This window comes from Pelotomaculum propionicicum, assembly GCF_048984525.1.
In the GTDB taxonomy this organism is placed as follows: Bacteria; Bacillota; Desulfotomaculia; order Desulfotomaculales; family Pelotomaculaceae; genus Syntrophopropionicum; species Syntrophopropionicum propionicicum_A.
Window position 1 is genome coordinate 57672 of the sequence record NZ_JBMGJC010000007.1, and the last position, 115343, is coordinate 173014.

The window sequence follows — 115343 nt, forward strand, 5'->3', positions numbered from 1 at the left end:
TGGGTGTAACCGCCACACCGTCGCGCCCCGTACGGGCGCGTGGATTGAAACTCTGGCACACCAACAGGCACGAGCTATGCCACCCGTCGCGCCCCGTACGGGCGCGTGGATTGAAACCGAAAATGGGACGGCTTTCACGGCCACCACACCCCGTCGCGCCCCGTACGGGCGCGTGGATTGAAACTTGAAAAATTTTGCATTGTCACGTCATGTTTGGTCGCGCCCCGTACGGGCGCGTGGATTGAAACGCTAAAAAATATTTGCCTTGCGCTGTTTGTAGGTCGCGCCCCGTACGGGCGCGTGGATTGAAACAAAGGGTATATCGTCGTTGTTATAATCCACCCGGTCGCGCCCCGTACGGGCGCGTGGATTGAAACGACCTATTTGTCACGTCATGTGTGTTAGGGGAGGTCGCGCCCCGTACGGGCGCGTGGATTGAAACAATCCGCTGGACGGCCAGGGCGTGAAAGATATGTCGCGCCCCGTACGGGCGCGTGGATTGAAACCAGGTAACAGCCGCTGCAATTGTTTCAGCGCCGTCGCGCCCCGTACGGGCGCGTGGATTGAAACCGCGACCATTACCTTAGTAGAGGGTGGTGCCCAAGTCGCGCCCCGTACGGGCGCGTGGATTGAAACTCAGCAGACACTGTCCTGGTGGGAGTCCCAGGGCGTCGCGCCCCGTACGGGCGCGTGGATTGAAACAAATACGACCACATCCGCCGGCGGTGACGAAAGTCGCGCCCCGTACGGGCGCGTGGATTGAAACTCATCAACGTGCTGGACCCGGATACCCATATAACGTCGCGCCCCGTACGGGCGCGTGGATTGAAACAGGTTGTTGGCTATAGTCTGCAGCTCCGGATCGTCGCGCCCCGTACGGGCGCGTGGATTGAAACTATTGTGTCGTAAGTGGGAGCTGTTAGGGTAATGTCGCGCCCCGTACGGGCGCGTGGATTGAAACGGATGGGAATGCGGGCCACCCAGTCAAAGTCAAGTCGCGCCCCGTACGGGCGCGTGGATTGAAACCCTGGCGGCTCCCATGACCGACAGCCGTAAGACCCGTCGCGCCCCGTACGGGCGCGTGGATTGAAACTTTTCCGAGCTCCCACACATTCGATGCCATTCTGGGTCGCGCCCCGTACGGGCGCGTGGATTGAAACAGGTTTGCCTCTTTGACCTGGTCCTCAGATTTCGTCGCGCCCCGTACGGGCGCGTGGATTGAAACCGCCTGCTGTTCCTTTAAAATACTAACCGTGTCTGTCGCGCCCCGTACGGGCGCGTGGATTGAAACCCTTCTGATTACTTTGCCGTTTTTAATTTCATAAGTCGCGCCCCGTACGGGCGCGTGGATTGAAACATCAACGGGGTGCTGGTCGGGGCATGGGTGCAGGTCGCGCCCCGTACGGGCGCGTGGATTGAAACTGCTGAGTAAGGGCCAGAAGTATTACTACGATGTCGCGCCCCGTACGGGCGCGTGGATTGAAACATGTGCCGGCATCTTCTGCCGATGCAGTTCCGGTCGCGCCCCGTACGGGCGCGTGGATTGAAACGCCTTCGGCCTCCACATCACGGAGTATTCCAATGTCGCGCCCCGTACGGGCGCGTGGATTGAAACAAGTTGTTGTATTTTGTTGACGCGATCATTTTTAGCGTCGCGCCCCGTACGGGCGCGTGGATTGAAACAATCCGTTGGACGGGGCAGGGGTCAAGGATATCAAGTCGCGCCCCGTACGGGCGCGTGGATTGAAACAGCAACATGACCATGGACAATAAGCGTAGGATCTATGTCGCGCCCCGTACGGGCGCGTGGATTGAAACTTATTTAGAAGCCTACCGCCGCAAGGAACAGCAGTCGCGCCCCGTACGGGCGCGTGGATTGAAACTCTGGCACACCAACAGGCACGAGCTATGCCACCCGTCGCGCCCCGTACGGGCGCGTGGATTGAAACAGCAGCTCAACAAATGTAAGGGCGACATCGGCAGTCGCGCCCCGTACGGGCGCGTGGATTGAAACTGTAACCAGTTTGACCGGGTATGCTCGGAGCTGGTCGCGCCCCGTACGGGCGCGTGGATTGAAACCCGCCAGCCAGCGGCTGCTTGGACAGGCCCGGTAGTCGCGCCCCGTACGGGCGCGTGGATTGAAACTCCTGGCTGTGTGCTCAGGGCAAGGTGATGTAGTCGCGCCCCGTACGGGCGCGTGGATTGAAACTTAAGGTAGAATTTTGACTTGGGGTTTAGATATGGTCGCGCCCCGTACGGGCGCGTGGATTGAAACAAAAAGGGCCTCGTCCCCTGGAATAAAGGCATGAAGTCGCGCCCCGTACGGGCGCGTGGATTGAAACCTGAAATATACAACCATATTTTAAAACACGATAAGGTCGCGCCCCGTACGGGCGCGTGGATTGAAACGTACAGCTTCGTACAGCCTGGCGGATAGACGGCACGTCGCGCCCCGTACGGGCGCGTGGATTGAAACTAGAGAGTGCCGGGAGTTTGCCGCTCCCGGCCGTCGCGCCCCGTACGGGCGCGTGGATTGAAACACCATCTCAAACACGGCTGGCCATGCCCCGACGTCGCGCCCCGTACGGGCGCGTGGATTGAAACCGAAGTCAACAGCCCATTGAAGGTGGCTGACATGTCGCGCCCCGTACGGGCGCGTGGATTGAAACTTACTAATATAGGGCCACAGCGCATGCCCAACCGTCGCGCCCCGTACGGGCGCGTGGATTGAAACTCAATGCCTCGTAAGTTAGTTGATTAACAAAGGTCGCGCCCCGTACGGGCGCGTGGATTGAAACAAAAAACCGGGTTTTGCGATATTAAGCAGATCCGGTCGCGCCCCGTACGGGCGCGTGGATTGAAACTCAAGTTTATTAAGACAAGCCTGCTGCCGTATTTGTCGCGCCCCGTACGGGCGCGTGGATTGAAACTCGCGCAAGCAGGGTAATGTTTCCAATGTGCTGTCGCGCCCCGTACGGGCGCGTGGATTGAAACATGGGCAGCACCAGCAAGGAGAAGGCCGCCACGTCGCGCCCCGTACGGGCGCGTGGATTGAAACCGTCAATCTTATATTTTGTGCAGATATACTCAAGTCGCGCCCCGTACGGGCGCGTGGATTGAAACCTGCTGCACATTGAGTATTGGTCCCGGTGGCAGTCGCGCCCCGTACGGGCGCGTGGATTGAAACAGCCAGACAACGAGACGTTGGACCTGGTTGTTGAGTCGCGCCCCGTACGGGCGCGTGGATTGAAACCCCTGCCCTATGGCTTTGTAAAGGGCGGGCACAGTCGCGCCCCGTACGGGCGCGTGGATTGAAACTTGTACCTCTGCGGGCGGTTGGAGAGGCATGCGGTCGCGCCCCGTACGGGCGCGTGGATTGAAACACCCAGTACATATGCGCTTTATAAATCATACGCAGTCGCGCCCCGTACGGGCGCGTGGATTGAAACCATTGTAATATCTGACGGCTATGTGGTCGGTGCGGGTCGCGCCCCGTACGGGCGCGTGGATTGAAACCTCTACACTACCGGCTGCCGAATCGGTGAGGCTCGTCGCGCCCCGTACGGGCGCGTGGATTGAAACAAGGAATTAAGTGAGCGAAGAGTCGGAATAAAGTCGCGCCCCGTACGGGCGCGTGGATTGAAACTCAATTTCCAGCTTGTTGATTTTGATACCCATGGCGTCGCGCCCCGTACGGGCGCGTGGATTGAAACCCGTGAAACGAAGCATCCGGATGCCCGCCTATGGTCGCGCCCCGTACGGGCGCGTGGATTGAAACTTCTGGTACCTGGGTAATGTAAAGCTTACCAAAGTCGCGCCCCGTACGGGCGCGTGGATTGAAACTGGCTATACCTGCCGGTCCTGATCTCGTCCTTGGAGTCGCGCCCCGTACGGGCGCGTGGATTGAAACATTGAACGCCCATACCGAATGGATGCGCAAGCACCGTCGCGCCCCGTACGGGCGCGTGGATTGAAACTGCAACGAGTTTGACCGGGTATGCACGGAGTTGGGTCGCGCCCCGTACGGGCGCGTGGATTGAAACATCAGGGTTTGCATCCATGTAAACACACAACTGGGTCGCGCCCCGTACGGGCGCGTGGATTGAAACGGCGGAGTGTATAAAATCAACGAAGCTTACAGGTCGCGCCCCGTACGGGCGCGTGGATTGAAACCAGGCAGGCAGAGCAGAAGTCGTTTGTCTCCGCGTCGCGCCCCGTACGGGCGCGTGGATTGAAACTCAGGCTTTTTTATTTTTTGTCTATGTATGCTTGGTCGCGCCCCGTACGGGCGCGTGGATTGAAACAAGCTGAGTATGCCAGGCTGATGGCGCTATTCCGTCGCGCCCCGTACGGGCGCGTGGATTGAAACTGAAATATAATAACTAGAAAACAGTGGGTGGGAGTCGCGCCCCGTACGGGCGCGTGGATTGAAACCGCTTATATGCTGTCAAAAGACGGTGAACGGGGTCGCGCCCCGTACGGGCGCGTGGATTGAAACTGAAATATAATAACTAGAAAACAGTGGGTGGGATGTCGCGCCCCGTACGGGCGCGTGGATTGAAACAGTTAAAATCGACGCAACAGGGTTTGAGTCTTACGTCGCGCCCCGTACGGGCGCGTGGATTGAAACGTCCCGAGTTTTTGAATCATATTAGCCCAGTCCTCGTCGCGCCCCGTACGGGCGCGTGGATTGAAACCTGTCAGCGCGTATGGCAGGGAGTTGGATTTCGGTCGCGCCCCGTACGGGCGCGTGGATTGAAACGCCGGGTGATGCCTGACGGAGCGACCATCCGGGTCGCGCCCCGTACGGGCGCGTGGATTGAAACTTGATCTCGTTAACGGTAATGTCATCGCCGTTTGTCGCGCCCCGTACGGGCGCGTGGATTGAAACAGCCTACACCCCGGCTGTAAACCGTCGTGAAAGTCGCGCCCCGTACGGGCGCGTGGATTGAAACCTATGATACTGATTATTTTTGCTTCTTTTTTACTGTCGCGCCCCGTACGGGCGCGTGGATTGAAACTGGTCACCTCGCTTTAAAAAAATCTGGCCCGGGTCGCGCCCCGTACGGGCGCGTGGATTGAAACTGCTGGTGTCATCGTGTCGATCTTGGCCTCCTTGTCGCGCCCCGTACGGGCGCGTGGATTGAAACTATTTTGATAACCATGGCTGCCTTGGGCGGGTATGTCGCGCCCCGTACGGGCGCGTGGATTGAAACTTTTTGGTCATTTATTATCTTACTGATGTCGGAGTCGCGCCCCGTACGGGCGCGTGGATTGAAACAGGTTATCCGGTGCCCAGCCAAGGGACATATAAAGTCGCGCCCCGTACGGGCGCGTGGATTGAAACAGCACTCCAACCGTATCAACCCGGTGCACCGGGTGTCGCGCCCCGTACGGGCGCGTGGATTGAAACAGTATATTAGAACATTTTACCTGCACTGTCGAAGTCGCGCCCCGTACGGGCGCGTGGATTGAAACTATCAGGGCATAACTCTTACCGGCCTTACTGGGCGTCGCGCCCCGTACGGGCGCGTGGATTGAAACCCGGGGGAAATCTACCCGCTCCCGCCTGCCGATGTCGCGCCCCGTACGGGCGCGTGGATTGAAACACGTGCCTCTCCAGCCAGCGCTCGCACACCGCACGTCGCGCCCCGTACGGGCGCGTGGATTGAAACTTCATTACCTCTGATATGGTTATCCCACCAATAGTCGCGCCCCGTACGGGCGCGTGGATTGAAACTTCCTGCACTCCGGGCAGAGCTTTTGCCTGCCGTCGCGCCCCGTACGGGCGCGTGGATTGAAACCATGGCATTTAGCTTTATATCGTCGCTGATGGCAGTCGCGCCCCGTACGGGCGCGTGGATTGAAACGCTCTCAAATACACCTCATCTGCACCATCCGGGGTCGCGCCCCGTACGGGCGCGTGGATTGAAACTTTACTTGAAGCTGCCCGAACGCTTTGACGAGGTTGTCGCGCCCCGTACGGGCGCGTGGATTGAAACTTCATAAAGTGGTTAAGGCAGATCCCCAGGAAGTCGCGCCCCGTACGGGCGCGTGGATTGAAACAAGCTCTTCTTTAGATGGCCGATCATAAGCCAGTCGCGCCCCGTACGGGCGCGTGGATTGAAACGCCTAATAAAAGATTCTCTACACCCGGTAATAGTCGCGCCCCGTACGGGCGCGTGGATTGAAACACAATTAAATGATGATACCATGTCTAATAGAGGGTCGCGCCCCGTACGGGCGCGTGGATTGAAACTCATGCTGGTATTGATGTCGCCAATGACGTTATGTCGCGCCCCGTACGGGCGCGTGGATTGAAACTGCGTAGAATTTGGCGGTGTGGCCGTTGTAGCGTCGCGCCCCGTACGGGCGCGTGGATTGAAACTCGCCTTGCAGGGGTTGGGCGTTGACCTCGGCGTCGCGCCCCGTACGGGCGCGTGGATTGAAACTTCGGGTTTGGTTTCCCCCACTTTTAAAAATAAGTCGCGCCCCGTACGGGCGCGTGGATTGAAACACAGTATAATGGTAATGAGCCGTTTATTATGGGTCGCGCCCCGTACGGGCGCGTGGATTGAAACCCCGATACCTCAGTCCGTCACGCACATATGGCCTAGGTCGCGCCCCGTACGGGCGCGTGGATTGAAACAGAACTAAAGGAGTGATTAGATGCCAAAACTACCCTGTCGCGCCCCGTACGGGCGCGTGGATTGAAACCACTGATTAATAGTTTGCTCAGTTGTATCAAAAGTCGCGCCCCGTACGGGCGCGTGGATTGAAACCTTCGCTCAACCGGCCCCCTTGCCAGGGGCGAAAGTCGCGCCCCGTACGGGCGCGTGGATTGAAACCAAGAAGAATAACCCGCCTGACGAGTCGCTGAGTCGCGCCCCGTACGGGCGCGTGGATTGAAACGGCCAAAACAACATATTCCTCATCGCGCAATCGTCGCGCCCCGTACGGGCGCGTGGATTGAAACAGTATTCCACGGCGCTGCCCTGGGTCAAGGCCCGTCGCGCCCCGTACGGGCGCGTGGATTGAAACCCCTGGTTGACACGTTATCACCCGTCTTGGCTCTGTCGCGCCCCGTACGGGCGCGTGGATTGAAACCTTTACTCCCCGGTCATAATCCGCCGGGCAGCGTCGCGCCCCGTACGGGCGCGTGGATTGAAACAGTCCACGCCGGACTGATATAGGGTTCCAGCTCCGTCGCGCCCCGTACGGGCGCGTGGATTGAAACCGCAAAACCGAAGTCCACCGATGGGGCAGTTGAATGTCGCGCCCCGTACGGGCGCGTGGATTGAAACCCCCATAGGGGATCGGCGGCCTGCCGCTTACCGTCGCGCCCCGTACGGGCGCGTGGATTGAAACTTCTGGACGTCAACGCCGGCCGTAATCAGCAGGTCGCGCCCCGTACGGGCGCGTGGATTGAAACGTCCGGATGGCCTCTGTGATCTTGCGCCGTCCGTCGCGCCCCGTACGGGCGCGTGGATTGAAACCAGATACCGGCTTCCGGAATCAGCGCCTGGCCGGTCGCGCCCCGTACGGGCGCGTGGATTGAAACCCCCAAATCCTCCACCATCCCCCAAAAGTGACGTCGCGCCCCGTACGGGCGCGTGGATTGAAACACCCCTGAGATAGCCGCCAAATTGGGCGACAAGGTCGCGCCCCGTACGGGCGCGTGGATTGAAACCTTTACTCCCCGATCATAATTTGCCGGGCAGCCGGTCGCGCCCCGTACGGGCGCGTGGATTGAAACAAAAGCTCGGCCTGGATAGCGTCGACGTTGGCCGTCGCGCCCCGTACGGGCGCGTGGATTGAAACTCAATAATAGAAATACCTTCAGTCCCCACCAGGGTCGCGCCCCGTACGGGCGCGTGGATTGAAACATTAAGCTGCTTTTGGGTGGTAATTACATCTTTGGTCGCGCCCCGTACGGGCGCGTGGATTGAAACCATTAGCCACGGCTCAGCGCCAAAATAGCTGGATGTCGCGCCCCGTACGGGCGCGTGGATTGAAACAACAGGTGCGGTAATATCATCCGTGTCCCTGTCGTCGCGCCCCGTACGGGCGCGTGGATTGAAACCATATTATCCGATAAAACTGGATAAACAGCGCATGGTCGCGCCCCGTACGGGCGCGTGGATTGAAACCATTATCTCAGCAGGGTCATCGCTTAAAAATTTGTCGCGCCCCGTACGGGCGCGTGGATTGAAACGCAGCAATTGGAGTGCCGTGGCTCCAAGTAGGGTCGCGCCCCGTACGGGCGCGTGGATTGAAACAACGGTAGCGGGGGCAGACTTGGCGGCAACGGTTGGTCGCGCCCCGTACGGGCGCGTGGATTGAAACACGTTGTTTATGGGCTTTCCACGACCCCGGTGTGTCGCGCCCCGTACGGGCGCGTGGATTGAAACCTCGTTTACTGACATACCGCTGCCCCCTCTTGGGTCGCGCCCCGTACGGGCGCGTGGATTGAAACGCAGACATCACTCTCTCTGATAAGCGGTAAACTCGTCGCGCCCCGTACGGGCGCGTGGATTGAAACTTCGTGACAAACTGCTCCTTGGATACCTCTTTCGGTCGCGCCCCGTACGGGCGCGTGGATTGAAACTGCGTGAATATATGTTGCTGCCCATTCTCGTAGTCGCGCCCCGTACGGGCGCGTGGATTGAAACTTCCGCAAGCTGGCGCATCCACTCTTTTACCGGTCGCGCCCCGTACGGGCGCGTGGATTGAAACACTTGACCTGCCAGTATTTTTGTCACACCGACTGTCGCGCCCCGTACGGGCGCGTGGATTGAAACATCCACGATAAAACAGGCATAAACTTTATCTTTGTCGCGCCCCGTACGGGCGCGTGGATTGAAACAGTTTAACGCTGTCCATCATGTGCCTCCAATCATGTCGCGCCCCGTACGGGCGCGTGGATTGAAACGATAATGATGATACATAATCCCTGGGGTTATTTCGTCGCGCCCCGTACGGGCGCGTGGATTGAAACCAATAGAGAACTGGAAGTCGGCTTCTTTATGCGTCGCGCCCCGTACGGGCGCGTGGATTGAAACAACATGACGATAAAATGGACCGGCGCGGTGACTGGTCGCGCCCCGTACGGGCGCGTGGATTGAAACCAAAACTGTGCTGGATCCGGGTGTCAAAGAAAGGTCGCGCCCCATACGGGCGCGTGGATTGAAACGCAACAATTATATAAACCTGCGCGGGTCGGTTTCAATATCAACAATTACAGGCAGCTCGGCGGCAAGCGCCTCGTCAACCGCCGCGGGCAGTTCTCCCGGATCATTGACCTTGATGCCGATCCCGCCGCACTCCCGGGCGTAACCGGCAAAGTCAACATTGTAAAGATCCGTCTGCCAGTTCGGGTAACCTTCCACTTTTTGCTCCTGCATGATCATACCCAACTGCCTGTTATTGAAGAGAAAGACCTTGACCGGCAGCTCGTTCTTCACAGCGGTCAGGAAATCAGCCATAACCATAGATAAACCACCGTCACCGGTTATGCATACTGCCTGGCGTTCCGGGTAAGCCAGCTTCGCCGCCATGGCGCCCGGCAGCCCCGTACCCATGGAAGCGAGGTAACCGGACATAACCATTTTCTGGGTACTCTTCATGAAGAAATTCCTGCCGAACCACCAGCCGTTTTCACCTATATCCAGAGCGATCACACAATCAGCAGGCAGCTTTTCATTTAAAACCTTTATTATATACTGCGGCCTGACCGGGCTCTTTGACGGGTCGGCTTCTTTTGCCAACTGCTTTAGCCAGTTATGTTTTAAGCTTTTTATCTCTGCCAGGTAGCTGTTATTTTCCTTAGCCTTGACCACATCTCTGAGCATGGGGATCAACTCCGAACTGTTGCCCCAGAGGCCTGCCTCAACGGGATAGTTTTTGGCTAGGATCATCGGGTCGATGTCGATTTGGACTGTTTTCTTTTCAGGTATTTTGGTCATGTCCGAGTACGAAGCGCCTATCACGATCAGCAGGTCGGACTTGCGCACAAGTTCCGCCGCGGCTGTTGAGGAAATCGTCCCGTGGCTTCCGGCATACAGGTCGCTGTCCTCGTCCACTACCCCCTTGCCCCTGAAGGTGGTAACGATGGGGGCCGATATTTTCAGAGCCAGCTGCAAGAGTTTCTCCCCCTGGCCCAGCGCGCCGAAGCCGGAAATAATGACGGGCCTTTCAGCTTTATCTATGGCCTGTGCGGCCTGATTGATCAAGTAATCGGATGTCGAGATGGACCTGTTGGGTATCCTGCCCTGGAAGGGGATAACCCTGGCTTCATAGGGCAGTTTCTGTACGTCGTTAGGTATGCTGATATGGGAGACGCCCCTTTCTACCAGTGCGTGCTTGACGGCGAGCGTTACAAGCGTGGTCGTCTGGTCCTCCGTCATCAATATTTTATTAAATACCGCTATCGGTTCAAAGAACGAGTGCTGGTCAATCTCCTGGAAAGAGCCGGGACCTATAAGCTGCCTTTTGACCAGTCCTGTCAACGCCAGGACTGGGGCGTGATCAAGCTTGGCGTCATAAAGGCCCGTGGCCAGGTTGGTCGCGCCCGGCCCTGCAACGGCCAGGCAGGCCCCTACCCGGCCGGTCAGCTTGGCATATGCCGAGGCCATGAAGGCAGCGGTCTGCTCATGCCTGACCTGGATAAATTTTGTGTGCGGGTTCTTTCTCAAAGCGTCCACGACCCCCAGCGCGGACGTCCCCGGAAGGCCGAAGACATATTTAACGCCGCACTCAACCATCTGCTCGACCATGATATCGGAAACAGTCCTGCCCTGCCCTGGATGTTCTGCAGCCGCTCCGGGCATTAGAACAAACATATCCTTTGCCGCGTTGCATACCGGACATCGCCATTCACCGGGCAGCTCACTGAAACTTTTCCCCTCTTTTTCTTCATCATAGATATAGTTACAGACAGTACACCAGTACTTGGCCATTTATCTAACCCCTTTCACGATACTTATGATTTAAATTTGATAAATCATAAAATAAAATGATTAAGCCCAGATAATAAAAGAATTAATTATTTATTAACAATAGAAAATGAAAAACAGGGGCGGTCCTCACTGCGTAGAAGCAGGTTTAGGGAACACCCCCGTTGTTGATAGAGAAAAACAATCTTAATACCTTATGGCGCAATAATTTTTTCTATCGCCGCGCTGCCAAAGCGGTCTACTTTTACCTGCGCGTCAAACACTTTGGACTGCTGAAGGCCGGTACCTGTCCCTTCCTCGACAAAATAGCTTTCGATACCGTAGGAAACATGGTATTCACCTTTTAATTCATTATAGTAGTCCACATCTCCCTTGACTAAGACCTGTTCACCGGCCAGAACCGGTTTATCCAAATATATGCCCGCCGCTTGCCAGTATTTTTCTCCTTTTTCAAGCACCACATAGACATCCTGCTGCCGGCTGCTGTCGAGGTCCAAGCCTTCACCTTTGATCCAGGTGATATCGTATTCCAGCATGACATATTCACCCCTGAACACGTCCCACGGGTCCACCGGCGCGGCTTTCAACAAGACGGGAGTGCCGGACGCCAGGGTATAGTACCTTACGCCGATCATGCCGAAAAGGAACAAAACCTGCAGTATAACAATAACTCCGATTTTATAGCTCCTCTTCAAGTGAAGCCACCTCCTCCTTCTGCCAGGCGAGGACAGCTTTTCTCCTCTGCCGCTCCATCAGCGCCCCGCAGGCCACCAGCACGATCCCGCCGGCAATGAAGAACATGGACTTGGGCAAACTCTTCCAGAAGAAGTTAAAGTACTCTACCAGGACGTACAGGTTAAAGGCAATCATGCCAAGGATGAAGTACAGGCTGTTCTGGGCCTGGTAGGCGGAAATAATGATCAGCAGGGCCCATACAAACATGAACAGGTTCAGGATGATCATTAAAGTTAAACTTTTAAAAGGGACAAGCAGCATGGTAAAAACGAGGGCGTCCACAGCCAGCAAAGTGTAATTCTCTTTTAAAACTTCTTTTATGCTGGCACTGCGCCTGCTGATGGCGTAAGCCCCCAAAAAAGCCACGGCGATATAAAGGACCCAAAAGAGGACATACCCGGCGCCGCTGTGGCGCAGCTTTACAAAATCCGGGGCAAAAAAATCCAGGGACATTATGAGCAGTGATATCCCGGTCAGCGCTACTCCCAAAAACTTGTATATGAAAGGAAAATTTCTAATGTATTCGTTGACGGGATGTTTGGACATATAGACATAAGACGACCCGATCAGCAGCAGGACAAACGGTATTAAAGAACCTGCGTCGCCGAACCTGTAATTATCCGCTAAAATCAGGTATACTTCCGTGTTAACAAATATGGCCGCACTGATCAGGGTGACTGCAAGGGCGAAAGAAGACCGCAGAGTATAAGTTAAATAAAAGACCCCGCCAAAAAGCATCATCGCTATAAATATTATCAGCAGGGAAGAAGACTGTTCAGCCAGCACCCACGATGCCAGGAGCAGGGCGCTCAAGCCAAGGGGCAGCTCTTCCTTTAAAATATGCGCGACCGGAAGGACGCCCAGCAGCCAGAAAAGCATCCCGTTGGGGAAATGGGCGCTGATGTGAAAAATCTGGGCGACCAGCCAGATGCCTGACCCAAACATGATGCAGCCAAGGAGTGTCAAAGCCTGGCTCAGCCGGGGGTAGTTCTCATGGGTAAGCTGCGCGGAAAGGTAAAAGAGGACCAGCGGAATAATAACAATGCTGATTTTCCCCCACTTGGGTATATACTGCCAGTTTGAGGCGAAGAAAAGGATAACGCCTGTCCCCAGTAAAATGGAGCCCAGCAGAAGCAAAACCGAGATCAGCCTGTTCTTGTTTTCGGCGGGATAAAGACGGATTATCCGGTCCGCCTGGTCAACGGTGATGATCCCGCTGCTTACCCATCTTTTTGTTTCTTTCAACAACCAGGACAGCCTGGACATCCTCTCCCCCCTGACTTTTCAAATCAGCTCAGATTCCCAACTATTTCGCTATAACTATATATAAAGTTTTATTTCCGGTGGAAGCTTACCTTAATATCCTTCCTGCTCCCCTTTACTGGCGGGCCGGCCGGGTAACCCAGGATGACCGTCGCGACCAGCTGGTATTCCGGCGGTACTTTCAGCTCTTCTTTAAATTCAGGGGTGCCGCAGAAGGCCCTGGCAAACCCGATCCAGCAGCTGCCGATGCCCCTTTCCCACGCTGCCAGCATAAGGTTTAAAGCGGCCATGCTGCAGTCATTCGGATAGGTAAAAGCGTTCTGGTTTCCGTAGATTAGCACAAGCGACGGAGCCCCGTAAAAGATATTATTGTCCGGGTTGGACAAAGATGTCCGGTAGATTTGAAGCGCCGGCAGTTCTTCCATTATATCCAGCAGGTAAGCCTTGCATTTGTCCGACAGGTCCTTCAGGTAATCCTTGCCTTCAATAACGACATACAGCCACGGCTGGGTGTTCATGCCGCTGGGCGCCCAGGCGGCCAGTTCGAGCAGTTCCTTTACGGTCTGTTCGGGGATCGGGTCGCTCTTATATTTTCGCACGCTCCGGCGGGTAGTAATCGCCTCTCTCAGTTCCACACAAGCAACTCCTTTCATTTTACCTATATATACCTATATATTAAATCAGCGGGACATCCACGGTCAATCGGGCAAAATAAAAGAGCGGACAATCGCCCGCCCGTGTGTTCCTATATTTTCTCACGTCTCACGTCTCATTTCTCATGTCTCACTGGACCAGGTCGTCCAGCGAGCCGAAGGTGTACCCCTGTGCCTTAATCCCCTTGAGTATTCTGTCCATGGCTTCAGTGTTGTCCTTTGACACGGCGTGCAGCAGGATCAGGGCGCCGTTGTGAGTGTTGTCGATCACCGACTGGTATGCTTCCTGGGGCCCGCCGGCCATCGGCACCCAGTCCACGGAGGCCATGCTCCAGAAAATACTGTGATAGCCTAATGCCCTGGTAACGGCGAGGGTCCTTTCACTGAATTCGCCCTGGGGCGGCCTCATATACTTCAGATCACTCCTGCCGGTAACTTTCTCATATTTTTCTTCGACTACCTGGAGCTCTTTTTTGATCTGGGCGTCGGATATATCCGGCAGGCTCGGATGGGTGTCGGTATGGTTGCCGACGATATGGCCTTCATCCACCATGCGCCTGACCAGGTCCGGCTGGCTGTCCAGGTAGTGGCCTGTTACAAAAAACGCCGCCTGTACATTATTGGCCTTGAGGGTATCCAAAATAGAGGCCGTATAACCGTTCTCATACCCTTCGTCAAACGTCAGGTAGACCACTTTGGCATCAGGGCTGCCGATCCAGTAAGCACCGTTCCGGCTGAGCATGGAGCTGAGAGAGGACGGCATTTCGGGCTGCAGGTGGCTGTTGTTTCGCTTAAAGCCCCAGCCATGCCTGTCATTGGAAGCGTCTCCGCCAAAAACAGGGCTCTCCTGGCCGGAGCTGCCGCCTGGGGCCACAGGCTTTTCGTCCTGCCCGGCAGTGCCCGCCTGGTCAGTATTGCCCGCTGCCGGTCCGGCATTGTTGGGGCTCTCAGAGACCTGTTCCTGTTGGACATCGACCAAAGCGTTCCGCCCGGGATTATAAAGTTGAGCTTTTACGATATACCCCGTAATGCCGATCAGGAAAACAACTGTTATAATGCCCAGCAACAGGTTTTGGCGCTTTAATTTTTTCTTTTTTGATTTTGTCATTTTTATGCCCCCGGGAATTTTAGTTTCTAATATATGATTGGCTAAAAAGGCTGGTATTATCCCTATATATGCTATTATTCGACACAATCATGAGCTAACCTCTATACAATATGTAATATAAACGACAGTAAAATGTGGTCTTTATATCAAAAGATGATAATCTCATCAAATATTAGACTTTTCAGAATAAATAGATAGAAAAAATTTATTCTGATAAGAATTTCATTTAATGATAAAGATCCTATATTTTATGTCCGAAAATAAATTAGTGTTTTCTATTCGATGTTAAACCTTAACCTGGAGGAAATAATGCCGGACAACATGCCGCCGAGAGAAAGCTTTTTCAACCTGCAAAACATACGCTGGAGATACATACTCTTAAACACACTGGTTATTATTATAGGTCTTATTCTCACTGTAACCTGGGTTACAAAACAGATCCGGGTTGAAGCCAACAACGTGGCTGTGGAAAAGGCAAAAGGCGACCTTAAGCTGGCCCAGACCCTGCTGGACAGCCGTTCTCCCGGACCGTGGAGCATACGGGACGGCAGCCTTTACAAGGGCGAGACCTTAATAAACGGAAACAACGACTTTGTTGACGAAGTCGGCTACCTGACCGGAGACACGTGCACCATCTTCCAGGGAGACACCCGCGTCTCGACCAATGTGATCAGGGAAAACACACGGGTACTCGGCACCAGGGTTTCTGAGGAAGTCGGCAAGGTCGTGCTTGAAGAAGGGAAGAATTATTACGGAGAGGCGGATGTAGTCGGCGTCTTATACCAGGCCGCTTACAGCCCGATTTTAGACCAGGACGGAAAAGTGATCGGTATCTGGTATGTCGGGGCCAACAAGCAGTTTGTCGACAATGCCATCAACTTTGCTACTTATAGGGTTGTTTTAGTTTTTTCCGCAATTTTAATTTGTGTTTTGGTTATTATCCTGTATTTTACAAACTCCCTTACCCGCCCGATCAACGAGCTGGCCGTCGCGGCGAAACGCCTGGCGCAAGGTGATCTGGAGACCGAAGTCCAGGTAAGCGCCCACAAGGAAGTCGGCTACCTGGCCAGGACTTTTGAGCAGATGCGCAGAGAGCTGAAGCAGCAGTACAGCGAGCTGCAAAAATCAAACGACCTGCTTCGGGAATCCCACCAGAAGCTGCTGGACATAATTGAATTCCTGCCCGACGCCACCTTTGTCATTGACAGCGACAGAAAGGTAATAGCCTGGAATAAGGCGATCGAAGAAATGACCGGTGTGCCTAAAGAGGACATCATCGGCAAGGGAGATTACTCTTACGCCGAGCCTTTCTATAATAAGAAGAGGCCGATCCTGATCGACTTGATATTCTCGGACGACAGGGAAATGAATGATATTTACCCGAGTGTTGAGAAAAAAGGAAATACGCTGTACGCTGAAATTTATATACCGAATGTATTCAACGGTATGGGTGCGAACCTCTGGGGCCTGGCCTCGCCCCTTTATGACGAAAACGACAAAATTGTCGGGGCCATAGAGAGCCTGCGGGATATAAGCGAACATAAAAGAATGGAAAAACAGCTGCAGTACCTGGCCACACACGACGCCCTGACCAATATACCAAACCGTTATTCCCTCACCCAGACTCTCAAGCGGGCTGTGGCTAAAGCAAAACGCGGTGAAAAAAGCGCTTTCCTGTTTATCGATCTTGACAACTTCAAACTTGTGAACGATACCCTGGGACATGCCACCGGCGATGAGCTGCTGGTAACCATGGCGAAAATCCTGAGACGCAACCTGCGCGAAGGAGACCTCCTGGCCCGCTTTGGCGGCGATGAGTTCTGCGTGCTGCTGGAAGGCGCAACATTTGAAGAGGCCGAGATCGTGGCGGAAAAACTGCGCCAGGCAGTTGACCAGGAGGAGCTTGTCATGGACAAGCATAAATGCTGCCTGAACCTTAGCGTCAGCATCGGTGTTGTAATGGTAGACGGTACTTTAGACACCCAAAAAGTCCTTTCCTACGCGGATAACGCGCTTTACATGGCTAAAGACAACGGGAAAAACAGGGTCACCTTCTTAAAACCTGACGAAGAAACGGAACTATGGCTTTCCGAAACCAACCGTATGATTACTCTTATTAACAGCGCTCTCAAGGACGACCTCTTTACGCTTTTCTTCCAACCGGTAATCAGGGTCAGCGACGGCAGGATCATGCACCACGAAATGCTGCTGCGCCTGCAGGCGCCGGACGGTGAACTGATCTTGCCCAACCGTTTCATCCCAATCGCCGAGCGTTTTGGCTTAATGCCCCAGGTAGACCGGTGGGTGGTGCAGTCCTCCCTGGCCGCGCTGAAAAAATACCCGGAACTTAAACCTTTTATAAATCTTTCCGGTTTAAGTCTGGGAGACGAAGAGCTGTTGTTATTTATAGAAAAACATATCAGTGAAAGCGGCATAGAGCCATCAAGGATAGGTTTTGAAATTACGGAAACGACAGCCGTCAAGGACATGGCCAGGGCCGAGCGCTGGATCCACAGGCTTAAACGGTTGGGTTGCCGCTTTGCGCTTGATGATTTTGGGATAGGCTTTTCTTCTTTCTCGTATCTCCGCCTTCTGCCGGTGGACTACCTAAAGATCGACGGAAGCTATATACGCGATATGGACAGAGACGCCACCCACAAGTCCCTGGTTAAAGCCATTAATGCCGTGGCTCACGCGCTCGGTAAAAAGACTATCGCCGAGTTCGTCGAGAATGAAGAAATTATGAAATCACTGGGAGATATGGATATTGATTTCGGCCAGGGATATTATCTGGGCAAGCCCATATCAGCCCCGGCCGGGCTGGAACAAATCTGATCATTATAAACCTGCGCTTTCCAGCCACGCCAGCAGACCTATTATAACCGCGCAGAGCGGGACGATCACCAGCCAGGGATTGACATGCAGCAGCTGTGGTACGGTTATAGCGCCAAAATCACCTTTTTTCAAAATTCCTTTTTCCAGCTTCGGATATACTGCCGCGAATAACCCGGCGCCTGTGATAACACCCACCACCCCGCCAAAAAGCGCGTCGAGAGATCCCTGCCCCACCGCGCCGACCACCGTCCCCGGGCAATAGCCCAGTATGCCGAACCCCAAACCGAAAATCAACCCGCCGACTACCGAAGAACCGAATGAACCGGGCTTCGGGTGCAGCTGCGCCAGGCCCAAGCCTTTGAGAGCATAGACCCCGGCCATGCCTGTCACCACGGCTGAAAGCATAACTTTCAGTACCGTAAAATCAGTCAACAGCAGCTGGCCGATAATAACATCGTACCTCGTCACGCCGCCCTTCTGCAGCAAAAACCCGAAAATAATACCGAATATAAGTCCTATAATTAGTTGCACGCCCTTTTTAGCGTGCAGCGTTTTCATCATAAGCTCACTTCCTTTATTTCAAAACCACGTTATAAATAAGCCCCGCGGTGAGAATGCCGCCGGCAAAGAATGACACCGCCGCCAGCCAGCTGCTTACCGCCAGCTGCAGTGTGCCGCTAATCCCGTGGCCGCTGGTGCAGCCGCCCGCCCAGCGCGCGCCAAAGCCGATCAGGATACCCCCGGCCAGTGCGGCCATCCACCTTGTAAAGGCACCGGCACCGGCCGCTTCCGCCCACTTTGGCGGCACCCACTCGAGGCTGAACATACCGGAAAAAGACACAGATACATACGAGCCAATCAGGACGCCCAAAACCAGCATCCACTCCCAGTCAACCACGGGGGGGAATTTTTTATAATAAGCCTTCTCTTTTACTTTGCCGCCGGCGATAACTTGTTCTATCATCCCGGCGGTCCGGGCAAAGGCAGTGGAACAGCCTATTATCTTATCAGACAGTAAGAACGCCAGCCAGCTCAAAACACCTATCCCGACTCCAACCACATAAGGAGACCAACGCTCCATGGCCAGTACTTCCATGCACAGCTCACCCCTCATCATTCAGTTTTATACCGGCTCAAATCTTCGCAGGCAGGTGGGGAGCCGCGCAGGCGGGGCACTCCGCGGAGTACCCGGCGGCGTTGTATCCGGTCATGCCTCCGGTAACATTATAGACTTTCTTAAACCCCTTCGTCTTGAGGATGCTGCAGGCTATGCCGGACCGGATCCCTGTCGTGCAGACCACTGCGATAGGGCTGTCTTTGTCAAGCTCAGTGTGTCTGGTCCTGAGTTCCGGCGCGGGTATATTCACAGCTCCGTCGATATGGCCGGCACCGAACTCATCCTTGCTGCGCACGTCCAGTATAACGGTATCCCGGGCCGATTTGCATATTTCATTGAGCTCGCCACCGGAAATAAGGCAGATATGGTCGATGGGCAGGCCCTCCTTGGCCCAGGCAAACATACCCCCGCTGAGCACGCCTTTCACCCGGTCAAGACCGACCCTGCGCAGGGCGGCCAGGGTCTCCTGCGCCTGCTCTTTTGAAGGCGCCACGAGCAGTATGTCCTTGTCCGGCGGCAGGATCCAGCCGGCAAAGGTGGAAAAGACCGCGCTGAACATTATGTTCCAGGACCCGGGGACATGCTGCGCGCCGAACGCTTCATAGCTGCGCACATCGAGGACAAGAGTGTCTTCCCGCTGCGCGGCTTCCCAGAAATCTTTCGGCTCCAGCGGCGCCGGCACAGGCAATTTCCTGACCAGCTCCGGACCTTTTCTGTTGATAGCGCTGGACCGTGAAAAATGGTCAGGCGCGGCCGGCATATTTGTTATCAGCGACTTAATGAACATATCCCTGTCCTTGAGCTGCAGGGCGTAGTTATTTCTTCTCTCGTAACCTACAGTGCTGGTCCTTTTAGCTCCGATAGCCCTGCCGCATAATGAACCCGCGCCGTGGGCGGGATAGACCTCGCAGTAGTCCGGCAGCGCGACAATTTTATGCAGGCTGTCATACAGATTAGAAGCCAGCTTTTCAGCGATTCCCGGAAAGAGGTCGGGCCTGCCCACGTCTCCCACAAACAAGACATCACCGCAAAATATCGCAACCGGGTCTTCGCTGCGTGAGCGGTCAGTCACAACATACGTTATGTGTTCAGGCGTGTGCCCGGGTGTATCCAAAACTTTTACAGCCAGGTCCTCTATTTCAAATGTGCTCCCTTCCGACAGGGCCTTATGCTTAAATTCACATTTGCCGGCTTCAGGCGCGTATATTACAGCCCCTGTTTTATCAGCGAGGTCCATAAAGCCGGAAACAAAGTCGGCGTGCAGGTGGGTTAAAAGAATATGCGTTATCTTCATTTCCATGGCTTTAGCCGCTTCCAGGTAAATATCCACGTCACGCCGCGGGTCTATAACGGCGCAGGTATTTGTGCCGCCGAGAAGGTACGAGCTGTGGGCCAGGCCATTGACGAAAAACTGCTGAACAAACATATATAAACACCCCTTTCATACAGCCAATTTAATATAAATAAATTATTAATTCCTTAAATCATCTTTAGGATTTTCTTAAATAAGTCCGGGGGGCTAAATAAAAATAATGCCCCTTTCCGCCTCACGGGCGAAAGGAGCATTATACAAAATCAACCTTCAGGTTGAATAAAATTACGTATTTTAAATCTACAACCTGTTAACCGCTGCACTAAATTTTAATATCTGAAAGACTAAAGCTGCTGAAAATACTTGAAGCGCCTCTCTCCATCATTTTTTATCTCTATATTTCCGCGTCTCCCAGGTCACCTTTCGGGATATAAAATTCTTCCCTGGTGGTAGTGTACATCTTCTTTACAGTCAAAAGCCGGAAAATGTGTTTTTGTTCTTCGTCGATAATGGCTTCAACACCAAACTTCTCCTCATCGGGCACCATTTTTTTGAACTGCAGGTAGAATAATACGGAGTCCTTTTCAAAGCCCAGAGCCAGGTCGATGGCTTCAACAACATTCTTAATGCCCTTTGCCAGTACAACGGGGTCAACACCAGTCGCGAAGACACTGCAGTTCGCAAGTTCACGCATGTAGTCCTCGTAGTCATCTTCTAAAGACGGTACCTCGTACCCCTTCAATTTATCGGAGAGGGCCTCAAAAGTTTTGTAATGCTGTCCTTCTTCACCGGCCATAAAATTAAAAAGTTCTTTCGCTTCCGGTTCCCCGGTCTGCTCAGCAAGAGCCTTGTAAAAAGCTAATCCGTTTTCTTCGATCTTCATACCGATTTTGGCGATTTCAGACGGTTTGAAAAACCACATAAGTTATGTACCTCCCTTATTTTTTTACTAGATCATAAAATAGAAATATTAAGTATTCATTTCTTAAATCTAAATAATTGATTAATATAATTTTTAAAATATTCAAATCAAAGAGATAATTGATTACTTTTTTACAATATGGAAAGCCAAACTCATTAATTTTTACTTCAGACAATAAGAAACCCCGCTTTCGGGGTTTCTCAAGTTACAACCAATATATTGGAGGACTGGATTTGTCCCCATTCTGCTGACAGTGTGTGATTGTAAAGACACAAGTCAGTTGAAACATATCTCATTTCTCACTTCTCATTTTAGCCCTTTAGTTCTCGCCGGTCCATCACCCGCTTGGCCTTGCCCTCGCTCCTGGGGATGGTCCTGGGCTCCACGAACTTGATCTTGACGTTAATATTGAGGACGCTCAGGATCCTGTGGCGGATTTTAGCTTCCAGGGTTTCAAAGTGTTTTACCTCATCTGAAAACATTTTTTCAGACAGCTCCACCCATATCTCAAGGTCGTCAAGGTCGCCCTTGCGGTCGACCACCAGCAGGTAATGGGGCTCGGTCTCACCGAACTCCAGCAGGACGCTCTCTACCTGGGACGGGAAGACGTTGACGCCCCGTATAATCAGCATGTCGTCAGTGCGGCCGGTCACCCTCTTCATCCGGACGTGGGTCCGCCCGCAGGCGCACACCTCCGGGTGCAGGGTGGAGATATCCCTGGTGCGGTAGCGGAGCAGCGGGATGCCTTCTTTCGTGATGGTGGTAAGGACCAGCTCTCCCTGCTGCCCGTAGGGAAGCACTTCGCCCGTATCCGGGTCGATGACTTCCGCAATAAAGTGGTCTTCATTGATATGAGAGCCATTCTTGGCCATGCATTCCATCGATACGCCCGGCCCCATCACTTCGCTGAGGCCGTAAATATCAAGGGCGGTTATATCCATCTTTGCCTCAATCTGCTTCCTCATATTTTCTGTCCAGGGCTCGGCTCCAAAAACACCGGCCCGGATCGGCAGTTTTTTAAAGTCGATACCCGCGTTGATCCCTTCTTCGGCCAGGAAAAGCGCGTAAGACGGCGTGCAGGCAAGTATGGTAGTCCCGAAATCCTTCATCAGCATCAGTTGCCGGGCGGTGTTGCCGCCGGATATGGGCACCACGGCGGCGCCCAGTCGCTCAACCCCATAATGGGCTCCCAGTCCGCCGGTAAAAAGGCCGTAGCCGTAAGCGACCTGGACCACGTCATTCTTGCCGCCGCCGGCCATAACCAGGCAGCGGGCGATCATGTCCGCCCAGTTTGATATGTCCTGTTTAGTATAACCAACCACGGAAGGCTTTCCGGTGGTCCCGGAAGAAGCGTGCAGCCGGATAATCTTGTCCATTGGCGCTGCAAAAAGGCCGTAAGGGTAATTGTCCCGCAGGTCCTGTTTGTAGGTAAACGGAAGCTTTTTGATATCATCCAGGGACTTGATATCTCCCGGCTCAATCCCCCTGGCTTTTAACGCGTTTTTGTAAAAGGGGACGGATTGGTAGACTTTTTTTACGGTTTTCTGCAGCCGCTCCAGCTGCAGCTCGGCCAGCCTGTCCCGGGACATGGTCTCATGCTCGGGATCATAGTATGAAGCACTTATTTTCTTTCCTGACTGAATCAATTAAACTCATCCTCCTGTCTTAAAGAGCCGCCGCGGGCTGCACGGCTCTCGTGCGGCCCAGGTAGGCCTGCTGTACCCTTGAATCCCCCATCATTTCCCGCGAACAGCCGCTCAAAACTATGCTGCCGCGCTCCATCACCAGGGCGCGATCAGCAACTTTAAGAGCCGCGGCTGTGTTCTGTTCCACAAGAATAATCGTCACCCCGGTCTTTTTCAATTCCGCCAGGGTGGACATTATTTCACGCACTACCAGGGGGGCCAACCCCACTGATGGTTCGTCAAGAAGAAGAAGCCTGGGACGCGCCATCAGCCCGCGCCCTATCGCCAGCATCTGCTGCAGGCCGCCGGAGAGTGTCCCGGCAGGGTGGTTTTCCCTGCCCTTGAGAGCCGGAAACAGGTCCAGTATATTCTCAACGTCTATTATAACCTCATTCTTTTCAGAACGGTAGCGGTGATATGCTCCCAGTAAAAGATTATCCATAACTGTGAGGGTATTAAAAATTTCCCTGCGCTCAGGCACCAGGCTGATACCCTTTTTTACCATGTGGTGGGGTGACTTGCCGGAAAGGGATTTCCCGTCCAGCAGGATGTCTCCGTTTTTGATCTTGTACAGTCCTGCCAGCGCGCCGAGCAGGGTGCTTTTCCCGGCGCCGTTTGAACCCAGCACCGCCAGCATTTCGCCCTCGTACACATTGAGCGACAGGCCGCGCAGTGCCTGAACCCACCCGTGGCATACTTCCAGGCATTTTATTTCAAGCAACTTGATCATCCTCCCCCAGGTATGCTTTTATTACTTTCGGGTCTGCCTGGATTGCTTCCGGCGTCCCCTCGCCTATTTTTTCGCCAAAGTTCAAGACCATAACCCGGTCGGCCACGGCCATCACAGTTTCCATGTCGTGTTCAACCAGCACCATTGATTTGCCCTGCTCCCTCAGGTGCTTCAGATATCCGGCCAGGGTTTTTGTCTCAGTGCTGTTGAGGCCTGCCGCCGGCTCATCCAGCAGCACCAACCGCGGGTTGGAGGCCATGGAGCGGGCTATTTCCAGCAGGCGCTGCTGCCCGAAGGGAAGCGCCGCGGCATACAACCCGGCCTGGTCATCCAGCCCCACTTCTTCCAGCAGCCTGAGCGAGTCCCGTTCTATCCTTTTATTCTCAGCGACAGAACCGGGCCAGCGGGCGAGGGACTTTAAAAACCCGGTTTTGCCCCGCAGGTGGGCGCCGGCCATTACATTTTCCAGTACCGACATCTTGCCGAAAAGCTGGAGGTTTTGAAAGGTCCTGCTCAAACCCATAGCCGCAATGCGGTGGGGTTTCATGCCGGCCAGCGGCTTTCCCATAAAAACCATGGCGCCGTCGTCCGGGGCGAGCATCCCGGTAATCATGTTGAAAACAGTGGTTTTACCAGCTCCGTTGGGGCCGATCAGGGCGAAGATTTCACCCTCCCCGACACTGAAGCTGATATCTTTAACAGCCGCCACTCCGCCGAAATGTTTGGTAAGACCGTTAATTTCCAAAAGCATTTACCGGACCTCCTCCACCCCGGGCTTTCTGAGCAGGTCCATAATCGCGCTCAAGCCCTCGGGTTTAATAATCATCACCAGCATCAGGATAATTCCAAAGAAAATAATCTGGTACTCTCCTCCCGCCCCGGGTATTACCAGCGGTACCGCCCAGCGCAGGACTTCTCCCAGGATAACTACCAGCCCCGCTCCCAGGAGGGGTCCCCAGAATGTGCCCAGGCCGCCCACCACCGCCATCAGCACGAACTGGACGGAGGTATGGAAGCCAAAGGGCGACGGGCTCACAAAGGTTACGTAAAAAGCGTACAGCCCCCCGGCCAAACCGGCCAAAACCGCGCTGAAAACGAAAGCCTGCAGCTTTAGACCGGCAGTATCGATACCGGACGTTTCAGAGGCGTGCTCGCTTTCTCTTACAGCCCTCATCGCCCTGCCCATGCGGGAATGGATCAGGTTGTGCACGCTCAGTGACACCAGGAGCACAGCCGCCCAGACCAGGTAATAAAATTTTATATCCCGGTCAAAGACAAGCCCCCCCACGGAAAGATAGGGTATGCCGGTCATTCCCGAAGGCCCCCCGGTGATGTCTTTCAACTCGTTAAAGAGGATATGGACCAGGATGCCGAAGGCCAGGGTGGCCAGGGCGAGATATAGTTCTTTTAGCTTTAGTGTCGGCCCGCCGATGATCGCCGCCACCAGCCCCGGCAGTATTAAGGCGGCGATAAGAGCCGGGATCGTCGGCCAGTGGCAGGCAGTGGTCAGGACCGCCACCGTATAGCTCCCCATTCCGAAAAAAGCGGCGTGCCCGAATGAGACCTGCCCGGCGTAGCCCATGAGGATACCCAGTCCGATTACGATTATTGTATAAAGACCAATTACAATGAGGACTCCCAGCAGGTAATTGCTCTTTATGAATAATGGCAACACTGCAAACGCCAGGACCAGGGCAGCCCATAAGGCAATCTTTTTCATCATTTGGAATCTCCTTGCTGTCTTAATGGACCGTGTCAAGAGGACAGTTCTTCTGACACGCTTTGCTCTCTTGATTTATAATTTGTAAGCGTGTCATAAAAACCGTCCCCTAGACACGCTCCCGCTGCCTGGATCGTGGGACGTGAGCCAATTTAGTCGTGTGTCGTGTGACGTGGGGATCCGGGCATTCCTCATTTAAAGATCCTTTTCGTTGTAGGGTCGGCTTCAGCCGACCAATGTGCGGCTGAAGCCGCACCTACACGTCTCACGTCTCATTTCCCACGTCTCAAGTCACACTTTTCGCCCGGCCGCCGCCAGCAGGCCTTCCGGCCTCAGCATCAGCACCGCCAGCAGCACGACCAGTGCCAACGCGTCTTTTAAACCGGACGATACCAGCCCGGCGCTGTATACTTCCAGGATACCGAGGATGAAGCCGCCCAGGACGGCCCCGCGTATATTATGCATACCGCCGATGGCGGCCGCCACGAATCCTTTTACCCCGAGCATAAAACCCATATCGTAAGTGGCCAGTGTAATTGGAGTTATAAATATGCCTGCCGCCGCGCCTATCGCCCCGCTGCCAGCGAAAGCCAGCAGCGACATGGAACTGGGGTTAATGCCGACCAGCAGGGCCGCGGTGCGGTTAATAACACAGGCCCGCACCGCTTTCCCGGTATAAGTCAGTTCAAAAAATATATACAGCCCGGCCATGGTAACCGCCGTCATGCCCAGTATCCACAGGGTCTGCAGGTTGACAGCCGCCCCTCCGGCCAGCAGCGGCCCTCCGCTGGAGAAAGCCGGCAGGGATACGGGTTCGGTGCCCCAGACCAGCAGGGCCAGCCCGCGCAGGGAAATTGAAAGGCCGACGGTGATGATGATCAGGGTCAGGGCGCTGGACTCGCGCGCCGGATAAATGACCGCGCGTTCGGCCAGCGCGCCGAGGGCTGCTACCAGGGCGACTGAAACCAGGAACGCTGCTGCCAGCGGCAGGCCGGCCGCGTACAGGCTCGCGGCCAGCAGGGCTCCCAGCGCCACAAACTCACCCTGGGCGAGGTTGAGGACACCCGTGATATTAAAGGTAGTCACCAGGGCCAGCGCGATAAGGGAATAGATGCTGCCCAGGGTCAAACCGGAGAATAAAAGCTGCAGGAGCTGGGAGGATAAATCCAATTTGTTCACCTCCATTGGGGTCAGGCTTGAAATATTTACTTATTCTTATTTTTTTCCAGAATACTAATTTATTTTAGAAGTTTCCACTTGCCGTTTTCTACCTGCACCATTACCATGGAATCCTCGTTCAGGCCGTTGTGGTCACCGGCCGAAAGGTTGAACACGCCGGAGACGCCGCTGAAACCCTGGGTTTTTTCCAGCGCGTCGCGGATGGCCGCCCGGTCCGCTCCGGCCTTTTCAATGGCGTCCACCAGCAGGTAGAATCCATCCCAGGCGTAACCGCCGAAAGAGTTGGGCTGCGAGTTGTATTTCTTGCTGTACTCTTCAATGTAAGTATTTAAGACTTTCTTCTGCGGGTCGCTGTCCGGGATCTGGTCCGCCACGATCAGCTTGCCGATGGGCAGGATCACGCCGTCAGCAGCTCCCTGGGCCAGGTCGATAAAGTTCTGGTTGCCGACACCATGGCTGTGCAGAAGGGGTATCCCCATGTTCAGGTCCTTGAAGTTCTTCGTAATAATCGAGGCGGACGGAGGGATCGCCCATACTACCACTGCCTGCGCCCCGCTGGTTTTAACTTTGGTCAGCTGCGGGGTCATATCCTTGTCTGTGGCCTCGAATTTTTCTTCAGCCACAATCTTCACTCCGTTGGACTGCGCCGCCGTGGTAAAAGCGATCCGTCCGCCGTCCCCGTATGCGTTGTTCATATACAGGAACGCAACGTTGGTAAGGCCTTTTTCTTTCAGGTAGCTCATCAGTTTTTTAATGGTAACGATATCGCTCTGGGCTGTTTTAAATACCCACTGCCTTTGCTGGACAGGCTCCACTATTTGACTGGAAGCCGCTAGGGATATCATCGGCACTTTTTCTTTCTGCACCGTGTCGATCATCGACATGGAAGGGCCGCTGGAACTGCAGCCCAGCACGGCTAAAACTTTCTCCTGGTCGATCAGCTTTTTAACTGCCAGGACAGCTTCGGTCTCATCGCTCTTGTTGTCCAGAATTGTCAGCTGCAGCGGGTGCCCGTTGATCCCGCCGGCCGCGTTGACCTTGTCGGCCAGCATCTGCAGCGTGTTTTTCTCAGGTACGCCCAGTGATGAAGAGGGCCCGCTGATATCAATTACCGCGCCTATTTTATAAGGTTCCTTGCCGGTGCTGGTTTGCGCAGCGTCTTTACTGCCGGCGCAGCCGCTCAAAAGCAAACCCGCCGCGACAATGACGGCTATAATACCGGTTAAAATACTCTTCTTTTTCAACACTCTTTCCCCCCTGGTTCTATTTAATGATGAATCCGGCAGACTAATGCCGTTTTTATTATGATCAGTAAAGAAAGCTGCTCACCTCCCGCGCGCACAATATTTTCCACCCCTGAAAAACAATAAACCACAGCCTTCGTGGGGACGAAAGCTGCGGCTTTCCGCGGTACCACCCCGTTTGGTTAATAATTAACCCTCTTTAAAAGGTACGGGAAATCCATACCTGCGCAGGTGGTATAAAAACAAAAAACTTTTCGCCCCTTAGGGACGAAAAGCACGTTTCGCGGTACCACCCTATTTGACTTCAAAAGAAGTCCTCTTGCGGCAGGGTACGGGAATAATTCCTTATACCCCCTTCCTTTTAACGGCGGAAGACTCCGGCCGGGCCTACTTGCCAACCTGGTTTCAGCCCGGAAACTCGGTGGAGAACTTCGGTGGGTCGTGCAGTGAAGGCGCTTCCAGTCACGGCGCTTTCTCCCTGTAAAGCTGTTTCCCAACTACTTTTCCACTTCATAGTTTCTAAATATATTACTTGGTTCATATGATAACAGGCGTAAACATGTCAAGTCAAGCAAAAAATGTCACACTGCCCGTCCTTTTTTTCGGAAATAATAAATTTATGAAATGCATAAGCAAAAGCTTTATTAATATTGAAGGAAATCAGCTAATTAATATTGAATAATAAATATATTCTCTCCGAGCCCGTTTTGCCTGAAGGCCCCGGCCATGGCAGCGGGACGGCAGGGTGCCCGGGAAACCGCGGCGCCTCCCATTGTGGAAAGGAGGGCTTAAGGTGTATATTTCACGCCAGGCAGCCCTTTACGAACGGCTGTTTTGTTTTTTCATAATTAAAATGTTGCGGGGGACTAGATAATGGACGCCTGTGCCGTGCTGGCCAGAGACATCAAGTTTAAAAGGGGCAATAGACAGATACTGGACGTGGAAAGCTTTCGCCTGGAAAAGGGCGAAATCATGGCCCTGATCGGGATAAACGGCTCGGGTAAAAGCACCCTGGTCCAGATACTGGCTCTCTTGCAGAGGCCTGATTCAGGAAAAGTTTTTATCCAGGGTGAAGAAATCACGCCGCAAAATATGCTGCGCCTGCGGAGAAGGATGGCCGTGGTTTTTCAAGAGCCGCTTCTGCTGGACACAACTGTTTACAATAATGTTGCCTCCGGGCTCCTCCTCAGGGGCCATAAAAAATCGGAGGTCGACAAACCGGTGATGGAATGGCTGGCAAGACTCGGGGTCGATTCTTTAGCCCGCAGTTCCACCCGCTTTCTCTCCGGGGGCGAAGCCCAGAGAGTAAGCCTGGCCAGAGCCCTTGTTTTGGAACCGGAGGTGCTTTTTCTGGACGAGCCTTTTGCCGCCCTGGACTACCCAACTAAAAAGGCACTTCTCAACGAGTTCTGCGGTATTATCAAGGCCATGAAAATAAGCACCTTGATCGTTACTCACGATCCGCATGAGATCCCGGCCCTGGCCAACCGGGTAACAGTGCTGGAGGCCGGGAAAATAATACAGCAAGGGACCACCCAGAATCTGTTTGCTAATCCGGTCAACGACTACGTTGCTTTTATGGCCGGCGCAATAAAATAAACCCCATCTGGGTCGTGGGATATGAGTCGTGAGTCGTGGGTATTTACTGTATTCCTTTAGGGCATTCTTACGTCTCATTGCTCACGTCTCAATAGAGCAGCTGGTTTAAACACCATGGACTTTGAATGATATTGATCTGTATAAAGTATAAAACCCCCTGACGGGGGTTTTTATTGTGTTTGGAGTTGGATCAGCTTGCGCGCCTGTCGTCGACCTTGCTGGGAATGTACAGGTGCAGGTTTTCGTGCTTGATGTTGCGGATATGCAGGGTGTGAGACCAGACTTTGTTTTTTCTCATGGCAAACCCGATAAAAGCAACCGGTATCCAGGTAAGGGCGAAAATCGGGTAGAAAAACAGCCACCAGTATGCTTTCAGCTTGACTTTTTCCAGGACCAGCCCTATCCCGAAATATAAGAACTGGGAGCAAAAGCTCACAATCGCGATGGCAGGCTTGTCATAGACCTGCTCGTACATAAACAGGTTGCCTATCAGGCCCAGGCCGGTGAACATCAGGAAAAACGGCTGGATCAGGTACATCGCCCCGTCAATCATGGCAAAGTTCTTAGTGCGGATTCCTTCCACGATCAGCTTGCCCACATACCGCCCGGCCACGTTGGTGTGGCCCTGCATCCAGCGCTTGCGCTGGCGCCAGGACTGCATCAGGCTCAGGGGTTTCTCGTCGTAAACCTTGGCGTCGTGCGCCCAACACACTTTAATATTATTCATCAGCGCCTTGGTCTGGAATTCCAGGTCCTCGGTCAGGGAAGTCATGCCCCAGCCGTACTTTTTGAGCATTTCCACCGAAAGGCACATGCCGGTGCCGCCCAGCGCGCAGGTAAGGCCCAAATTGTACTTGGAAAGCTGCCAGAAGCGGTTGGTCAGTATGTAGCTGATGTAGATTGATTTTGTAATCCAGGTGTCATGCGCGTTCTTAGTATCAAGGTAACCCTGGATGATTTTTTCTCCCTTCAGCAGGTGGCCGTTCATTATTGACAGGAAGTCTTTGGCCACCAGGTTGTCCGCGTCAAAGACGCAAACAGCGTCGTAGGGAATACCCAGGTTAAAGATTATATTAAACGCATATTCCAGGGCGTAGCCTTTGCCCTTATCGACCTGGTTGAACCGCTCAATTACCGTGGCGCCTTTTTCTGTAGCGATTAACGCAGTGCTGTCACTGCAGTTGTCGGCCACAACGTAAACATCATACAGCTCTTTGGGATAATCCAGGTCCTGCAGGTTCCTGATCAATTCACCGATAACTTTTTCTTCATTATGGGCGGCTACGACAATAGCAAAACGGGAAGCGGGGGGTAACAAATCATCTTTGTGCTTGCGGTAAAACCCAAATAAAGAGACAACGAAAAAGTAAAAATAATATATAGTAATGAAAAATTGGGCTCCGTAATAAATTGCCTCCATGGCCATCTCCTTTACAAAAAAAAAGTTTAAAAAACATGCATCAGAAGAAGGTTCTTCTAATAGCGGAAAAATCCTTCTTTTATTTTTGAAAACAAAGTTAAAAAAATATTCATAATTGTTTTAAAGCTGCAGTCCAAAAGGGTGGTTTTTGTCTGCCACCCCTTTTGTTGTCTATGCTAACCAGCATATCCCGCTTTTATACTTTCCTCCCTGACTGGCTGAACTGAACTGAAAATTACTGGTCCATAAGAAAATATGCGCCTTGTCAGTTATATTATTACATATTTAATAAAAATATCCTTTTAATTTATATCTCGTCCCAAAATGATAATGCCCCGTGAAATATCACAGGGCATTCATTGAAAAAACAGCTATTTTCTCAGTGGATTTTTCAGCCTGTCCGGTTTGGTATCTGAGTATATCGCCACCCTGTTCTTGCCCTGCTTTTTCGCCTCGTAAAGAGCTTTATCGGCGGCTTCCAGCAGCATCTTATTGTCCGTTAAATCTTCATCCAGCACAGCGACACCCACAGACACGGTAACTTTCATAAAGGTGGTCATGCCGTCCACCGAGCGATTGACATTCTTGCTGATACGCTCCGCTACCCGCAGCGCTTCTTCTCTGGATGAATTGTGCAGTATGACGGCAAACTCGTCCCCGCCGTAACGAAAAACCATATCCTGTTTTCTTATTGCCAGCAATATGGCCTGCCCCACCGCTTTGAGGACCTGGTCCCCGCGCATGTGGCCGTATGTGTCGTTAACGGTTTTAAAATTATCAACGTCAATAAACAAAAGCGACACCGGTTCCCCGGTGCTCTCATGATTTTTTACCGCACGGTCAAGGCACTCCCGGAAATACCCGAGATTATAGGCCTTGGTCAGCGTGTCGACCGTGGTAATCCTGAATGCTGCCTGTTTATCCCTGTATATCAAAAATGTTATTAAAGGGGTCACAAGAAACAGGGCCGCGATAAAGTCCAGGGGCACGTCCTTCAAGGAGCCCTCGCTGTAATAAATCGCCGACAGGTAAAAAACAACGCTCATCAACGAGGCCACCAGGCCGGAATAGTCCTTCTTATTGAAAGCAAAGGCAACGGCCACCGCCATGTAAAACGGCCAGCAGGCGCTCGCGCTCCCCCCTGTAATCAGCACCACGCCTGTGATAAAAGCAAGGTCAAGGGAGACATTATAGTAATTGTACTTCGATATATTGTTTTTCATAAAATCCGCGCAGGCCAGCTCCAGGTACGCGGACAACAAATAGGCCGCGATTATTATTAATACATCGGGCCTGATTTTGTGAAATGAAGCAGCTAATATTGTTACAAACAGAGCGGAAAAAATTCTAAGAAACGGGATAGATTTTTCAAACTTTATAACCCTTTTCTTAACTTTTACCAGCATCCGAAGCCTCCGTTTCCATGTTGGCAGGAAAACTCTCCGGGGTAAAAAATACTGCTGTTTACCCTATCGACATTTTCCGCAGTTAATTAACCATAAGTCCTAAAATTTTTGGGACTGATCCGGCTTTAATAGGACTTTTGGCTAATATAATCCGCTCAACAAAGCCGCTATTATTTTAGGAGCCGCCAGCGATACGGCTCCTAAAATAATCAGGGCATTTCTTAGATGATAAATCAGCATTATGATATGACTGCTTTTTAAAATTTATCGTTCATCCTCAGTATTTTTATTAATATTATGGATAACAAATAACTGTAATTGTGTATTTTCAACATGTTTTAAAGAAAATCTTTTCTTATTTCATAAAGTTTGCTAAAATGTATAAAGTTTTATTGAATCGTCGATTTTAAGGGGCGGTTTATATGTTTGGCCGGATATCGCATAAGATACTGGGGGCGAAGTTAGCCACCAGCCAGCTGATGCATGAAAAGTTCGGCGTGTTTTGGGGAATGCCAATCCTGGCCAGCGACGCCATATCCTCGGTGGCTTATGCCGTGGATGAAATGCTGTGGGCTCTGATCCCAGCCATCGGGCTTCTGACTTATCTATGGATACCGAAAGTATCTGCAGCCATCATCTTCCTCCTGCTGGTCCTGACCGTATCATACCAGCAGATTGTTGATGCCTATCCGGGCGGGGGCGGGGCTTACATTGTCGCAAAAGACAATTTAAAGACTATTTATGGCCTGATCGTCGGGGCTTCTCTTTCAGTCGACTATACTTTAACCGTTGCCGTGAGCATAAGCGCCGGCACTGCGGCGATAACGTCGGCCATCCCTCTGTTGTATCCACACCGGGTAGTGATATCCATTGCAATTATCGCGCTGATGGTTATCGGCAACCTGCGGGGAGTCAGGGAATCTTCGAGATGGTTCAGTATACCCACATACGCCTTTATGGTTGCCATAGTCGCCTTAATCGCTGCTGGTATAATTAAGCACACCAGCGGCGGCAGCGTTAATATAGCTGAAACTGTTATCACGGACGTGTCCTTGGGCACCCAGGCCGTGGCTTTATTTATTATATTGCGGGCCTTTGCTTCCGGTTGCGCCGCCGTGACAGGAGTGGAAGCCATCAGCGACGCGGCGCCGAACTTTAAAGAACCATCTAAGAGGAACGCCAAGCTGGCTTACATGCTGCTTGCAGCATCTGTCCTGATCACCTTCGGTGGTATTGTTTACCTCACCGGCATATACCACCCCGTCCCCAACGCCCAGCAGACTGTAATTGCGCAAATAGCCGCGGCTGTGTTTGGCAGGGGAACTGCTTTTTACTTAATCCAGGCCACAACGACCGTTATTCTGGCCATGGCCGCCAACACAGCCTTTGCAGGTTTCCCGATCCTGCTTTCCATAATAGCCCAGGACGGCTACGCCCCCAGGCAGCTGGCACTGCGCGGCCACAGGCTGAATTTCTCCAACGGCATAGTATTCCTGGGCCTGATGGCGATACTGCTGGTGATAATATTTCAGGGAGACACCCACCTGCTCATCCCACTGTACGCGGTGGGCGTGTTCACTTCCTTTACCCTCGCCCAGTTCGGCATGCTGATGCGCTGGTTTAAATACAAGCCCGAGAGGTGGCGGGTTAAGGCATGCATTAACGGCATCGGGGCTGTAATCACTTCAATAACCACGATTATCATCGCGGCTGAAAAATTTACAGCCGGCGCCTGGATAGTCCTCGTCATCATACCGTTGATCGTAATGTTAATGATGAGAATAAAAAAACATTATAATTCAGTCGCCAAACAGCTGGACGTACCCAATGACACTCTGGACCAGATCAGCTTCGAGGCCAGGTACAACCACCACTTTATCGTCCCCATCACCAGTATCAACGGCCTTGTAATCCAGGCCCTCCGGTACGCGAGGAGCCTCACCCCCAATGTCGAGGTGTTCCATGTGGAGACATATGAAGGGGAGGCCGACAAGCTGAGGAGGAAATGGGGCATGCTCAATACCGACATTACCCTGGTTATCAAGCAGTCACCCTACCGTGAGGTGGTTGAGCCGTTAATCGAGTACATAGATTCCGAAGAGCACTCGTCGCAGCCCGGTGATATGATTACAGTGCTCCTGCCCCAGTTTATCGTTTCGAACAGGTGGGAGATGCTGCTGCATAACAACACCAGCGTATTTATTGGCAGGGCCCTGTTCAACAAGCGAAACGTGGCGGTTTCCGTGCTGCCGTTCTACCTGGAAGACCTGCCGAAACACAATAAAGTAAAAACGCCCAAGCCGCCAAAACAGCCCCGGCCAAAACAATAAACATACTATTGAATCACAAGTGCGGCAGAGGAACAGTCCCTTGACGTCTAACGTCTCAATGGACCGTGTCAAGAGGACAGTTCTTTCTAAGAGGCTTTTTCTCTCGAGCGTGTCATGAGGACAGTTCTGTTGACACGCTTTTGTCTCAAGATTTAATAATAGAAATCGTGTCAACAAAACCGTCCCCAAGACACGCTCGGCAAACCGTTCCCTGACACGCTCCTACTGCTTGGGTCGTGGGACGTGAGTCCTGTGATCCATGCATTCTCCTTTAGGGTTTATATAGACCTTTAGGATCTGTCATTCATCCTCACGTCTCATTGCACGTCCCACGTCTCATTTCTCACGTCTCAAATGAGGCTGTTACTGGCTTATCTCCACGATATCCCGGTCGCTGATCACGTAGTCACGCATCACCGACTGCCCGTCGTAGCGGGCGGATCCCCAGACCCTGGCATTTTTCATAAGCCTGGGCAAATCCCGGTGAATGGTCTCTGCCAGGTCCAGGACCGTGCTGCCGCGCTTGAGGATAAACGGTGTTTTCATATCGGGGTCCCTGCCCGGTATTTTTGTGTAGACCCTGATCACCCCGAGCGTCTGAAAAATCTTTACCCTGAGGTCCTCCAGCCCCTGGCCGGTTTTGTTGGAAACCGGAATCAGATCAATATCACCAGGTCCGAGTTCCTTAATAATCTGCATGTTGTCGGCGCTCCCCGGCAGGTCGGCCTTGGAAGCCAGCACCAGCACCTTTTCAGGAGACACACCCCGCACGCCGGGCGCTGTATCTTCACGCACAATCTTCTTTTCTTTCATGTAGTTCAGGCAAAACTCAAGCTGTTCCAGGCAGTCGTCGCTGGCGGCGTCTACCAGGACCAGCAGTATGTCAGCGTTGCGCAGGGTACCCGACAGCCCCACCGGTATAATCTCTTCCGTCACGGGAGGGGTGTCGACCAGCTGGATGAATATATCCTCAAAAGGCATCATCCCGGCCAGGGGTACAGTGGTAGTGAAAGGGTAATCAGCAACTTTAGGCTGAGCCCTGGTCATGGCGGTCAGAAAGGACGACTTGCCCGTGTTGGGGAAGCCAAACAGCGCAACCTGGCCGGCTCCCTGCCGCTCGATGTTGAACGGGTCGGCACGGCTGGTTTTGGCCTTCTTCATCCCCTCCTGCCTGAACTTGGAAAGCCGCTTTTTCAGGTCGGCCTGCATCTTTTCAGTTCCCTTGTGTTTTGGAATAACCGCCAGCATTTCCTCCAGCGCCGCGATCTTTTCCTCAACGGAAACAGCCTTTTTAAAAGCTTCCTCAGCCTCGTAGTACTGGGGTGTAAGGTTGGCCGGCAACAGACTCACCCGCCTTTATAAAGATTCATTAATTATACATTACATTAACGCGCAGAAAAAATAAAGCTGTTACTTGAGATCCTGTAACAGCTAAATGAGGCTGGGCTATATACCGCAGTGATTTGTTGAATACCAGTCATGTTTTTCCTATTCATCAACATCCGTCTTTTATGATTCGGAAAACAACCTCCAATTTTTTTTTGACACATGTCAGTGACTGGTTGTATTATTATTATGAAACACTGTTCATAAAGCGATCCGGCTTTATTGAAATAAAAGGCAGGTTCTATATCGTGAGCAGGTAAGGAAGATTCGGCCGGTCAATCAAAGGAGTCGGTTAAAAGAGGCGGCAAAAGAAAAAATTTAAGACTGCTGATATAATAATCAAACATATAAGGAGAATGACAGCTATGGACGAAAAAGTTGAAAAGGAATTTATACTGAACATGCAGGGGGAATACAATGAAACCGTAATCGACCACGCCAGAAACCCACGCAACGTGGGCAATATTCCACAATGTGACGGCTTTGCCCAGGGTACCGGTGAATGCGGTGATACACTGGGCTTATGGCTGAGCGTTAAAAATGACCGGATTACCAGGGTCACCTTTTGGACCGACGGGTGCGGCGCTTCTATAGCCTGCGGCAGCATCACCACCGTCCTGGCCACAGACTGTACGGTTGAAGAGGCCATGAAAATCGACCGGGACGCGATTCTAAGGGCCCTCGACGGGCTGCCTGAAGACCACGTGCACTGTGCCGAACTGGCGGCGGAAACCCTGGCGGCAGCCGTCAAAGATTACAAAGAGCTTTCAAAGTTTCCCTGGAAGAAAGCTTATATGAAATAATTAAACAGCTGTTTAGTCAGTAACACAACTATTTTAGGTTTACTTTTGACTGGAAATAATGGCCGGCGTAAACCGCTGCCAGCGGGTTGTGCCCGGTAGCCCTGTCTTTTACAGCCAAGACAGTGATCGGGGCATCCGAGTGCTTGATAAAAATAGTGTCATGGCCCACGCACAGACCGAGGAGAATGTTCAAATCGGTCTGTTCTTTATTTAAAAGCAGGGCCTGCGCCACGGGGTTGCACATGGCCTCAAGCTGGCCCGGCCGCACTTTTTCATCATCGCGCAGCCCCAGCTCTTCTTTGGGCCTGCACCCGGTTTTGCACATCACCGAGGCTACCGTAAAGCCGTTGCTTTCAAATATCCTGTTAACTTCACGGGCTTCATTGCGCAGTCCCACGCAGAAGGCCAGGCCCAGCTTGTTGAAGCCGGCCAGCCGGGAAAACTCCATGATTTCGCGGATCCTCGGCCAGACCCCGTAGCCTCCGGCCTCTACGCGGGCCGCGATGCAGGCCATGCTGCCGGCAGATTCACGGTAAACAACCGCGGCACCTTCGTATATTTCACCATAAGATTTCATCGGGCAGTTTGCCGGCAGGTTATCCAAATTGCCCTTATAACATGGATGAGAGCCGCACTTGGCGCAATTCAACATATATCAACCCCCCTATACTAACTATTTAAAATCTAACACATCTGCCCCCCCGTTATATACGGCCTTTTTATGGAAATTGTTTTACCTGTTATTTCGTATCACATTTAATTAATGAGCAATTGTTCAAAAATATTATAGGCTAATTGCCAGTTATAATCAATATACTTTATAATCTTGAGACATGCTAATATTGACACTGGTTCATAAAGAGAGTTATAATCATTATGAAACAATGACCATAAAAAGTAACAACGCAGCTATTATACAAAATTTAATAAGGAGGTATGAAGATGCCCAGGGGAGACGGAACCGGTCCTGCAGGTAAAGGTCCGGGTATAAGCAGGCGCAAAGGTCTGTGCGGAGTTGGCCAGGGCCGGGGACAAGGACAGGGAAACGGCCAGGCCCAAGGACAGAAGCAAGGCCCGGGGAGGGAGCAAAGCCCGGGAAGATGTCAAAACCCCGGGAAAGATCCTGTTCGCCCATAATATCTCCAGCCTGTTAGTGCCTTAAAAAGAACATTATTACTGGAAATCAGGAAAGGAGGAATCAAATTATGCCAACTTTCAACGGAACGGGCCCGCTGGGCGCCGGGCCTATGACAGGTCGCGGCGGCGGCTACTGCATGAGCTATGTTGGTCCCGGGGCGAGATCTGACCAGAGCTTTTGCCGGGGCGGCGGCAGGGGCCGGCGGCACTGGTTTCGGGCTGCCGGAGTGTCCAGGTGGTCCCGTTGGGATCCGGACGCCGCGCCGGTGGCGCCGGTTTACGCGCCCCCGCTTAATGGCGAGCAGGAGATGTGCTTTCTCAAGGAGCAGGCCGAAAACATGGAAAACGCCATTGAACAGATAAAAAACCGAATTAAAGAACTGGAGAAAAAAGATTAGAAAGGTCAACCTGTGAGGAGGGAATTCATGAGCCCCGGTGACGGCTGAGAGAAATTTAGAATAATTAAATATTTCGTTCCTGGGGAGTATAACGTTGATCCAAACCGATAAACGTTCTATAATCAGGGCAGTTTTGAAGATATAAGAACAGCCTCTTTACTGAACTCCCAAACAATGAATTTTATTGACTCCCGGCAATTAAATGGTTATTATGTTTTATGAAACATGTTTCATATTTCGAAGCTACTGATAGGAGGTTTGCTATGCCCAGACCCTCAAAATGCAGGAGAGTAGAACAGCTTCCCGGTTACACTTATTTCAAACCGGCGGGCGTCCCCATGACGGAGCTTTCCGAGGTGATTCTCTCGGTAGAGGAGCTTGAGGCTATCCGCCTGAGGGACCTGACAGGGATCGAACATGAGGCCTGTGCCGAAAAGATGTCTGTGTCCAGGCCTACATTTCACCGGATACTGGCCTCTGCCCGGCAAAAGATAGCCCGCGCCCTTGTCAACGGTGAAGCTTTGAGGGTTGAGGGCGGCAACTTCAAGCTGGCCCAGTATAAGCTGAAGTGCGTCAGCTGCGGCCATCAGTGGGAAGGAACCATCTGCCGCAGGAGGACCTTGTGCCCGCTTTGTTACGGAAGCGATTGGCAGAGAATCGATACTTAAAACATCCAGGAGGTACATTTATATGAAAATTGCAATGCCGCATTTAGATGGGAAATTAAATCCACACTTCGGGACCAGCCGTGAATTTATTGTCTTTGACTCGGAAAAAGGTAATATAACAGGTAAAAAAATTATTACCAATGAAACGCAGCACAATCACGGCGGGTTGGCTCTCCTGCTCAAGGCCGAGGGTGCGAACGTTGTGATCGCGGGCGGGATCGGAAGACCCATGGCACAGGCGCTGCAACAGGCAGGTTTTGGAGTGCTTACAGGCGCATCCGGTGATGCGGAACAGGTCGCCAAAGACTTTTTGAACGGCAATCTGGTTACCGGCAATGCCGGGTGCAGCTGTGGCGGGCACCATCACGGGCACGGCCACGGGCATTAAACATAACCGAAAATTTTTCTTAGAAAGGCGTGGCTGCTTGTCACGCCTTTCTCTTTAAATCTTGATAATTTCTTAACAATTTTTCTATAAGATTTTAAAATTCTATTGTTATACTAGCCTCAAAAAGGAGGTTTTAGGACATGAAGATTAAAAATTGGCTGGCATCGGCAGTTGTCCTGGCTTTGCTGGGTGGGGTACTTCTGGTCGGGGTCCCGGCAGTAAAAGCATTTGCAGCCGGAAACCAGTCCGGCGGAAAGGCCGGACTGGGCTATTGCCTTAAGATGGGCAGGAATTTCGGCGGCATGTCGGCGAATTTGGCGGAGTTCCTGGGTATCAGCCAGGAAGATTTGAAGGCTGAGCGCCAATCAGGCAAATCAATGGTGCAGATCGCGTCTGAACAGGGCGTAAGCGAGCAGGAGCTGGTGGACTACGTGATAGGCCAGCGCAGCGCTCAAATCGACCAGATGGTCAGTGACGGCAAAATAACACAGGAGCAGGCCGACCAGCACAAGCAGTTGATGACTGAGCGGGTGAAGGAAAACCTCAACCGCACCGACGTTGGGACGAACGGCTCCGGCAACGGCGGCAGAGGCAATAAAGCTGCCGGTGCAGCTGCGGGAGCAGGAATGGGCAAAGGCCCGGGAAACGGCCAGGCTAACTGCGGCGCTCAGGGCGTCTGTGCCGGCAACGGCCGCGGGACCGGAGTGTGCCTGCAAAACAACTCAAACTAGTATGCACAAAAGTGCGGCAAGGGACTTTTCCCTTGCCGCACTTTTTCATCACCCTTTTTATCCCGTTTAAATCCTCCCGACTAATTCCCATTCACGCTTTATCCCGGGCTGACCCGGCATCCAACCGGCGGGAGCGCCTAATCCCGTGGCCTCGGTAAAATGCAGTGCCTGAATGACACGAATTATCTCGTTTACATTACGGCCAACCGGCCCGGGGTATTTGCAAAAATATTTTATGAGCCCATCGGGAGAAACAATTAGAGTTGTGCGTGTGGCAAAACCGGTTTCCGGGTTGTATGCCCCATAACACTTTGAAATCTCATGAGTAGGATCAGATAACAACGGGTACTGCACTTTTTTAGCCGAGGGCGATATTTCCGCAAATATTTTATGGGCGTAAACACTGTCTGTGCTTATTCCCAGTACTTCAACACCCAACCTTACAAATTTATTATAACGTTCAGCCACGGCTGCCAACTCTGTTGGTCAGACAAATGTAAAATCAGTGGCATAAAAAAACAGTACTACCCACCTTCTTCTAAAATCAGAAAGCCTGACATTAATCCTTTCTCCCCTGTAATATGCTTCGGCACTGAAGTCTGGAGCCGGTCTTTCCAGCAAAACAGGTTCGTTGACAAAACAACCGGTTAATTTATCGGACATCTTTGCCCCCACCTTTTTTCTTCCATTTTATGTTAATAATATACTGGTGTTCATATATTTTTAAAGAACACACTCCCCACCAAATTCGCAATAAAATTACCTAATCAGCCACTCAAATATACATAAAAAAATCAAATGACACTTATGAGTGATTATTATATATAATTAACAGGTAGAATTTATTACTGAATTTTCGTCACAGATTTCAAAAGGAGGTCGGTTTGTTGAAAAGAAATGTACTAATTGTAATCACCGGCGCAGTAGTCGCGGTGATGGCACTCGCGCTGGTTAAGCTGGGCAACCCGCAAAACATGGGGATCTGCATTGCCTGCTTCCTGCGCGACATCGCAGGAGGCGTAGGACTGCACCGGGCAAACGTCGTACAGTACATACGCCCTGAGATCATCGGCCTGGCGCTGGGCGCTTTTCTCACCTCGTTATTCACCAGGGAGTACAGGTCCCTGGGGGGATCCAGCACTTTTACAAGGTTTGTCCTGGGCTTTTTCGTCATGATCGGCCTGCTGGTATTTCTCGGTTGCCCGCTGCGCATGGTCTTAAGGATTGCAGCCGGGGACCTGAACGCCGTAGTGGGTCTGGTCGGTCTTATAGCAGGAGTTTTATTAGGAATTGCTTTCCTGCGCAAGGGCTTTTCCCTCGGCAGGGCGGTCCCTCAAAACAAATCCGGCGGTTATTTCTTCCCGCTGCTTATGGTCGGTCTCTTGGTCCTCCTTTTGGCCAGGCCGCCCTATATATTTTTCAGCGCGGAGGGACCGGGTTCCATGCACGCTCCTGTCGCTATAGCTTTAGCCGCCGGCCTGATCTTCGGCGTCCTGGCGCAGCGCACCCGGCTGTGCTTTGTCGGAGGAATACGTGACTCAATTATGTTCGGAGACTTCTACCTTCTGTACGGTTTTTTCGCCATTTTAATTGCAACCCTGATCGGCAACCTGGCGTTGGGAAGTTTCCACTTGGGCCTGCAGGGACAACCTATCGCGCACAGTGACGGTTTGTGGAACTTCCTCGGCATGGCGCTCGGCGGTTTCGGTTCCGCGCTGCTTGGCGGCTGCCCCTTAAGGCAGCTGGTATCGGCTTCCGAAGGCAACAGCGATTCAGCGGTCACGGTGCTGGGCCTGTTGGCCGGCGCCGCGTTTGCCCATAACTTCGGCCTGGCCGCAAGTGCCAAGGGCGTTACCGCCCCCGGGCAGATTGCTGTACTGGTAGGTTTTGCTGTAATTCTTTTAGTGGGCTTCTTAAATATAAAAGGTTTATCAGTAAAACAGGGGGTGTCTGCAAGTGGAAGTCAAGGATGCTAGAGGTCTTTTATGCCCGGAGCCGGTTTTAATAACTAAAAGGGAAATAGACCGTTTGGGGCAGGGTACCTTTCAGGTACTGGTTGACATAGTTGCCGCCCGGGATAATATAACGCGACTGGCCAAAAGCCAAAAATGGGAAATATCAGTTGAGCCGCGCGGCGACGAGTTTTTGTTAACCCTGAAAAAATAGGTGGTATTTGAAACAAACATATAAACATATATAAATGAAAACCCCTGCAGGCTGATGTCTCAGGGGTATTTGTTTAACGGACCATCATTTTTGGCCAGGTTTTTGTTTTTAAACATGCCGTTTCTTCATCAGGCACCTCCAGGCCCTGGGCGGATTTTGACTATTAGATCCGAAATGGCTGGTTTTAAGTGAAAGAATCTCAAAATAGGGCTCCACCGCCAGTACTATATCTCCCGCAGTCCACTGAGGCGGGCCAGGGCTCCGGCGGTTCTCGTCAGCGTTGCCGGCGATCGTCAGCCACAGGCCGCCTTCTTCCAGGTGAGCGGCGATATTTTGGGCAAACCTTTTTCGTTCATCTCCAGCACCGAACGAGTGAAAGCAGCCCCTGTCAAATACAAAACCAAAAGGCGCCCCTTCAACATGGTTATTCATAAAGTCAACCAGTATGAATTCACATTCTACGTTGGCTTTTGAGGCTTTTTCCCTGGCCTTCTCCAGGGCAACGTCAGAGGTATCCGTGCCAAAAACCTGAAAGCGGTTCTGGGCAAGCCATATGGAGTTGTCTCCGGTCCCGCAGCCGATATCCAGGGTTTTGCAGCTAACAATCGGTTTACCGGTCACAACTTCAATAAGGTTGAAATCTGCCTGGCCGATGTCCCATGGGGTATCCCCCGATTTGTATCTTTGCCTGTAACGATCTTCGATTGTCATGCCATTACCCCTTTCAAAATTTTTATAATGTTTATGACACGTTGTTTACCGCTTAACTATATTCAGCCTCCTCCCCCACCACACTTAGCGAGAATATTAAGGAAACAGGATTGTGGTCGCTGTTTTTAAAATTCAAATCATGCCCGTATACCTTTTTAACCTCAACGTTGGGTGAAACCAAAAAACCGTCTATTACCGCGAGGTAGCTGTACTTCTCCCGGTAGGGCGACGCGGTGGACCTGACAGTCGGCACACCCCCGTCAACCGCCCATATAAAACCCTCCGGGGTAAAGTTACCGGGTATTTCCTGCACCCAGAACGGCTTCTCCTCGACTGACACAAAAAGCCCGGGGTCCGTGCCCGGCAGCACGTGGTTCCAGTCACCGCCGACAATTACATAATTTCCTTTATCCCTGTATTCCTCAATTATATATTCCTTTAAAAAGGCAAGCTGCTCCTGCCTGATGAGGCCGCCTTCATCAAAAGCTGAAAGGTGGGAATTTATAAGCACCAGTTCCCCGCCGTCCTCAACCGGCAGCCTGCATTCAATAAAGCACCTTTCCAGGTCAAACATCCGCCTGGGCCACTTTTCACTGCCGGGGTACTGGTACCTGGCGGCGGAGCGTGGGCTGTACCGGGAGAGCGTGATCAGCCCGGAATAAACAGAACCCATGGGTTTGGAAAGCGGGACCGGCACCCACAAAACTTTATAGTTTGCAGCGAAAACTGAGCTGTATCCCGAAAGCTTTTTATTGATGAAGTCTTTCTGGTTTACATGAAAGCTCCTTGTGGATTTAATATCAACCTCCTGCAAAAAGGCAAATGATAGCCCTTCATGAACCAGAATATCTGTTATATTCTCCAGGTTGGCCAGGGTCTGCTCACGGCTGCCCGAACGGGAATTTTTACCCCCGTCCATGAAAAAATCCTGCTCCCGGTCCAGCCCGCAGTAACCTATATTAAAGGTTGCAACCGACATCTCCGTTTCTTTCCTGATTAATTCCTGCATCCCTTCTCTTTCCAATTTGCCGGTCGTTTCATTGCCTTCCTTTATAGCCAGCGCCTCAACACCTTTTGGCCTGTAGCCGGTGGCCGCAACGCAGATAAGGAACAGGGCATATAATAAAAAAGCTGATAGAAATACAATTAAAATGATTTTAAATAGTTTCACCCGCATTGCATCTCCTCCGGAGTCAAATTCTAAATTATATCCAATATAACGCAAAAGACGCGTATAATAAACTGTTATAATAGGCTTAATGAGAAAATGGGCTCTCTTTAGATGAAGCTTGAATGACGGGATGAAGCAAGTTTGAAAATTATTGTTGACGCGGACGCGACACCAAAGAACGCGTTGGAAATCTGCCGCCGGGCGGCGAAGGAGTTTTCGGTGCCCCTGATAACAGTAGCCAGCTTCAACCACCGGATCGAGTCCGACCGGCACGTGGTGGTGGGAAACGCTCCCCAGGAGGCGGATATGCAGGTAGTTAACCTGACCGCCGGCGGAGATGTCGTCGTCACCCAGGACTGGGGCCTGGCGGCAATGGCGCTGGGTAAGGGAGCTAAAGCCTTGTCCCCGACCGGACGTATTTTCCGGGAAGACAATATAGATTTTCTCCTGGAAGAGAGAGAAATGAAAGCAAAGTTCCGGCGCAGCGGCGGCAGGACCAGGGGACCCAGGAAGAGAACTCCTGAAGACGACTTGAATTTCAAAGTGAGCCTGTACTCCCTTCTCGAAACGTGATCGTGTCAAGGGGACGGTTCTTCTGACACGATCGTGTCAGAAGAACCGTCCCCTTGACACGTTTTTAGAAGACGGGGGCCCAGGTGACCAGGGGCAGCTCGGTATGGGGGAAGTCCCTGCTGTCCGGCCTCACGCGCACTGTGTACCCGTAGGAACCCTGGGGCAGGGTCAGGCTGCCGTTGTAACGGTAGATGTTTTCTGCAATTTCCCCTTCCAGGGCCATCGGCACAACATTAATATTTCTCAGCTCGCCTTCCACTGCCTCGCCGTAAACAATCTCCAGGATGACGCTCCTGGTGTAGATCAAGCCCAGGTTGACCACAGCTGTTATCTTTATCTCCTCGCCGGCGAGCATTTTAGTCCTGCCGCTTGATTCAACCGAAACGAAAGACACCTGGTCCCAGTAATCAAGGATTAGCTTTTTGAAGTTGCCGGCGTGGTTGCCCAGGTAATTATCATTGGCGGCAAACATTTTACCCCTGTTGATCGCCGGTATGTAAAAGCGGTCGGTGTATTCCGCCACCATCCGCCCGGTATTAAAAACCGGGGCGATGGTCTTTATCGTTTCTTTCATCATGCGCACCCACTCCGGTGAGAAACCGTCTTCCCTGCGGTAATACATCGGTATGACTTTATCCTCCAGTACGCTGTAGAGGGAAAAACAATCGTCCTGGTCCTGGACCTCTTCATTAAGGTAAGTGCTGTCGGAACCGACAACGAAGCCGTTTTTGCCGTCATACGCTTCCGGCCACCACCCGTCCAGGGTGCTTACATTAATCAATCCATTCAAAGATGCTTTCAGGCCGCTGGTGCCGCTGGCTTCCATCGGCCGGCGCGGCGTGTTGAGCCATACATCCACCCCGTGCACCAGGTGGCGGGCCAGGTGGATGTCGTAGTTCTCCAGCAGCACTATCCTGCCCCTGAACCCCGGCTTATGCGAATAATCATATATTTTTTTAATTAATTCCTGCCCCAGTGTGTCGGCCGGGTGTGCTTTTCCCGCAAAAACAAACCGCACCGGGCGCTCGTTGTTATTCAGCAGGCGTTCCAGCCTCTCCGGGGTGCGAAAAAGGAGGGCCGCCCTCTTGTAGGTGGCAAAGCGGCGGGCAAAACCGATGGTAAGGATATCAGGGTCCAGGTATTCGTCTATTTCAAGTATGTTCTGGACCGGCTCGCGGTTTCGCCTGCGCTGCTGCTTCAGGTTCAGCCGGGCAAAGGAGATCATCTTTTCCTTCAGCTGCCGGTGCACTCTCCACAGTTCCTGATCAGGTATTTGGTCCACTTTCTCCCACATTTCACCCTCGGCGATACGCTCAAACCACTTTTTACCAATATAGCGGGCGAGTAGTTCCTTCAGTTCAACGGCCAGCCAGGTCTCCACATGGACGCCGTTGGTGACAGAGGTAACCGGTATCTCCTCAGGGTGGAGGCTGCTGTACTCGGACTGGAACATCCTTCTGCTAACCTTTCCGTGCAGCCGGCTGACGCCGTTGGCAAGAAAAGCGTGGCGGAGCGCCAGCAGGGTCATGTTGAAGCTGTTTCGGTCCACGTCCCAGGCCAGGTCTTCCAGCGACTTAATGTTAATGCCCATTTCGCTGACTATCTGGTTAAAATACTTTATGATTAATTCTTCGGTGAACAGGTCGTGCCCGGCCGGTACGGGAGTATGAGTGGTAAAAATGGTTGAGGCGCGTACAACCTCCCTGGCCGTTTCAAAAGAAACCATGTAGCGCATCAGCTCCCTGATCCGCTCAATAATCAAAAAGGCGGCGTGCCCCTCGTTGATGTGCCAGGCGCCCGGGTTTATCTTCATCGCCCTTAGAGCCCTTACTCCCCCCACACCCAGCACTATTTCCTGGGAAAGGCGGTACTCCCTGTCGCCGCCGTACAACTGCCCGGTCAGGTTGCGGTCCTGTGGCGCGTTCTTGGATGTATCCGTGTCAAGCAGGTAGACAGTAATCCTCCCCACTTTTACCTTCCAGACCTGGACAAATACTGTCCTCCCGTCCAGTTCCACCGTCACGTCCAGCTGGCTGCCGTCGGAGTTGTTCACAGGCGTTATCGGCAGTTCATAAAAATTGAGGTGCGGGTACTCGGCCTCCTGCTTCCCCGCGCTGTTTATCCGCTGGTGAAAATAGCCCTGTTTATAGAGCAGGCCGACGCCAATAAACGGAAGCCCCAGGTCGCTGGCTGACTTGCAGTGGTCACCTGCCAGCAGGCCCAGGCCCCCGGAGTAAATGGGGTGTGATTCATGCAGGCCGAACTCGGCGGAAAAGTAAGCTATAAGGTCCCCTTTATGCTCAGGATATTTTTTAGCAAACCAGGTTTCCTGGCTCATATAACGGTCATAGAGATCAAAAACCCGCTTGTAAAGAGCAAGGTAATCCTCATCCTGTGCCGCTCTCTCCAGGTCTTCCTTCCGGACACGCATAAGAAATTTTACCGGGTTGTGCTCGACTTCCCGCCAGAGTTCAGGGTTGATTGACCTGAAGAACTCGATGCCGGCCGGGTTCCAGCTGAACCAGAAATCATAAGCAATGTCTCTCAGCCGGTTGATAAGTTCCGGCAGCTCAGGTGTTACCGATACTATGCGGTAAGGAAACATATGGCGCCCTCCAGGATTTTTTGGGAAACTTCTACCTGTTTGGAGTTAAATCCTTTTAATAACGTAAATCCATAGCTAAAAAAATCTGCTTTAAAAGTGATTTATCTTATATTATGAATTCTATCGGTGGCCGGGACTAAAACCTTTAACCCAAATCAGCCCGGGGCAGGCGGCATGGAGCTTTATAAATTAAAAAAAACTGCAGGAATTTTGGCTTTATATCCGAAGTAATTAATCAGTTTCATAAACACCGTGACATAAGGAATCTGCAAGAGGTGAAACTTATTTAATGGATGCTGTAAACAGTTTTACAAACCCAAAATCCCTCGCTGTTATCGGCGCCTCCAACACACCCGGAAAAATCGGCAACGCAATTGTTATAAACCTGATTAAGAGCGGCTACAAGGGAAAAATCTACCCAATCAACCCCAAAGAAAAAGAAATATCAGGGCTCCCGTGTTATGCCTCCCTGTCAGACGTGCCGGGAGACGTAGAAATGGCCATCTTCTGCATCCCCGCCCGCAAAGCCATGGAAACGGCAGAGGAGTGCGGCAAAAAAGGCATTAAAAACCTGGTGGTCATTACGGCCGGGTTTAAAGAGATCGGCCGCTCCGGCGCCGAGCTTGAAAAAGAATTCATGGCGGTCTGCAGCCAATACGGCATGCGCGTGCTGGGTCCGAACGTGGTCGGTTTTATTGATACCCATACTCCCATTAACGCCACTTTTTTAAAAGGATTCCCACCCAAAGGAGAAATCGCCTTCATTTCCCAGAGCGGCGCCATCCTCGCCTCCATTCTGGACTGGAGCCAATCGGCCGGGATCGGCTACAGCAAAATATACAGCCTGGGCAATAAGGCCGACCTGAGCGAGGTTGACTTTATCGCCGAAGCCGCTGACGACCCCAACACAAAAGTAATCCTCTGTTATATTGAAGATGTGTCGCATGGCCCCGAGTTTTTAAAAGTAGTGGGCGAAGCGACCCGCAAAAAACCGGTCATAATCTTGAAATCAGGCACAAGCCAGTCCGGTGCACTGGCGGCCTCGTCCCATACCGGCGCCCTGGCTGGCAGCGAGCTTGCTTACAACACTGCTTTTAAAAGATGCGGCGTCCTGCGGGTATCCAGCATGTCCGAGCTTTTTGACCTGGCCATATCGTTTGTCAACCAGCCGGTGCCGCAAGGAGACCGGGTGGCCATTGTCACCAACTCAGGCGGGCCGGGCATTATAGCAACCGACAAGGTTGAGGCGCACGGCCTGCAGATGGCCCGCTTTGACAGGGATACTATTGAGGAACTGCGTTCATACCTGCCTGCCGAGGCCGGCATATACAACCCGGTGGATGTTTTGGGCGACGCGAAAGCAGACCGCTTCAGGTTTGCCTTGGAAAAGGTCTTTAAAGATGAAAACGTGGACAGCGTTGTACTGCTGCTGTGTCCCGTGGCGGTAACAGAACCTCTCGACACGGCGCGGGCTTTGGTTGACTTCAGCCGGCTCTATCCGGAAAAGACCGTTGTGTCTGCCTACATGGGCGGCAAATCCCTCGCGGAAGGGGCGGCCCTCCTTTCCGGCAGCGGCATCCCCTGTTTTTCCATGCCGGAGCCCGCTGTCGCGGTAATCGCAGGGATGACCTCATACCGGAAGATGAAAGAGCGAGCGGGCGCTGAAGGCAGGAAAACAGACATAAAGCCGGATTTAAAGACTGTTAAGGCAGTTTTCTATGATGTCAAAAGAGATAACCGGCTGGCCCTGCTGGGCAGCGAGGCCGCCGAGGTTATCGAGGCTTACGGCATAGCGGCGGCCCCGACCATACTGTCCCAAAACCCCGATGAGGCGGCGGAGATAGCGGACCAGCTGGGCTACCCGGTTGTCCTGAAAATAGCCTCCCCGAAAATTATGCACAAAACCGATGTCGGCGGCGTGATAAGCGGGATCCAGTCAGCGGAAGAAGTTAAAAACGCGTACGTGAACATAATTGAAAACGTGCACCGGTATTTGCCAAAGGTCGTGCCATACGGGATTGAGATTCAAAAGATGGTGCCGAAAGGAATTGAGCTGATCGTGGGCATGACCAGGGATGTCCAGTTCGGGCCCTTAATCGGCTTCGGCCTGGGAGGAATTTTTGTCAACCTGATCAAAGACGTTTCCTTCAGGCTGGCCCAGGGCCTGACCAGCGCGGAAATTACCGAAATGATCGCGGAAACCAAGGCGTATTCCCTGATGAAAGGCTATCGGGGAGACAGCCCCGTAGATATTTTAGCCGTCAGTGAAGCAATCAGGCGCCTGGCCGTATTGGCCACTGACTTTCCGGAAATAACTGAGATTGATATCAATCCGGTTTTTGCTTATGAGGACGGAATTGCGGCCCTCGATGTTAAAATAACCCTTTCGTGAGGTGATAACATGAAAAATCTTTATATCACAGGTGTCGCGGGATGCGGCAAGACAGCAATTGCCCTGGGCATAGCCCTGAAACTTAAGAAAGAAGGCATTAAGGCCACCTACTTTAAACCGGTGGGGAGCCGTCCCAAGCTTGCCGGCGGTGAAGACAACGATGCCATACTGATGCACGAGGCCCTTCACATGAAGACAGACGTTAAACAGATAGCCCCCTTTACGGCGGGAACGTCCTACCTTTCGGGGCTGAAGAACCCGGAGACGGCAATGGCCAGCATCAAAGAAGCATACCAGGCGATCTCCGCGGAGGCGGACCTGATTATAATTGACGGGGCCACCTTCCCCTATGTGGGCGCCGCCTACGGGCTTGACGTGATCACCCTGGCTCCCCAGCTCAACGCTTCCGTTTTGAATGTTATCAAAATGGAAAATGATTTGAGCGCGGACCAGGCGATTTTCTTCAACAACTGCTGCAAAGCAGGCGGGCTGGCGGTTACCGGCCATATCTTCAACAATGTCCCGCGGCAGCTGCTCGCCAAAACGGAAGGGGTTTTCAAGCCGATCCTCGAAAAAATGGGCTGCGCCACCCTCGGCATTATACCCATGCGGCCTGAAATAGCCTCGCCTACTGTCTCCGAGTATTATGAGGCCCTGGGCGGCGAACTGCTGGTAGGAGAAGACAAGCTGGACCGGCTGGTGGAAGAAGTAATCGTGGGGGCTATGACCATGGAAAGCGCCCTTAAGTATATGCGCCGTTCTGCGAACAAGGCGGTGGTCATGGGAGGAGACAGGGCTGACATGGCCCTAGCTACCCTGGAGACCAGCACATCAGCCTTGATCCTGACAGGCGGCCTTTACCCCGATGTGAAGGTGATTTCCCGCGCCGCGGAAAAAGGCGTGCCCCTTATCCTGGTCCACTATGACACATACACGGCCATCGAAAAAATATCCGAGATTTCCAGGCGGATCAGCCCCGGTGACGCCACCGGCATCAAGATCGCTACGGAAAACATAGAACGGCACTGTGACTGGCAATCGATCATTAAATCACTTGAAGATAAATAATCAAGCGCATTCAGGGCCTGTCGTTATAATACGGCAGGCCCTTTTTTTTATTACGGCATTATTATGATTAAACGGCCGACAATAACCTTCCTAACTTTTTTATTTTAGCGGTAATATTTTAATTTTTTGGCTAAACTAAAACAGCATAAAAAAAGAGGGGGGTTTTGATGGCTGATCAGAGTCCTTCCAGCGATGTGCTTGAAAAGGATATCGACTGGTCCGGCACCATCGGTGTAACCGTGCCGGTTTCCGATGTGCAGGTATACCAGCGGGCTGAAAATATCGACCTGAAACTTATGGATAACGGCATTCTGAGAATACAGGCCGCGTTAAAACTTTTTGCCATGGTTTCAACCGGGTTGGATGAAAAACATATATTTAACCCGGCCAAGGTTTTTACGAATGATATTGAAATCAATTCTTTTATTCACCTGAACCCCATCATCAGCCGGGAAGATATATTATCGGTCGACACTGATCTGATTATAAAAAATTACGCTCTCCGTCCTGACAATATAATTATCAACGGGACGTTAAAACTGAAGATAAAATATATCATCCAGCTGGTCCTGGACGGCGTGGTGATCGACTTCAGCAGCAACAATTCAATCAACGGCGCCACTATTAATATAAAGGACATGGAAAGCGGCGAAATAAAAGCTACCGCGACCACCGGCAGCAACGGCAGGTACTTTTTCAACAGCCTGCCCCCCGGCATATACCTGGTTGAGGCTTTAACCGACTCACATAAGCCTGAGCAGAAAGTCAGCGTGATTAAGACCAGGGACACGGTCAATTTTGTCCTGCACCAGTAAAAAAACATTGCGGCAAAAACGGGTTAACATGTTTCGAGCAGGGATTATTTCTCAAACGGGATACAAACCTCCCGGGCATAGAAGTACTTACAGTATATTTTCGTTAGATAATATACTGATTATCATCTTGTTGGGCATGCAGATGATACTCCGCCCCGGTTTAGATATCGGTCCCATTCTACTGCATATTCCCAGGGGGCAAAGCTCTTTCGGCATCGGCGGCACGTTGACGCTCCCGTGATCTATAACCACAACGGCATTGCCTCCTGATTTTAACGGGACTTTTATCTCCTTCCTTTCTTCCTGCATTAACAGCCTTTCTCTTGTAAATAAATCCCCATCAACTCTAATTTCGACAAATAAGGGACCATCACCTATATAATTACTCCGGTATACAAATTTCCAGGTGGTGACTTCTGAGGCCAGTATCAGCACTAATGCTATGAGCAGGATGTGTTTTTTCTTAAGGGCCATGACTGCCACCCCAGTACATAAAGTCACCAATAGCTGTTCTAGATTTTTGGACCACAGTTCCGGTGATAAGCCCGGTCGGCAGGGCAAACAAAACCAAGTTTGGCGTATAGTACAGGATTGCGGCGCCGAAAAACATGTACGCCACAGCAAGCTGACAGAGATTATGTGTTATGGCGCCGGCAATTCCAACAAAACGCGCATCAGTTTTCTTATTTAAAAGCATAATTAATCCCATAAGGACCGTACTGCCGATCCCGCCGGAAATACTCATCCAAAAACCCATTGCCAGAAAGGTTCCTCCGAAAAAGGAACCCATAATCACCCGCAGCACGGTAACGATCAAAGCCGGGCGAAACCCCGCGCTGACAAGCAGCATCAGGGTTACAATGTTGGCTAAACCAAGCCTGGCGCCCGGTGGCCCCCATCCCACCAGGAAAAGGTTTTCCACCAAGTGCATCGTAAGGGCAAAACCTGTTAAAATACCATACGCTGAAATCTCTTTAGCGCTAAACTTAATCATTTTTTCGTTCGCCCCTCAGTTTAAAGCCTGGCACTTCGTCCATAAAATTTGACGTGGTAACGACCTTGCCGCTTTTTGTGACTATAAACCCTGACACGCCCTGTACAGACTCTAATAGGGCCATGCCTTTTTCTTCTCCAAGAACGTATGAAGCGGTAGACAGGGCGTCGGCTTTTAAGGGGTCGTCGGTTATAACCGTAACTGAAGCTATCTCACCGGCGGGTATACCTGTTGAGGGATTAATGATGTGGGAAAACTTTTCTCCGCCGATCTCCTTGAAGCGGTAATAACCACCCGCGGTATCAACGGCGCGGTCTATAATGTTAAAAACAGCTATAAACTGATTTTGGTCAAAAGGATCCTGGATAGCTATCTGCCATGGCTCGCCGTCCGGCTTGCTCCCAATTGCATATATATTCCCCCCCAGAGAGATAAGAGCGGAACGAACTCCCTTTTCACGTAACATTTCCGCGACACGGCGGTTGGCAAATCCCTTTGCCAATGAACCCAGGTCCAGGCTGGATCCTTTATAGGGCAGATAAACCACGCTTTTTTCTGTGTCCAGGACAATCTGCCGGTAGTTTACAAGTTTAAGCTTATTACCTATTTCCTCAGCACGGGGAATACCCGTGTTGTCAGTATCAGGGATATTCCAGAGGTCTACCAGCGGACCGATGGTAATATCCAGCGCCCCCCTGGTTATATCTCCGTAGTAAACTGCCTCCCTGATCAGATTTATGGTCGATTCGTCTACCTGTACCGGTTTTTCTCCAGCCATGGCATTAACACGGGATATGTCGCTGTCTTTACCGTAACGGCTAAACCGGGAGTCAAGGCTTTTTACTAATTTCAGAGCTTGTTCCGGCGCCTGGGGTTGGCTGTTATCATAGGTCTTAACATTAACAACAGTGTCCATCAAGAGAGCGGAAGACTGTTGGGCTTTCTGCTCTTCTTTGCCCGTACAGCCCGCCAGCAATAATAGCGAAAGCAGAACCAGTCCGAAAGTATAAGCTTTTCTCACTCCCTGCCCTCCTATCCAGATTTCACCGGGGGTATGCTTGCAATGAGGACTGAAGAAGACATGGCTTAAGAAAAAAGATAATCTATGCGTCCCTGCAGCCGGGTATAATAAAAAGCCAGCCATTTTTTAAAGGCTGAAGTCTTTCCAGTTTTGCCATAATATTAACGCTATGCCCAGTAATGTTATTACATAGAAAGTGTAAATAAAATATACTTCCCTTTTCTTTTCCAACTGTTTATTTGTTTCTGTTTGGTTTTTTTCTTCAGCCATCTTATCACCTTTTTAATATTAAACCGGCACCTTCTTTTTAATTGGTTAGCTCATGTGCATCTTCTTTTATAAGCTTATTCGGCCCGTTATTAACAAGTTTTTTTATAGTGCGGTTAATTTTAGCGCAAATGTCCAGGGCTGCTCCGACCGGGCAAAAATAGCCGCACCAGAAACGGAACTTAAAAATAGCCGCCACTAAAACAGCTGACAAAAGCAGCCAGTCCAGGCCTGTACCAGTAAATCCGAAAATCGTGCCGAATGGTTCATAGCTGCCAAGGGCGGGGTTGCGGTAAATAAAGACCAAAAACAGCCCGAACCACAGCAAAATATTGCGCGTTGAGCGTAATTTGTTTTCCGCGCCAGCCGCGCCGCACCTTACACCGCTTATCCGGTTGGCCAGTTCCTGTACGCCTAAAAACGGGCACAGCCAGGCGCAATAGATATTGCGCCCTGAGAACACAGCCATTCCCACACCGCCGAAAAGAACCACATACCATAAGAGGTTCTGGTGGTATGAAGGGAAGTAACCCAGTGAAGCTCCTGAAATATACGATAACGAGATTGGCCTGTTCAGCCAGAAACCTAGTATGACGATACTGGCCCAAACCACGTAATTCCGGAAGTTCGGTTTTTTCCAAACTAAAGCAAATATTATGGTAAAAAGATACAAAAGTATCACTGCTATTTCCGGCAGGCCTATCTGCCAGTTTTCCTGCTTTTCTGTGATGCTCAGGTTAAGCTGACGGCGTCCCACGTCATGGCCGGCTTTGCGGACTGCCTCCGTGATAGCCCCGGACGAAATAGTCGCCCCCGAAACACCATCTAAATCCTCTCCCAGTTCAAATGCGGATCCCACAGACTTTTCTTTAATCTTTTCCAGGAACTTGTGGCGCATTACCATGCTCAAGTAGGCCGGTGTTTCCTTGTTGTCAACTATTATCGTTTCTAATATCTTTCCCTTTGGGTCCACGGCGACAGCCACTTTTAGAGGCCCACCGTAACCATTCGCCTCTCCGAAAACGACATAGCCGGCAACCTGGCCGTCCGTGTCAATGGCCTTAAATGTCGGAGGGCTGCCGCTGACTTTATCAAAGTTCGCGGCCAGGGGCATTGCCTGTTTCAGATATGGCGTCACCTCTGCTTCAGTTTTGCTATCTGAGTAGAACCAGGCCGCTATTAAAAGTGCCACCGAAAATACAATCACTATTCTTTTCATAAGGCGGCTCATGCTCTTCCAGTAATAAGCGAGTCTTCATTCTTGCCACTATAACAACCCGTTTTAGTATTCATCCGTTTTGCCAGTAATAAGTCGGAGTGGATGTATGCCCGGTTGCCGACCTTTTTGTAAATACCTTTTTTCTTCCAATGATTAATAATCCTGCATACTGTTACCCTGTTGACACCAATCATTTCACCGATTTGTTCCTGGGTCAGATTCAATGAAAGCGCATACCAGTCATAACTTTTTGTGACATTTTGTTCTTTCAGAAGTGAACTAAAAAAGCTTAACAGCCTTTCCCCGGGTGACATAAAAGAAACAACAGTAAAGCCTGATAAAATGATTTTAATTTTATAGGTTAAATTACGGATAAGATCGATACTTAAATTCGGGTCCTCATATATCGCCCTGGTTACTTCATCCATGGACAAAGAGTAGATTTCACTATCATCCAGGGTTAAAACTGATAAACATATCGGCTCCTGTAAAAAGATAGGCCCCGCTCCAAAAATACGCCCTGGCAGCAACAGGCTTACAGCCCTTGAACTGCCGCTTTCATAACCGATGGTATAAGTGGCCATCCCTTTATTTACGTAATACATACAATTTAAAGTATCGCCTTCGCTGATAACAACCGAGCCTTTTTTATAAAAAGCCGGTTTACCCCTTTTTTTAATCAATTCGCCCCATTTGTAATGAGCCGGCGGCTCAATCCAGGGTGCTGGTGAAGATCTTTTATGCATACCGTTACACCTCCGAATATGGTGACGTCTCGTTAGTATTTACTTGTTCCAAAGGGCCGCCGCGGGGCGGCCCTTTAAATAACACTTCGGGTCTGGCGCAATAAATCCCTTCTATTTGTAAAGCTCAGGCCATTCCAGCCACCAGCGGTATTCCTGGACGACTTCCGTACCGTACCCGAACATGTCGTCGACATCCTTCAGCAGCTTGGCCGCCGTGCCGCTCCTTGAGGCTGCCCACGTCCCAACGCTGTGGACCCATGACTGTTCCTTGTCGTTCCACGGGCACACTTTCATGCAGCGACCACATGAAGATCCCTCACTATTCGTTGTGCGAAAAACTGTGCACTTGGGCATATCATTTACCCATTTGTAATAACCGTTAAATTCTTTCTGGTCGCGGTCTAAGCTGATAGCTCCCGCAGGACAATTTTCCGCGCACTTCAAGCATTTTGAACAAAAGTCCACCAGCCCAAAATCGATCGGCTTGTCCGGCAATAGCGGCAAGTCTGTGGTTACAGCCGCAGCCTTATGCCGGAATCCCAAACGCGGGTGCAGGGCGCACTCGCCGGTCCTGCTCATCTCGCCCAAACCGGCAGCGATAAGCGCGGGGGGAAGGGTCATCTGGTAATTGGCGCAGTGCTGAGCCCTCGCGTTATAGCCGAGGTTCCGGATATATGCCGCCAGGGTGCAGGCGATAAGGCCTGAAAAAAGATACGCGTTCATGCTCATAGACCCGCTGATGCCGTCGTATCCCGTTGATCCCAGCATGGTGGTCAGGTTCTGATCAACCAGGATGCCTATTACATACGGGTAATGATGACTCTCGGGGACCGGCTTCAGATCGGTCAGTTTGGCTGTCCCCTCGTACAGAACTTTCGGCAGCGGGGGCGCGTTATGAGTGTAAAAGGCGTATTTGGGCATCACGCCGATGCCGACTTCGTCCGCATGAAGAAATAAAGCTGTTTCTTTAATGTGCTTTGACATCCGCTCCGGATCCGGTATGGGAAGCTTGTTAGGTGAAGGCACACCGTGCACGGCGTCCTCAGTCGCCAAGAACTTGCGCATGGAGCTGATAGCGCCGCCCAAAGGGTGTTTGGGAATAAAGGTGCCCACTCCTTTCTTGGCCTCCGCGCCATAAAATCCCTGGGCCGCCTGGTAAAAACCAATCTCCAGCTCACTTCTTTGTTTAATCGGCCCAACAATTTTGGATGTCCCCAGCCAGTTGTCGTTAACTTCGCGCAGATTAACCGAGGCTCCGTTCAATCCGGCCTTGTTTAAAACTGTACCGGTTGCGGCCTCCGCAACATAATTCTTGTTCATTACGCTGAACAGCCCGGCCATGGTAGCGAGGCCGGTCCCTGCTTTAATAAAGTTACGCCTGGTAACCCTGAATTTAGTATACTGTTCGTCCTTTTGTTTGTCAGTTAGCATTATTTACCTCCTTCCCCACACGTTCAACTGTTGTTTAGCCCCTTCGACGGATTTAAGACTCCTATCAGCCTTGCTAATAAAACCCCCGCTATGATCGTAACAATAAAAAAGATAAAGGCCCCTGTACTGGCAGCTTTAGCGTGTTTACCGGCGGCGTTAATAGACACAAAGGAAATCCCTGCAACGGTCCAGAGATACCATACCGCGATTGAAGCCCAGACATACCACTTTAGCCGTATATCCCGCATGCGTAAAAATCCCAGCAGCCAGACTACCCCGATAACTGCGATGACACCCAGTAAGAAAGATAGAAACGAATACATTTTTTTGCACCCCCCTTCGTTTTTACTGAAATCTAAATTAACGTAATATTTTCTGCTTTATCCTAGTAGTACCACAACCCGGATTTTCTGTCTGTATACAGAGTTACAATCTGTCTATATATTTAATTACACAACTGCTCAATGTTTTACGGCAGTTGAAACCCATACGCAAAATGCTGCAGGGGACGCTTCTCCTGCAGCATTTTTCATCAGAGTAAAAATTGAAGTAATTTAAGGCCCCCCCAAGGAGAGCCTTTATTTGACACGTTTATTCATAAATTTTCCCGACAAACTTTATTTCCTCGCCGCAATTGCTGCATTTCCTGCCGGACAGGCCCACGCCGCGGGCGGAGTGACCGATCCTGCTGATTACCTCGTCACCGCACCGGGGACAAAAAGTGTCGTTAGTCCCCGGGATCTGCGCGTTTCCGATATAAACATAGCGAAGTTTTTTAGCCGCGATTTCCCTGGCCTGCACCAGCTTTTCCAGCGGGGTTGCCGGCAGGTCCATCTTATACATGGGGAAGTAGCGGGAAAAATGCAGGGGAATGTCCCGGTCCAGGGAAGCAATCCAGTCGGCCAGGCGCTCGATCTCCTCCTCTGCGTCGTTCAACCCGGGAATGAGCAGGGTGGTCAGCTCGACATGGCATTCACGCCGTGCCGTTTCCACGGTCTTCAGGACAGGCTGCAGGCCGCCTTTGCAGTACTTCTTGTAATAGTCCTCCGTAAAGCCCTTGACGTCAATATTCATGGCGTCGATGAAAGGGAGGATTTCCCGCAGGGGATCCTCGTTGACCGAGCCGTTTGTCACAAGCACATTTTTCAGGCCGGCTTCTTTAGCCAGCACGGCTGTTTCAAAAACAAATTCATACCACACAAATGGTTCATTGTATGTATAGGCCAAGCCGATATTCGGGTAGCCCATGCCGGCATAGTCCATGGCCATCTCCACCAGGCCCGCCGGGGTGATATCGTTAGTGGGCGGGTCGCCGTGGGCTATGGACCAGTTCTGGCAGAACTGGCATTGAAAATTACAGCCGACTGTGCCTGCCGAAAGGATATAAGAGCCGGGATAAAAATGGTACAGCGGTTTTTTTTCAATCGGGTCCATCCCGTAGGAAGTCACTTTGCCGTAGTTTGCGGCATAAAGGACGCCGCCGCGGTTTACCCTGGAACGGCAGATACCCGCTTTGCCCTCCTGAATTTTGCAGTAATGCGGGCACAGAGCGCAGGCGACCGCGTTTTTCTCCTTCTTCTTGTAATACAGAGCCTCGTGCACCGGCAACCCCTCCAAAAATATTTTTCACAGGATTAACAAGATTTTAAAGATTAACAGGATTAAAATTAAAATTTAGAATACTCTTTTTTAATACCCATTGATAATATTTAAATCTAAATTAATATTAAAATTATTTATCTTATAAATCCCTCTAATCCTGCTTAAATGCAATTTAATTACAATAGTTTGATATTATTCAATCTTGTAAATCCTGCTAATCTTGTTAATCATGTGAGATTATTATTTAAATATTATTTGAATATCCTGTAAATCTGTTTTTATCCTGTTAATCCTGTCAAATTGTTTACTTATATCTTACTACTTCAAACCTTTCCAGCTTTACCGGATCTTCCGGCCTGATCCCGGCCTTCTGGCGGGCTATCCGGACCTGTTCCTCCGCGCTGTCAATTCCCTCCAGGTTGGGCAGCAGCAGGCCGCTTCTCCAGCCGGACCGCACTATTACGCCGTACTTGAAGGGGTCGAGCTGGTGCAGGCTGGAGATAGGTTCGGGCGGCTGCAGCACATCTACGGAATAATCCAGGTTGTCCAGCTCATCCTTGCGTACAGGCTGAAAGCGCGGGTCGTTAATACCGGCGCTGATGGCGTTCGCCGAGACTTCCTCTGCAATACTGGATGTGACCGGTTCTATTGTTCCAATACAGCCCCGCAGGTTCCCGTGTTTTTTGATGGAAACAAACACTCCCGCGCTCTTCAGAAATTCCTCAGGCACATCGACCGGAGCGGGAGGCGGGGACCCGCTGACGTGGCTCTCCAGGGTATTGCGCGCCAGCCTGACCAGGTAGCTCTCCCCAGCCCGCTGCCTGGCCCTTTCAGCCTGCCCCTCGGAACGTATTTTCTGATACAAGGATTTTTCAGGATTTTCTCCTTCCGGTTCTAGAGAGGCCACCAGGTAGCCAACCCCGAAAGGCCCCTCGTATGAAAGGACCTCGGCTTTCACATCGTACCCGTCCAGGGCGCCGAGCATCATCACGATGGAGTGGTAGCCGCACTCTCCGGCCTGGGCAACCAACTCCGGGTCCATTTTGACTATGCCCTCCACGTCAGGCACGGCCAGCAGCCCGGCCAGCAAACTGTCAAAATCCTTTCCTCTCGGCAAATAGCCCCCGGGCGCGTCTTGGGTAAGGCCATGGGAAAGGTCCCCGCTTGCCAGCAGCGCCACCCTGCGCCCCATTTTCTCAGCCGCCCTGCGGACAGCGATGCCAAAGAGGTAGAGCTTCCGGGGCTGTCCCAGGGCCATTGACACATGCACCAGCGGCGTTTCTAGCTTGGCCTTGCGGAGAAAATACAGCGGCACAACCACCCCGTGGTCCAGGCGCAGGTTTATACCGTACTGCCTTTCCTCTTCTTCGGTCAGCAAAATGGCCGGCATGCCCAGGTCCGTGGCCTGCCTGCTTATTTCACGGGCCAGCGCCGGGTCGTTGTCAGCTAAATACCTGACATTGCCGGCCTGGAAATATCCCAGGTCGCCTTTTAACTGGGGGGACAGGTTTATGCCAACCACGTCCCGGAAGACCGGCGCGTGAGGCGATATGATTACAACAGTTTCGGCGCCGCTCTTTATAATCCGCCTGCCCAGTTCCAAGAGCGCTTCCTGGGTATCCGAAACCTCTGACGCTTCAGAGCCGCCGACCTCCGGCACGGCTATAGGGGGGTGCGGGCAAACACCGCAAAATACCACAGACATACTTTTTCCCTCCTGTATTTATATTAAAAAAATAAATATTTAAAAATTAATCACAAGATTTACAGGATTATCAGGATTTACAAGATTATATAAATTAATTTATAAAGTCTAATATAATATTTAAATTATTTATAGTAAATTGCATTGAAGATATTTTATTTGAATTAATCCTGTTAATCTTAAAAATCCTGTTAATCCTGTGAAATTCAATTCTTTACCCGTATTATTCCCCTTGTGCAATTCATCATGTAAATAAACCGTAATAAAGGAAATAAATACCCAGGCCTATAAGAAATATCCCGCAGGCTGTGATAATCCCGCCGTATATCCTGTCACTCAGGAATTTCCTGCCGCCGGCCACAGCCGCCGAAATCAGGCTGTACCAGACAAGGTCGGCCAGAATATGCCCGGTAAAAAAAGATGTAAGCCCCAGGGTCCCCTTTTGCAGGGACAAAGTGATGTAACCAAGGCCGACCGTAGCCCACCACAGGGTCCAGTACGGATTGGAAACACTGACGAGTATGCCGGCCAGTACCGGGTGCATGCGCTTTTGCGCGGCGGCATGCCCGGTACCGGGGCTAATCCCTCCGCTGTTACTGTGATTGACCTCCTGACCGGCTTGATCAGACATCTTGAGTGAGACCCTGCCTGCGGCTGCATCCCTGGCCATACCGGCGCCCATATAAAGCAAAAATGCTCCTCCCAGCACCGCTATGGTCTGCGATACCCGCGGCGTGGTTAATAAAACTGAAAGCCCGCCGGCCAGGGCCAGGATCAGGGCCAGCTCAAGGAACGCGTGCCCCAGCACGATTAAGGGCCCGGCCTTAAAGCCCCGCCGGGCGCTTTCTCCTATGGTAACGGTCAGCAGCGGGCCCGGCATCATCGCCCCTGAAAATCCCACAATAAAAGCCGTTGTAAAAATTGCAGATATTTCCAACTTATCACCGCCAATTTTTACTATTTTCTTTTTAACAGGGAAAATACCTGCCTTTTATGCAAAAATTCATTTTACCCTCTTTACAAATTCCTGGGAAAAGACGATAGTTTTAATATGAACATTAACGCTATATCATCATTATTATCGGAACTGACATATCAAAACAGCAACGTCTCAGCGCCCGCAACCAGGACGGAAGCGGTTTCCCAGGTACGCGACGCAACGGCCGCAATGAAGGAAACCCTTGAGGCAGAGGGTGTAAAGGCCTCGGCGCTGCAGACCGCGCCGGCAGAAACGCCGCAGCAAAAGGCCGAGCAGCCTTACTCAATCCCCCCGTTCATACCTCTGCCGCTGCGCACGGATTTATTTAAGGAAGCCCGTTTTTTTGCCAGGCTGGGCGAGGAAAAAACTGAAGGAGGCAGCCGGGAAGCGGAAGAATTTTTCATCTGCCTGATTACCGAAAACCTTGGCCGGATCTGGGTAGGCGTGGCCTGCCGCAGCGATTTCCTGTCCGTAAAATGTTTTACCGACCAGGAAGGCTCTAATAAAGTATTAAGACAGAATTTTCCTCCTCTAAGGGAAGAGCTGAAGACAATCGGTTTCAGCGAGGTGTCTTTGACCAGTCAGGCCAGGGCTGAGCTGGGCGCGGTGGTGGAGGGGCTCCTCCCCAAGTTTGAAGAACACCTCTTTGACCGGAAGATTTGAGGTAGAAATATGAGTGACCTGAGGAAGGAATTTGCCACTGCGCTGCGCTACGAACCGGGAAGTGACAACGCGCCGGTCGTCGTCGCCGCCGGCCAAGGCCTGCAGGCAAAGCGCATCAAAGAAATAGCGGAAAAGACAGGTGTGCCGCTGTACCAGGACCAGGCTCTGGCTAAAACTCTGTATGGCCTGGGTATCGGGGCCGAGATCCCGCCCCAGTTGTATGAAGCCGTGGCAAAGATCCTGGTATTCGTGGCGAAACTGGACAAGAAATCGTGATATGCTTTAAAAACTAATTTGGCCAACACAGTAATTTTATCAATATAATATAATTGAGCCGGGAATATGTTCCCGGCTCATTTCTCATCCTCACATCTCAATTTAGATCTTCAGGTTTGAAATTGCTTCCTGCATCTGGTTGACAACTTCGTCCAGTGTCTTCGCCGCGGAGGTGAATCCCTCGACCAGCGCTGTCTGTTCCCCGGTTGCTTTATTCACAGAATTGATCCCGTCAGTTACCTGCTGCGAGTAGCTTATAATTTCTTTTACCATCACGATCATATCTTTAAGGTCGGACAGAAGCGACTTCACGGACTGGGAAGCCTCGCTGGCCGCGCTGTACCCCTCGGAAACTATCTGCTGGTCCTCCTCCAGGCTGATTGAAGCCTGGCGGGCGTGCTGCAGCGCTTTTTCAAACAGGCTGTATATTCCTTTGGTAGCAGTGGCGGCGTCCTGCGAACGCTTCTGTATTTCAGCCGCCAGGGCGGTAAAGTTGCTCTCCTCTTTGGCGATTGTTTCAGCCGCCCCTGTGATCTCTTTCTGTGTCTTGGCCTTGCTGTTGTTCGCGATGAAGCTCTTCATTTCTGTAACTGCCTTCTGGGCCAAAAGGTTGGCCTGATCGGCGATCAGGGCGATGAACTGTATTATGTCACCTATCTTTTCCAGGTGCGACTCGAGTTCCTTGACCGACTCACTGGTGCGCAGCATAGCCACGCTGCTTGATTTCATCTGCTTCAAAAACTTCTCTGAAGTCTCCTCGGCGCGCGCCAGGCTCACAACAGTTTTTTCGGAAGCAATAATCACTGCTTCGGAGCTGGCCTCCATCTTGCTTACGGTTTCAGACAGCTGGCTCATTTTTACCACGGCGGCGTTGGAGGTGTCGGCGGCTTTCTTGACACTGACCTGGAGTTCGTTTGTATATTGTGCGACATTGGCCACCGAACGCCTGGTCCTCTCACCCAGCTCCCGCAGTTTATCCGCCATGTTGACAAACGACCTGATCAGGCTGCCAAGCTCGTCCTTGGACGACGTCTCCAGGTCTACAGCTGTAAAATCGCCCCTGGCTATACGGTCAGCCTCTATTTCGAGCTTCTTGACAGTGTCTGTAATCCGGTTCGAAATATATATGATTAAAATAATAAGGGCGATGGTGAGGACTGCGACTCCGCCCATAATCTGCCCCCTGGCCACAGCGATCTGCCGGTTCGTTTCTTCTATCGAGAAACCGACCCGGAACCCCCCCCAGTGGCGTCCGTCCACGTAGATCGGAGACGATATGTCCCACATGGTTTCGCCGGTGTCTCCCCTCTTGTATACCTGCAGGAGGTACGGCTCGGTGTTCTGCGAGGAGGCCAGGCCTACAGCGTCATTAAATATACGTTTGCTGCGGGCCGGGTTGTCGCCTATCCCACCGGGCTCAAAGACGCCGCTCTTGGGGTAAACATTATTATGGGTGGGGACGTAACCGTTTATGTCCTGTGATACCGCGTATATTACTACCTTGTCGTTCAGATAAGGGTCCTGCACCTTGCTTAAATTTGCGTCGGTGAAGGAGTCAAACAATGTATGGTATTTCTGGGGGCTTGTACTGGCAATCGGTATATAATTTGTGTCAAAAATCTGCTCCTGTGTCATAACCCCATGAGCAATGGCGTCAGACAGTATTTTCCCCGAGGCAGCGGCGCCGGTCTGGGCCAGGATGATGCCTCTTTCGAGCAGGGCGTTGCGCAGCGTGTTGGTCTGCCGGTACAGGTCATAGGCTAAAAATCCGATCAGCATGGGCAGTATAACGCTGATTATGATAATACTGTTTTTGAGTTTAAGGGATTTTACAGCAAATTGCTTCACCGGTAAACTCACCCCTTGAACACTTATTGATATTATAAATATTTACTAATTCGGCTTTTTCAGCATATATCCTGCTATTTACAGATAACACCGGGGTTATAATAAAAATATCACAGGACGCGGGCGTTAGCAAGGTGAAGCCTTAGGCGTATCAACCAAACTGATCTTACAACCTAAAACAACACGTGTTGGCAAGCGGCCCGCAGCCTGTGACCCCGTGTATTAATAAATCATTTATATGCCGAGGTACGCCTCTTTAATATGCTCGTCATTCAGGAGCTCCTGTCCGGTGCCCTGCAGGTAGATCTTGCCGTTTTCAAGGACGTAGGCGCGGTGGCACATCTTTAAGGTAGACACAACGTTCTGTTCAACCTGCAGCACTGTAACGCCCTCGCTGTTAATTTCCTTGATATTGTCGAATATTTGCGTTACCAGCACCGGGGCCAGGCCCAGGGAAGGTTCGTCCAGGATCAGGAGCTTGGGCAGCGCCATCAGCCCCCTGCCCAATGCAAGCATCTGCTGCTGGCCGCCGGAGAGCGTCCCGGCTTCTTTGTGCTGCTTTTCCTCCAGGATGGGGAAATGCTCAAAAACTTTTTTCATGGTCTCTTTCCTCTTGGACTTTGCCTCGGGAAAAAGGGACCCCATCTCCAGGTTCTCCCGCACAGTCATTTCAGGGAAAAGCCGCCTGCCCTCCGGCACATGGATGATACCCAGCTCCGCTATTTTATACCCCGGAAGGTCGGTTATATCTTTTCCCATAAATTCAATTTTGCCCTTTTTGATTTTCAGCATGCCGGAAATGGCGTTCAGAGTAGTGGTTTTACCGGCGCCGTTGGCGCCGAGGAGCGCCACAAACTCCCCCTGGTTTACCTCAAAAGAAATATCCCACAGCACCTGTATGTCTTTATAAGCCACATCTATATTTGTTACTTTAAGCATAGGCCTCTCCTAAATATGCTTTAATTACCTCAGGGTGGTTAGCCACTTCCTGCGGTTTGCCCATGGCTATCTCCTTCCCGAAATTGATCGCCAGGATCCGGTCGGAAATACCCATCATCACTTTCATGATGTGTTCAATAATAATAATGGTAACACCCGCGTCACGAATGCGCCTGATCAGCTCTATGGCCGCCTCGGACTCCTTGGGGTTGAGTCCCGCGCAGGTCTCGTCGAGCAGGAGCAGCTCAGGCTCTGTGGCCAGCGCCCTGGCTATTTCCAGCCGCTTGCGCAGGGGTATGGGCAGGCCTTTGGCTTCCCGGTGCTTATACTTGTCGAGGTTGCAGAAATTAATAATTTCTTCCGCTTTGTGCCTGGCCTTGCCGATGCTGCCAGTCCGCAAAAAAGCTCCCGCCATTACATTTTCCTGAACGGTCATGCGCCTTAAAGGCTTAACCACCTGAAACGTCCTGCCTATGCCTATCTTGCATATTTCATGGGCCGGCAGCGTGTCTATTCTCTTTTCATTGAAATAAATCTCGCCTGATGTGATCGGGAAGAAACGGCTCACCATATTAAACACGGTAGTTTTCCCGGAACCGTTCGGCCCGATGACACCAAAAATTTCCCCTTTTTCAACTTTAAAAGTTAAGTCATTCACAGCGGTAAGGCCGCCAAATTTCTTAGTTATGTTTTTAGCCTCAAAGATACTCATCTACACACCCCCGGCCACGCCAGCTTTTTTTCGCTGCGTTATACGTTTTAATATATCCAGCTCTCCCGCGATACCGTTGGGCAGGAACATGATAATAAGACAGACCAGCACGCCAAATACAAGCACGTTGGCAGGACCAAGGGTGGTGCGGAACAGTTCCCCCATGATAATGTAAAGTGCCGCTCCGATGGTCGGGCCCCAGGTCGTGGCCACACCGCCGAGCATAACCACCAGGATCACCATCACCGATATATTAGTCAGGTTGAACACGATGTTGGGGTCGATAAAGGCTACATAATTCATATAGAAGGCACCCGCCAGGCCGGTGAAAAAAGCACTCGGCAGCAGGGCCAGGTTTTTGTATAAAGTTGTGGGTATGCCCAGTGAGGTAGCCGCGTCCTGGTCCTCCCTGATGGAGACCAGGTAGTAACCGATTTTGGAATGCACAATCAAATAAGTCGCCAGCAGGGTTACTGCCAGCATGGCCAGCCCGGCGTAATAGTAAAACATTTTTGACGTGATCGCGGGCATGATTAGAATTCCCTTGGCCCCGTTTGTGAAATCTGTCATATTCAGAAATACCAGCCGGAATATTTCTCCCAGCGCCAGCATGGCCAGGGCAAAATACGGGCCCCTTAAACGGAAACAGATCGCGCCGATAGGCAGGGCCGCCACTGTAGCCACCACCGGGCCCAGGAGTATGCCCCACCAGGGAGAAAGGCCGTAGTGCAGGGTCAGAAGGCCTGCCGAGTAAGCGCCCAAACCGAAGAATGCGGCATGCCCGAACGAAACCTGGCCCGCGTAACCGCTGAGGAGGTTCCATGAGGTGCCGATGATCGCCCAGATTATGATTAAAATCATAATGTGCAGTTGGTACGGCGCTTTAATAAACAGGGGCACCAATACAGCAATAAGAGCAAAAGCAATTGTCATTAATATATTTTTGTTTAACATAATTTTCTCACCTCTTCACTAAACTCCTTATACCACCAGGCAGGAATAAAAGTACCAGTATGAATATCACTAATCCCACCACGTCTTTATAGCCCATGGAAATATAGGTGGCGCCCAGGGACTCCGAGAGCCCCAGGATAAGCCCGCCGATTGCGGCGCCCCAGGTACTGCCCAGACCTCCAAGGATGGTGATAATGAAGGATTTAGCTGTAAACAGGTGGCCGACATCCGGGAAAAGATAAAACAGCGGCAGCAGGAGCGACCCGCCGGCGGCGGCCAGGGCGGCGCCCAGGCCAAATGTAATCATGGTGATTTTTGAGGAGTTAATACCCATAAAAACAGCGGCGTCCCGGTCCTGGGAAGTCGCCCTGATTGACTTGCCCAGATCTGATTTGGTCAGAAAAAGGTGTAAAAGGAACGTAAAAGCCATGGCGATGATAAAACCGATTACCAGAGGCACACTTATCGACATATCGCCGATAAATACGGTGTTCGAGGAATAGCTGGTGGTGACCGAGCGGTAATCGGATTTAAAGAACAGGCGGATACCCTCGGTCAGGACCAGCATGATGCCGACTGTTAGCAGCACCTGGTTTTCCGGCAGGATGGAATCCACTTCAACCAACCGGTTAATCATATATTTTTGAATCAGGCAGCCCAGCAAAAACAAGACCGGCATGGCTATAAACATGCCAATATACGGGTCGATTCCGTAATTTGTGGAACAGATATAAGTTACATACATACCCACCATAACCAGCGCGCCGTGCGCCAGGTTAATAATCTTCATAACACCCATGATTAAGGTCATCCCGATGGCGATCAGCGAGTACATACCGCCAAGCAGCAAGCCGCATATTACTGTCTGGCCAAATTTAATCCATTGGTCTTCCAAAGTCTAACCCCACCCTCCGTTATGCAAAAAGCTAAAGCGTTTTTGGTACAAACGGAAGGAGCATAAGCTCCTTCCGTTCTGCCGTGTATTTAATTTAATATCAGACTGTTATCTCTCGTTCCATTTCGGGACAGGATAAACATAGCTGGCCGACTTGACGTCCTCCGGCCAAATAACTTCCAGCTTCCCTTTTGACCACTGGACAACATAGGTGTTTGGCTTGTTCTGGTTGGTGAAACCTTCCCAGTCTTCGAACTTGATCGGACCCATGATGGTCTTGATGTCAGTCTGTTTCAAAGCCTGCTGAATGCCTGTGTTGGTCAGGTCCTTAGCCCTGCCCAGGGCGTCGGCTATAACATACATCGTGGCATATGCCTGCGCGCCGTGGTAATCAGGCTCTTTCCCGTACTTCTGCTTGTATTTTTCAAAATATTCCTTCGCGCCCGGCCAGGCCACGTTCGGCACCCACAGGGTGGTGGAGGCGACAAAGTCCGAAGCGGCTCCGGCGTTTTGGTAGAACTCAGGCATGGTGTAGCCGGCTCCGTTGCCGACAAAAAGCTTGGTGTTGAAATCAAGCTCTTTCATCTGCTTCACGATCATGGAAGCGTCCATAACGTAGGAAGTCGCGAAAATCATATCCGGGTTGGTGCTTCTCAGGTTGGCCAGCATCGGCTTGAAGTCGATTGCGCCGTGCTCGTAAGCCTGGTCAAATACTATATTGATACCTCTTTTTTGGCATTCTTCCCTGAAGCCTTTGGAAGAAGATGTGCCAAAGTCTGTGTTTTCAAAAATAATGGCTACGTTTTGCGGTTTGACTACTTTCTCCAACATATCCCAGAAAGCGATGGTATACTTGCTGGCGGGAGCCGCGGTTCCCCTGAATACATAGCTCCAGCCCTGCTTGGTGATAGCGTCGGATGAACCGGTTACAATAAGAAACGGCGTGTTCAGTGACTGGGCCGAGCCGGCTATCACGTTGGTGCAGGCGCTGCTGTAGCCGCCGCTGAGCATGGTGACTTTATCCTGGTTGACCAGTTTTTCGGTGGCTGACTTGGCCACGTCCTGCTTACCCTGGTCGTCTTCGTACATAAGCTTGATTTCTTTTCCGCCTATAGTGGTTTTACCGGCGGCTTTCAGCTCTTCGTAAGCCATTTCAAAAGAGTTCTTTTCCATCTCGCCAAACATGGCCTCGCTGCCGGTCAGCGGCAGGATTACCCCGACCTTGACCGCGTCCGCGCTGCCGCCGCTGCCGCCGCCGCAACCGGTGGCAATCACCGCGACAAACGAAACAAGAAGTAATACAGTTAAGACCTTCCTGTACTTTTTCACTTAAATCCTCCTTATTAAATAAAATTCTAATGCAACCTAAAATTTTGCCAAAAGTCTAAACCCCACACCAGTTACTTCTCCAACTAAAACAGTAACAAGCAGTTTTTCTAGTAACTAAATGCTTCTACCACCTCCCGCTGAGATTCATATTAATATGAACTTTAATAATTCTTGATACGCAATGTTGGGTTCTTATATTTGTTTATATGATTTACCGTGTTTGAAGCATGTCAATTGTACTTATTTAAATACATTGCTCCACTTGCAACAAACTTAATATTGTATACAATAATCACTCTTTAGTGCTACTCAGCATCATTATTATAACATATTAATTATCCGGTTCGTTAATAAAATCACTTGTTTTGCATGTATTTTGTATGTATATTGAATACTTGAATACGTGAATACATGAATACAGTATAGCAAAATCATTAAAAGTGACACATATTTAAAATATTGAAGGAAACGACAAAATATTGAGCTATATAAGTATATTGAATACGTGAATACATGAATACAGTATAATAAGTGCCTGGTATTAACATACGCTCAGAAATCTAGGGTTTCGACAGGATATCAATCCTGCAACCTGGCATTTACACGATTAAAAATAAAAGAGCTGCCGGTTTTTTACCGACAGCTTGCTCTTCTAGCCGACCATGATTTTCTCTTCCGGGTAGCGCAGCTGGGACTTTCTCTTTACCCTGGCCAGGGCGAAGGCCAGGGTCAGCGGTCCCAGCCTGCCCAGGAACATGGTCAAAATTATTAAAATCCTGCCAAACGTGGTGAGCTTGGGTGTTATGCCCATGGTTAGTCCCACCGTTCCGAAAGCTGATGTGGTTTCAAACAATAATGCCAGAAAATCTGCCTTTTCCGTAATTGAGAGAAGCAGCGTCACAAAAGTTACAAGGCCGGCAGCAAGCAGAAGGATGGCCAGAGACTTGTAGATTTGGTCCTGTCCAATGCGGCGCTGAAATATTTCGGTATTCTCTTTTCCCCTGATCATGCACCAGACGGAAACTGCCAGGGAGCCAAAAGTGGTGGTTTTAATACCGCCACCCGTGGAACCGGGGGAAGCGCCGATAAACATTAAGATCACTAACAAGAACTGTGTGGCCGAGTGCAGCGCCCCCATGTCCAGGGTGTTGTATCCTGCCGTCCTGGGCGTGACAGCCTGGAAGTAAGAGGCCAGCACCTTGCCCAGCGGACTCAGGCCCCGCAGGGTGTTGTCATATTCCAGAAGGTAGATCATAATTGTACCGGCTATGATTAAAAAACCACTGACGGAAAGGACCAATTTTGTGTGCAGCAGCAGGTGGCCGGGTTCCTTAAAACGCCGGACAACATCAACAATAACACTAAACCCTATCCCGCCCAGGATGATCAGCGTGGTAACACAGAGAGTCACCGTGGCGTCACCGGCGTAATCAGTCAGGCTCTTGAACTCTCCAAAAAGGTCAAACCCGGCGTTATTAAATGCAGATACCGAATGGAAAAGGCCAAACCACAAGCCCTTCTGCCAGCCCAGGTCATATGACCAGCGCAGCGAGAGCACAGCCGCGAAAACCAGTTCAGTTACAAAAGTAAACAAAAGGACATACCTGGCCAGTCTGACAATTCCGGACAGGCTGGTATAGTTCATGGATTCCTGGATGATGAGGCGCTGTTTCAGGCCTATGCGGCGGCCCAAAAGCAGGTAAAGAAATGTCGCCATGGTCATAAAACCCAGGCCGCCAACCTGGATTAAGGCCAGGATTACAATATGCCCGAAGGTAGTCCAGTGAGTCCCCGTATCGACCACTACCAGGCCGGTTACACAGACCGCTGACGTCGCCGTAAAAAGAGACGTTAAAAAATCAATTTCTCTCCCGGGCTGCACAGATACCGGCAGTGTCAGCAAAATAGCGCCGGTTAAAATGATCGCGGCAAAACCTAACACGAGAGTTTGCGCTGGCGAAGCCCTTAGCACGAATCTTTTTTTGCCTGCCCCCATTCCTGAGATGCCGTAATAATCCTTATCAAATATTCCCATTAGACAACTCCTGCACATCATATTAATGCAAACAAAGGGACCTCACAAAAACGTGTCAGCCAATAATAATATGCTCTTTTACGTAATGGTACCTGTCTTCCGGCTTCCGCCTGCGGAACAGCAGCAGTAAAGTTATCAGGCTAATGCGGCCGATTAACATCATCAGTATAATCACTGTTTTACCCGCGGTGGAAAGGCTTGCGGTTATGCCAGTGGAAAGGCCTGTTGTCCCGAAAGCGGAACACACCTCAAAAAGGATCTCCGTAGTTGAAAAGTCTTCTATGGCTGAGAGTGTTATAACAGCGGCCACCACCAGCATCACCGCAATAAAAAATACTGTGAGCGCTTTTACGATATCTTCCTGAAAAAGCTCCCGGCGAAATACTTTAACTGAAGTCCTCCCCTGTATTATTGACAGCATGCTCAGTACCAGCACGGCGAAAGTGGTAGTACGGATGCCGCCGCCGCAGCTGCTGGGCGAAGCGCCGATAAACATCAGCAGGCAGAAGAACAGGAGCGTTACAGTATTGTAAGCGCCGACATCCACAAGGCTGAAGCCGCCGCTGCGTGCGGTCAGAGATTGGAAAAATGACACAGAAATCTTCTGGTGCCACGGCAAACCGGCCAGTGTGTTGTTCTGTTCAAACAGCAGCACAAAGACCAAGCCGGCGAGCAGCAGGGCGAGAAAAGTTACTGTGGATATTTTTGAGTAAAGTGAAAAGCTGATCCTTCCACGCCTGCGCCAGGAAATAAAATTGGAGCTGGCCTCCAGCAGCACCGGGAAACCTATGGCTCCCGCCAGCAGCAGAGTGCCAATGACACCCTGGACTATGTAGTCCTGCTTGAAATTTTGCAGGCTGTTGCCGAACAGGTCAAATCCACTGTTTGTAAAACCTGATATGCTGTGAAAGATGCCGGTACCCAGGGCGCTTGCGAAAGGCGCCTGGTACTCATCCATGAAGTGAACGGTCAGGACCAGCGTGCCTAACAATTCGAGAAGGACGGCTACTTTAAGTATGAAAAGCATCAAATAAACCATCCCCTGCAGGGACAGCTGGTTCTGATCGGCGCTGATCATCATCCGTTCCCGGAGGCTGATCTGGTTACCCCGCATGATGAATACCAGGGTACCGAGAGTCATTATGCCGATGCCCCCAAACTGCATCAGAAATGCCAGGATAAACCGGCCAGTCGTGCTGAAGGTATCCTTAGTGTCAACGACTGTAATCCCGGTAACAGTGGCGGCGCTGGTAGCGGTAAAAACAGCGTCGACCAGGCTGAATTTCACACCCGGCTGCAGAGAGAAGGGAAGGCTTAATAGCACTGTTCCCAAAGCGGCAAACAACAGGTAGCCAAGCACAATCAGCTGAAATGGGCTTACCGTCATCCTTTTTCTTTTAAGGCTCCTCAAATACGAAACCTGGTGTTTTTCCAATACTACAACTCCCGATCAGGTTGTATATCTTTGCTTGCAGGTTTATTATTTGCTCTTTAATCAAAAAACAGAATTGATATAAAACAAAAAACCCCGCAAACAAGATAATCGTCAGGGGGATTTTCAGACAATACAAATAAACATCCTTCATCCTTCTTTCAAACGCTTACGAGGTTAGCTGACGGATTCGGGCCGAAAGAATAGCCCTACGATTTCAGAAGTCAGTCGTCTGAGGTCGGATGTCAGATCGTCTGAGGTCGGATGTCAGATCGTCTGAGGTCGGATGTCAGAAGCCGGATTACTTGTTGGGAAAATCGCCTGGCGATTTTCCTTCTTATGATCTGACTTCGGGCATCTGATTTCTGACCTCTGAAATCGATTCACCCCGGTGAAAGTGGTTCCCCCGCTTCTTTCCCAAGAATTAAGCGATATCTTTTAATGAATATATTATAAATCCGCTTGCAGAAAAAACAAGTACTATTTGAAATAAGCGGGCACCGCCAGGCCGCATAGTCCAGCTCCATCCAATTGGGGGATACTGCATTAATTTAAAATATGGCAGGATTTTGTCTTATTAACGCGAATACAGCATTAAATAAATCTGCCAATCTTATCATATTGGAACAGGTCGCTGTTAATAGGAGCGTTAAAGGGGAAGTCCGGTTTGATCCGGCGCGGTCCCGCCACTGTAAGGGTGATGAACTCTAAACAAGTCACTGGCAAGGCTGATTAGCCGGCCGGGAAGACGGAGTAATCGAATGACCCTCAGCCAGGAGACCTGCCTGTTCTTCGATCACTAAAATACCTACGGTTGATAGGTAGTGATCGTTCAGGTCAAAGGTTGCTTTTGAACACAGCCTGGATGTCCTGCCCTACCTCGTATTTTAGGCCGGGGTTTTTGTTTTTATTGGCCTTTATGCCGCCAGCATTGCTTTTATATTAAGGAAGGTGTGAAATTTGGCGCCCGCCGGTAAAACTTTGGTGGAATACATATCTCCACAACCAGGTAAATGGGTTGAACTGCAAAAAGGTCTGCGGGCTTTCACCGGGCCTGGTTATATCCTGGCCGCTGCCACCAGGCCATGGGTCACAGTTAATTCAGGGATTTTTGGAGGCGGGATCGGCCGGAAGCGGTATTTTTTAAACCGCCAGGTGGATAAGATGTACTCTTCTGACTGTCCCGCGGATGAGATGGCTGCTTACCTGGCGTCACAATTTGAATCATACAGCTCTGCTTCAGGAGTTGACTGGGCGGCCCTTATGACCGCGGCCAGGGTCAATGACGCGTGCTGGGTGAAAGTTTCACACCAGGATTACCTGGCGCACCTGATTATCACGGCGGGGGTCAACAACGCCTGCTCCGCCGGCGTCACTCCGTATTGCGTGCCGGCTCCCAATATAACTAAACCCGGAACGATCAACATTATGGCCTTCCTTTCTCATTCACTGACGCCCGGCGCGCTGGTCAACGCCGTGCAGACCGTTACTGAAGCTAAAACCCAGACCCTGCGCGATCTCGATGTTACCTGCCCGGTGACAGGAGCATTCGCCAGCGGCACAAACACTGACGCGACACTAATCGCGTCGGCTGATTCAATACCATGCGAATATGCCGGCCCGGGAACGTTGATAGGGTATATGCTTGCCCGCGGCGTACGCGCGGCATTGACCCGGGCGGTGAAGGCCTACCTGGAGGCAGGAAGCTACTAAATGAGACGTGAGACGTGAGACTTGAGATGTGAGAAATGAACGACAGGTCTTAAAGGTCTACAAAACCCTAAAGGAATGCATGGATCACAGGACTCACGTCACACGACACACGACTAAATTGGTCTACGTCGCACGACCCAAGCAGCGGGAGCGTGTCTAGGGGACGGTTTTTATGACACGCTTACAAATCATAAATCAAGAGAGTAAAGCGTGTCAGAAGAACTGTCCTCTTGACACGCTCCATTGAGACGTGAGACGTTAATTCATTCCTGAAAGGGGTGCTTCATGTTGGACAAAAAGAAACAAACACTCTATACGGTCCTGTCTGTTATCTTGATCATCTCTATGGCGGCTTTCCTGCTGCAGGGATGCGGCAATGCAGCAAAACCTGTGAGCGGCTCCGGTTTTCCAATGCAGATTACAGATGACCTGGGCAGGGTGGTAACAATTAAGGAGGCGCCCCAGCGAATTGTTTCCCTGGCGCCAGCTATGACAGAGATCCTCTTTGCGCTGGATTTGGGCGACAAGGTAGTGGGTGTAACCAACTACTGCAACTACCCGGACGAGGCCAAAACGAAGCCAAAGGTTGGCGGTTTCTCCACTCCAAACGCGGAACTGGTGGTTACAGCCAAGCCGGACCTGGTGCTGGCCACAAAAATCAATGAGAACTTCATACCCCAGCTGGAGAGCGCGGGACTGACAGTGGTCGTCATAGAGTCACTGGACATGGTGCAGGTCCTGGAAGATATAAAACTGGTCGGAAAGTTTACCGGGGCAGCTGAGGCGGCAAACAAACTGACCGCTGATATGCAAAAGCGTATCGACAGCATCACCGCCAAGATAAGCAGGCTTCCCGACGAACAAAAGCCCGCCGTATATTTTGAAATATGGCCGGACCCTCTCACCACCGGCGGCTCCAAAAGCTTCGTCAACAGCCTCATAACTATGGCGGGGGGTAAAAACATTGCCGGCGACGTGGAACAGGACTGGGTTAATTTAAGTCCCGAAATGGTGCTGGCCAGGGACCCCAAGGTCGCTATCTTATGCCACCATGGTTCATCTCTGCAGACTGTGGAGGAATTTAAATCCCGCAAGGGGTGGGAACAGGTTTCCGCCATCAGGAATGACCGCGTCGGCCTGGTCGTAGACGAGAACACCGTGGTCCGCCCCGCTCCGCGTATGGTGGAGGGTTTTGAGTTTATGGCAAAGTTGTTCCACCCTGATCTCATAAAATAGGCAGACATGGACTGGGGGACAAATAGTTGGATCAGTATGACCGGGTTTGGCGGAGAAAAGTGTTAATATTTTTATTATTGGCCGTACTGGGGCTGACTGTGGTTTTATGCACCACTATCGGCCCGGCGCGGATTGGCTTTACCGACGTCTTAACCATGATGCTGCGCCGCCTGCCGTGGGCCGGCGACCTGATACCGCGCGGCGACTGGCCTGATAATTATGAGACTATTGTCTTCCAGATGAGGCTGGCGCGGGTGGTCCTGGCGGCTCTGGTCGGCGCCGGCCTGGCCGCCTCCGGTGTAGTCCTGCAGGGCCTCCTCATAAACCCGATGGCCGACCCTTACATCCTGGGTATTTCCCAGGGCGCCGCTCTTGGGGCGACTGCTGCCATGCTGTCGCTCGGCGGGTTGCTGGCGCTGGGAATATACACGGTTCCCCTGGTTGCCTTCCTGGGCGGCCTGGTTACCTCCATTGTAGTATACAACCTGGCCAGGGTGGGAAACCGGGTCCAGATGTCGACCCTGCTTCTGGCCGGGATAGCGGTCGGGCTGTTCCTTTCAGCCATAACCTCATATATAATGATCACCAGCGGCCAGAATGTCCACCAGATACTCTTCTGGATGATCGGCGGGTTCGCGGGACGCGGCTGGGACCACGTCATGGTCCTGCTGCCCTACATTATAACAGGCTATTCCATCATGCACCTCTATGCCCGCAGGATGAACGTAATTCTTTTGGGCGAAGAACCTGCGCAGCACCTCGGCATAGATGTGGAAAGGATGAAAAAAGTCCTGCTCACAGCTGCGACCCTGACCACTGCTTCCGCCGTTTCAGTCAGCGGTGTAATAGCTTTTGTCGGCCTGATTATACCCCACGCGGTGCGCCTGATGGTCGGTCCCGACCACCGGGTCCTGCTGCCTACCGCTGCTCTCACCGGCGCCATTTTCCTGATTGTGGCTGACGCCCTGGCCCGCGTTGCCGCGGCCCCTGAAGAAATACCCGTGGGCATCATTACGGCCCTGTGCGGCGGCCCCTTTTTCATATACCTGTTAAGGAAGAAAAACGACCCTGGATTTTAAAAAGAAATTTCAGCGCGTTTCAAAGTTGACCCTGGAGGTTTTGGACAGTGGCTGTAATTTTAAAAATAGATGACATCGAATGTTCATACGGGGCTGTCAAAGTGCTGAACGGGTTGACCTTTTCCGTGGCCGGCGGCAGTATTACCGGTATCATCGGCCCCAACGGGTCAGGCAAATCGACTCTTTTAAAGTCCTTGAGCCGGGTACTGAAACCTGCGAGAGGATCGGTGCTGCTTGACGACGAGGACCTCTACAGGCTGGACACGCGGGAAGTGGCCCAAAAAATGGCCGTGGTCCCCCAGGAGACCGCTGTAAATTTTTCATTTGCGGTTAAAGACATAGTTTTAATGGGCCGCTCCCCTCACCTGGGACGTTTTCAAAGCGAGGGAGAAAAAGATTTTGCAGCAGCCAGGCAGGCAATGGAACTGACAGACACGCTCCACCTGGCTGACCGGCTGATCACCGCCGTCAGCGGGGGTGAAAGGCAGAGGGTGATTATTGCCAAGGCCCTGACCCAGGAGCCGAAGATAATTTTGCTGGACGAGCCGACCTCTCACCTTGATATTAACCACCAGGTTGAAATACTAAGCCTGTTAAAGCGGTTGAACAGGGAAAACGACCTGACCATTATCGCGGTTTTTCACGACCTGAACCTGGCCGCGCAGTACTGCGACAGCCTTATTTTAATGAAAAAAGGCAGCATCTACACCGTGGGAGAACCGGCGGAAGTGCTGACCGCCGACAATATCAAGGAAGTATACGGCGCCAGCGTCCTGGTCAGAAAGCATCCTGTAAACGGCCGGCCTTCCATTATACTCCTGGCCCAGGAGTCACAGAACTTATTAAAAAAGGGCAAAATACATGTTGTCTGCGGCGGCGGGGCCGGAGCGTCTTTACTGGGGCTGCTGGCCGGACAGGGGTATGAAGTCAGCGCCGGAGTCCTCAACTTGGGGGATGTCGACTGGGAAACAGCCCGGTTTTTGGATATAAGAATGGCTGAAGAAATACCTTTCCTGCCGGTTTCCGAACGCAGCCACCAGGAAAACATAAAACTTATCGGTAACGCCGATGTTTGCATACTGGTAAACATCCCTTTTGGCCGGGGAAACTTAAAAAACCTGGAGGCTGTCTCTCTTGCCCTGGAAAATTCTAAACCTGTTTTGCTTATAGAAGAACAAGATATTAAAGAGCGGGATTTCACAGGCGGCAAAGCTGCCCTGCTGTACAACAGTTTAAAGGAAAAAGGAGCGGTTGTCCTGCGTGACAAAGCCGCGCTCCTGGATTGGCTGCGGGATTCGTTGTCCATCGACTAAGTGTCAAGCCTTTTTGGCATAATCAAATCCAACGTTACAGCTGGCGGTCTTATTTACTTGTACTAAGTGTTCCATTATTTTTGCCCATATCAGTTGTGTTTCTTTAAATGCACGATAATGTCTTCTAACGTTCTTGTGGTGCTTATCCAGTTCTTCCAGGATGTTTATAAAATCCGGCTGTCCAAAATATAAGCAGATTTTCGGCAGTGTCACCCTTAACTGATTTCTCATCTTTTCAATCTTTTCCTCATAATTATCCGGCGCTGTAATATAGAGGAGCAACGGTTTATAGCGAATCCAACCTATACAAGCCCTGTAGAACCGGGTAATAATATGGTCGGTATCAGCCCTGATGAATTTCAGCCGTGTTGGGAGCACACCTTCTAAAAGGTGGTTATATGTGGAAAAACCATCATGGAAGGTGTAGCAGGGCACACGCAGAACTTTTCTATCGTTCAGGCAGGTGCTCAGAAAAGTATCCTCGCCCCTGGCTCCCGGCGGGTTGTAAAACGGAAAGACCCTGCGGGGATCGGTAAGGTTGATACACAGGTTGGCGCCAGAGATGAATTTGGCATGGTTAACCTCCCGCACCTCTGACGCAGCGCCGCTGGTAAGCACACCGGTATCCGCGTAAGTTACTCCACCGTCGCTCATCACCTTCTTGATATTATCCCAGTTCAAAATATCATTACTGATGGCTTCAATGAAAGTGCGAAAAACATTTTCAGTCATTATCTCGTCATATTCCACGTATGGAATTGGCGATACATAGCCGCAGTGATTGCCATGGGTTATATCCGCACGAGTTATGTGTTTCAGGTGGGTGGCCAGAACATGCTGCCCTCCCCAGATTGCTGTTTCATGTGTATTTGTAACCGCCACCGGGTATTCGTCGTCATCCAGAAAAATCAGGCAATCCATATTGTCTTTTATAGCGTTATAGAGCAATGCGTTTCGTTTTACTGCGTATCCTTTGCCGAATACCATGCGCGCTTCCCGCAGGCTGACAACATTATTTTGAACAAGGCAATCGATTTCTTCTTCTATGGAGGAGCTTCCAATAAACCGGCTGCTGTCAAGTTGATCCATTAGTTCCGGTTTTACGTTGGTATAATCTGTTACTTTGGTTTTGTGATAATCAAGATCGTATGCGATATAGAGATTTAAGCTGATTTTTTCATTTCCCACCAGGCCTGATTCATTCCAGTTATGGATATAAGCCCCAAGGACCTTGCGGAAACTTTTCCTTCCTGTGGCAAAGCCGATCCCAATCTTGATTTCCCTCTGTTTCTCCAAAATCATACCTCCCTCTTTAATAGTTTTCAAACCTCCCAAAATTGAGGAAATTATAAATCAACCATACAACTTTAATAAACTTATGAAGTTGTCTGTTTGTCTAAAAATTAAGGGCGGGTCAGCCAGTAACCTGACTTCCCACCCCAGAAGCCTCTACCTTGAAAACGAACCTGCCTGGTACGTCCAACTCGTAAAAAGCACTCTATTTTTTTCCATTTTATCACATTTAATTATTATTTTCAACTGAGCTAAAATCCGGAGTAAGTGAATTCCAGGTCAACCCTCCTCTGTTCCTTCCTGCCTTCCTCCAATTCTTTCTCCTCATCGATTTCAGCGATGTTCTTTGTCACAATCCTCTCCGGCGAAACACCGGCGGTTTGAACTAAATAATTAGTTACAGTTTCGGCCCTCATCCTGGAAATATATTCATTTGCATATTGCCCCCCGGTGCTGTCAGCATATCCCGTAGCTGTTAACACATATTGTTTTTGAGTATTTAAAAATTGGGCAAGTTGATCCAGCTTAAGCTTCTCTCCTTCTTCCAGTTCATACGCATTTTCTTTAAAATAAACACGCTGTACGACATCTTTGTATGATTATTTATTATTTTAATTTTATATATTAGGTATTGCAACTGACAACTTTTGTTGATATAATAAGTTGTAGCAAATATTTAACAATTCAATCAGGCGCTGCCTCAATAAACCGCTCAATTCTTCAAGCAAGAAGCGGGGGAACCAATTTACACCGGGGTGAATCCGTTGAGTCGTGAGTCGTGAGTCGTGAGAACTGTGGAATGGCTTTGGGGTTTAAAACCCTAAAGAATTACCCGGATCCTCACGTCCCACGTCCCAAGTCCCACGTCTCAAAGGTAGGGCTAATCTTTCGGCCCGAATCCGTCAGCTAACCTCGTAAGCGTTGAAAGGGAAGCAGTCAATAATTAAAGCTTTTGGGTTTTGCCCAGTCATTGCTTATTCCCTTTTTACCCCGGTGTTATAAACCGTGGTTTTTTTATCCAAATTTAAAAACGGGAGGCGAGCAAATGTCCATGAAAGCAAGAGTCGCTCTTTTTGGTTTCGGCCGTATGGGCCAGGCTGTAGCCAGGAACCTGTTAAAAGACCCTTCTTTAAAGCTTGTGCTGGTGGCAAGCCGCAGCGGCGGCGATAAAGTGGGCAGAGACATAGGAGATATTTTAGAAATCCCTGAAACAGGATTAATTGTAAAGGGAAGCGATCAGCTTATTCAGTCTCTGGCAGCAACACGTCCGGATATTGTAGTCGACTTCACCAACCCTGAGACAGGCCTTATCAACCTTAAAACTGCAGCCAAATACGGCGCTGACTTGATTGTCGGAACCACGGGTTATACAAAGTTCCAGACCGAGGCGCTGCGCTCTATTGCTAATATGTATGAAGTAAGCCTGGTTATGGCTCCAAACCTCTCTATCGGCATAAATATGCTGATGGATTCAGCGAAAAAGATGGCTAAAGTCCTGTCGGGCTTTGATATCGAGGTAATAGAGGAACACCACCGGTACAAGAAGGATGCGCCTTCAGGAACAGCAATATGTTTGGCTAAAACAATTGCTGAAGGGGTGGGTATAAACCCGGAAAAAGGGTTGATTTTTGGCAGACAGGGGAATAAAAGCAGTAAGGGAAGAGAGATCGCCATACACGCCATACGCGGCGGGGGAACTATAGGAGTGCATAAAATAGTATTTGTCAGCGACAACGAGCGCCTGGAAATCAAGCATGAATCCATTAACCGCAATGCTTTTACCGACTGTCTGAAAAAAGTAATACAATACATCCACTCTCATCCGACAGGTATATACTCTGTTGAAGAAATTTTAGGATTGGAAGCGCCCAAGCCTGTAAAACAAATTGCAAAAGTGGACGTTTCATGACGCAGCATAAAAATTTGTTGATTTAGTCAGTTTTATCTTCCGATAGGCAGTTTTATATTTTAAAGATTATTTTTTAGTGGACAAATAGTATAGATAGTGTTAGGATGTTTTTAACTAAATAAGGTACTGTCCAGGTACCCCTTAACGGGGTGAAAAGGGAACCGGGTGAAAATCCCGGACGGTCAGGCCACTGTATGTGGGGAGCGGCTCCCTCAGTGCCACTGGGTTAAAGTAGCCCGGGAAGGCGGGAGATCGGCTGAGATCCACAAGTCAGGAAACCTTACTGGTCAGGTTGGTACCGCCTTCCGTGTAAAGGCCGGGGCTGTTTTTGTTTTTTAAAAAGGTTTATACCATTTTGAAAAACCCGGGTTCATAGCGGAGGAATCCGGGTTTTCATTTATCTCCTTCTTCCAAGAATGTTTTTTTGCATTTACCCGTTCAGTATAGAACGGGTTTTTTTTATGACCGGAAGGAATTTGACAATTTGTAAAATAAATATATGCTAGAATCATAAGGTTTTAAAAAAAACTGACAGGATTAACAAGATTAAGCCAATTAACATGATTTTATAAAAATCAAGTAAAAGAATTTATTACTAATAAAGATTATTTAAATCTTGTAAATCCTCAAAATCCTGTAAATCTTGTGATATGTGTTTTATTTGTTTGTAAATTAGTTTTAGGGAGTGGTGGTTGTGAAAAGGCGAAGAAGCGCCAAATTCAAGGGAAAACAACAGCCGGATCAACAGCACAGTATGGCGTCGAAGCCGCCGGAACAGGAACTGGAAAGTAAAGATCTCTATCAGGTTAACCCGGTCAGGGATAAGCAGGCAGGGATAGAAGGCTGCCTTCCGCTTGCCGTAATCCTGGAGATTATGGCCACTGAGTATGAGGAAGGAAAGCAGGGAGACGCGCTGTGCAGGGCCGCGGTGCGCCTGGCCGAGGAGAGCGGGGAAATCGCCAGTTACCGGGCCAGGTGGGACGCAGCTCAGGAAGACTCGTCCGGCAGCCAGTCGATATACCTGTTTGACCGCCGCCAGGCCATGGAACTAATCCGTTACCATCAGAACAAGGGGAACAGGGAAGCCCTGCAAAAGGAAAAGGACAAGCTTAAGATAGCGGAGGGCCGCCTGCTTCTCGGCCAGTCTCCGCCGCTGAAAATTACCGGCGACGACCTGGAGAAACTGGAGGAATTTATCAGGGGACACGGGTTCTAATGAGTCGTGGGACGTGGGTACTGTGACGTGAGACTTGAGACGTGGGACGTGAGAATATCTCGCTTTTCTCTGTAGCCTTATAAGATAAACTATGGGTCATAAAATAATATTTGTGAGCCGAACGTGATTAAATACTGCGTTCGGCTTTTGCGTTCATAAAGTGCGGCTCCTTAATGGGATGGATTCTTATTTATGGGCGTGATTTATCACATTTTTAGCGGCTCGACAAAGAGTTTTTATTCAGTGGAGATAGCGAAGCAGCAGGTATGCCATGGAAATAGCGACCGACATCAGCATCATCGGAAAGGCTATTTTAATAAAGTTAACAAAAGTTATAAGGAATCCCCTTTTCTCCGCCAGGCCTGCTACCACCACATTGGCCGAAGCCCCGATAAGGCTCCCGTTGCCGCCAAGGCAGGCTCCCAGAGAAAGGGACCACCACAGGGGTTCCAGGTCTGGTATTCCCCCAATACGGCCCATGTCCTGGATCAGCGGGATCATCGTCGCTACAAACGGTATATTATCCACAAAGGCCGAAGCTATAGCTGACAGCCACAAAATAAGTATTCCGGTGGAGACCATAGCCCCGCCTGTTATTTCCAGTGACTTTCTCGCTATATATTCGATTACTCCCACCTCATCCAGCGCGCCGACCACGACAAACAGCCCGGCGAAGAAGAAGATAACCGTCCATTCCACCGCGCCGAGGGCTTTTTCAGGATTATCCCGCGTCAAAAGCAGCAGCAAAGCCGCGCCCGAAAGAGCGATTGTGGCGGATTCCAGGTGCAGAAACTGGTGCAATATGAAACCCAGGATGGTAAGTCCGATAACCAGGAGAGACTTTTTGAGCAGGACAGGATCTTTAATTTCCTTCCTCTCGTCCAGGTCCATAATATTCTTTTGCAGTTCCGGTGTTGTCACCAGCTGTTTTTTGTATAGCAGCTTCAGCCAGATTATGTTGGCGAAATAAATCACTATAATGACCGGGGTAAGCGCGATTACAAAATCTAAGAAACCCAGCCCGGCAGCGCTGCCGATCATAATATTAGGCGGGTCGCCAATCAGAGTTGCTGTCCCGCCAATATTTGAAGCGATAATTTCAGCATACAGGTAAGGGAGCGGATTTATTTTCAACTGACGGGTAATGGCAAAGGTTACGGGGACTATCAGCAGAACAGTGGTCACATTGTCGAGGAAGGCTGATAACACAGCGGTGACGGCAGCCAGCGCCATCATGATCCGGACCGGCTCCCCCTTCACGAATTTGGCTGACATTATCGCCAAATACTCAAAAACACCGGTTTGGCGGGTTATTCCAACTATGACCATCATACCGATGAGGAGGCCGATGGTGTTGAAGTCGATGGCCATGACAGCCCTCTCCTGCGTGATAATCCCTGCCATCAGGATCAGCATTGCACCGCAAAGCGCCACTATGGTACGGTGAATTTTATCTGCGATTAACAACAGGTAAGTCCCCAGGAAAATCACGCAGGCAAAGGAAACCTGATATGTCTCCGGCACTTTCACTTTCCCCTTTTAAAAATACTGTTGAATACTGTATTTTTTTCAACCTTCGATACACAATATATCTTATCCCTCTTCCAACTAACTGACAAGGATTTCTGAAATAATGTTTACTATATATAAATATTAAGTTTTTTAATCGACCTTCGTTAAGCTGAATACATCATTAGAATCCAGGCAATATATGCCTGGTAAGCTTTTTTAAGGTATAATTATTAAAAAGCCGCTAAGAGATAATTATTCTGGTACATATATAAAAAACAAGGGGCGTAGTCGAACAGATGGTTATCCATAACATACAGTTAGTTTTTATTCTTTTAGCACTTTCCGTTGGCGTAACAGCACTGGCTAAAAGGCTAAACAAACCGTACCCCATAGCCCTGGTTACCATCGGGGCGGTAGTCGGGCTGATGCCGGTTGAGGGGGTCCTTGAAGAAGTAAGGAATTTTTTTGCTTCAGATGAAGTCTTCCGCACAGCTGTTATTTCCATTTTTCTGCCGGCGCTGCTCGGTGAAGCTTCCCTGAAACTCTCCTATACAGATATCAGCAAGAACCGCCGGCCGATAATACTGCTGGCTTTTCTGGGCACTTTGATTGCCTTCGCGGTAACAGGCGGCCTTTCTCATTTTGCTTTGGGTCTTCCCCTCCAGACAGCGCTGGTCTTTGGCGCTTTAATGGCGGCGACTGACCCGGTAAGCGTCATTTCGATATTTAAAAACCTTGGCGTCAACCGCCGCCTGGCAGTAATCATGGAAGGCGAAAGCCTGGTCAATGACGGCATCTCGGTTGTGCTTTTCAAGCTGTCCGTTTACTCCCTTGCTTATATCTTCTCATTGGGCCTGTGGGGCGCCGCCGCCGGGGTGGCGATGTTCTTTAAAGTAGTGGTCGGAGGCACGCTGGTGGGCCTTTCCCTCGGCTTTTTAATATCGCAGATCGGCCGCTATTTTGATGATTACCCCCTGGAAAACGCGTTTTCAGTGGTCCTTTTTTTTGGCGCCTACATTATCGCGGAACAAATCGAGGTCTCCGGCGTCATCGCAGTGGTGGCGGCCGGGCTGGTACTGGGCAATTACGGCAAGGATATCGGGATGTCCCCCACCACCAGGTTCAGCATCTCCGTTTTTTGGGACACCATTGTGCTGGCCGCCAATTCCCTGGTCTTCATCCTGGTCGGCCTGGAAATATCCCACATCACTATCGCTGAACACATATTTCAAATACCGGTGGCGTTTGTCCTGGTGTTGATCGGCCGGGCAGCGGCCGTCTATGTATCAACACTGGGATATAAACTGCCAAAATCATACAAGCACATTATTAACTGGGGCGGGCTGAAGGGTTCACTTTCCCTGGCCCTGGCCTTGAGCCTGCCCCTGGATTTTGCCGGCCGGGAAACAATAATCACCCTTACCTTAAGTGTCGTGTTCTTCTCCCTGTTTATACAGGGGTTGTCCGTTTCCCCGCTGATACGCGCCCTGGGTCTCCAGAAAACCGTGAGCGGATTAAAAGAGTATGAACAGTTATTATTCGAATTGCAGCAAGCCGCCGCGGCAGGGGATGAACTCATCCGCCTGTATAAAGAGGGTCAGGTTTCCCCCCAGATTTTTGATAAAATTGAGAAGGAAAATGCGGAAAGGTTCCTGGCGGTTAACCACAGGTTAAGCGCCCTTTATGACAAATACCCGGAACTTCTTCAGGAACAGGAGTTCAACGCGCGTAAAAAGCTCCTCTATGCTGAACACTTGTCCATAGAGAAGCTTTTATCGGAAGGTGTTTTAAGCGAGGAGACAGGGAGCGAGAGAAAACACCTGGTCATGGAACAGATGGAGTCATATGAAAAAAACTAGGATTTCACTGATTAATCTTTTGTGATCAGGACCGGGCACCTGGCATTCTGTGTTACATAGTTGGATACGCTCCCCAGACCTAACATGATTCCTTCAATAAAGCCCCGGTTGCGTGAGCCTATGGCAATCAGGTCTATTTTTTCTTTTTCGGCAAAACGGACGATAGCAGCACCGGGGCTGTCTTTTACAATAACAGTCTGGACCCGCACACCCTGGTTTTTAACCTTTTCCTCAGCCTCTTGCAGCTCACTCTTAAAATAGTCGAGGCTCTTGTACTCCAAATCCTTCAGCATATCCTGGTCTGCTACTGATGTTACTATTCCAGGCATTTTGACGGAGGTAAAGATATAAATTTCAGCATCGCAGTTTTTTGCTATTTCCGCTGCGATCTCCAGGGCTTTATGGGACTTTTTGCCACTGTCATATGCCACAAGAATTTTTTTAATCAATTAAAAATACCTCCTCCCAATTAATAATTCTTCTAACAGCGGCAAATTATTCCTGCTTATTAAAAAATATGAGCCCTTAAAAATCTTGTCCGGTGCCGGGTGTTATGTTAAAGTAATATAGATAATCTTTATAAAGATGTTTCCGGGTTGAGCGAACTTTTTCAGGTTCGTTTTCAAGGTAAACAGGCTTCTGGGGTGGGAAGTCATGCTAATGACGTCCCACTTTTTTAATGCAAAAAAGTATTATTGTAAATGATAGTAATGATGCTGCCGGTTTAAAATGTCAGTAAAACGCGCAACCGGTTTCAACGGGGTGAAATTTTTGATTGAACAGTACCAGGTGATAATAGCGACCTCAGTTTTTCTGATTACTTATGTAGTAATAGTATCTGAAAAAATTCACCGGACAGTTGCGGCCCTGGTCGGGGCAGCCCTGGTGGTATTAACGGGAATCATCAACCCGGAAAGAGCTGTAGAGGCCATTGACTTCAATACTATCGGCCTGCTGGTCGGCATGATGATCATTGTGGGCATCACCAGGCACACCGGTGTATTTGAATTTCTGGCAATTAAAGCTGCCAAAAGTTCGAAAGGCGAGCCGCTGAGGATCATTGCCGCCCTGTCCCTGGTCACAGCAGTACTGTCGGCGTTATTAGACAATGTCACCACTGTCCTGTTAATTGTGCCTGTCACTTTTGCCATCGCCAGGCAGCTGAAAATTACGCCGCTGCCGTTCCTGATCGCCGAGATCATTGCCTCCAACATTGGTGGCACCGCCACACTCATAGGCGACCCGCCGAACATCATGATCGGCAGCGCCACCGCTCTCGGGTTCATGGACTTCGTGTTTAACCTGACACCGATAGTGGTTGTAGTATACGTTTTGACAATCCCATTGCTCCAGCTCATCTACAAGAACCAGCTGTCGGCGAAAGAGGAACTTCAGGCGAATATCATGCGGCTGGATGAGAGTGAAGAGCTAAAGGACCCTGTCCTGCTGCGTAAAAGCCTCCTGGTGCTCGCCCTGACCATTTTAGGCTTCGCCCTGCACCAGTATGTCCACCTCGAGTCGTCGGTGATTGCCCTGTCAGGGGCAACGCTTTTGCTTTTGATCACAAAGGAGGACCCTGAACACGCTCTGCAGATCGTGGAATGGCCTGTGATTTTTTTCTTTATCGGGCTTTTTGTGGTGGTTGGAGCATTAGAAGAGGTAGGCGTGATAGAGGCGGTGGCCAGGTGGGCACTGGAAATAACCGGCGGGGACGTGCTCCCGACAGGCATACTGATCCTCTGGCTGTCCGCTGTTGCTTCTTCATTTGTTGACAACATCCCGTTCGTCGCCACCATGATCCCGCTGATCCAGGATATGGGCAGGCTTGGCGGCATCACCGACCTTAACTTTTTGTGGTGGTCTTTGTCCCTGGGGGCCTGCCTGGGCGGCAACGGGACCATAATAGGCGCCTCAGCCAATGTCGTGGTAATCGGCATGGCTGAAAAAAGAGGCCAGTATATAGGCTTCATGGACTTTTTCAAGATAGCCTTTCCCCTGATGCTGCTGTCCATCGTGATATCGTCCGGTTATCTTTTTTTCTGGTATGTTTTCCACACCCAGACCGCGATGCTTGTTACATTTGGCACCGGGATAATCCTGGCGCTGCTGTTAAGGCCGGTAACCGGTATGCTGCTGAGAAAGAAACAGCGGGAAGGGCTTTAGTTGAAGGTTTATGACCCTACTCCTACTTCTCTTCCAGGTCTCTTAACTTATCGTTGCGGCCTACTATCACCAGTACGTCCCCATCCAGCACCATCTGCTTGGCGCCGGGGGATATAATAACATCATTACCCCGCCGTATGGCCAACACTGTTACTCCGTGTTTCACCCTTAATGCTCCTTCAGCCAGCGTTTTTCCGGCGAAATCATCCGGCGCCATCAGCTCGATAATGCTGTAATCGGGCGAAAGGTTGATCTGGTCCATAATATTTTTTGAGACAAGGGCCTGGGCCACCCGGACACCCATATCCCGCTCGGGAAAAACCACCTTGTCGGCGCCGACCCTTTCCAGGACCTTCCCGTGCAGTTCGGTTACAGCTTTGGACACCACTTTTTTAACTCCCAAATCCTTGAGCATCACAGTAACCAGGATGTTACTCTGAATGTCCTGGCCGATGGCCACGACCACCACGTCAAAATTGCGGATACCGAGCGCTTTGAGCGCCTGCTCGTCCATGGCGTCCACCTGGACCGCGTGAGTAACCCTGTCCATGATGTTGTTGACTTTTTCCTCGTTTGTGTCGACCGCCAGGACGTCGTAGCCCATCCTGGTAAGTGTCATGGCCAGGCTTGTCCCGAAACGCCCCAGGCCGATTACGGCAAACTGTTTCATTTTCCCAACCACCCATACTTTTTCTAAATTAAATTTGTGTATATACTGCTCGTCATCCTTTAAATAATATGTAAAAAACAAAGCCAAAGTAAACTATATACTTATAGTAAATGCAAGTAAAGATTTACCGGGTAATGCAGATCATTTCTTTATCCTTAATCAGTTTTCCTTCTTTTACAAGCTCATCGGCCACAACGCTGAATGTTATAAACTCCCTTATACCCGCCCGTTCCATCACTTTTCTAATATCCCTGGCGCTGCCGTATTCTTTAACGGCTTCATATAAAGATTCTTTTTTACCATCAATAAATTTTTTAAGCTCTTCGTCCAGCTTGCTTGTCCGGAATATGGTGTCATTACTTCTTATCAGATAACCAAGTTTTATAAATTCCTCGACGGAAGTACCGTCCTGTTCTGAAAACAGCAGCAATCTGAACAGCTCTTCGTCCATCTTTTAACCTCCCCTCTGACATTAACAATTAACTAATTGGTTAATTGTTCTCTGTAAATATTCTAGCTAGAGTAATAAGATTATATTCTCAGGAAATAATTTAAGATATAATTTTCTCGGCGAGGTGATATCTTGAGATTTTCAGGCGAATACTTTATCGGCGTTATACTGATTGTATTGGGAGTGCTGCTGCTCGTACGCCACCTGTTTAACCTTAACATACCCGTCTTCAGAGTCCTGCTGGGCGCAATCTTCATTCTTATAGGAATCTCGATAGCATTTGGCGGCTTCCGGGGAAAAAGCACGGATATAATTTTCAGCAGCCATAATATAGAAGTAGCTGCCCCGGAAAGAGAATACAATTTTATCTTCAGTAACGGTGTTGTGGATTTTTCTAAGGTTCCGCCGCCTGATAATATTCAAAATGTGAAGGTAAACACTATCTTCTCAGACGGCACTATCATAATCAACCCGCAAACCCCCGTCTTGATAAAAACCAACGCGGCGTTTGCCAGCGCCAATATGCCCGGCGGGAATTCAATAACATTTGGGAACTACAATTATAAAACAAAAAGCGTTTTACCCGGGTCAAATTATCTTGAGATTGAAGCATCCGTGGTTTTTGGCAAGCTGTCGGTAATTGAAAGGCCTTAAATCCTACCCTCTTCAAGATATTTTAAGGCGCTGTCAATAAGCGCGCCCAGGTTTTTATCTCCAAGTGAATAATATACAAACTTGCCCTCCTTGCGCTGCCTGGCCAACCCCATATTCCGCAAGAGCCTCAGGTGATGGGAAGCGGTGGCGACATTGGTGCCCAGAATACAGGCGACGTCGCACACACAGAGTTCCTCCCTGGAAAGGGCATAAACTATTTTGATCCTGGTGTCGTCAGCCAGCGCTTTGAACAAGCGGGACATCCCCGCCGTCACTTCAACCTCTCCCCTCAGCCTGGCGACCTTTTCCCGGTCAAAGCAAAATACTTCGCAGCAGTCATTTACCTTGCCTGGCGACAAAATTATCCCTCCCGCCCTTCCTGTTTTGCAGGGTTAACCCTCATCAGCCTGATCCCGTTCAAGGTAACAAGGACAGTCGCCCCCATGTCGGCCAGAATGGCCAGCCACAGGGTCAGCCAGCCCGGAAAAACCAGCGCCACGGCGGCCAGTTTCACAACCAGGGAGAAAGCGATGTTCTGCTTGATAACTCCCAGTGAAGCCCTGCTCAGGCGGATGGCGAAAGGCAGCCTTGAAAGATCGTCAGCCATCAGGGCAATATCCGCCGTCTCCAGGGCGGTGTCAGTGCCGGCTCCCCCCATGGCAATGCCGACGGTGGCAGTTGCCAGCGCGGGAGCGTCATTGACGCCGTCACCAACCATAGCGACCTTGCCGTGTCTTTCCAGAAGGACTTTTACAGCTTTCACCTTGTCCTCTGGCAGAAGCTCGGCCATGAAGTCGTCCACGCCGACCTGCGCGGCAATCGCACCCGCCGTAACCGTATTGTCCCCGGTCAGCATGACCGTCTTGATGCCTGACTCGTGTAAAGAGTCGACAGTGTACCTGCCGGATTCTCTCAAAGTATCCGCCACTGCCAGGATACCCGCCAGTTTACCGTTTATTTCAACCAGCATGGCTGTTTTCCCTTCCGACCAGAGCCCTTCCAGGATTATTTTCCAGTCTGAAAGATCGATCTTGTTTTCCTGGAATAGTTTCGCGCTGCCAACAACGACCTCACTGCCGTCCATCCTGGCCCGGGCGCCTTTCCCGGTTAGAGACTCAAATTCGACAACCGGCTCAGGCTCAATGCCCTTTTCCAGGGCTTTTTGGACTACAGCCCCGGCCAGCGGGTGTTCCGATAATTTTTCAACACTCGCGGCGGCCCTGAGCAGCTCCTGTTCGTCAATGTCACCCGCTGTGATGATATCTGTCACCTCCGGATCTCCTTTGGTCAGCGTACCGGTTTTATCGAAAGCGACCACTGACAGGGCGCCGGTTTCCTCCAGGTAGGCGCCGCCTTTAATCAGGACACCGTTTTTGGCCGCGCTGCCGATGGCGGACACAATGGCCACCGGAGTGGAAACAACCAGGGCGCAGGGGCAGGCCACCACCAGCAGCGCCAGCCCCCGGTATATCCAGTCATACCAGCCCAACCCCAAAAAGAGAGGTGGCAGTACAGCTATCCCCGCCGCCAGCGCTATCACCAACGGCGTGTAAATACCGGCAAACTTATCGACAAAAGTCTGGGAAGGAGCCCGCTGCGCCTGCGCTTCCTCAACCATCTCAATAATCCTGGCGATGGTGGTATCTTTAACCAGCCTGGTGACTTCAATCTCTAAAGCTCCCTGCAGGTTCAGCGTACCGGCGAAGACACTGTCACCGGCCACTTTATCCACCGGGACGGACTCGCCGGTTATGGCGGACTGGTTAACCGCCGAGTATCCGGATATGACTTTACCGTCCATGGCGATTTTTTCCCCGGGTTTTACCAGGAGAATATCGCCCGGCCGGAGCTCTTCCACAGGCAGCTCCGCTTCATGGCCTTCCCTGCGGACCCTGGCGAAATTTGGCGCGATCTCCATCAGAGAGCGGATAGACTGACGCGCCCTGTCAAAAGTGTAAGATTCAAGAGCGCCGCTGACTGAGAATAAAAATGCCACCACCGCTCCTTCCCTCCATTCCCCGATCAGGGCGGCACCGGTAACTGCGACAGTCATCAGGACGTTCATATCAAAATTTAAACGGCGCAAAGAAAAAAAAGCTCTCCGGGTGGTAGCGAAGCCGCCGGTCAGTATGGCCAAAAAATAAAGCCCTGTCGCAACGGCAGGCTTGTGCGTAAAAATATCGGCAGACCATCCACTGACAAGCAATAAACCCGCGAGTAAGCCGACCATGACCGGCTGGTTTTTTAACAGAAGGAAAGCTTTTTTACGGTAAGGTCCTGCCGCCATGGATGTTTCAGCCTGGTTACCGGCTTCTCCCTCCACCAAGGCAAAAACACTATGTTTTTTTGCTTCTTCCATGACCCTGGCCGGGTCAATGTCTCCCTGCACCTTCATCTTCGCGGCGCCAAAATTCAGCTCGGCCTTTTCCACACCCTGAAGTTTTGCGATATCCCGCTCCAACCGGGCGGCACAGTCCGCTCAGGTAAGCCCTTTTAACCGGTACACCCTCAGGCTGGCAGCGACAGCGTTCGACATAGTGAGAAGCTCCTTAATGTTTATTTATATTATTACGTGATTCAATATAACGTTCATATGATTATTTGAATGTTATTATAAACTATTCATTTTGTCAATGTGATTTAAAAAGCAAAAACCTGCCGGGGCAGGTTACAGGTTGTAGGGCCGGCTTCAGCCGACCAATGTGCGGCTAAAGCCGCACTGTTTTTCTCACGTCTCAATTGAGCAGCTGATTCAAACACCATGGACTTTTTTGTATATGTATCGTAAACATATGTAACTTCCAACGGAAGTTTATGGACATGGTTTCCCTCAGCCGGATCCCGGCTTGTCCGGGGCCGGCGGCTGTTCCGCTGTGCCGTTTCCCGGTTTGTCTTCTGGTTTATCCGCTGGTTTATCACCTGGATCATTGCTGGCAGGTGTACTCCCCTGCTGGTTGGCTGGGTTTGCCGCCTGATCGGACACCCCGGTTTGTTCCGGCGGGATTTCGGATTGGGTGGCGGCACTTACGGTTTGAGAGTCCTGGTCTGTTTTGGTAATTTCCCCTGCGGGATCGAAGTTTACATCTGCAGTAGGCTTGTTTTCTGGTTGCTGTTCGGTGGTCTGGGTTTGCGTCTGCTGGGGAACGCCGGCTTGTCCGTTATCTGTAAATAAATAGGGCCAGGCGTACCAGGTTACCGCTATGAGAAATACCGGCGCTGCGGCTGCCGCCAGCCTGGTGTAAGCGGATGCGGCGAGCAGCGCGAACCCGGCCGCGCCAAAGCAATATATACAGGGAACGATATTGGCCGACTGCCAGTTCCACAGGCCGTACCCTACCAGCACGGCATGCACCCCTACTGCGGCCCAGAGCAGCAATACAGCCCTGTTGAAATTTAAAATTACAGCTGCCGCACAGATCGCATAATAGGTTACTCCGGTATAGGACAGGTAATTTCCCGCCCCGTATGCCATAACCGAGGCTCCGGCCAGTGCTATTAACGCTAGAATTTTCCTTATGTCAACTTTTTTCATGCTTTCCGTGTCAGACATTTTAATAACGCTCCCTAAGATAATACAGGGATAATTATCATATTACCCCTAAAATATCTTAATGAGATTATATTGTCTCCTGTTTATCAAAAGCAAGAACAAAAATGTCAATTTTGGAAAACATAAAATCCTTGATTTGTTAAAGAAAAAGGGGCTATGCTGAAAATCTATAGCCCCAGTCTTTCACCTTTGACTCGCTGGCTCCCCCAGTGGGGATTTTTAGTTAAAAAATTTGTTTAAGGCGTGTCAGGAGAACCGTCCCCTCGACACACTTTAGTTAGCGCCTGATTATAATCACCTTATTTGCGCTGTCCCAATCCACAGCTGCGCCCAGGTTTTCCACGATAAACCTGACCGGGGTCATAGTCCTTTCGTTTATTATCTGCGGGGCAACGTCCGTAATTTTTTTGACCCCATTGACGTAGGTTATGTTATTTCCTACCCAGAGCTCGATGGTGGCGCTGTTGTCCTTGATGGTCACCTTCCGCGTGGTCTCATCCCAGGCAATTGTCCCCCCCAGAGCTTCGACTATGGCCCTGACCGGCAGCAGCGTCCTGTTTTCTGCAATTACCGGGACGGTTCCCCTGCCGGGGTCTATTTCCTTAACGACGTTGTTTACCGTCATATAAGGTTCGTTGATCTGAAGTGTTATTGTAATACCGGTAATTGTAAGTGATTGTACCATGGCGCTGGCTTCATTTGATGGTTCTGAGGTTCCGGAATTGTTTATCGCCCTGACCCGGTAGTAATGGGTCCCGGTCTCGGTAACCTTGTCTGAATAGCTCAAGACATTCCGGTTTGTGTCGGCTATCTCATTCCAGCTGCCGCCCGGGAGCTTTTTCTCCACTATAAACCCGGTCACATCTTCCGAGCTATATGTCCATCTCAGAAACACGTCAGGGCCCCAGACGGAAGCTGTTAGGTTGCTTGGAGCGACAGGAAGGCTGCCTGTGTTATTTTTGCTGTAAGTATAGCCGGCTTCGTTTGAATAATCCGATTCTCCGTTATTGGACCAGGCCTTGACCCGGTAGCGGTAGGTGCCGGGAGCCGAAACCGTGTCCAAATAAATAGTGATGTCGGGGGTTGTTTCTCCAACCTCATCCCATGAGCCACCCGGATCCCGCCTCTCCAATGTATACCCCATGCCTCCTTCGCCTGTCCAGTCCAAAGTAACTCTGTTGCCTGACCCTGCAGCCGTGAGGTCGCGCGGTGCGGGGGTAGGATCACCGTCGTTAATCCCAGAGGGATAGGCATAGTCGACAATATTTGAGTAGTCTGAGTACCAGGAATTTTCCCAGGCCCTGACCCGGTAGCGATAAGTTCCAGGGGAGGGAAGAAATTCTGACCAGACTGTTTGGTTTGTGGACCCCATATCTGCCCAGTCACCGCCCGGGTCCTGCCTCTCTATCGCAGTGTCAGCGCCCGCATTGTCTGTCCATTGCAAAACTATAAAAGAGCCTGAGCTGGAAGACCCAATATAGAGATCAGTGGGCGCGGCAAGAGCTCTCCCTGTGTCATAAACAAAGCTGTCCTGGTCTGAATAAGCAGAGGCGCCAAAATTGTTAAACGCCCTGACCCGGTAATAATAAGTCCCGGGAGCCGTGAGCGTGTCAAAATATTCCGTTTCGCCCGGGTTTGCGCTGCCTATTTCTGTCCAGCTGCCGCCGGGGTCCTGCCTCTCAATTAAAAACCCGAGTTCATTGTCCGAGTTGTCTTCCCAGCGTAAAATTACATTGCCGACAGAACCAGTGACTTCGAAGTCGCCCGGCGCGTCGGGGGGCGTCTCCGCGGCCCGGGCGGGCTGCGGCGCGGCAGCAAACGAAAGCGCCATTATAAAAACAAAAGTTAATAAAAATCGTTTAATAACTTCTCTTTTCATAATAACTTTTTCTCCTTCCTTTCTAACAATTTGTTTCTTTAATCAAATAGCTGACAAAAAACTCCTTTCTCAAAAATTTTATAATTTACTTAAATATAACATACTTGACAGTATTAACACATATCTTACATTTCCAAAGATTCCTGGTATTAACTATTCTCAATAGGAATTAAGACTAACTTTATAGATGCTTGATAAATTGGTATATTTACACATGGTTGGCGCCGGTAGGGCTATAAGTTGGTTTTGGTGCGACAAGGGGAATTTAATAAAAATAGGGGCCGGGCTTACCCCCGGCCGCTGAATCTTGGTGTTTAAAGGTTGCAAGATTAAAAAATATCAACTGCCCTTTTTCACAACACGGGCCAGAAGCGACCTGTCGGCCGGAAAACCGGTAACAGGATCTAGAATTTCGTTGTCAGATAAAATATTGGCGTTAGCCGTGTCCCAGCCGTGGGGGATATAAATCACTTCCGGGAGTATATCGTCAGTCAACTTTACCCGCAGTTCGATTGCTCCCCGTAAAGACTCAACAATTACGGTCTCTCCATCCTGTATACCCAGTTCTTTTGCTTTTGCCTGGTTCATTTCAACCCTGGGTTCCGGAGAAAGCTTGCGTAATGAACTCAGATTGCGGTAGCGAGAGTGCATGTAACCGGGCGACCTTGCCCCGGTAGTCAGAATAAACGGGTATTCACTGAAAATATCAGGTGTTGATAATGGGCTTTCAGCCGGCTCCTTATAAACCGGCAGCGGATCATAACCGTATTGTTCCAGCTCTTCGCTGTAGATCTCCACTTTGCCGGAAGGAGTCCTGAAGCCTCCGTTTTCATACTTCCTTTCGATCCGCTCACCATAAATATAACCTTCTGGCATCCCTGCCAGATCTTTATAAATAATACCTAGGGGTTTGAGCCTGTAATCCAAGGCATCTTCTTCTGTCCCCCATGGGAAATATTCTCCATAACCCATTTTTCTGGCCAGCTCGACCCAGATTTGCCAATTAGTCATAACACCGCTGTCAGGATCTGCATTCCGGCACAGGCTGATTTTAGGCTCGCAGAATAAACTGGCCCTGTCACAGAGTTCGTCACTATGCAAAAATGTCGCCGCCGGCAGGATTATGTCTGCCAGGGACGCTGTTTCTGTCATAAAGTGATCGAAGACCGCTAAAAACTCGAGACTGCCGAGCGCGCGCTTTAATTTTCCGGCGTTCGGCCAGGTTAATAGAGGATTGCTGCCGGCAATGATCATCCCCTTTAGCGGATAAGGCCTGCCCTCAATTATCGCATTGGAATATATATTTGCCTGCGCCTGCCTGATGTGTTTATAAAACAGGGGGAACTCATATCGGCCGATCGCGGGGATTTTAACATCAGCGCCGCTTATTGCCAAAGAGGACAGTTTTGCCTTCGGCATAAATACCGCGCCACCTTTTTTGTCAAGGTTGCCCGTTATGGCCTGCAGCACGGATATGGCCCGGGCGGCCTGGAACCCGTTTGTGTGCAGTTCCACGCCAATCCCGGGGTAAATGCAGGCTGGCTGAAACCGGGCATAAAGCCTGGCGGCTTCCCTGATTTTATCCGCGGTCACCCGCGTAATTTTTTCAACTGCTTCCGGCGTATACTCTGCGGCAAGACAGGCAAGCCGATCAAAGCCGACAGTCCACCTTTCCACAAACTCCCTATCGTAGAGTTTTTCTTCAATAACAATGCTGAGCATGCCCAGGGCCAGGGCTCCGTCCGTCCCCGGCCGCAACTGCAGGTGGCAGTCAGCGCCTTTAGCCAGTAAGGTGGCCCGTGGGTCAACCACAATTAATTTTGCGCCTCTTTTCAGAGAGCCGTTTATAATCCTCATCAGGGGCGGGCATGACATTGTGGGGTTGTAAGCCCATAAAACGATACAGCTGCTGTTCTCATAGTCCGGCACAGGCAGAGTCCCGTAAGTGTACTCGCTGGCCATCGTTTTTGAATGGTGGCAGTGGCTTCCTGCTGTCGAAAAATTAGGGGTGCCGTAGGCCTGGCTGAACCTTTGGGCATATGGAGTAAATTCTTTCCCCACCCCGGCCTGTCCGACATGCACAGCAACAGCCTGAGCGCCGTGACGGCTTTTGATTTCCTCAAGCTTACCAGCGATGAAGCTAAAAGCCTCGTCCCATGTTACTTCTTCCCACCGGCCGCTTGCTGTTTTCTTCAGCGGTGACTTCAGGCGGTCGGGCGCCTCAAGCAGTTCCCTAACCGCTTTACCCTTGGGGCATAGATAACCCTGTGTGTAGGCATTTTCAGCCTGCCCTTCCACCTTCACAACCCGGCCTTCTTCAAGCGTGATGTCCATGCCGCAGCCAGCGCTGCATATACCGCAAAACGTTTGTTTTATCTCTGTCATTCTATTTTTCAACCCTTTACAGCGTGATTACCTGGTCCACGCCGGCTCCGCCCAGAGCAGCGTAGAGCTGCGGGAAACAGCCGATCTGCGCGCCCTTAATCAGCTTCCGGTCGATGCCGCGCTCAATGGCGCACTGGTCGCAGGCCATGAGCAGCATGCCGTTAACCTCCTTGATCTGGCGCAGCCTTTCACCCATCTCGGTGCCGTCCAGCAGGAAAAATGTGTTGTCCATGAAGAAGAACATCCCCGCCACGTCGACGCCGTGCGTGCCTTTTTCCAGTTGGGGAATGATCATGGTGTTCAGGATTTTTTGCGAAGTGGTTGAACTGAAAACATAGGCAATTTTCATTTAGTAAAGCCCTCCTTCAAATTTTTAAGTTAATTCAAAAAGCATTTTTGAAACAATCAGCGCCTCCTGCGCGTCAAGGCAAAAGATTTCCGCCAGGTTTATCCCCCTGGCGGCGGCCCACTTTTCCAAGTGCTCCTTCGTACAGAAGAAGTTCATACTGTTGTCGCTTCACCTCCCAAGGTGGCCAGGTACGGATTGTTTGCCGCTTCTGTAGAATCCGCACGCCTGCCTGTAGCGACCTGGAGCGCTTCCGAAACCAGTTCTTTAAGCTTGTTATACTCGTTTTCTTTGCGGTCACGGGGCCGATGCAAGTTAATGTATATGTCATCCACTATTTTTCCTTCATGAGCCGACATGACGATCACCCTGTCGCTGAGATAAATGGCTTCATCAACATCGTGGGTCACCATAACCACAGTGGTTTTGTCTTTCAGCCAGAGCGCCTCCAGGTCATCCTGCAAAGACTGCCTCATCTGCATATCAACGGCTCCCAGCGGCTCGTCCATCAGGAGCACTTCCGGCCTGCCGGCCAGGGCGCGGATAAAAGCCACCCTCTGCTTCATGCCCCCGGACAGCTGGTGCGGAAAAAGCTTTTCCTTGCCCTCAAGTTGGGCCATGGTCAGCAGTTCTTCCAGTCGCTTTTCCCTGTCCTTAGCGGGCACTTTGCGTTGTCTCATCGGGTAGAGGATGTTGTCTCTGACCGTCATCCAGGGGAAGAGCGCGTAGTTCTGAAAAACAAAGCCTCTGTCTGGCCCTGGCCTGGTTACCTGCCGCCCGTTGATCAGGATTCTCCCCCCCGAGGCGGCCTGAAACCCGGCGATGATCGTCAACAGGGTTGTCTTGCCGCAGCCGGACGGGCCGAGCAGGGTTACAAACTGTCCTTCACGCACGGAAAAGATCAAATTTTTAAGAACTGTTTGGACGCTGGTGTCATTTTTAAAATTTTTGGAAATGCCTTCTACTTTAAGTTCCACTACTGAACAAACCTCCACCTGGTAAAAGATCGGGTAACCATCTGCAAGATCCTGTCAATCCCGTATCCGATCAGGGCGGCCATGATCATCAGCGCTATCAGTTTGTCTGTTTCCATCATTGTTTGAGCTTCCACCATAGAGTAGCCGAAACCGGCACTCGTCGCGATGAATTCCGCTCAGATGACTGACATCCAGCCCAGCCCGACGGCAACCCTGCCGCCAATCAGGATATCCGGCAGCGAAGCTGGCACAATGATGTGGGCGAAGATACTCCAAGGCCTGGCCCCCATGCTGCGGGCCGCGTTGTAATAATCACGGGAGATGTTTTGCACTCCGGCGACAGTATTGATTATTATAGGGAAAACTCCGGCGAAGGTAATCAAAAATATTGTCGGTCCGTCGCCGAGGCCGAACCAGACTATGGTCAGCGGCACCCAGGCCATAATCGGGACCTGCCGCAGTGAATCGATCAAGGGGTCAAACAACTGCATCGCGGCCTTGGAGTAACCCATCAGGAATCCCAGCGGTACCCCGATCAGCAGGGCGTAGACAAAGCCCGTCATTACCCTTCTTAAAGTGATCAAGAGGTTCTTGATCACCTCCGGGTCATGTACGACAGAGGTGAAAGTAACTATCGTCTTCCAGGGAGACGGCATCATGAACTCACTGTGGTAGTGGTTGGCGGCCAACTGCCAGATACCAAGAACCACCGCGATAGAAACCAGTCCATAAAACAACTGTTTCTGCCCGAAGGCTCCCATGAATTTTTCACGCATTAACCGCGTGTTCCTGGAGTTGTAAACACGTGCCTTATCCCCAAGCGGTTCCACTGCTCCACCTCCTCGCGTGTAAAGTCGATATTTTTGTATTTCCTTATTTCTTCGATCAGCACATCCGGATCGTTCAGCTCTTCAACCGATCCCTGGAACAAGCGAATGAATTCACTGTAACGGGAGTCTTCCATGAAACTTTTACTCACGACCAGCACATAAGTGATATGGCCGGCGGGTCCGGCCGGCGCCATTTTATCACCGGACATGGTAAATCCCCTCAGGGCGTCCACCACCACCCCGTCAACCGCCTTTTTCTCATAAGCGTAGGGAATGGACACCGGCAGCATGGGCGCTGTATCGACATCCGGGCCAAAAACACTGGCGGCGATTTGCTCCTGGTGGGAGCGGTTCTGAGACACCCCGATTTTTTGAGGGACAAGTCCGTGCCGAACCACCACTATATCCGAATTGAGCAGGCATGGGCCGATAATTTCAAAGCGGTCGTCCTTTTCCAGCAGGCTGGCGGCAGCGTCGGGACACATGACGGCAATGTCAAGCAGGTCGCTGCTTAAAGCCCACTGGGAAGTGCTGCCGCAGCAGTCCTTGACCGGGTACAGTTCAAATTCGCCCTGCGTATCAGCGTCTTGATAGCCCTTTTCATGCACCAGGTAGTGGATGATCATACCGCCTGTGTCGTCAGGAGCGCCTATTTTCACCTTCCCGTTATCTTCTTCACGTTGCGGAAACGCTGTGAATACAACAAAAAACAGCAGGACAGCGACCACTAGGGCGGCAAACACCTTTTTCATAAAATACTGTTAAGCCTTTTTCCCTTCCAGTTCATAGGCTTTAGCTTTCCAGTCTTCATATGACATGCCCAGCGGGAATACCGGGTCAACTTTTTCTTTGATAAACTGGTCGAAATTATCCACTTTGCTTTCTTCAATCAGTTTAGTGTTGACGAATTCATTGAATGGCGGCGCCGCGTCCAGGACTTTTTCGCTTATTTCATAGTTAATCTGGTTCTCAAAGTTTTTCTGATTTATGGTCCAGTTCAAGGTCCTGCCTTCATCAACCGTTTTCTTGTATATGGTCATTAAAGCCACTTCCAGGGGCACCTTGTAATTATCAGCGAATATTTCAGCCGAGCGTACCGGTTTGGTATAAATATGCTGAATTGCTTTAGAGTGAGCGGTAATCATCAGCCTGGCCAGTTCCGGGTGCTCCGCGATAAAAGTGTTGCTCATGGAAAGGACGCAGCATTGGCCAAATTCACCGTTCGGCAGTTCTACGTGGGCTCTAAGAATTTGCCCCGTCTTTTCATATTCAGCGTAAGAACCCCAGGGATCGCAGGCGGCATAAGCGTCCACTTTTCCTGCCTTTAAGGCGACGTATTCATCCTTGTCGGCCATGTCGAAGACTTCATAATTCTTACCTTCAACCGGAATACCCAGTTCTTTGGCCCACTGGATCCAGTCACCGTCATTTTTCTCCGGGTTGGTTCCGATAGCCAGTTTTTTCCCAATTAAATCTTTAGGATCTTTAATATCATTTGAAACAACCAGGTATCTCGAACCACCAATGTGGTTGCTGGCCGCCACCATGATCGGGGAGCCCTTGAGAAAAGCCCGCATTAAACCCGAGTTACCTATATAACCGGCGTCCATCTGTCCCGCTGCCATGGCCTCAGGAACCTTGCCGTTGCCGGTTACATTAACATTAAGCCCCAGTTCAGTAAATATCCCCGTATCCTTGGCGATACAGGCGGCGGTCATGTGGTCGCAGTTGTAATAACCCAGATTAATGACATAGTCCTTGTCTTTTTCAGGAATCCCCGACCCTGTGTTTTGTGTTGTTGTTTGTTTTGCCCCACCGCCGCAACCGGCCAGCACTACCAGCAGGACGATTGATAAAGCCAAAAGAGGTAAAGCCCTCATTAATTTTTTCATTAATTATGCCCCCTTATTATCTCTGATGTTTTTTACAAAGGTTATATGGTGGGGAGAAGTCGGATTCGAACGCGACTCCCTCCTGTGTGACAGGCGGACAACGGGTTTGAAGCCCGCGGGGGACCATCCCCTTTTTCTCCCCGAAAATTAAAAACCCTAGCAGCAGTCTTTCATCCCCTCCCCAAATAAATCTTCCAGACTGGTCCCTTCCACACGATAAATCGCATAACCGACATTGGCGCCTTTCATGCCCTGGACAATAAACTCAAGCGGGGGTTTATCGTCTATGTCCTTAAAGGTTATCACCTGGTTGGACACAGGCGCCGGCACTTCATTAGTGCACTGGTATTCACCCTGTTTATCCAGCACCACCAGCATATTGTTCCTTTCTTCGCTCTCCCTGTAAATCACCACCAAATCTTCAATATTGTCACCGTCCAAGTCGGCGCTCGCGCATTTTATTACCTCTTTGCCCCCGTGGGTTAAAGTAAAATAACTGAGACAAGGGGACGGTTCTCCTGTCTCACTTGCTTCACTTTTATCGCTGTGCTTTGTTTCAATTACTGCCGTTTTGCCGCAGCCGGCCGTCATTACCCCGACAACGAGACATACCAGCAAACCGCAAGCCAGCCACCGGCGGAACATCAGGCAACCCTTTCTTTAAGCAGGCTTTTTTTAATTCCGGGCCATAAGGCATACAGGCCAAGCAGGATCACGATGGCTGAACAGAGATAGCTCAAAGGCTCCGAAGCGGCAAAAGTGAGATTGTTGGCCAGCCCAACGGTCTGGCGGCTTTTACTCAAGTCAAAAAAAGGAGTAAAGCCTGGCAGCAATAAAATGTTGGTCATATGCCCGACCAGAAATGAAGCGGCGATCAAAACAGAGGTATAAATCAACACCGCCCTCCGGCCAATCAACTTGTACATGCTGATTAACTCGGGCAGGTTGGTGGCCGCGCCGGTCATTAAAAAAGTAATGGCCAGTCCTGGCGCCGCCCCGCTGGCTATCAGCGCGGCGATAAAGGGAATATGGCCCACCGCGCAAACGTACATAATCGCGCCCAGAACGGCGACGCCAGCTAAAGAGATCAGTCCCGGGTTGCCCAGGTACTGCTGGATAAAAGCCGGGGGTACTATCGCTACAATCAACCCGGCCAGCATCATGCCCAGGCAGACATACTTGCTCACGGAGACTCCCATGTCCAGAAACCCCCACCGCAGCCCCGCTCCCAGTTTTTGAGACAGGTTGACTCGCTCTGCAGGCGCCAGTTCGATTAGTTTCACAGGATTTTCCATGCCCGGGGCGCGCAGTTCCGGGCCGGCCAGCGAGTTGCCGGCCATGCCGACCAGCATTGGCACAACAAATCCGGCTGCCAGGTAGATGGTGGCGATTTGCGGCCCTAAAAACCCGTAAGCGAGCAGGACAGCCGCGGGGTTGATGATCGGTGTGGCTGTCATGAAGGCCAGGACCGGCCCCAGGCAGGCGCCGGAATAATACAGGCCGAGGCCGAGCGGAATTACACCGCAGCTGCAGATGGGCAGGAGCATGCCTGAAACCGTCGCCTTGCCCAGCGTTGAGAACTTCTTATTTCCCAGCATGCGCTGCAGCCTGTCCGGGCTGATCAAATTGTGCATCAGCCCTGCCAGGATAAAGCTGATGACCAGCCATACCGAGGCGCCGTTAAGGATGTCCAGGGCGGTAAAAATGGTCTTTTGAACCAACTCGATTATCAAGATCTCCATCCTCTCAGGGCGTCTTCAATAGCTTTTTCAATTATTGCTTTGGACAGGCTGTCGATTTTCTTTCTGCCGTCTATGATCATGGTCCCTTTGGTTACCATGCCGTACTTCTTCAGGTAGTCAAAATCCTTGCCCGCGTAATATATCTTGACTTCCACGCCATCACCGTATTTGGCGGCAGCGTTTTTTATGGTCTGGACATGCTCGTCACAGCAGGGGCAGGTGTTGATAAACTCCACTTTGATTTTTGGCATTGTAATCTCCCTTTTTTCTTATTAACCTAAGACCTCTAAATCCTTATCTGTGTCTCTCCACTTAGCAGCCGGGCATATGCCGCGAAACAGGGACTGTTTCTCATCATACAAACTACTTTCTTCCAGTAATTAAACACATTTACATATAACTTGCTATTAGAATTGATATATGATTATTTTCCTCTTTATATTAAGCAATTCCTTTATATATTTCATTTGATTATTTTATAACTATGGGTTAACGCCATAAAAACAATGAATAAAAAGAATAAAGGATTATACATTCAAAACATAAAAGTATTATATAGCAACTGGGAAGGTTTCCGGACTTTCACCGGTACCTCAGTTTAGTGTCAACATTAAATTCAATAACAGGAGGAATGCAGCTATGGCTGACGATTACCGTAAAATGTGGGAGTCCATAGGAGTCGACCTGGAGGCGCATGACCAACTCCTGAGCATACTGCCGCCCACTTACGGGCAGGTCTACATGAGCCAGGAAAACCGGCCGGCCGGGATGGAGTACTTTGACTTTGTAATCAGTGAAGTGCACGGCCTGCGCATCCAGGAACTGCAGGAACACAAGGCCAAGGGCGGCAAGGTCATCGGCGCCTTTTGCGTCTTCCGAGGAAATAGTCCGCGCCGCGGGCGGTATCTGTGTCGGGCTTTGCTCGGGCGTTGAGATCGGCGCGGCCAAGGCGGAAAAAGTACTGCCAAGAAATATCTGCCCGTTGATTAAATCATTCATGGGCTTCAAATTGGGCAGGGTCTGCCCTTATTTCGAGTCTTGCGACATGGTGGTGGGTGAGACTACCTGCGACGGCAAAAAGAAAGCATTTGAAATTTTGAACGACTATGTTCCTGTCCATATGATGGAAACCCCCCAGATGAAGAGGGATATAGACAGACAGCTGTGGCGCGACGAAGTGCGTGAATTTAGGGCCGCCATGGAGGAATTCACAGGCAACAGGATCACCAGCGACTCGCTGCGTAAATCGATCGTGGACGTAAATAACAAGCGAAGGGCTTTATTGAGATTATCTGAACTCCGCAAGAATAATCCCGCCCCAATTAGTGGCAAAGACTGCCTGCTGATTGAACAAATCGCCATGTATGATGATGTGAAACGGTTTACACTGGAATTGAACGCTCTTTGCGACGAGCTTGAAAATCGAGTGAAAGAAGGCAGGGGGTCAGCTGAGCCTGGCGCGCCCAGGATCATCGTTACCGGTACTCCGATGGCCCTGCCGAACTGGAAAATACCTCACATCATCGAAACAAGCGGCGCCGTGATCGTAGCCGAGGAACTTTGTACCGGGTTGCGTTATTTTGAGAACCTGGTTCCGGAAGAAGCCGAAACAACCTGGCAGATGGTTGACGCTATCGCCAACCGCTACCTTAATATCAACTGCGCCTGCTTTACGCCCAATGAAGGCCGCATGGAAAAATTGGTCCAACTGGCGGAGGTGTATAAAGCAGACGGGGTTATCCACTGCTCCCTGGCTTTCTGCGATCCCTACCTGATAGAAGCAAACCGGGTGGAAAAGGTACTGAAAGAACACAACATACCCCTGTTAAAAATTGAAACGGATTACAGCCAGGAGGACTCCGGTCAGATCAAGACCAGGGTGGAAGCCTTCCTGGAAATGATCGGCAATAAATGATCCGGACAAGACTAAGGATTATATAAACAAGCACAATAAAAACACCTTCATTTCCTGGCTGAAATGAAGGTGTTTTTGAGAGGGAGAAGGATAGTTAATTACTCCTGGTTTATAACAAGTTTCTCGTCCTATTTACGCAAATCCTTTATTTCGATTATTCGTTTTTTTTATGATTATTTAACGGTAAATAAACAATAAATATAACTTTTGACTTCCTGCCAGGAATATACTAAAATAATAGCAGTATCCACAATTAGGAGTATGATTTGTGTCTGAGGTTGTTTTTAATTAACCAAATCTAATATGATGGTCTGCGACAGGCCGGCTCATTGCAGCAGGCTTAGTTGGTTTTGGCGCGGACTGGTTAATTGAGAACACCGGCATAGTCTGCCCGTCTTCCCTGCAAGGGGTAACTGTACCGTGCTCAAAAGCACGGTTTTCTATTGTTTTATGGGCTGTGACGAACGGGATGTGTTCGCCGCAGCTTATTTTATTCTAAAGGAGGCATTTGATTATAATGAACGAATACACGATGAAGATATTGGAATACGACAAACTGAAAGAAAACATAAAACAGTATGCCATTTCCGCGCCGGCTAAAACTTTGCTCGACAAACTAATGCCGTCTGTTGATTTAGTCCAAATCGAGCGGTGGATGCTTGAAACCACTGAAGCCAGGCGCATTACCGACATAAATGCCAACATCCCGCTGACTGCGATGGAGAAAATCAGCGAGGTAATGGGCAAGGCGGGTAAAGGGTATACCCTGACCGCAGAAGAACTGACAGCGGTTAAAGACCTTTTGGAAAGCGTCAGGAAGTTAAGAAAGTTTATGGTCCCTATGCAGGCGGTCTCACCCATAGTGGCTTCCTATGCCCTGTCCATGTCTGAACTGCCTCACCTGCGTGACGAAATCGACAGGTGCGTGGTAAACGGAGTAATCGACGACAGGGCGACGCCGGAACTGAACAGGGTCAGAAAAAAGATTGCCGTCACCGATGAAAGAATAAAACAAAAGCTGAACAGCATTTTGTCCTCGCCTTCTTATGCCAATGTTCTCCAGGAAGCCGTGGTCACCGTGCGGAACGGGCGGTACGTGGTCCCCGTAAAGAGAGAATACAAGAGGAGCTTCGCGGGAAACGTGCTCGACCTGTCGTCCAGCGGCTCAACCCTGTTCATCGAGCCGGCGGGCATCGCCAGGCTGCAGGAGGATCTCAATGTATTAAAAATGGAAGAGGGAAAAGAAGTCTTCCGGATACTGTCCTTCCTGACGGAAATGGTGGAAGCGGACATAAGAGAAATATCGATCGACGTGGAGGCTTTCATCCAGTATGATTTTATTTTTGCCAAGGCGAAATACAGCAGGTCCCTTGATTGCTCTCCCCCAGCACTGAACGAGCAAAATAAAACAATAATTAAAGGCGGCAGGCATCCTCTCATCGGCAATAACGCCGTGCCGCTGGATTTTGCGATTGGAGACGGCTACAGGGCACTTATCATTACCGGGCCGAATACCGGCGGTAAAACTGTGGCTTTGAAAACTATAGGGCTGCTCACGCTGATGGCTCAGTCCGGCCTGCACGTACCTGCCGGCGAAGGAAGCGAGCTGGCTGTTTTCACCGGCATCCTGGCGGATATCGGTGACGGCCAGAGCATCGAGCAGTCCCTGAGCACCTTCTCCTCCCATCTCAAAAACATATCAACTATCATTGAATTTTCCGGCCCCCGCTCCCTGGTGCTGATGGATGAACTGGGAGCGGGAACTGACCCCGGCGAGGGGATGGGGTTCGCCGTAGCGGTGCTGGAAGAGGTCTTCGGCAGGGGCGCCACCATCGTTGCGACAACTCACATCAGTGAAATAAAAGAGTTTGCGGACAAGAACAAGGGGTTCAAAAACGGCCGCATGGAATTCGATATAGATTCCCTGAAGCCCCTGTACAAACTGACGATAGGCCGGCCGGGAGAAAGCAACGCTTTCCTGATCGCCCTAAGGCTCGGGGTGCGTAGGCGGATTATCGAGCGTGCCCATGAGATAACATATGGAGAAAAGAAAGATTACTCACGTGAAACAGTGCTCAGGCCCAAATCTTTCATTGATGAGGATAAGGCATCCGTGCGGGAGGCGCCGCCGGTGAGGGAAGTGACCGCGGCCAAGTCCGGCTCCGATTTGAAAGAAAAGGCCCGAAAAACTACTGCGAGCAGCTTCGTTAAAGGAGACTGCGTATTCATCAGCAGCATGGACCGGACGGGAATAGTCTATGAACCTGAAAACAGCAGGGGCGAAGTAGTGGTAATGGTAATGAAGAAGAAATACAAGATCAACCACAAGAGGCTCTCCCTCCATGTGGCGGCCAAGGACCTTTATCCTGAAGACTACGACCTGGATATCGTCTTTGAAAGCAAAGAAAACAGGAAAAAGCGACACCTTATGGGCAAGCGGCATGTGGAGGGGCTGGTTATTGAGACCAGGAAAGAGGAATAAAAAACGTGTAATAGCAACACGCGTGTCATGGGAGTGTCAACAACCCCGTCCCCCTGACACCCCTGAAACTAATACACGACACACTACCCACGGCCCAATTAATGTCCCATATCAGTAACTCTGGGGGTAAGGTAATATGTCCCCCAAATACTGCATGTACACAAAAAAGAAGCGAGGTATGTAAGTATCATGGAATTTCTTATAATATCTCACTATAATAAAATTATTGCAGGCAGTTGGTATGTAGACTTTAGACAGGAGAAATTCCTGCTTTGGAACAAAACGTCGCGAATGACACTGGGTCTGGTCTGTAATTTCCAAAGGAGATGCTTTTAGTATGCGAATCCTGCATGTAATCGCACAAAAACCGGGACATACCGGAAGCGGGATCTTCCTTATCAACCTGCTCAGAATAGCCGCTCAAAGAGGTCATGATCAATGCCTTGTAGCGGGCATATCCGCCGGAGACGGGAAATGCGGTCAATATATGCCGGCAAACCTTCATTTTATACCCGTCCTTTTTGAAACAAAAGAACTGCCCTTCCCGGTGCCCGGGATGAGCGATGAGATGCCTTATCCGAGCACCCGCTACCGGCAGATGACTGACGAGATGATCCGCCTCTGGGAAAAAGCGTTCATTAAAGCGTTGGAAGACGCAGCCGCCTTTCAGCCGGACCTGATTATTGTCCATCACCTCTGGCTATTGGCCGCCCTGGTCAGGAAGCTTTTTCATTATCGCCCGGTAATAGGCGTCTGTCACGGTACCGAATTAAGGCAGTTAGCCAGCGCAGACAAATTCAGCGACCAGGTGCTCAGGGGATGCCGGCGGCTCGACCGGATCGCAGCCCTATCACCTTTTCAGAACGAACAGATAGAAAATACCTATGGGATCGACGGGGAAAGGATTATCGTAACCGGCTCCGGCTTTGACAGGAATATTTTTTACCCCCCTGAAAACAGGGAGACAGGCGGCATAATTAAAGCTCTATACGCGGGAAAACTCAGCGCCGCCAAAGGTGTCCCTTCCCTGCTCAGGGCCGTCTCCCAGCTGCCTTTGACACGGAATGACTTCCAATTGACTCTGGCAGGATCAGGATGCGGTTGTGACTATGATGAGATTATGGCCTTAGCCGATGCCTGTCCTTTTGAGACAATCTTCACTGGAAACCTGCCACAGGCAGAGTTGGGACAGCTGATGCGGCAATGCCACCTCTTTATCATCCCTTCCTTTTATGAGGGGCTCTCCCTTGTCACGATGGAAGCCCTGGCATCGGGGCTTTGGGTGGTAGCCAGCGAGGTGCCGGGGATACGTGAATGGGTCGGCTCCAGAATGGAAGAATTGGGTATAATTGAATATGTTTCTTTACCCAGGCTTCGCTCTGCGGATTTACCCATTGAGGAGGAGTTGCCCGCTTACGAAAAAAGGCTGGCTTATGGTATCTTCAGGAAGCTGGAAAGGATAAAGACATTTTCCGACGTTCCGTCGGCGGGGTGGAAGGAAATGGCCAGAAAATACTCCTGGGAGGCTGTTTTTTCAACAATAGAAAATATCTATAATGACCTCCCGGCATATAAAAGTTATTGATTTCCCCTTCCTAAACAAAACATTTATAATGGGTATAAGATCATCTTTATGGAGATTATTCTATGTTAATCGATGCCCATCTGCACGAAAAGAAATTCTCAGCAGACAGCTTTATTTCCCTGGATATGATCATTAAAAAGGCTGACGAATTGGGACTGGACGGAATTTGCATTACAGACCATGACAGCAACGCCATCCGGGCGGAGGCTGCGGCTCTCAGCAAAAAAACCGGGGTCTTGATCATTACCGGCGCTGAAGTGTTGACGCTGGAAGGCGATATGACAGTTTTCGGCCTGGACCGCCTGCCTGAAAAGACTGTCCATGCCAATGAACTAATTAGGATCACTGAAGCCGCCGGCGGAGTAGCTATTTGTTCTCATCCTTACCGACAGAATAACCGCGGCATGGGAGATTTCATCCGGGACCTGCCTCTGGTCCGGGGTATTGAGGCATTCAACGGCAGCACTCCAAAGCACCATAATTTGAAGGCATATGACCTTTCCCTCGAATTAAATGTGGCCGCCCTGGGTGGGAGCGATGCCCATGTGATTGACCAAGTGGGAAAATTCGCTACATGGATGCCGGACTGGGTGCGGGATGAGTCAAGTTTCATCCATGCTGTAAAAAGAGGCTTAACTTTACCTGCCGCCTACAATAACGGTTCTTATGAGGTTTACGGAAACGACTTCTACTACAAGGAAGCATCTTTCTGACCGTGTCATGGGGACGGTTCTCCTGACACGTTTTTTGCTTTTTCTTAGTGTTACAAGACACTCTTTCATGTCAGTATAACAGTTCTTCTGACACACGTATCATAGGGTTGTCAACAACCCCGTCCCCCTGATCCATGCAATATATTAAGCGGCGCGAGGCCGCTTAACCTTCTTTCCTTACCGGCTTTTCACGCGCCAGCAGGGCGGCGCCGAGGGCGCCGGCCAGTTGGGATTCCGGCGCCACAACGGTTTCCCTGCCCAGTTCCCTGGACAGGAACTCTCTGACCCCGTCATTCTTAGCCACACCACCGGTAAATATAATCCGCTCACCTTTGCCCAGGCGCTCGGCCATGGCGGCGACCCTGCAGGCAACGGATCGATGGATGCCGGCGATAATCCTACCTTTGTCCATACCCTGGGCCAAAAGGCTTATAACCTCCGACTCGGCGAAAACGGTGCACATGCTGCTGATATTCACAGGCTCGGCGCCCCGTGCTAAATCCGCCAACTCGCTGACGTCCGCTCCTAAAGCTGTAGCTATCACTTCCAGAAACCGGCCCGTACCCGCGGCGCACTTGTCGTTCATGGCAAAGTTAACAACACCGCCCCGCCCGTCGGTCAGAATGACCTTGCTGTCCTGGCCGCCGATGTCGACCACCATGTCGGCCCCTGCCAGCAGGTGGTGCGCCCCCCTGGCGTGGCAGGTTATCTCCGTCACAGCCTTGTCGATAAATGACAAAGAGATCCTGCCGTAACCGGTCCCGATCACGCTTGACACATCGCCTTGCGCCAGGCCGGCCTCGCCCAGCAGTGACTCGAAGGCCTCGAGGCCGGCCTGCCGGGGGCTGCACCCGGTCGGCCTGACCACATGCCGCCACTCCCTGCCGTTGAGCAGAACCGCCTTGGTGGTAACGGAGCCCACATCTATGCCAACTGTGAACATTTATGATCAACTCCCGCCGAGTATTTCTATGAAGGCTGAAATCCTGGTTTTCAACTGCTCAATGTCCGATGTGGAATAGTCGGTTTCCAGCTGGATATAAGGCAGGCCAAAGTTATCCTTTACATGACGGCGAACCAGCTCGCCCTCAATAATATAGGTATGACAGGCCTGCCAGGTAAGGTCAACGACCCCGTCCACACCGTATTCATGAATCAGCCTGCCGAGTAGCTCCAGCCGCCCCGGGTTGGGCGACATGCAGGAGCAGGGTATCCGCAGGTACCTTTCGGCAATTGCTTCCATCGGATCTCTATTTTCATCTTCATCCACCAGGTATTCCATCGTCTTGATGCCGCTGCAGCTCTCAAAACAAACAACGCTGCCGCCGCACTCTTCCAGCAGGCGTACTACTTTTTCCGAACCTATGCCCACCGGGCACCCGGTTAATAGGATGCGGGGCGTGCCCTTTGAAAAGGGCGATATACCCTGAGCGGCAATATTCCTGACTTGATCAGCAAGCTGGTTGATCAGTCCGGTGCCTTCCTCCTTGTCAACGTTAAAACCTTTGACAAAGATGGTCGTGAGCATATCCAGACCGGTCAGCGGAGCCGGGTTAAGCCTGTTCAGCTCGTGCAGGTTCTTAAGGGCCGTCCGCTCCCTGTTGCAGATCCTGATGGCCGACCGCAGGTCATCGCTGCTAATGGCAACTCCCAGGTGTTCCTCCAGCCGCTCCTTGAGCAAATACAGTTCCTCCAGCCACCAGCGCAGGGCGCCCGGACGGTTTGTACCCTGCGGCAGGTGCAGCACATGCAATGGTTTTATCTGCCCGAGCAGCTCAAACATCTTTTTCTTGCCGTCGCAGGTCGTCTCCGCTATGATAAATTCCGACGCCCGGAAGTAAGGGCAGGTATCGGTAACGGCAAAGCCAAAACTCGACTTGATCAGCGGACACAGGTTGCGCGGAAGCACCTTTTCCGCCGCGGCGATTGGCTCCTGCCTGGTGCCGCAGAGGCTGACCGGTATGGCGCCGGCGGCTATCACCAGTTCCATGGGGGAATAAGCGCAGAAAATACCCACGACCCTCAAGCCGCTCTCCCTGGCGCTCTGGATGCTGAGGGCGTTGTCACTGCGCATATTTTCGAATATCTTCATCATCTCTGGACGCATGTCATTCCTCCTCCGCATTCAATAAAACTTATTCTAACTAATGATACATAATAAATATCTATATGAGAAATTTAAAAATTTTATCTTGGCTTGGCCAAAAATAATATAAGTTTATACCCTTACCAGATTGTAAGTTAAAAATTAAACGAGCCTTTGAGGGGCTCGTTTAAAATTATCTCTTTCTTGTTTTTCTGGCCATTGCCAGGTCTCCCAGGATGCTGCGCAGCATATCGTCGCTATAACACTCCACTACCCATTTTTTTACTGTGCCCACATCGACACCGAGATGGTGAGCCAGGTTTTGCACAAGTTCTTTTTCGGCTAAAACGCGGTCTACCATCCTCTGCCTTAACGATATTACTTTGGAACTCCTTTTTACAACAGGCACTTGGACCACCCCGCCGTTTTTCCTTTATATGTTTATTATAAAACGCATAAGGGTGATTTGACATTTAATTATGGGCTGGTATATATTACCGGCCTCCGGTAATATAACTAAATATTTCTTTGTGCCTTACCCGTTAATCTTTTTCAGCAGCCAGGCCATGTTCTCACCTAGCACCTGCATGGTGTGCATCCCTTCCGCATCAGACTCCACGTCACCTTTACCCATACCAATACCCAGGTTCCAGTAGCTCGAGCCGGGCACGATCATCTGGCTGATAAAAAACAGGTGGTTGATTGAGTCAATGGTGTGGATCGCTCCAGCCCGGCGCACGGAAGATACAGCCGCTCCCACTTTTCGTTTTAACAAACCGCCGTTGGCCATTGACACAAAACCAGATCTGTCAATCAGGGCTTTCATCTCCGCCGACATATCGGAAAAATAAGTGGGAGAGCCCAGGATAATACCGTCCGCTTCAACCATTTTTTCATAACATTCATTAAAAAAATCATTTTTAACGGAACATTGCCTGTCTCTATTTTCCATGCATTTGTAACAGGCCATGCAGCCCCTTATTGGCTTGCCGGCAAGCTGGATCAGTTCCGTCTCGATGCCTTCCTTTTCAAGCTCCGCGAAGACACGTTTTATAAGGATCGCGGTATTACCGTCACTCCTGGCGCTGCCGTTGATGCCTATAACTTTCATGTGATACCCTCCTTGTAATGACATTTGTATTGTAAAATGAAAAATATATTCAGTCAAGGAGGGGGTCGATTATCTAATATAATTAGATTTTAAAAGAAATTCAGGCCCGCTTAAGGGGTTGTGCCGTAGCCGGATTTTCCGTTGTATGCCAAGCGTCCTGCTTTTTCCGCATTTTGTTCCGCTGCGGAACGGGGAGCCAGCCAGGCCAAAACCACACCTGTCATCATTAATAGTGTTCCGGCGCTATAAAACCATGGCAGGCTTTTGTTGCAAGGCATGTCAGGGCTGCTGCAGGTTCCAATAACCCAGGGCTGCAGGACCAGAATTATGCTAAGGCTCAGCGACACCAGGAACAGACCGCCAAGCCGGCGCCCTTCCGCCCCCCTGATAAAAAACAGGGAACCTGCCACAAGCAGGGCAAACATTGAGACAAGCAATTCGACCTGGTAGGCGTACCGGCAGCACATGGGGACCGTCGAGGCATTTGCCGTCTGTATCATCATTTTGCAGGCAGGAAAAACTTTGGGTATAATAAGCAGGGTCAAGCAAAGAAACACGGCAAAACCGGAAAGGATCTTCCACTTCTTATTCATAACGCTATTTACCCCCTATCATTTTTTTGATCCTTAGATATACTTTCTTAATTATATAGATACTGGTTGCTTTCAATTCCTCCCAAGTTATAGCAATATAAACGGCAGAGCCCCCTCCAAAAAATAATGAGGGGGCCTACTTCTGCAATTAAGCATGTTGTAAAAAACTATATATTGTAAAAATTCTATTTCAACACTGTCAGGGTGGTGATTTCCCCGTCCTCCAGGTTGATCCTGACTTCCCAGTCTTCTTCAATATCATCCAGGTCTATACTGTAGCCGCCATGATTTTTCAGGTCCGGGTCATCCGCCAGGCCGTATGTGAACCGGTTGCCGCTGACTTGTTCTACCCTTAACTTTTTGTCCCTTTCATTCACATAAATTACCGAGCCTTCCAGAGTTATATTCCTATCGTTGATGACCTCAATCTTTATGACTTCATCGTCATCCAGCAGGACCTCAACATAAGATCCAATAACAATATCATCCAGGCTGATCCTATCACCGTATCTGTAAAAATCAGCACCGTCTGCTATATCATATTGGACCCTGTTGCCGCTGCTTCTTCTTATCCTGATAAGCTTCCGGCCGTCTTTTGCCAGGTCATCCACAGTGCCTTCAGCATTAGAGTATTCTTCATTTGCTTCTATATAACATACCTGATCCCTGCTGTTCAGTTCCAGCCTTACCCAATCTCCTTCGTCCAGATCATCAAAATCAATTCTGTCGCCGTCCCGCTCAACCTTAACGTCATCAATTACTACATATTCGGTCGTTTTTCCATCATCGTTGCGTATGACTATTCCCATTGTCCCGATGGTATCCAGATCTCTTATTTCACCTTCCAATTGATCCATTTTAAGTACCTCAACGTAATCAATCCGGTCACTGCTGTCCAATTCCAACCTTACTCTATCGCCTTCGTTAAGGTCGTCAAAATCAATGCTGAGGCCATCTCTCTTTACCACTACATCATCAGCTACCTCGTATTCCGTTGTGTCTCCTTCATCATCGCGTATGGTTATACCCATGGTCCCAACATCATCCAGATCCTTTATCTCTCCTTCCAGGCTTGTAGAAGTCCCGAGGAAAACTATCTTAATAATTTTATAATTTGAAACAAGTATTTCAACATAGTCTCCCTTGTTTAAATCTGTAACACTTAACATTTCACCGGAATAATAAACTTCAACGTTATGTACCACCGGACGGGTTAACTCCTGTCCGTCATTGCCAATAATACTTAACCAGTATTCCCCGCCAGATGAAAGGATAAGGCTCACACTGCCCTTGTATTTCCGGGCATCAGTTGGTCGCAATGCATTAGCGTAAACTGCGTGCTGATTCTTGTCCATGATAATTTCAACATGGTCTCCACTCTTTAGCTCCTCCGGTAAAACACTGGTCCCGTCAAGAAAAAACTCGCAACCGTCAGCATAGAAAATGCTGCCGACAGAATCCAGAGTTATCACCCGGCTGTTTGGTTCTATGTTTGTGACAGTACCGCCGGCACGCCTGGCAGGGCAGGGATCGGCATATTTTAATTCCACAATTTTGGACATCATAACAGCAATTTGAGCCCGGTTAATATTATCATTCGGTTTAAATACATTGCCGGGAAGCCCCTGCATGATGCCGCTCTTGACCACCGCCGCAACACCTTCCCGGTAATCCGCGGGTATCTGGTCCGCATCACTAAATTCCATCTCGCTGCTGTCCGGATCTAATGCAAGAGCATGGAAAGCCAACATGGCCACTTCGGTCCGGGTCGCTGGAACGTTCGGCTGCAGCAGGTGCAAATAATCCCCGTCCAGCATACCCCGCGCAACCGCCATGAACAGGTATCCGCTGCCCCAGTAAATGTCCGGGGGCAGCACGTAATCCGCACCGGTTTTTTCTGCCGCTTCAGCCTGGTCT

At 50.7% G+C, this 115343-nt stretch carries 97 protein-coding genes, 1 tRNA gene, 2 pseudogenes, 1 CRISPR repeat array, 5 riboswitches and 3 other annotated features (2 of these 109 cut by a window edge); of the genes and pseudogenes, 30 read left to right on the top strand and 70 right to left on the bottom strand.

Annotation, left to right across the window (positions count from 1 at the left end; genetic code table 11):
- A CRISPR array of direct repeats spans window positions 1-9193; the repeat unit is 32 nt; unit sequence GTCGCGCCCCGTACGGGCGCGTGGATTGAAAC; it begins 377 nt to the left of the window's first position.
- 7 nt (window positions 9194-9200) lie between these two features.
- The 5 genes from ACOBQJ_RS09110 to pdaA form a co-directional block, all read right to left on the bottom strand.
- Complete coding sequence (locus ACOBQJ_RS09110) at window positions 9201-10958, bottom strand: thiamine pyrophosphate-binding protein (RefSeq protein WP_421071443.1); 1758 nt, start codon at window positions 10956-10958, stop codon at window positions 9201-9203.
- A 191-nt stretch (window positions 10959-11149) separates the two neighbouring features.
- Window positions 11150-11650, bottom strand: coding sequence for a GDYXXLXY domain-containing protein (locus ACOBQJ_RS09115; protein WP_421071444.1), 501 nt, complete (start codon window positions 11648-11650; stop codon window positions 11150-11152).
- Window positions 11634-12956 carry a DUF2157 domain-containing protein gene (locus ACOBQJ_RS09120; RefSeq protein ID WP_421071445.1) on the bottom strand — a complete coding sequence of 441 codons (1323 nt, stop codon included), beginning with the start codon at window positions 12954-12956 and terminating at the stop codon, window positions 11634-11636. The genes ACOBQJ_RS09115 and ACOBQJ_RS09120 overlap by 17 nt, the downstream gene beginning before the upstream one ends.
- Window positions 12957-13024: 68 nt before the next feature.
- Complete coding sequence (locus tag ACOBQJ_RS09125; protein WP_421071446.1) at window positions 13025-13588, bottom strand: nitroreductase family protein; 564 nt, start codon at window positions 13586-13588, stop codon at window positions 13025-13027.
- Between the two features lie 148 nt (window positions 13589-13736).
- Complete coding sequence (gene pdaA, locus ACOBQJ_RS09130; protein ID WP_421071447.1) at window positions 13737-14714, bottom strand: delta-lactam-biosynthetic de-N-acetylase; 978 nt, start codon at window positions 14712-14714, stop codon at window positions 13737-13739.
- 309 nt (window positions 14715-15023) lie between these two features.
- On the opposite strand from pdaA, the gene ACOBQJ_RS09135 reads away from it, so the two are divergent.
- Window positions 15024-17549, top strand: a complete 2526-nt coding sequence (locus ACOBQJ_RS09135; protein WP_421071448.1) for an EAL domain-containing protein — start codon at window positions 15024-15026, stop codon at window positions 17547-17549.
- A gap of 3 nt (window positions 17550-17552) precedes the next feature.
- On the opposite strand, the gene ACOBQJ_RS09140 is transcribed toward ACOBQJ_RS09135, so the two are convergent.
- The 10 genes from ACOBQJ_RS09140 to ACOBQJ_RS09185 all read right to left on the bottom strand — a co-directional run bounded on the left by ACOBQJ_RS09140 (window position 17553) and on the right by ACOBQJ_RS09185 (window position 27458).
- Window positions 17553-18110: a YeeE/YedE thiosulfate transporter family protein gene (locus ACOBQJ_RS09140; protein WP_421071449.1), complete on the bottom strand. Its 558-nt coding sequence runs from the start codon at window positions 18108-18110 to the stop codon at window positions 17553-17555.
- Between the two features lie 13 nt (window positions 18111-18123).
- Window positions 18124-18645 carry a YeeE/YedE thiosulfate transporter family protein gene (locus ACOBQJ_RS09145; RefSeq protein ID WP_421071450.1) on the bottom strand — a complete coding sequence of 174 codons (522 nt, stop codon included), beginning with the start codon at window positions 18643-18645 and terminating at the stop codon, window positions 18124-18126.
- Window positions 18646-18682: 37 nt separating this feature from the next.
- Entirely contained in the window at window positions 18683-20092 is a 1410-nt protein-coding gene (locus ACOBQJ_RS09150) for an MBL fold metallo-hydrolase (protein ID WP_421071451.1), read from the bottom strand.
- Between the two features lie 280 nt (window positions 20093-20372).
- Window positions 20373-20900 (bottom strand): ferritin-like domain-containing protein, encoded by a 528-nt coding sequence (locus ACOBQJ_RS09155; RefSeq protein ID WP_421071452.1) that lies wholly within the window; start codon window positions 20898-20900, stop codon window positions 20373-20375.
- A gap of 311 nt (window positions 20901-21211) precedes the next feature.
- On the bottom strand, window positions 21212-22489 hold the full coding sequence (locus ACOBQJ_RS09160; RefSeq protein WP_421071599.1) for a phenylacetate--CoA ligase family protein: 1278 nt from the start codon (window positions 22487-22489) through the stop codon (window positions 21212-21214).
- A 76-nt stretch (window positions 22490-22565) separates the two neighbouring features.
- Entirely contained in the window at window positions 22566-23306 is a 741-nt protein-coding gene (locus tag ACOBQJ_RS09165; protein ID WP_421071453.1) for an ABC transporter ATP-binding protein, read from the bottom strand.
- Complete coding sequence (locus tag ACOBQJ_RS09170; protein ID WP_421071454.1) at window positions 23299-24066, bottom strand: ABC transporter ATP-binding protein; 768 nt, start codon at window positions 24064-24066, stop codon at window positions 23299-23301. Before ACOBQJ_RS09170 ends, ACOBQJ_RS09165 begins: the two co-directional genes overlap by 8 nt.
- Window positions 24067-25038, bottom strand: coding sequence for a branched-chain amino acid ABC transporter permease (locus ACOBQJ_RS09175; protein ID WP_421071455.1), 972 nt, complete (start codon window positions 25036-25038; stop codon window positions 24067-24069).
- A gap of 288 nt (window positions 25039-25326) precedes the next feature.
- Window positions 25327-26205 carry a branched-chain amino acid ABC transporter permease gene (locus tag ACOBQJ_RS09180; RefSeq protein WP_421071456.1) on the bottom strand — a complete coding sequence of 293 codons (879 nt, stop codon included), beginning with the start codon at window positions 26203-26205 and terminating at the stop codon, window positions 25327-25329.
- A 68-nt stretch (window positions 26206-26273) separates the two neighbouring features.
- Window positions 26274-27458, bottom strand: coding sequence for an ABC transporter substrate-binding protein (locus tag ACOBQJ_RS09185; RefSeq protein ID WP_421071600.1), 1185 nt, complete (start codon window positions 27456-27458; stop codon window positions 26274-26276).
- A gap of 260 nt (window positions 27459-27718) precedes the next feature.
- Window positions 27719-27981, bottom strand: a binding site (T-box leader).
- Between the two features lie 159 nt (window positions 27982-28140).
- Window positions 28141-28259: riboswitch (molybdenum cofactor riboswitch) on the top strand.
- Window positions 28260-28331: 72 nt separating this feature from the next.
- On the opposite strand from ACOBQJ_RS09185, the gene ACOBQJ_RS09190 reads away from it, so the two are divergent.
- Entirely contained in the window at window positions 28332-29057 is a 726-nt protein-coding gene (locus tag ACOBQJ_RS09190) for an ABC transporter ATP-binding protein (protein WP_421071457.1), read from the top strand.
- Window positions 29058-29247: 190 nt separating this feature from the next.
- Here ACOBQJ_RS09190 and ACOBQJ_RS09195 read toward each other — a convergent pair whose 3' ends face one another.
- Window positions 29248-30477 carry a glycosyltransferase family 2 protein gene (locus tag ACOBQJ_RS09195; RefSeq protein WP_421071458.1) on the bottom strand — a complete coding sequence of 410 codons (1230 nt, stop codon included), beginning with the start codon at window positions 30475-30477 and terminating at the stop codon, window positions 29248-29250.
- 371 nt (window positions 30478-30848) lie between these two features.
- Entirely contained in the window at window positions 30849-31883 is a 1035-nt protein-coding gene (locus ACOBQJ_RS09200; protein WP_421071459.1) for a GGDEF domain-containing protein, read from the bottom strand.
- A 422-nt stretch (window positions 31884-32305) separates the two neighbouring features.
- On the opposite strand from ACOBQJ_RS09200, the gene ACOBQJ_RS09205 reads away from it, so the two are divergent.
- Window positions 32306-34213 carry an APC family permease gene (locus ACOBQJ_RS09205; RefSeq protein WP_421071460.1) on the top strand — a complete coding sequence of 636 codons (1908 nt, stop codon included), beginning with the start codon at window positions 32306-32308 and terminating at the stop codon, window positions 34211-34213.
- A gap of 363 nt (window positions 34214-34576) precedes the next feature.
- Here the strand turns inward: ACOBQJ_RS09205 and ACOBQJ_RS09210 are convergent, their stop codons facing one another.
- Complete coding sequence (locus tag ACOBQJ_RS09210; protein ID WP_421071461.1) at window positions 34577-35554, bottom strand: GTPase; 978 nt, start codon at window positions 35552-35554, stop codon at window positions 34577-34579.
- Between the two features lie 410 nt (window positions 35555-35964).
- On the opposite strand from ACOBQJ_RS09210, the gene ACOBQJ_RS09215 reads away from it, so the two are divergent.
- Window positions 35965-36402, top strand: a complete 438-nt coding sequence (locus ACOBQJ_RS09215; RefSeq protein WP_421071462.1) for an iron-sulfur cluster assembly scaffold protein — start codon at window positions 35965-35967, stop codon at window positions 36400-36402.
- 28 nt (window positions 36403-36430) lie between these two features.
- On the opposite strand, the gene ACOBQJ_RS09220 is transcribed toward ACOBQJ_RS09215, so the two are convergent.
- Window positions 36431-37054, bottom strand: a complete 624-nt coding sequence (locus tag ACOBQJ_RS09220; protein WP_421071463.1) for a DUF1847 domain-containing protein — start codon at window positions 37052-37054, stop codon at window positions 36431-36433.
- A gap of 363 nt (window positions 37055-37417) precedes the next feature.
- Between ACOBQJ_RS09220 and ACOBQJ_RS09225 the strand changes: the two genes are divergently transcribed.
- The 5 genes from ACOBQJ_RS09225 (at window position 37418) to ACOBQJ_RS09245 (ending at window position 39724) form a co-directional block, all read left to right on the top strand.
- The gene (locus ACOBQJ_RS09225) at window positions 37418-37564 is read left to right on the top strand and encodes a hypothetical protein (protein WP_421071464.1); all 147 of its coding nucleotides are present in this window, start codon (window positions 37418-37420) and stop codon (window positions 37562-37564) included.
- Window positions 37565-37607: 43 nt separating this feature from the next.
- Complete coding sequence (locus ACOBQJ_RS09230) at window positions 37608-37937, top strand: DUF5320 domain-containing protein (protein WP_421071465.1); 330 nt, start codon at window positions 37608-37610, stop codon at window positions 37935-37937.
- A gap of 263 nt (window positions 37938-38200) precedes the next feature.
- Window positions 38201-38605 carry a DUF134 domain-containing protein gene (locus ACOBQJ_RS09235; RefSeq protein WP_421071466.1) on the top strand — a complete coding sequence of 135 codons (405 nt, stop codon included), beginning with the start codon at window positions 38201-38203 and terminating at the stop codon, window positions 38603-38605.
- A 22-nt stretch (window positions 38606-38627) separates the two neighbouring features.
- Window positions 38628-38993 (top strand): NifB/NifX family molybdenum-iron cluster-binding protein, encoded by a 366-nt coding sequence (locus ACOBQJ_RS09240; protein ID WP_421071467.1) that lies wholly within the window; start codon window positions 38628-38630, stop codon window positions 38991-38993.
- Between the two features lie 140 nt (window positions 38994-39133).
- Entirely contained in the window at window positions 39134-39724 is a 591-nt protein-coding gene (locus ACOBQJ_RS09245) for a hypothetical protein (protein ID WP_421071468.1), read from the top strand.
- Between the two features lie 66 nt (window positions 39725-39790).
- Here ACOBQJ_RS09245 and ACOBQJ_RS09250 read toward each other — a convergent pair whose 3' ends face one another.
- On the bottom strand, window positions 39791-40387 hold the full coding sequence (locus ACOBQJ_RS09250) for a peroxiredoxin (protein ID WP_421071469.1): 597 nt from the start codon (window positions 40385-40387) through the stop codon (window positions 39791-39793).
- 224 nt (window positions 40388-40611) lie between these two features.
- Between ACOBQJ_RS09250 and yedE the strand changes: the two genes are divergently transcribed.
- Window positions 40612-41700, top strand: a complete 1089-nt coding sequence (gene yedE / locus ACOBQJ_RS09255) for a YedE family putative selenium transporter (RefSeq protein ID WP_421071470.1) — start codon at window positions 40612-40614, stop codon at window positions 41698-41700.
- Entirely contained in the window at window positions 41681-41890 is a 210-nt protein-coding gene (locus ACOBQJ_RS09260; RefSeq protein ID WP_421071471.1) for a sulfurtransferase TusA family protein, read from the top strand. Before yedE ends, ACOBQJ_RS09260 begins: the two co-directional genes overlap by 20 nt.
- Before the next feature lie 108 nt (window positions 41891-41998).
- Here ACOBQJ_RS09260 and ACOBQJ_RS09265 read toward each other — a convergent pair whose 3' ends face one another.
- Complete coding sequence (locus ACOBQJ_RS09265; RefSeq protein ID WP_421071472.1) at window positions 41999-42601, bottom strand: class I SAM-dependent methyltransferase; 603 nt, start codon at window positions 42599-42601, stop codon at window positions 41999-42001.
- Window positions 42602-42653: 52 nt separating this feature from the next.
- Window positions 42654-43778, bottom strand: coding sequence for an endonuclease/exonuclease/phosphatase family protein (locus ACOBQJ_RS09270; RefSeq protein ID WP_421071473.1), 1125 nt, complete (start codon window positions 43776-43778; stop codon window positions 42654-42656).
- 135 nt (window positions 43779-43913) lie between these two features.
- Between ACOBQJ_RS09270 and ACOBQJ_RS09275 the strand changes: the two genes are divergently transcribed.
- Window positions 43914-44345, top strand: a complete 432-nt coding sequence (locus ACOBQJ_RS09275) for a YaiI/YqxD family protein (protein WP_421071474.1) — start codon at window positions 43914-43916, stop codon at window positions 44343-44345.
- A gap of 64 nt (window positions 44346-44409) precedes the next feature.
- On the opposite strand, the gene glgP is transcribed toward ACOBQJ_RS09275, so the two are convergent.
- Complete coding sequence (gene glgP / locus ACOBQJ_RS09280) at window positions 44410-46950, bottom strand: alpha-glucan family phosphorylase (RefSeq protein WP_421071475.1); 2541 nt, start codon at window positions 46948-46950, stop codon at window positions 44410-44412.
- Window positions 46951-47239: 289 nt separating this feature from the next.
- On the opposite strand from glgP, the gene acs reads away from it, so the two are divergent.
- The 3 genes from acs to ACOBQJ_RS09295 all read left to right on the top strand — a co-directional run bounded on the left by acs (window position 47240) and on the right by ACOBQJ_RS09295 (window position 51225).
- On the top strand, window positions 47240-49342 hold the full coding sequence (gene acs, locus ACOBQJ_RS09285; RefSeq protein WP_421071476.1) for an acetate--CoA ligase alpha subunit: 2103 nt from the start codon (window positions 47240-47242) through the stop codon (window positions 49340-49342).
- A gap of 9 nt (window positions 49343-49351) precedes the next feature.
- Window positions 49352-50410, top strand: coding sequence for a phosphotransacetylase family protein (locus ACOBQJ_RS09290; protein WP_421071477.1), 1059 nt, complete (start codon window positions 49352-49354; stop codon window positions 50408-50410).
- A gap of 167 nt (window positions 50411-50577) precedes the next feature.
- Window positions 50578-51225 carry a carboxypeptidase regulatory-like domain-containing protein gene (locus ACOBQJ_RS09295; protein ID WP_421071478.1) on the top strand — a complete coding sequence of 216 codons (648 nt, stop codon included), beginning with the start codon at window positions 50578-50580 and terminating at the stop codon, window positions 51223-51225.
- Between the two features lie 87 nt (window positions 51226-51312).
- Here the strand turns inward: ACOBQJ_RS09295 and ACOBQJ_RS09300 are convergent, their stop codons facing one another.
- The 11 genes from ACOBQJ_RS09300 to ACOBQJ_RS09350 form a co-directional block, all read right to left on the bottom strand.
- Window positions 51313-51699 carry a NusG domain II-containing protein gene (locus ACOBQJ_RS09300; RefSeq protein WP_421071479.1) on the bottom strand — a complete coding sequence of 129 codons (387 nt, stop codon included), beginning with the start codon at window positions 51697-51699 and terminating at the stop codon, window positions 51313-51315.
- Complete coding sequence (locus ACOBQJ_RS09305; protein WP_421071480.1) at window positions 51689-52219, bottom strand: Gx transporter family protein; 531 nt, start codon at window positions 52217-52219, stop codon at window positions 51689-51691. Before ACOBQJ_RS09305 ends, ACOBQJ_RS09300 begins: the two co-directional genes overlap by 11 nt.
- Window positions 52212-53240, bottom strand: coding sequence for an FAD:protein FMN transferase (locus tag ACOBQJ_RS09310; protein ID WP_421071481.1), 1029 nt, complete (start codon window positions 53238-53240; stop codon window positions 52212-52214). The genes ACOBQJ_RS09305 and ACOBQJ_RS09310 overlap by 8 nt, the downstream gene beginning before the upstream one ends.
- A gap of 126 nt (window positions 53241-53366) precedes the next feature.
- Window positions 53367-53510 (bottom strand): hypothetical protein, encoded by a 144-nt coding sequence (locus ACOBQJ_RS09315; RefSeq protein ID WP_421071482.1) that lies wholly within the window; start codon window positions 53508-53510, stop codon window positions 53367-53369.
- Between the two features lie 37 nt (window positions 53511-53547).
- Window positions 53548-54726 (bottom strand): FMN-binding protein, encoded by a 1179-nt coding sequence (locus tag ACOBQJ_RS09320; protein ID WP_421071483.1) that lies wholly within the window; start codon window positions 54724-54726, stop codon window positions 53548-53550.
- An 8-nt stretch (window positions 54727-54734) separates the two neighbouring features.
- On the bottom strand, window positions 54735-55472 hold the full coding sequence (locus ACOBQJ_RS09325; protein WP_421071484.1) for a Crp/Fnr family transcriptional regulator: 738 nt from the start codon (window positions 55470-55472) through the stop codon (window positions 54735-54737).
- 111 nt (window positions 55473-55583) lie between these two features.
- Window positions 55584-56903: a reductive dehalogenase gene (locus ACOBQJ_RS09330; RefSeq protein ID WP_421071485.1), complete on the bottom strand. Its 1320-nt coding sequence runs from the start codon at window positions 56901-56903 to the stop codon at window positions 55584-55586.
- Window positions 56904-56926: 23 nt separating this feature from the next.
- Complete coding sequence (locus ACOBQJ_RS09335) at window positions 56927-57226, bottom strand: hypothetical protein (protein WP_421071486.1); 300 nt, start codon at window positions 57224-57226, stop codon at window positions 56927-56929.
- Between the two features lie 268 nt (window positions 57227-57494).
- Window positions 57495-58505 carry an AmmeMemoRadiSam system radical SAM enzyme gene (amrS, locus tag ACOBQJ_RS09340; RefSeq protein WP_421071487.1) on the bottom strand — a complete coding sequence of 337 codons (1011 nt, stop codon included), beginning with the start codon at window positions 58503-58505 and terminating at the stop codon, window positions 57495-57497.
- A 304-nt stretch (window positions 58506-58809) separates the two neighbouring features.
- Complete coding sequence (gene amrA / locus ACOBQJ_RS09345; RefSeq protein ID WP_421071488.1) at window positions 58810-60210, bottom strand: AmmeMemoRadiSam system protein A; 1401 nt, start codon at window positions 60208-60210, stop codon at window positions 58810-58812.
- Window positions 60211-60454: 244 nt separating this feature from the next.
- A complete protein-coding gene (locus ACOBQJ_RS09350; RefSeq protein WP_421071489.1) occupies window positions 60455-61147 on the bottom strand; it encodes a LysE family transporter in 693 nt (230 codons plus the stop codon).
- 114 nt (window positions 61148-61261) lie between these two features.
- Here ACOBQJ_RS09350 and ACOBQJ_RS09355 point away from each other — a divergent pair, with 114 nt between their 5' ends.
- Both ACOBQJ_RS09355 and ACOBQJ_RS09360 read left to right on the top strand, forming a co-directional pair.
- Complete coding sequence (locus ACOBQJ_RS09355; protein ID WP_421071490.1) at window positions 61262-61852, top strand: flagellar hook-length control protein FliK; 591 nt, start codon at window positions 61262-61264, stop codon at window positions 61850-61852.
- A gap of 9 nt (window positions 61853-61861) precedes the next feature.
- Window positions 61862-62128 (top strand): EscU/YscU/HrcU family type III secretion system export apparatus switch protein, encoded by a 267-nt coding sequence (locus ACOBQJ_RS09360; RefSeq protein WP_421071491.1) that lies wholly within the window; start codon window positions 61862-61864, stop codon window positions 62126-62128.
- A gap of 102 nt (window positions 62129-62230) precedes the next feature.
- Here ACOBQJ_RS09360 and ACOBQJ_RS09365 read toward each other — a convergent pair whose 3' ends face one another.
- The 8 genes from ACOBQJ_RS09365 to ACOBQJ_RS09400 all read right to left on the bottom strand — a co-directional run bounded on the left by ACOBQJ_RS09365 (window position 62231) and on the right by ACOBQJ_RS09400 (window position 72275).
- Window positions 62231-63976, bottom strand: coding sequence for a methyl-accepting chemotaxis protein (locus ACOBQJ_RS09365; protein ID WP_421071492.1), 1746 nt, complete (start codon window positions 63974-63976; stop codon window positions 62231-62233).
- Window positions 63977-64210: 234 nt separating this feature from the next.
- Window positions 64211-64915: an ABC transporter ATP-binding protein gene (locus tag ACOBQJ_RS09370; RefSeq protein ID WP_421071493.1), complete on the bottom strand. Its 705-nt coding sequence runs from the start codon at window positions 64913-64915 to the stop codon at window positions 64211-64213.
- Entirely contained in the window at window positions 64908-65627 is a 720-nt protein-coding gene (locus ACOBQJ_RS09375) for an ABC transporter ATP-binding protein (protein WP_421071494.1), read from the bottom strand. Before ACOBQJ_RS09375 ends, ACOBQJ_RS09370 begins: the two co-directional genes overlap by 8 nt.
- On the bottom strand, window positions 65628-66581 hold the full coding sequence (locus tag ACOBQJ_RS09380) for a branched-chain amino acid ABC transporter permease (RefSeq protein WP_421071495.1): 954 nt from the start codon (window positions 66579-66581) through the stop codon (window positions 65628-65630).
- 7 nt (window positions 66582-66588) lie between these two features.
- Window positions 66589-67476, bottom strand: coding sequence for a branched-chain amino acid ABC transporter permease (locus ACOBQJ_RS09385; protein WP_421071496.1), 888 nt, complete (start codon window positions 67474-67476; stop codon window positions 66589-66591).
- A 108-nt stretch (window positions 67477-67584) separates the two neighbouring features.
- Entirely contained in the window at window positions 67585-68805 is a 1221-nt protein-coding gene (locus ACOBQJ_RS09390) for an ABC transporter substrate-binding protein (protein ID WP_421071497.1), read from the bottom strand.
- Between the two features lie 652 nt (window positions 68806-69457).
- Complete coding sequence (locus ACOBQJ_RS09395) at window positions 69458-70840, bottom strand: TrkH family potassium uptake protein (RefSeq protein WP_421071498.1); 1383 nt, start codon at window positions 70838-70840, stop codon at window positions 69458-69460.
- Window positions 70841-70895: 55 nt separating this feature from the next.
- The gene (locus ACOBQJ_RS09400) at window positions 70896-72275 is read right to left on the bottom strand and encodes a TrkH family potassium uptake protein (RefSeq protein ID WP_421071499.1); all 1380 of its coding nucleotides are present in this window, start codon (window positions 72273-72275) and stop codon (window positions 70896-70898) included.
- Between the two features lie 147 nt (window positions 72276-72422).
- Window positions 72423-72713: riboswitch (cyclic di-AMP (ydaO/yuaA leader) on the bottom strand.
- Window positions 72714-72883: 170 nt separating this feature from the next.
- Window positions 72884-73076: riboswitch (cobalamin riboswitch) on the top strand.
- 156 nt (window positions 73077-73232) lie between these two features.
- Between ACOBQJ_RS09400 and ACOBQJ_RS09405 the strand changes: the two genes are divergently transcribed.
- From ACOBQJ_RS09405 to ACOBQJ_RS09420, 4 genes are all read left to right on the top strand, one after another.
- Window positions 73233-73985 carry an adenosylcobinamide amidohydrolase gene (locus tag ACOBQJ_RS09405; protein ID WP_421071500.1) on the top strand — a complete coding sequence of 251 codons (753 nt, stop codon included), beginning with the start codon at window positions 73233-73235 and terminating at the stop codon, window positions 73983-73985.
- Window positions 73986-74270: 285 nt separating this feature from the next.
- A complete protein-coding gene (locus tag ACOBQJ_RS09410) occupies window positions 74271-75221 on the top strand; it encodes an ABC transporter substrate-binding protein (RefSeq protein WP_421071501.1) in 951 nt (316 codons plus the stop codon).
- Between the two features lie 26 nt (window positions 75222-75247).
- Complete coding sequence (locus ACOBQJ_RS09415; protein ID WP_421071502.1) at window positions 75248-76300, top strand: FecCD family ABC transporter permease; 1053 nt, start codon at window positions 75248-75250, stop codon at window positions 76298-76300.
- Between the two features lie 47 nt (window positions 76301-76347).
- Complete coding sequence (locus tag ACOBQJ_RS09420) at window positions 76348-77613, top strand: heme ABC transporter ATP-binding protein (RefSeq protein ID WP_421071503.1); 1266 nt, start codon at window positions 76348-76350, stop codon at window positions 77611-77613.
- Between the two features lie 3 nt (window positions 77614-77616).
- Here ACOBQJ_RS09420 and ACOBQJ_RS09425 read toward each other — a convergent pair whose 3' ends face one another.
- Both ACOBQJ_RS09425 and ACOBQJ_RS09430 read right to left on the bottom strand, forming a co-directional pair.
- Window positions 77617-78909 carry a hypothetical protein gene (locus tag ACOBQJ_RS09425; protein WP_421071504.1) on the bottom strand — a complete coding sequence of 431 codons (1293 nt, stop codon included), beginning with the start codon at window positions 78907-78909 and terminating at the stop codon, window positions 77617-77619.
- 132 nt (window positions 78910-79041) lie between these two features.
- Window positions 79042-79098 (bottom strand) — a sequence feature (sodium ion sensor (DUF1646 type); this cis-regulatory element may regulate processes involved in with the transportation of sodium ions).
- Window positions 79099-79157: 59 nt separating this feature from the next.
- Window positions 79158-79466 (bottom strand): annotated as a pseudogene (locus ACOBQJ_RS09430) (OmpA family protein); the annotation flags it as partial.
- Between the two features lie 139 nt (window positions 79467-79605).
- Window positions 79606-79843, top strand: a riboswitch (cyclic di-AMP (ydaO/yuaA leader).
- A 108-nt stretch (window positions 79844-79951) separates the two neighbouring features.
- Here ACOBQJ_RS09430 and dapB point away from each other — a divergent pair.
- Both dapB and ACOBQJ_RS09440 read left to right on the top strand, forming a co-directional pair.
- Entirely contained in the window at window positions 79952-80815 is an 864-nt protein-coding gene (gene dapB, locus ACOBQJ_RS09435; protein ID WP_421071505.1) for a 4-hydroxy-tetrahydrodipicolinate reductase, read from the top strand.
- A gap of 115 nt (window positions 80816-80930) precedes the next feature.
- Window positions 80931-81117: riboswitch (cobalamin riboswitch) on the top strand.
- A 392-nt stretch (window positions 81118-81509) separates the two neighbouring features.
- A complete protein-coding gene (locus tag ACOBQJ_RS09440; protein WP_421071506.1) occupies window positions 81510-82031 on the top strand; it encodes a hypothetical protein in 522 nt (173 codons plus the stop codon).
- A 240-nt stretch (window positions 82032-82271) separates the two neighbouring features.
- Here ACOBQJ_RS09440 and ACOBQJ_RS09445 read toward each other — a convergent pair whose 3' ends face one another.
- Window positions 82272-83555 (bottom strand): SLC13 family permease, encoded by a 1284-nt coding sequence (locus tag ACOBQJ_RS09445; protein ID WP_421071507.1) that lies wholly within the window; start codon window positions 83553-83555, stop codon window positions 82272-82274.
- Between the two features lie 284 nt (window positions 83556-83839).
- On the opposite strand from ACOBQJ_RS09445, the gene ACOBQJ_RS09450 reads away from it, so the two are divergent.
- A complete protein-coding gene (locus ACOBQJ_RS09450) occupies window positions 83840-85402 on the top strand; it encodes a cation:proton antiporter (RefSeq protein ID WP_421071508.1) in 1563 nt (520 codons plus the stop codon).
- A gap of 11 nt (window positions 85403-85413) precedes the next feature.
- Here ACOBQJ_RS09450 and ACOBQJ_RS09455 read toward each other — a convergent pair whose 3' ends face one another.
- Window positions 85414-85851 carry a universal stress protein gene (locus ACOBQJ_RS09455; protein ID WP_421071509.1) on the bottom strand — a complete coding sequence of 146 codons (438 nt, stop codon included), beginning with the start codon at window positions 85849-85851 and terminating at the stop codon, window positions 85414-85416.
- Between the two features lie 145 nt (window positions 85852-85996).
- Window positions 85997-86056, top strand: a sequence feature (sodium ion sensor (DUF1646 type); this cis-regulatory element may regulate processes involved in with the transportation of sodium ions).
- 117 nt (window positions 86057-86173) lie between these two features.
- Between ACOBQJ_RS09455 and ACOBQJ_RS09460 the strand changes: the two genes are divergently transcribed.
- Window positions 86174-87565, top strand: coding sequence for an SLC13 family permease (locus tag ACOBQJ_RS09460; RefSeq protein WP_421071601.1), 1392 nt, complete (start codon window positions 86174-86176; stop codon window positions 87563-87565).
- A gap of 22 nt (window positions 87566-87587) precedes the next feature.
- Here ACOBQJ_RS09460 and ACOBQJ_RS09465 read toward each other — a convergent pair whose 3' ends face one another.
- Window positions 87588-88277, bottom strand: coding sequence for a potassium channel family protein (locus ACOBQJ_RS09465; RefSeq protein ID WP_421071602.1), 690 nt, complete (start codon window positions 88275-88277; stop codon window positions 87588-87590).
- An 82-nt stretch (window positions 88278-88359) separates the two neighbouring features.
- On the bottom strand, window positions 88360-88686 hold the full coding sequence (locus ACOBQJ_RS09470) for a hypothetical protein (protein WP_421071510.1): 327 nt from the start codon (window positions 88684-88686) through the stop codon (window positions 88360-88362).
- Between the two features lie 132 nt (window positions 88687-88818).
- On the opposite strand from ACOBQJ_RS09470, the gene ACOBQJ_RS09475 reads away from it, so the two are divergent.
- Entirely contained in the window at window positions 88819-89340 is a 522-nt protein-coding gene (locus ACOBQJ_RS09475; protein ID WP_421071511.1) for a hypothetical protein, read from the top strand.
- Here ACOBQJ_RS09475 and ACOBQJ_RS09480 read toward each other — a convergent pair.
- The 16 genes from ACOBQJ_RS09480 to saoT form a co-directional block, all read right to left on the bottom strand.
- The gene (locus tag ACOBQJ_RS09480) at window positions 89337-89699 is read right to left on the bottom strand and encodes an ArsR/SmtB family transcription factor (protein WP_421071512.1); all 363 of its coding nucleotides are present in this window, start codon (window positions 89697-89699) and stop codon (window positions 89337-89339) included. The two genes, ACOBQJ_RS09475 and ACOBQJ_RS09480, sit on opposite strands and share 4 nt — an antisense overlap.
- A 2-nt stretch (window positions 89700-89701) precedes the next feature.
- Window positions 89702-91876 (bottom strand): heavy metal translocating P-type ATPase, encoded by a 2175-nt coding sequence (locus ACOBQJ_RS09485; RefSeq protein WP_421071513.1) that lies wholly within the window; start codon window positions 91874-91876, stop codon window positions 89702-89704.
- A gap of 104 nt (window positions 91877-91980) precedes the next feature.
- Complete coding sequence (locus tag ACOBQJ_RS09490) at window positions 91981-92145, bottom strand: hypothetical protein (protein WP_421071514.1); 165 nt, start codon at window positions 92143-92145, stop codon at window positions 91981-91983.
- A 25-nt stretch (window positions 92146-92170) separates the two neighbouring features.
- Window positions 92171-92890, bottom strand: a complete 720-nt coding sequence (locus tag ACOBQJ_RS09495; protein WP_421071515.1) for a hypothetical protein — start codon at window positions 92888-92890, stop codon at window positions 92171-92173.
- A 277-nt stretch (window positions 92891-93167) separates the two neighbouring features.
- Window positions 93168-94769 (bottom strand): stalk domain-containing protein, encoded by a 1602-nt coding sequence (locus tag ACOBQJ_RS09500; RefSeq protein ID WP_421071516.1) that lies wholly within the window; start codon window positions 94767-94769, stop codon window positions 93168-93170.
- Window positions 94770-95108: 339 nt separating this feature from the next.
- Entirely contained in the window at window positions 95109-97154 is a 2046-nt protein-coding gene (locus ACOBQJ_RS09505) for a molybdopterin-containing oxidoreductase family protein (RefSeq protein ID WP_421071517.1), read from the bottom strand.
- Window positions 97155-97170: 16 nt separating this feature from the next.
- Entirely contained in the window at window positions 97171-97503 is a 333-nt protein-coding gene (gene saoD, locus ACOBQJ_RS09510) for a DsrE-related protein SaoD (protein WP_421071518.1), read from the bottom strand.
- A 24-nt stretch (window positions 97504-97527) separates the two neighbouring features.
- On the bottom strand, window positions 97528-97659 hold the full coding sequence (locus tag ACOBQJ_RS09515; RefSeq protein ID WP_421071519.1) for a hypothetical protein: 132 nt from the start codon (window positions 97657-97659) through the stop codon (window positions 97528-97530).
- Window positions 97656-98477, bottom strand: coding sequence for an ABC transporter ATP-binding protein SaoA (gene saoA, locus ACOBQJ_RS09520; RefSeq protein WP_421071520.1), 822 nt, complete (start codon window positions 98475-98477; stop codon window positions 97656-97658). Before saoA ends, ACOBQJ_RS09515 begins: the two co-directional genes overlap by 4 nt.
- Window positions 98477-99307: an ABC transporter permease subunit SaoP gene (saoP, locus tag ACOBQJ_RS09525; RefSeq protein ID WP_421071521.1), complete on the bottom strand. Its 831-nt coding sequence runs from the start codon at window positions 99305-99307 to the stop codon at window positions 98477-98479. The genes saoA and saoP overlap by 1 nt, the downstream gene beginning before the upstream one ends.
- A complete protein-coding gene (gene saoB / locus ACOBQJ_RS09530) occupies window positions 99253-100059 on the bottom strand; it encodes an ABC transporter substrate-binding (seleno)protein SaoB (RefSeq protein ID WP_421071522.1) in 807 nt (268 codons plus the stop codon). The genes saoP and saoB overlap by 55 nt, the downstream gene beginning before the upstream one ends.
- 9 nt (window positions 100060-100068) lie before the next feature.
- Window positions 100069-101199, bottom strand: coding sequence for an ABC transporter substrate-binding subunit SaoX (gene saoX / locus ACOBQJ_RS09535; protein WP_421071523.1), 1131 nt, complete (start codon window positions 101197-101199; stop codon window positions 100069-100071).
- Window positions 101200-101245: 46 nt separating this feature from the next.
- A tRNA-Sec gene (locus tag ACOBQJ_RS09540) sits at window positions 101246-101341 on the bottom strand.
- Window positions 101342-101355: 14 nt separating this feature from the next.
- Window positions 101356-101844, bottom strand: coding sequence for a Cys-Cys-COOH (seleno)protein SaoC (gene saoC, locus ACOBQJ_RS09545; RefSeq protein WP_421071524.1), 489 nt, complete (start codon window positions 101842-101844; stop codon window positions 101356-101358).
- Window positions 101844-102932, bottom strand: a complete 1089-nt coding sequence (saoE, locus tag ACOBQJ_RS09550) for an efflux transporter SaoE (protein WP_421071525.1) — start codon at window positions 102930-102932, stop codon at window positions 101844-101846. The genes saoC and saoE overlap by 1 nt, the downstream gene beginning before the upstream one ends.
- Window positions 102929-103192: a thioredoxin-like (seleno)protein SaoT gene (gene saoT, locus ACOBQJ_RS09555; protein WP_421071526.1), complete on the bottom strand. Its 264-nt coding sequence runs from the start codon at window positions 103190-103192 to the stop codon at window positions 102929-102931. Before saoT ends, saoE begins: the two co-directional genes overlap by 4 nt.
- A gap of 388 nt (window positions 103193-103580) precedes the next feature.
- Here saoT and ACOBQJ_RS09560 point away from each other — a divergent pair.
- The 4 genes and pseudogenes from ACOBQJ_RS09560 (at window position 103581) to ACOBQJ_RS09575 (ending at window position 109636) form a co-directional block, all read left to right on the top strand.
- Window positions 103581-104856 (top strand): annotated as a pseudogene (locus ACOBQJ_RS09560) (double-cubane-cluster-containing anaerobic reductase).
- Between the two features lie 517 nt (window positions 104857-105373).
- Complete coding sequence (locus ACOBQJ_RS09565) at window positions 105374-107338, top strand: endonuclease MutS2 (protein WP_421071527.1); 1965 nt, start codon at window positions 105374-105376, stop codon at window positions 107336-107338.
- Between the two features lie 337 nt (window positions 107339-107675).
- The gene (locus ACOBQJ_RS09570; RefSeq protein ID WP_421071528.1) at window positions 107676-108923 is read left to right on the top strand and encodes a glycosyltransferase family 4 protein; all 1248 of its coding nucleotides are present in this window, start codon (window positions 107676-107678) and stop codon (window positions 108921-108923) included.
- A 62-nt stretch (window positions 108924-108985) separates the two neighbouring features.
- Window positions 108986-109636, top strand: coding sequence for a PHP-associated domain-containing protein (locus tag ACOBQJ_RS09575; RefSeq protein ID WP_421071529.1), 651 nt, complete (start codon window positions 108986-108988; stop codon window positions 109634-109636).
- A gap of 163 nt (window positions 109637-109799) precedes the next feature.
- Here the strand turns inward: ACOBQJ_RS09575 and ACOBQJ_RS09580 are convergent, their stop codons facing one another.
- The 6 genes from ACOBQJ_RS09580 to ACOBQJ_RS09605 all read right to left on the bottom strand — a co-directional run.
- Window positions 109800-110579, bottom strand: coding sequence for an acyl-CoA dehydratase activase (locus ACOBQJ_RS09580; protein ID WP_421071530.1), 780 nt, complete (start codon window positions 110577-110579; stop codon window positions 109800-109802).
- Window positions 110580-110585: 6 nt separating this feature from the next.
- Entirely contained in the window at window positions 110586-111743 is a 1158-nt protein-coding gene (locus tag ACOBQJ_RS09585; RefSeq protein WP_421071531.1) for a double-cubane-cluster-containing anaerobic reductase, read from the bottom strand.
- 172 nt (window positions 111744-111915) lie between these two features.
- Complete coding sequence (locus ACOBQJ_RS09590; RefSeq protein WP_421071532.1) at window positions 111916-112131, bottom strand: hypothetical protein; 216 nt, start codon at window positions 112129-112131, stop codon at window positions 111916-111918.
- Between the two features lie 126 nt (window positions 112132-112257).
- Window positions 112258-112833 carry a flavodoxin family protein gene (locus ACOBQJ_RS09595; RefSeq protein WP_421071533.1) on the bottom strand — a complete coding sequence of 192 codons (576 nt, stop codon included), beginning with the start codon at window positions 112831-112833 and terminating at the stop codon, window positions 112258-112260.
- 110 nt (window positions 112834-112943) lie between these two features.
- Window positions 112944-113426 (bottom strand): DUF4418 family protein, encoded by a 483-nt coding sequence (locus ACOBQJ_RS09600; RefSeq protein WP_421071534.1) that lies wholly within the window; start codon window positions 113424-113426, stop codon window positions 112944-112946.
- Window positions 113427-113611: 185 nt separating this feature from the next.
- Window positions 113612-115343, bottom strand: the 3' portion of a protein-coding gene (locus ACOBQJ_RS09605) for an S-layer homology domain-containing protein (RefSeq protein WP_421071603.1). The gene runs 254 nt beyond the window's last position; only the last 1732 of its 1986 coding nucleotides appear in the window; its start codon lies beyond the right edge, outside the window; its stop codon occupies window positions 113612-113614.

Excerpts from the sequence above, each read along its gene's own strand:
- ACOBQJ_RS09110 (WP_421071443.1), bottom strand. The coding sequence starts at position 10,958 with ATGGCCAAGTACTGGTGTACTGTCTGTAACTATATCTATGATGAAGAA.
- ACOBQJ_RS09120 (WP_421071445.1), bottom strand. The coding sequence starts at position 12,956 with ATGTCCAGGCTGTCCTGGTTGTTGAAAGAAACAAAAAGATGGGTAAGC.
- pdaA (WP_421071447.1), bottom strand. The coding sequence starts at position 14,714 with ATGACAAAATCAAAAAAGAAAAAATTAAAGCGCCAAAACCTGTTGCTG.
- ACOBQJ_RS09135 (WP_421071448.1), top strand. The coding sequence starts at position 15,024 with ATGCCGGACAACATGCCGCCGAGAGAAAGCTTTTTCAACCTGCAAAAC.
- ACOBQJ_RS09140 (WP_421071449.1), bottom strand. The coding sequence starts at position 18,110 with ATGATGAAAACGCTGCACGCTAAAAAGGGCGTGCAACTAATTATAGGA.
- ACOBQJ_RS09145 (WP_421071450.1), bottom strand. The coding sequence starts at position 18,645 with ATGGAAGTACTGGCCATGGAGCGTTGGTCTCCTTATGTGGTTGGAGTC.
- ACOBQJ_RS09150 (WP_421071451.1), bottom strand. The coding sequence starts at position 20,092 with ATGTTTGTTCAGCAGTTTTTCGTCAATGGCCTGGCCCACAGCTCGTAC.
- ACOBQJ_RS09155 (WP_421071452.1), bottom strand. The coding sequence starts at position 20,900 with ATGTGGTTTTTCAAACCGTCTGAAATCGCCAAAATCGGTATGAAGATC.
- ACOBQJ_RS09160 (WP_421071599.1), bottom strand. The coding sequence starts at position 22,489 with ATGTCCCGGGACAGGCTGGCCGAGCTGCAGCTGGAGCGGCTGCAGAAA.
- ACOBQJ_RS09170 (WP_421071454.1), bottom strand. The coding sequence starts at position 24,066 with ATGCTTTTGGAAATTAACGGTCTTACCAAACATTTCGGCGGAGTGGCG.
- ACOBQJ_RS09175 (WP_421071455.1), bottom strand. The coding sequence starts at position 25,038 with ATGATGAAAAAGATTGCCTTATGGGCTGCCCTGGTCCTGGCGTTTGCA.
- ACOBQJ_RS09190 (WP_421071457.1), top strand. The coding sequence starts at position 28,332 with ATGGACGCCTGTGCCGTGCTGGCCAGAGACATCAAGTTTAAAAGGGGC.
- ACOBQJ_RS09195 (WP_421071458.1), bottom strand. The coding sequence starts at position 30,477 with ATGGAGGCAATTTATTACGGAGCCCAATTTTTCATTACTATATATTAT.
- ACOBQJ_RS09200 (WP_421071459.1), bottom strand. The coding sequence starts at position 31,883 with ATGCTGGTAAAAGTTAAGAAAAGGGTTATAAAGTTTGAAAAATCTATC.
- ACOBQJ_RS09205 (WP_421071460.1), top strand. The coding sequence starts at position 32,306 with ATGTTTGGCCGGATATCGCATAAGATACTGGGGGCGAAGTTAGCCACC.
- ACOBQJ_RS09215 (WP_421071462.1), top strand. The coding sequence starts at position 35,965 with ATGGACGAAAAAGTTGAAAAGGAATTTATACTGAACATGCAGGGGGAA.
- ACOBQJ_RS09220 (WP_421071463.1), bottom strand. The coding sequence starts at position 37,054 with ATGTTGAATTGCGCCAAGTGCGGCTCTCATCCATGTTATAAGGGCAAT.
- ACOBQJ_RS09230 (WP_421071465.1), top strand. The coding sequence starts at position 37,608 with ATGCCAACTTTCAACGGAACGGGCCCGCTGGGCGCCGGGCCTATGACA.
- ACOBQJ_RS09235 (WP_421071466.1), top strand. The coding sequence starts at position 38,201 with ATGCCCAGACCCTCAAAATGCAGGAGAGTAGAACAGCTTCCCGGTTAC.
- ACOBQJ_RS09240 (WP_421071467.1), top strand. The coding sequence starts at position 38,628 with ATGAAAATTGCAATGCCGCATTTAGATGGGAAATTAAATCCACACTTC.
- ACOBQJ_RS09245 (WP_421071468.1), top strand. The coding sequence starts at position 39,134 with ATGAAGATTAAAAATTGGCTGGCATCGGCAGTTGTCCTGGCTTTGCTG.
- ACOBQJ_RS09265 (WP_421071472.1), bottom strand. The coding sequence starts at position 42,601 with ATGACAATCGAAGATCGTTACAGGCAAAGATACAAATCGGGGGATACC.
- ACOBQJ_RS09270 (WP_421071473.1), bottom strand. The coding sequence starts at position 43,778 with ATGCGGGTGAAACTATTTAAAATCATTTTAATTGTATTTCTATCAGCT.
- glgP (WP_421071475.1), bottom strand. The coding sequence starts at position 46,950 with ATGTTTCCTTACCGCATAGTATCGGTAACACCTGAGCTGCCGGAACTT.
- acs (WP_421071476.1), top strand. The coding sequence starts at position 47,240 with ATGGATGCTGTAAACAGTTTTACAAACCCAAAATCCCTCGCTGTTATC.
- ACOBQJ_RS09290 (WP_421071477.1), top strand. The coding sequence starts at position 49,352 with ATGAAAAATCTTTATATCACAGGTGTCGCGGGATGCGGCAAGACAGCA.
- ACOBQJ_RS09295 (WP_421071478.1), top strand. The coding sequence starts at position 50,578 with ATGGCTGATCAGAGTCCTTCCAGCGATGTGCTTGAAAAGGATATCGAC.
- ACOBQJ_RS09300 (WP_421071479.1), bottom strand. The coding sequence starts at position 51,699 with ATGGCCCTTAAGAAAAAACACATCCTGCTCATAGCATTAGTGCTGATA.
- ACOBQJ_RS09305 (WP_421071480.1), bottom strand. The coding sequence starts at position 52,219 with ATGATTAAGTTTAGCGCTAAAGAGATTTCAGCGTATGGTATTTTAACA.
- ACOBQJ_RS09315 (WP_421071482.1), bottom strand. The coding sequence starts at position 53,510 with ATGGCTGAAGAAAAAAACCAAACAGAAACAAATAAACAGTTGGAAAAG.
- ACOBQJ_RS09320 (WP_421071483.1), bottom strand. The coding sequence starts at position 54,726 with ATGAAAAGAATAGTGATTGTATTTTCGGTGGCACTTTTAATAGCGGCC.
- ACOBQJ_RS09325 (WP_421071484.1), bottom strand. The coding sequence starts at position 55,472 with ATGCATAAAAGATCTTCACCAGCACCCTGGATTGAGCCGCCGGCTCAT.
- ACOBQJ_RS09330 (WP_421071485.1), bottom strand. The coding sequence starts at position 56,903 with ATGCTAACTGACAAACAAAAGGACGAACAGTATACTAAATTCAGGGTT.
- ACOBQJ_RS09335 (WP_421071486.1), bottom strand. The coding sequence starts at position 57,226 with ATGTATTCGTTTCTATCTTTCTTACTGGGTGTCATCGCAGTTATCGGG.
- amrA (WP_421071488.1), bottom strand. The coding sequence starts at position 60,210 with ATGTCTGTGGTATTTTGCGGTGTTTGCCCGCACCCCCCTATAGCCGTG.
- ACOBQJ_RS09355 (WP_421071490.1), top strand. The coding sequence starts at position 61,262 with ATGAACATTAACGCTATATCATCATTATTATCGGAACTGACATATCAA.
- ACOBQJ_RS09360 (WP_421071491.1), top strand. The coding sequence starts at position 61,862 with ATGAGTGACCTGAGGAAGGAATTTGCCACTGCGCTGCGCTACGAACCG.
- ACOBQJ_RS09370 (WP_421071493.1), bottom strand. The coding sequence starts at position 64,915 with ATGCTTAAAGTAACAAATATAGATGTGGCTTATAAAGACATACAGGTG.
- ACOBQJ_RS09375 (WP_421071494.1), bottom strand. The coding sequence starts at position 65,627 with ATGAGTATCTTTGAGGCTAAAAACATAACTAAGAAATTTGGCGGCCTT.
- ACOBQJ_RS09380 (WP_421071495.1), bottom strand. The coding sequence starts at position 66,581 with ATGTTAAACAAAAATATATTAATGACAATTGCTTTTGCTCTTATTGCT.
- ACOBQJ_RS09395 (WP_421071498.1), bottom strand. The coding sequence starts at position 70,840 with ATGGGAATATTTGATAAGGATTATTACGGCATCTCAGGAATGGGGGCA.
- ACOBQJ_RS09410 (WP_421071501.1), top strand. The coding sequence starts at position 74,271 with ATGTTGGACAAAAAGAAACAAACACTCTATACGGTCCTGTCTGTTATC.
- dapB (WP_421071505.1), top strand. The coding sequence starts at position 79,952 with ATGTCCATGAAAGCAAGAGTCGCTCTTTTTGGTTTCGGCCGTATGGGC.
- ACOBQJ_RS09450 (WP_421071508.1), top strand. The coding sequence starts at position 83,840 with ATGGTTATCCATAACATACAGTTAGTTTTTATTCTTTTAGCACTTTCC.
- ACOBQJ_RS09470 (WP_421071510.1), bottom strand. The coding sequence starts at position 88,686 with ATGGACGAAGAGCTGTTCAGATTGCTGCTGTTTTCAGAACAGGACGGT.
- ACOBQJ_RS09495 (WP_421071515.1), bottom strand. The coding sequence starts at position 92,890 with ATGTCTGACACGGAAAGCATGAAAAAAGTTGACATAAGGAAAATTCTA.
- ACOBQJ_RS09500 (WP_421071516.1), bottom strand. The coding sequence starts at position 94,769 with ATGAAAAGAGAAGTTATTAAACGATTTTTATTAACTTTTGTTTTTATA.
- ACOBQJ_RS09505 (WP_421071517.1), bottom strand. The coding sequence starts at position 97,154 with ATGACAGAGATAAAACAAACGTTTTGCGGTATATGCAGCGCTGGCTGC.
- saoD (WP_421071518.1), bottom strand. The coding sequence starts at position 97,503 with ATGAAAATTGCCTATGTTTTCAGTTCAACCACTTCGCAAAAAATCCTG.
- ACOBQJ_RS09515 (WP_421071519.1), bottom strand. The coding sequence starts at position 97,659 with ATGAACTTCTTCTGTACGAAGGAGCACTTGGAAAAGTGGGCCGCCGCC.
- saoB (WP_421071522.1), bottom strand. The coding sequence starts at position 100,059 with ATGAAAAAGGTGTTTGCCGCCCTAGTGGTCGCTGTCCTGCTGTTTTTT.
- saoX (WP_421071523.1), bottom strand. The coding sequence starts at position 101,199 with ATGAAAAAATTAATGAGGGCTTTACCTCTTTTGGCTTTATCAATCGTC.
- saoC (WP_421071524.1), bottom strand. The coding sequence starts at position 101,844 with ATGTTCCGCCGGTGGCTGGCTTGCGGTTTGCTGGTATGTCTCGTTGTC.
- saoT (WP_421071526.1), bottom strand. The coding sequence starts at position 103,192 with ATGCCAAAAATCAAAGTGGAGTTTATCAACACCTGCCCCTGCTGTGAC.
- ACOBQJ_RS09565 (WP_421071527.1), top strand. The coding sequence starts at position 105,374 with ATGAACGAATACACGATGAAGATATTGGAATACGACAAACTGAAAGAA.
- ACOBQJ_RS09570 (WP_421071528.1), top strand. The coding sequence starts at position 107,676 with ATGCGAATCCTGCATGTAATCGCACAAAAACCGGGACATACCGGAAGC.
- ACOBQJ_RS09575 (WP_421071529.1), top strand. The coding sequence starts at position 108,986 with ATGTTAATCGATGCCCATCTGCACGAAAAGAAATTCTCAGCAGACAGC.
- ACOBQJ_RS09580 (WP_421071530.1), bottom strand. The coding sequence starts at position 110,579 with ATGTTCACAGTTGGCATAGATGTGGGCTCCGTTACCACCAAGGCGGTT.
- ACOBQJ_RS09585 (WP_421071531.1), bottom strand. The coding sequence starts at position 111,743 with ATGCGTCCAGAGATGATGAAGATATTCGAAAATATGCGCAGTGACAAC.
- ACOBQJ_RS09595 (WP_421071533.1), bottom strand. The coding sequence starts at position 112,833 with ATGAAAGTTATAGGCATCAACGGCAGCGCCAGGAGTGACGGTAATACC.
- ACOBQJ_RS09600 (WP_421071534.1), bottom strand. The coding sequence starts at position 113,426 with ATGAATAAGAAGTGGAAGATCCTTTCCGGTTTTGCCGTGTTTCTTTGC.